Source organism: Mesorhizobium sp. AA23 (assembly GCF_001672435.1).
Classification (GTDB): Bacteria; Pseudomonadota; Alphaproteobacteria; order Rhizobiales; family Rhizobiaceae; genus Mesorhizobium.
The window spans coordinates 305,001-416,289 of record NZ_LYTP01000001.1 but is presented as its reverse complement, the minus strand read 5'-3'; the positions used below and the strand labels follow the sequence as shown (position 1 = coordinate 416,289).

108 protein-coding genes, 1 tRNA gene, 1 pseudogene and 1 riboswitch (2 of these 111 only partly in view) are annotated in these 111,289 nt (G+C 64.3%); of the genes and pseudogenes, 55 read left to right on the top strand and 55 right to left on the bottom strand.

Annotated features, from left to right (window positions below; all coding sequences use genetic code 11):
• On the bottom strand, positions 1-783 hold the start of the coding sequence (locus tag A9K66_RS01965) for a PrkA family serine protein kinase (protein WP_066990342.1). Its footprint begins 1,167 nt before the window's first position; 783 of the gene's 1,950 nt are visible here — the first part of the coding sequence; its start codon is at positions 781-783; its stop codon lies off the left edge, out of view.
• A gap of 1,020 nt (positions 784-1,803) precedes the next feature.
• Here A9K66_RS01965 and A9K66_RS01955 point away from each other — a divergent pair.
• Positions 1,804-3,356: pseudogene (locus A9K66_RS01955) on the top strand (acetolactate synthase large subunit).
• Positions 3,357-3,377: 21 nt separating this feature from the next.
• On the opposite strand, the gene A9K66_RS01950 reads toward A9K66_RS01955, so the two are convergent.
• A complete protein-coding gene (locus A9K66_RS01950; RefSeq protein WP_067319180.1) occupies positions 3,378-3,680 on the bottom strand; it encodes a BolA family protein in 303 nt (100 codons plus the stop codon).
• A gap of 145 nt (positions 3,681-3,825) precedes the next feature.
• Here A9K66_RS01950 and A9K66_RS01945 point away from each other — a divergent pair, with 145 nt between their 5' ends.
• The 4 genes from A9K66_RS01945 to A9K66_RS01930 all read left to right on the top strand — a co-directional run bounded on the left by A9K66_RS01945 (position 3,826) and on the right by A9K66_RS01930 (position 8,520).
• Entirely contained in the window at positions 3,826-4,440 is a 615-nt protein-coding gene (locus A9K66_RS01945) for a J domain-containing protein (RefSeq protein WP_066990335.1), read from the top strand.
• Positions 4,441-4,562: 122 nt separating this feature from the next.
• Positions 4,563-5,549: a cobaltochelatase subunit CobS gene (gene cobS, locus A9K66_RS01940; RefSeq protein ID WP_066990333.1), complete on the top strand. Its 987-nt coding sequence runs from the start codon at positions 4,563-4,565 to the stop codon at positions 5,547-5,549.
• A 53-nt stretch (positions 5,550-5,602) separates the two neighbouring features.
• A complete protein-coding gene (gene cobT / locus A9K66_RS01935; protein ID WP_067319178.1) occupies positions 5,603-7,501 on the top strand; it encodes a cobaltochelatase subunit CobT in 1,899 nt (632 codons plus the stop codon).
• Positions 7,498-8,520 carry an esterase-like activity of phytase family protein gene (locus A9K66_RS01930; RefSeq protein ID WP_067319176.1) on the top strand — a complete coding sequence of 341 codons (1,023 nt, stop codon included), beginning with the start codon at positions 7,498-7,500 and terminating at the stop codon, positions 8,518-8,520. Before cobT ends, A9K66_RS01930 begins: the two co-directional genes overlap by 4 nt.
• Positions 8,521-8,587: 67 nt before the next feature.
• On the opposite strand, the gene A9K66_RS01925 is transcribed toward A9K66_RS01930, so the two are convergent.
• The 3 genes from A9K66_RS01925 to rpmB all read right to left on the bottom strand — a co-directional run bounded on the left by A9K66_RS01925 (position 8,588) and on the right by rpmB (position 11,538).
• The gene (locus tag A9K66_RS01925; protein WP_067319174.1) at positions 8,588-10,366 is read right to left on the bottom strand and encodes a glycosyltransferase family 39 protein; all 1,779 of its coding nucleotides are present in this window, start codon (positions 10,364-10,366) and stop codon (positions 8,588-8,590) included.
• 86 nt (positions 10,367-10,452) lie between these two features.
• Positions 10,453-11,130, bottom strand: coding sequence for a queuosine precursor transporter (locus A9K66_RS01920; protein WP_067319172.1), 678 nt, complete (start codon positions 11,128-11,130; stop codon positions 10,453-10,455).
• Positions 11,131-11,241: 111 nt separating this feature from the next.
• On the bottom strand, positions 11,242-11,538 hold the full coding sequence (gene rpmB, locus A9K66_RS01915) for a 50S ribosomal protein L28 (protein WP_066990317.1): 297 nt from the start codon (positions 11,536-11,538) through the stop codon (positions 11,242-11,244).
• A 253-nt stretch (positions 11,539-11,791) separates the two neighbouring features.
• Between rpmB and A9K66_RS01910 the strand changes: the two genes are divergently transcribed.
• A complete protein-coding gene (locus tag A9K66_RS01910; RefSeq protein ID WP_067319170.1) occupies positions 11,792-12,583 on the top strand; it encodes a DUF3108 domain-containing protein in 792 nt (263 codons plus the stop codon).
• A gap of 143 nt (positions 12,584-12,726) precedes the next feature.
• Positions 12,727-13,398 (top strand): lysoplasmalogenase, encoded by a 672-nt coding sequence (locus tag A9K66_RS01905; protein WP_067319168.1) that lies wholly within the window; start codon positions 12,727-12,729, stop codon positions 13,396-13,398.
• Here A9K66_RS01905 and A9K66_RS01900 read toward each other — a convergent pair.
• Together A9K66_RS01900 and gloB are read right to left on the bottom strand one after the other, a co-directional pair.
• Positions 13,395-13,826: a cupin domain-containing protein gene (locus tag A9K66_RS01900; RefSeq protein WP_067319166.1), complete on the bottom strand. Its 432-nt coding sequence runs from the start codon at positions 13,824-13,826 to the stop codon at positions 13,395-13,397. The genes A9K66_RS01905 and A9K66_RS01900 overlap by 4 nt on opposite strands.
• Before the next feature lie 10 nt (positions 13,827-13,836).
• The gene (gloB, locus tag A9K66_RS01895) at positions 13,837-14,604 is read right to left on the bottom strand and encodes a hydroxyacylglutathione hydrolase (RefSeq protein ID WP_067319661.1); all 768 of its coding nucleotides are present in this window, start codon (positions 14,602-14,604) and stop codon (positions 13,837-13,839) included.
• A gap of 99 nt (positions 14,605-14,703) precedes the next feature.
• On the opposite strand from gloB, the gene A9K66_RS01890 reads away from it, so the two are divergent.
• The 3 genes from A9K66_RS01890 (at position 14,704) to A9K66_RS01880 (ending at position 18,253) form a co-directional block, all read left to right on the top strand.
• Positions 14,704-15,474, top strand: coding sequence for a methyltransferase domain-containing protein (locus tag A9K66_RS01890; protein ID WP_067319659.1), 771 nt, complete (start codon positions 14,704-14,706; stop codon positions 15,472-15,474).
• A 118-nt stretch (positions 15,475-15,592) separates the two neighbouring features.
• A complete protein-coding gene (locus tag A9K66_RS01885) occupies positions 15,593-17,404 on the top strand; it encodes an ABC transporter ATP-binding protein/permease (RefSeq protein WP_067319164.1) in 1,812 nt (603 codons plus the stop codon).
• A 51-nt stretch (positions 17,405-17,455) separates the two neighbouring features.
• The gene (locus A9K66_RS01880; protein WP_067319162.1) at positions 17,456-18,253 is read left to right on the top strand and encodes a DUF1194 domain-containing protein; all 798 of its coding nucleotides are present in this window, start codon (positions 17,456-17,458) and stop codon (positions 18,251-18,253) included.
• A 43-nt stretch (positions 18,254-18,296) separates the two neighbouring features.
• Here A9K66_RS01880 and A9K66_RS01875 read toward each other — a convergent pair whose 3' ends face one another.
• From A9K66_RS01875 to A9K66_RS01855, 5 genes are all read right to left on the bottom strand, one after another.
• Positions 18,297-19,232: a glycosyltransferase family A protein gene (locus tag A9K66_RS01875; RefSeq protein ID WP_067319160.1), complete on the bottom strand. Its 936-nt coding sequence runs from the start codon at positions 19,230-19,232 to the stop codon at positions 18,297-18,299.
• 201 nt (positions 19,233-19,433) lie between these two features.
• Complete coding sequence (locus tag A9K66_RS01870) at positions 19,434-20,423, bottom strand: glycosyltransferase (RefSeq protein ID WP_067319158.1); 990 nt, start codon at positions 20,421-20,423, stop codon at positions 19,434-19,436.
• Between the two features lie 115 nt (positions 20,424-20,538).
• Positions 20,539-21,357, bottom strand: a complete 819-nt coding sequence (locus A9K66_RS01865; RefSeq protein ID WP_127247125.1) for a Stf0 family sulfotransferase — start codon at positions 21,355-21,357, stop codon at positions 20,539-20,541.
• Positions 21,306-21,920 carry a methionine biosynthesis protein MetW gene (gene metW / locus A9K66_RS01860; RefSeq protein WP_066990286.1) on the bottom strand — a complete coding sequence of 205 codons (615 nt, stop codon included), beginning with the start codon at positions 21,918-21,920 and terminating at the stop codon, positions 21,306-21,308. Before metW ends, A9K66_RS01865 begins: the two co-directional genes overlap by 52 nt.
• An 88-nt stretch (positions 21,921-22,008) precedes the next feature.
• A complete protein-coding gene (locus tag A9K66_RS01855) occupies positions 22,009-23,178 on the bottom strand; it encodes a homoserine O-acetyltransferase (RefSeq protein ID WP_067319154.1) in 1,170 nt (389 codons plus the stop codon).
• 90 nt (positions 23,179-23,268) lie between these two features.
• A riboswitch (SAM riboswitch) is annotated at positions 23,269-23,346 on the bottom strand.
• Between the two features lie 136 nt (positions 23,347-23,482).
• Between A9K66_RS01855 and hisC the strand changes: the two genes are divergently transcribed.
• Positions 23,483-24,586: a histidinol-phosphate transaminase gene (gene hisC, locus A9K66_RS01850; protein WP_067319152.1), complete on the top strand. Its 1,104-nt coding sequence runs from the start codon at positions 23,483-23,485 to the stop codon at positions 24,584-24,586.
• Between the two features lie 6 nt (positions 24,587-24,592).
• Positions 24,593-25,531 carry a prephenate/arogenate dehydrogenase family protein gene (locus A9K66_RS01845; protein ID WP_197507429.1) on the top strand — a complete coding sequence of 313 codons (939 nt, stop codon included), beginning with the start codon at positions 24,593-24,595 and terminating at the stop codon, positions 25,529-25,531.
• Here the strand turns inward: A9K66_RS01845 and A9K66_RS01840 are convergent.
• Both A9K66_RS01840 and A9K66_RS01835 read right to left on the bottom strand, forming a co-directional pair.
• On the bottom strand, positions 25,528-26,475 hold the full coding sequence (locus A9K66_RS01840; protein WP_067319148.1) for a sugar kinase: 948 nt from the start codon (positions 26,473-26,475) through the stop codon (positions 25,528-25,530). The genes A9K66_RS01845 and A9K66_RS01840 overlap by 4 nt on opposite strands.
• Positions 26,476-26,482: 7 nt before the next feature.
• A complete protein-coding gene (locus A9K66_RS01835) occupies positions 26,483-27,481 on the bottom strand; it encodes a DUF2125 domain-containing protein (protein WP_067319146.1) in 999 nt (332 codons plus the stop codon).
• Positions 27,482-27,605: 124 nt separating this feature from the next.
• Here A9K66_RS01835 and A9K66_RS01830 point away from each other — a divergent pair, with 124 nt between their 5' ends.
• From A9K66_RS01830 to A9K66_RS01820, 3 genes are all read left to right on the top strand, one after another.
• Positions 27,606-28,136 carry a gamma-glutamylcyclotransferase gene (locus A9K66_RS01830; RefSeq protein ID WP_067319144.1) on the top strand — a complete coding sequence of 177 codons (531 nt, stop codon included), beginning with the start codon at positions 27,606-27,608 and terminating at the stop codon, positions 28,134-28,136.
• Between the two features lie 118 nt (positions 28,137-28,254).
• Positions 28,255-29,202, top strand: coding sequence for an aldo/keto reductase (locus A9K66_RS01825; protein WP_067319141.1), 948 nt, complete (start codon positions 28,255-28,257; stop codon positions 29,200-29,202).
• A 143-nt stretch (positions 29,203-29,345) separates the two neighbouring features.
• A complete protein-coding gene (locus A9K66_RS01820; RefSeq protein ID WP_067319139.1) occupies positions 29,346-29,966 on the top strand; it encodes a LysE family translocator in 621 nt (206 codons plus the stop codon).
• Between the two features lie 7 nt (positions 29,967-29,973).
• Here the strand turns inward: A9K66_RS01820 and A9K66_RS01815 are convergent, their stop codons facing one another.
• Positions 29,974-30,768, bottom strand: a complete 795-nt coding sequence (locus tag A9K66_RS01815; protein ID WP_067319137.1) for a 1-acyl-sn-glycerol-3-phosphate acyltransferase — start codon at positions 30,766-30,768, stop codon at positions 29,974-29,976.
• An 81-nt stretch (positions 30,769-30,849) separates the two neighbouring features.
• Positions 30,850-31,752 carry a LysR family transcriptional regulator gene (locus tag A9K66_RS01810; RefSeq protein WP_067319135.1) on the bottom strand — a complete coding sequence of 301 codons (903 nt, stop codon included), beginning with the start codon at positions 31,750-31,752 and terminating at the stop codon, positions 30,850-30,852.
• Between the two features lie 102 nt (positions 31,753-31,854).
• On the opposite strand from A9K66_RS01810, the gene A9K66_RS01805 reads away from it, so the two are divergent.
• Positions 31,855-32,475 carry a pyridoxamine 5'-phosphate oxidase family protein gene (locus tag A9K66_RS01805; protein WP_067319133.1) on the top strand — a complete coding sequence of 207 codons (621 nt, stop codon included), beginning with the start codon at positions 31,855-31,857 and terminating at the stop codon, positions 32,473-32,475.
• On the opposite strand, the gene A9K66_RS01800 is transcribed toward A9K66_RS01805, so the two are convergent.
• From A9K66_RS01800 to ftsE, 3 genes are all read right to left on the bottom strand, one after another.
• A complete protein-coding gene (locus tag A9K66_RS01800; RefSeq protein WP_066990251.1) occupies positions 32,472-33,200 on the bottom strand; it encodes a YdcF family protein in 729 nt (242 codons plus the stop codon). The two genes, A9K66_RS01805 and A9K66_RS01800, sit on opposite strands and share 4 nt — an antisense overlap.
• Before the next feature lie 184 nt (positions 33,201-33,384).
• On the bottom strand, positions 33,385-34,374 hold the full coding sequence (locus tag A9K66_RS01795) for an ABC transporter permease (RefSeq protein ID WP_067319130.1): 990 nt from the start codon (positions 34,372-34,374) through the stop codon (positions 33,385-33,387).
• Positions 34,367-35,026: a cell division ATP-binding protein FtsE gene (gene ftsE / locus A9K66_RS01790; protein WP_066990245.1), complete on the bottom strand. Its 660-nt coding sequence runs from the start codon at positions 35,024-35,026 to the stop codon at positions 34,367-34,369. Before ftsE ends, A9K66_RS01795 begins: the two co-directional genes overlap by 8 nt.
• A 179-nt stretch (positions 35,027-35,205) precedes the next feature.
• On the opposite strand from ftsE, the gene A9K66_RS01785 reads away from it, so the two are divergent.
• From A9K66_RS01785 to A9K66_RS01775, 3 genes are all read left to right on the top strand, one after another.
• Positions 35,206-35,847, top strand: a complete 642-nt coding sequence (locus A9K66_RS01785) for a hypothetical protein (RefSeq protein WP_067319128.1) — start codon at positions 35,206-35,208, stop codon at positions 35,845-35,847.
• A gap of 178 nt (positions 35,848-36,025) precedes the next feature.
• On the top strand, positions 36,026-36,568 hold the full coding sequence (gene hpt / locus A9K66_RS01780; protein ID WP_067319657.1) for a hypoxanthine phosphoribosyltransferase: 543 nt from the start codon (positions 36,026-36,028) through the stop codon (positions 36,566-36,568).
• A 76-nt stretch (positions 36,569-36,644) separates the two neighbouring features.
• Positions 36,645-37,016 (top strand): response regulator, encoded by a 372-nt coding sequence (locus A9K66_RS01775; protein WP_067319126.1) that lies wholly within the window; start codon positions 36,645-36,647, stop codon positions 37,014-37,016.
• A 4-nt stretch (positions 37,017-37,020) separates the two neighbouring features.
• Here the strand turns inward: A9K66_RS01775 and A9K66_RS01770 are convergent, their stop codons facing one another.
• A complete protein-coding gene (locus A9K66_RS01770) occupies positions 37,021-37,971 on the bottom strand; it encodes a DMT family transporter (protein ID WP_066990236.1) in 951 nt (316 codons plus the stop codon).
• A gap of 189 nt (positions 37,972-38,160) precedes the next feature.
• Between A9K66_RS01770 and A9K66_RS01765 the strand changes: the two genes are divergently transcribed.
• On the top strand, positions 38,161-39,045 hold the full coding sequence (locus A9K66_RS01765; RefSeq protein ID WP_067319655.1) for a LysR substrate-binding domain-containing protein: 885 nt from the start codon (positions 38,161-38,163) through the stop codon (positions 39,043-39,045).
• Between the two features lie 17 nt (positions 39,046-39,062).
• Here the strand turns inward: A9K66_RS01765 and A9K66_RS01760 are convergent, their stop codons facing one another.
• The 7 genes from A9K66_RS01760 to argH form a co-directional block, all read right to left on the bottom strand.
• Positions 39,063-39,665 (bottom strand): 2-hydroxychromene-2-carboxylate isomerase, encoded by a 603-nt coding sequence (locus tag A9K66_RS01760; protein WP_127240090.1) that lies wholly within the window; start codon positions 39,663-39,665, stop codon positions 39,063-39,065.
• An 87-nt stretch (positions 39,666-39,752) separates the two neighbouring features.
• Positions 39,753-40,118, bottom strand: a complete 366-nt coding sequence (locus A9K66_RS01755; protein WP_067319121.1) for a glyoxalase superfamily protein — start codon at positions 40,116-40,118, stop codon at positions 39,753-39,755.
• Between the two features lie 23 nt (positions 40,119-40,141).
• Positions 40,142-42,739 carry a TIGR02302 family protein gene (locus tag A9K66_RS01750; RefSeq protein ID WP_067319119.1) on the bottom strand — a complete coding sequence of 866 codons (2,598 nt, stop codon included), beginning with the start codon at positions 42,737-42,739 and terminating at the stop codon, positions 40,142-40,144.
• A 113-nt stretch (positions 42,740-42,852) separates the two neighbouring features.
• A complete protein-coding gene (locus A9K66_RS01745) occupies positions 42,853-43,794 on the bottom strand; it encodes a threonine/serine dehydratase (protein WP_067319117.1) in 942 nt (313 codons plus the stop codon).
• Positions 43,795-43,828: 34 nt separating this feature from the next.
• Positions 43,829-45,097, bottom strand: a complete 1,269-nt coding sequence (lysA, locus tag A9K66_RS01740) for a diaminopimelate decarboxylase (protein WP_067319114.1) — start codon at positions 45,095-45,097, stop codon at positions 43,829-43,831.
• A 52-nt stretch (positions 45,098-45,149) separates the two neighbouring features.
• The gene (locus A9K66_RS01735; protein ID WP_067319112.1) at positions 45,150-45,356 is read right to left on the bottom strand and encodes a lipoprotein; all 207 of its coding nucleotides are present in this window, start codon (positions 45,354-45,356) and stop codon (positions 45,150-45,152) included.
• A gap of 72 nt (positions 45,357-45,428) precedes the next feature.
• Entirely contained in the window at positions 45,429-46,829 is a 1,401-nt protein-coding gene (gene argH, locus A9K66_RS01730) for an argininosuccinate lyase (protein WP_067319110.1), read from the bottom strand.
• 36 nt (positions 46,830-46,865) lie between these two features.
• On the opposite strand from argH, the gene A9K66_RS01725 reads away from it, so the two are divergent.
• A complete protein-coding gene (locus A9K66_RS01725; RefSeq protein WP_067319108.1) occupies positions 46,866-47,555 on the top strand; it encodes a TlpA disulfide reductase family protein in 690 nt (229 codons plus the stop codon).
• Here the strand turns inward: A9K66_RS01725 and A9K66_RS01720 are convergent.
• Entirely contained in the window at positions 47,547-49,973 is a 2,427-nt protein-coding gene (locus A9K66_RS01720; protein ID WP_067319106.1) for an EAL domain-containing protein, read from the bottom strand. The genes A9K66_RS01725 and A9K66_RS01720 overlap by 9 nt on opposite strands.
• A 327-nt stretch (positions 49,974-50,300) precedes the next feature.
• On the opposite strand from A9K66_RS01720, the gene ugpB reads away from it, so the two are divergent.
• From ugpB to A9K66_RS01700, 4 genes are all read left to right on the top strand, one after another.
• On the top strand, positions 50,301-51,611 hold the full coding sequence (ugpB, locus tag A9K66_RS01715; RefSeq protein ID WP_066990210.1) for a sn-glycerol-3-phosphate ABC transporter substrate-binding protein UgpB: 1,311 nt from the start codon (positions 50,301-50,303) through the stop codon (positions 51,609-51,611).
• A 70-nt stretch (positions 51,612-51,681) separates the two neighbouring features.
• Complete coding sequence (gene ugpA, locus A9K66_RS01710) at positions 51,682-52,566, top strand: sn-glycerol-3-phosphate ABC transporter permease UgpA (protein WP_067319653.1); 885 nt, start codon at positions 51,682-51,684, stop codon at positions 52,564-52,566.
• A gap of 8 nt (positions 52,567-52,574) precedes the next feature.
• The gene (ugpE, locus tag A9K66_RS01705) at positions 52,575-53,423 is read left to right on the top strand and encodes a sn-glycerol-3-phosphate ABC transporter permease UgpE (protein ID WP_067319104.1); all 849 of its coding nucleotides are present in this window, start codon (positions 52,575-52,577) and stop codon (positions 53,421-53,423) included.
• A 6-nt stretch (positions 53,424-53,429) separates the two neighbouring features.
• Entirely contained in the window at positions 53,430-54,512 is a 1,083-nt protein-coding gene (locus tag A9K66_RS01700) for a sn-glycerol-3-phosphate import ATP-binding protein UgpC (RefSeq protein ID WP_067319102.1), read from the top strand.
• A gap of 7 nt (positions 54,513-54,519) precedes the next feature.
• Here A9K66_RS01700 and A9K66_RS01695 read toward each other — a convergent pair whose 3' ends face one another.
• The 3 genes from A9K66_RS01695 to A9K66_RS01685 form a co-directional block, all read right to left on the bottom strand.
• Complete coding sequence (locus A9K66_RS01695; RefSeq protein WP_067319100.1) at positions 54,520-55,602, bottom strand: ABC transporter ATP-binding protein; 1,083 nt, start codon at positions 55,600-55,602, stop codon at positions 54,520-54,522.
• Positions 55,599-57,170, bottom strand: a complete 1,572-nt coding sequence (locus A9K66_RS01690) for an iron ABC transporter permease (protein ID WP_082953636.1) — start codon at positions 57,168-57,170, stop codon at positions 55,599-55,601. Before A9K66_RS01690 ends, A9K66_RS01695 begins: the two co-directional genes overlap by 4 nt.
• Positions 57,171-57,331: 161 nt before the next feature.
• Positions 57,332-58,339, bottom strand: coding sequence for an iron ABC transporter substrate-binding protein (locus A9K66_RS01685; RefSeq protein ID WP_067319096.1), 1,008 nt, complete (start codon positions 58,337-58,339; stop codon positions 57,332-57,334).
• A 204-nt stretch (positions 58,340-58,543) separates the two neighbouring features.
• On the opposite strand from A9K66_RS01685, the gene A9K66_RS01680 reads away from it, so the two are divergent.
• The 3 genes from A9K66_RS01680 to A9K66_RS01670 all read left to right on the top strand — a co-directional run bounded on the left by A9K66_RS01680 (position 58,544) and on the right by A9K66_RS01670 (position 61,814).
• Entirely contained in the window at positions 58,544-59,080 is a 537-nt protein-coding gene (locus tag A9K66_RS01680) for a sigma-70 family RNA polymerase sigma factor (protein WP_067319094.1), read from the top strand.
• Position 59,081: 1 nt separating this feature from the next.
• Positions 59,082-59,720, top strand: coding sequence for an NrsF family protein (locus tag A9K66_RS01675; RefSeq protein WP_067319092.1), 639 nt, complete (start codon positions 59,082-59,084; stop codon positions 59,718-59,720).
• Positions 59,721-59,852: 132 nt separating this feature from the next.
• The gene (locus A9K66_RS01670; protein ID WP_245307354.1) at positions 59,853-61,814 is read left to right on the top strand and encodes a PAS domain S-box protein; all 1,962 of its coding nucleotides are present in this window, start codon (positions 59,853-59,855) and stop codon (positions 61,812-61,814) included.
• 31 nt (positions 61,815-61,845) lie between these two features.
• Here A9K66_RS01670 and A9K66_RS01665 read toward each other — a convergent pair whose 3' ends face one another.
• From A9K66_RS01665 to A9K66_RS01635, 7 genes are all read right to left on the bottom strand, one after another.
• Complete coding sequence (locus A9K66_RS01665; RefSeq protein ID WP_067319090.1) at positions 61,846-62,724, bottom strand: 3-hydroxybutyryl-CoA dehydrogenase; 879 nt, start codon at positions 62,722-62,724, stop codon at positions 61,846-61,848.
• Between the two features lie 272 nt (positions 62,725-62,996).
• The gene (locus A9K66_RS01660) at positions 62,997-63,926 is read right to left on the bottom strand and encodes an electron transfer flavoprotein subunit alpha/FixB family protein (RefSeq protein ID WP_066990179.1); all 930 of its coding nucleotides are present in this window, start codon (positions 63,924-63,926) and stop codon (positions 62,997-62,999) included.
• Positions 63,927-63,949: 23 nt separating this feature from the next.
• A complete protein-coding gene (locus A9K66_RS01655) occupies positions 63,950-64,699 on the bottom strand; it encodes an electron transfer flavoprotein subunit beta/FixA family protein (protein WP_067319088.1) in 750 nt (249 codons plus the stop codon).
• Between the two features lie 248 nt (positions 64,700-64,947).
• On the bottom strand, positions 64,948-65,757 hold the full coding sequence (locus tag A9K66_RS01650; protein ID WP_067319086.1) for a rhomboid family intramembrane serine protease: 810 nt from the start codon (positions 65,755-65,757) through the stop codon (positions 64,948-64,950).
• Positions 65,758-65,782: 25 nt separating this feature from the next.
• Positions 65,783-66,364: a cob(I)yrinic acid a,c-diamide adenosyltransferase gene (locus tag A9K66_RS01645; RefSeq protein ID WP_067319084.1), complete on the bottom strand. Its 582-nt coding sequence runs from the start codon at positions 66,362-66,364 to the stop codon at positions 65,783-65,785.
• An 18-nt stretch (positions 66,365-66,382) separates the two neighbouring features.
• Positions 66,383-66,574, bottom strand: a complete 192-nt coding sequence (locus tag A9K66_RS01640; protein ID WP_066990167.1) for a twin transmembrane helix small protein — start codon at positions 66,572-66,574, stop codon at positions 66,383-66,385.
• A gap of 25 nt (positions 66,575-66,599) precedes the next feature.
• Positions 66,600-67,466 carry an SDR family oxidoreductase gene (locus A9K66_RS01635; protein ID WP_082953634.1) on the bottom strand — a complete coding sequence of 289 codons (867 nt, stop codon included), beginning with the start codon at positions 67,464-67,466 and terminating at the stop codon, positions 66,600-66,602.
• Positions 67,467-67,524: 58 nt separating this feature from the next.
• On the opposite strand from A9K66_RS01635, the gene A9K66_RS01630 reads away from it, so the two are divergent.
• Complete coding sequence (locus tag A9K66_RS01630; protein WP_066990164.1) at positions 67,525-68,376, top strand: YihY/virulence factor BrkB family protein; 852 nt, start codon at positions 67,525-67,527, stop codon at positions 68,374-68,376.
• Here the strand turns inward: A9K66_RS01630 and A9K66_RS01625 are convergent.
• Positions 68,346-69,248, bottom strand: coding sequence for a DMT family transporter (locus tag A9K66_RS01625; RefSeq protein WP_067319647.1), 903 nt, complete (start codon positions 69,246-69,248; stop codon positions 68,346-68,348). The genes A9K66_RS01630 and A9K66_RS01625 overlap by 31 nt on opposite strands.
• A gap of 160 nt (positions 69,249-69,408) precedes the next feature.
• On the opposite strand from A9K66_RS01625, the gene A9K66_RS01620 reads away from it, so the two are divergent.
• Entirely contained in the window at positions 69,409-69,696 is a 288-nt protein-coding gene (locus A9K66_RS01620; RefSeq protein ID WP_066990158.1) for a hypothetical protein, read from the top strand.
• Here the strand turns inward: A9K66_RS01620 and gluQRS are convergent, their stop codons facing one another.
• On the bottom strand, positions 69,697-70,572 hold the full coding sequence (gene gluQRS, locus A9K66_RS01615; protein ID WP_067319646.1) for a tRNA glutamyl-Q(34) synthetase GluQRS: 876 nt from the start codon (positions 70,570-70,572) through the stop codon (positions 69,697-69,699). It lies immediately after the preceding gene.
• A 92-nt stretch (positions 70,573-70,664) separates the two neighbouring features.
• On the opposite strand from gluQRS, the gene A9K66_RS01610 reads away from it, so the two are divergent.
• On the top strand, positions 70,665-71,324 hold the full coding sequence (locus tag A9K66_RS01610; protein ID WP_066990156.1) for a DNA-3-methyladenine glycosylase: 660 nt from the start codon (positions 70,665-70,667) through the stop codon (positions 71,322-71,324).
• A gap of 110 nt (positions 71,325-71,434) precedes the next feature.
• Entirely contained in the window at positions 71,435-71,992 is a 558-nt protein-coding gene (locus A9K66_RS01605; protein ID WP_040970486.1) for an HNH endonuclease, read from the top strand.
• A gap of 219 nt (positions 71,993-72,211) precedes the next feature.
• Here A9K66_RS01605 and A9K66_RS01600 read toward each other — a convergent pair whose 3' ends face one another.
• Together A9K66_RS01600 and A9K66_RS01595 are read right to left on the bottom strand one after the other, a co-directional pair.
• Positions 72,212-72,730, bottom strand: coding sequence for a disulfide bond formation protein B (locus A9K66_RS01600; RefSeq protein WP_067319082.1), 519 nt, complete (start codon positions 72,728-72,730; stop codon positions 72,212-72,214).
• A 127-nt stretch (positions 72,731-72,857) separates the two neighbouring features.
• A complete protein-coding gene (locus tag A9K66_RS01595) occupies positions 72,858-73,448 on the bottom strand; it encodes a YqaA family protein (protein ID WP_066990147.1) in 591 nt (196 codons plus the stop codon).
• 265 nt (positions 73,449-73,713) lie between these two features.
• Between A9K66_RS01595 and A9K66_RS01590 the strand changes: the two genes are divergently transcribed.
• Positions 73,714-73,798, top strand: a tRNA-Leu gene (locus tag A9K66_RS01590).
• Positions 73,799-73,894: 96 nt separating this feature from the next.
• Here the strand turns inward: A9K66_RS01590 and A9K66_RS01585 are convergent.
• The 8 genes from A9K66_RS01585 to secA form a co-directional block, all read right to left on the bottom strand.
• Positions 73,895-75,091: an MFS transporter gene (locus tag A9K66_RS01585; protein WP_082953633.1), complete on the bottom strand. Its 1,197-nt coding sequence runs from the start codon at positions 75,089-75,091 to the stop codon at positions 73,895-73,897.
• Positions 75,092-75,105: 14 nt separating this feature from the next.
• On the bottom strand, positions 75,106-76,494 hold the full coding sequence (locus A9K66_RS01580; protein ID WP_067319644.1) for an FAD-dependent oxidoreductase: 1,389 nt from the start codon (positions 76,492-76,494) through the stop codon (positions 75,106-75,108).
• 53 nt (positions 76,495-76,547) lie between these two features.
• Positions 76,548-76,868: a metalloregulator ArsR/SmtB family transcription factor gene (locus tag A9K66_RS01575; RefSeq protein ID WP_066990141.1), complete on the bottom strand. Its 321-nt coding sequence runs from the start codon at positions 76,866-76,868 to the stop codon at positions 76,548-76,550.
• A 174-nt stretch (positions 76,869-77,042) separates the two neighbouring features.
• Complete coding sequence (locus A9K66_RS30970; RefSeq protein WP_245307352.1) at positions 77,043-77,528, bottom strand: YncE family protein; 486 nt, start codon at positions 77,526-77,528, stop codon at positions 77,043-77,045.
• Complete coding sequence (locus tag A9K66_RS30965; RefSeq protein WP_245307351.1) at positions 77,464-78,198, bottom strand: YncE family protein; 735 nt, start codon at positions 78,196-78,198, stop codon at positions 77,464-77,466. The genes A9K66_RS30970 and A9K66_RS30965 overlap by 65 nt, the downstream gene beginning before the upstream one ends.
• A 70-nt stretch (positions 78,199-78,268) precedes the next feature.
• Positions 78,269-79,549, bottom strand: a complete 1,281-nt coding sequence (locus A9K66_RS01565; protein ID WP_067319080.1) for a GNAT family N-acetyltransferase — start codon at positions 79,547-79,549, stop codon at positions 78,269-78,271.
• Positions 79,549-80,952 carry a lipopolysaccharide biosynthesis protein gene (locus A9K66_RS01560; RefSeq protein WP_067319078.1) on the bottom strand — a complete coding sequence of 468 codons (1,404 nt, stop codon included), beginning with the start codon at positions 80,950-80,952 and terminating at the stop codon, positions 79,549-79,551. The genes A9K66_RS01565 and A9K66_RS01560 overlap by 1 nt, the downstream gene beginning before the upstream one ends.
• Before the next feature lie 122 nt (positions 80,953-81,074).
• Entirely contained in the window at positions 81,075-83,807 is a 2,733-nt protein-coding gene (gene secA, locus A9K66_RS01555; protein ID WP_067319076.1) for a preprotein translocase subunit SecA, read from the bottom strand.
• Between the two features lie 263 nt (positions 83,808-84,070).
• Here secA and A9K66_RS01550 point away from each other — a divergent pair, with 263 nt between their 5' ends.
• From A9K66_RS01550 to A9K66_RS01525, 6 genes are all read left to right on the top strand, one after another.
• The gene (locus A9K66_RS01550; RefSeq protein WP_066990127.1) at positions 84,071-84,988 is read left to right on the top strand and encodes a peptidylprolyl isomerase; all 918 of its coding nucleotides are present in this window, start codon (positions 84,071-84,073) and stop codon (positions 84,986-84,988) included.
• Positions 84,989-85,165: 177 nt separating this feature from the next.
• Positions 85,166-86,407: a bifunctional glutamate N-acetyltransferase/amino-acid acetyltransferase ArgJ gene (argJ, locus tag A9K66_RS01545; protein ID WP_067319074.1), complete on the top strand. Its 1,242-nt coding sequence runs from the start codon at positions 85,166-85,168 to the stop codon at positions 86,405-86,407.
• Entirely contained in the window at positions 86,407-87,186 is a 780-nt protein-coding gene (locus tag A9K66_RS01540; RefSeq protein ID WP_197507428.1) for a GNAT family N-acetyltransferase, read from the top strand. Before argJ ends, A9K66_RS01540 begins: the two co-directional genes overlap by 1 nt.
• Positions 87,183-87,605 carry a (deoxy)nucleoside triphosphate pyrophosphohydrolase gene (locus A9K66_RS01535; RefSeq protein ID WP_066990121.1) on the top strand — a complete coding sequence of 141 codons (423 nt, stop codon included), beginning with the start codon at positions 87,183-87,185 and terminating at the stop codon, positions 87,603-87,605. The genes A9K66_RS01540 and A9K66_RS01535 overlap by 4 nt, the downstream gene beginning before the upstream one ends.
• A 182-nt stretch (positions 87,606-87,787) precedes the next feature.
• Positions 87,788-88,105: a hypothetical protein gene (locus tag A9K66_RS01530; protein WP_067319072.1), complete on the top strand. Its 318-nt coding sequence runs from the start codon at positions 87,788-87,790 to the stop codon at positions 88,103-88,105.
• A gap of 105 nt (positions 88,106-88,210) precedes the next feature.
• A complete protein-coding gene (locus A9K66_RS01525) occupies positions 88,211-88,399 on the top strand; it encodes a Flp family type IVb pilin (protein WP_082953632.1) in 189 nt (62 codons plus the stop codon).
• Positions 88,400-88,429: 30 nt separating this feature from the next.
• Here the strand turns inward: A9K66_RS01525 and A9K66_RS01520 are convergent, their stop codons facing one another.
• Complete coding sequence (locus A9K66_RS01520) at positions 88,430-89,302, bottom strand: methyltransferase domain-containing protein (RefSeq protein ID WP_067319070.1); 873 nt, start codon at positions 89,300-89,302, stop codon at positions 88,430-88,432.
• A 64-nt stretch (positions 89,303-89,366) separates the two neighbouring features.
• On the opposite strand from A9K66_RS01520, the gene A9K66_RS01515 reads away from it, so the two are divergent.
• From A9K66_RS01515 to A9K66_RS01500, 4 genes are all read left to right on the top strand, one after another.
• Positions 89,367-90,167, top strand: coding sequence for a ComF family protein (locus A9K66_RS01515; RefSeq protein WP_067319068.1), 801 nt, complete (start codon positions 89,367-89,369; stop codon positions 90,165-90,167).
• A 76-nt stretch (positions 90,168-90,243) separates the two neighbouring features.
• Complete coding sequence (grxC, locus tag A9K66_RS01510; protein ID WP_066990112.1) at positions 90,244-90,513, top strand: glutaredoxin 3; 270 nt, start codon at positions 90,244-90,246, stop codon at positions 90,511-90,513.
• 2 nt (positions 90,514-90,515) lie between these two features.
• Positions 90,516-91,376: a carbon-nitrogen hydrolase family protein gene (locus tag A9K66_RS01505; RefSeq protein WP_067319066.1), complete on the top strand. Its 861-nt coding sequence runs from the start codon at positions 90,516-90,518 to the stop codon at positions 91,374-91,376.
• Complete coding sequence (locus tag A9K66_RS01500; protein WP_067319064.1) at positions 91,373-91,798, top strand: DUF1178 family protein; 426 nt, start codon at positions 91,373-91,375, stop codon at positions 91,796-91,798. The genes A9K66_RS01505 and A9K66_RS01500 overlap by 4 nt, the downstream gene beginning before the upstream one ends.
• Here A9K66_RS01500 and A9K66_RS01495 read toward each other — a convergent pair.
• A complete protein-coding gene (locus A9K66_RS01495; protein WP_067319062.1) occupies positions 91,761-92,276 on the bottom strand; it encodes a MarR family transcriptional regulator in 516 nt (171 codons plus the stop codon). The two genes, A9K66_RS01500 and A9K66_RS01495, sit on opposite strands and share 38 nt — an antisense overlap.
• Positions 92,277-92,377: 101 nt before the next feature.
• Here A9K66_RS01495 and A9K66_RS01490 point away from each other — a divergent pair, with 101 nt between their 5' ends.
• Entirely contained in the window at positions 92,378-93,292 is a 915-nt protein-coding gene (locus A9K66_RS01490; protein ID WP_067319059.1) for a DMT family transporter, read from the top strand.
• Between the two features lie 17 nt (positions 93,293-93,309).
• Here the strand turns inward: A9K66_RS01490 and ubiG are convergent, their stop codons facing one another.
• Together ubiG and A9K66_RS01480 are read right to left on the bottom strand one after the other, a co-directional pair.
• Positions 93,310-94,059 (bottom strand): bifunctional 2-polyprenyl-6-hydroxyphenol methylase/3-demethylubiquinol 3-O-methyltransferase UbiG, encoded by a 750-nt coding sequence (gene ubiG, locus A9K66_RS01485; protein WP_067319640.1) that lies wholly within the window; start codon positions 94,057-94,059, stop codon positions 93,310-93,312.
• 126 nt (positions 94,060-94,185) lie between these two features.
• Positions 94,186-94,482 carry an antibiotic biosynthesis monooxygenase gene (locus A9K66_RS01480; RefSeq protein WP_164757328.1) on the bottom strand — a complete coding sequence of 99 codons (297 nt, stop codon included), beginning with the start codon at positions 94,480-94,482 and terminating at the stop codon, positions 94,186-94,188.
• 217 nt (positions 94,483-94,699) lie between these two features.
• Here A9K66_RS01480 and A9K66_RS01475 point away from each other — a divergent pair, with 217 nt between their 5' ends.
• The 11 genes from A9K66_RS01475 (at position 94,700) to A9K66_RS01425 (ending at position 109,567) form a co-directional block, all read left to right on the top strand.
• On the top strand, positions 94,700-95,953 hold the full coding sequence (locus A9K66_RS01475) for an aspartate kinase (protein WP_066990093.1): 1,254 nt from the start codon (positions 94,700-94,702) through the stop codon (positions 95,951-95,953).
• An 83-nt stretch (positions 95,954-96,036) separates the two neighbouring features.
• Complete coding sequence (gene ptsP, locus A9K66_RS01470) at positions 96,037-98,307, top strand: phosphoenolpyruvate--protein phosphotransferase (protein ID WP_066990090.1); 2,271 nt, start codon at positions 96,037-96,039, stop codon at positions 98,305-98,307.
• 139 nt (positions 98,308-98,446) lie between these two features.
• A complete protein-coding gene (gene prfA, locus A9K66_RS01465; RefSeq protein ID WP_067319055.1) occupies positions 98,447-99,526 on the top strand; it encodes a peptide chain release factor 1 in 1,080 nt (359 codons plus the stop codon).
• A complete protein-coding gene (gene prmC / locus A9K66_RS01460) occupies positions 99,519-100,388 on the top strand; it encodes a peptide chain release factor N(5)-glutamine methyltransferase (RefSeq protein WP_067319053.1) in 870 nt (289 codons plus the stop codon). Before prfA ends, prmC begins: the two co-directional genes overlap by 8 nt.
• Positions 100,389-100,725: 337 nt before the next feature.
• The gene (locus A9K66_RS01455) at positions 100,726-101,691 is read left to right on the top strand and encodes a DUF4167 domain-containing protein (RefSeq protein ID WP_082953662.1); all 966 of its coding nucleotides are present in this window, start codon (positions 100,726-100,728) and stop codon (positions 101,689-101,691) included.
• A gap of 153 nt (positions 101,692-101,844) precedes the next feature.
• Positions 101,845-102,210 (top strand): metalloregulator ArsR/SmtB family transcription factor, encoded by a 366-nt coding sequence (locus A9K66_RS01450; protein WP_067319638.1) that lies wholly within the window; start codon positions 101,845-101,847, stop codon positions 102,208-102,210.
• A complete protein-coding gene (locus A9K66_RS01445; RefSeq protein ID WP_245307350.1) occupies positions 102,188-102,709 on the top strand; it encodes an SRPBCC family protein in 522 nt (173 codons plus the stop codon). Before A9K66_RS01450 ends, A9K66_RS01445 begins: the two co-directional genes overlap by 23 nt.
• 255 nt (positions 102,710-102,964) lie before the next feature.
• Positions 102,965-105,571: an ATP-dependent chaperone ClpB gene (gene clpB, locus A9K66_RS01440; RefSeq protein WP_067319047.1), complete on the top strand. Its 2,607-nt coding sequence runs from the start codon at positions 102,965-102,967 to the stop codon at positions 105,569-105,571.
• A 181-nt stretch (positions 105,572-105,752) separates the two neighbouring features.
• Entirely contained in the window at positions 105,753-106,112 is a 360-nt protein-coding gene (locus A9K66_RS01435; protein ID WP_067319045.1) for an MmcQ/YjbR family DNA-binding protein, read from the top strand.
• 141 nt (positions 106,113-106,253) lie between these two features.
• The gene (locus A9K66_RS01430; RefSeq protein ID WP_067319043.1) at positions 106,254-107,768 is read left to right on the top strand and encodes a L,D-transpeptidase family protein; all 1,515 of its coding nucleotides are present in this window, start codon (positions 106,254-106,256) and stop codon (positions 107,766-107,768) included.
• A 242-nt stretch (positions 107,769-108,010) separates the two neighbouring features.
• A complete protein-coding gene (locus tag A9K66_RS01425; RefSeq protein ID WP_067319041.1) occupies positions 108,011-109,567 on the top strand; it encodes an MFS transporter in 1,557 nt (518 codons plus the stop codon).
• On the opposite strand, the gene A9K66_RS01420 is transcribed toward A9K66_RS01425, so the two are convergent.
• On the bottom strand, positions 109,564-111,289 hold the 3' portion of the coding sequence (locus A9K66_RS01420; RefSeq protein WP_067319637.1) for a M23 family metallopeptidase. Its footprint extends 254 nt past the window's final position; only the last 1,726 of its 1,980 coding nucleotides appear in the window; its start codon lies off the right edge, out of view; the stop codon is at positions 109,564-109,566. The genes A9K66_RS01425 and A9K66_RS01420 overlap by 4 nt on opposite strands.

The following is a 111,289-nucleotide window of genomic DNA, read 5'->3' as shown; positions in this document are numbered from 1 at the left end:
CTGCGTCGTCCGGTTCAAGCCGCCGCTGTAGGAGTAGGCATCCGGATCGGATTGGCTGAAATGTTCCAACTGCCTAATGTCGACCTTGCCGACCAGAGCCGAGACATCCTGGTTGTTCTCGTCGCCGGGCTCGGTCTTGGCGATGGCGATCTGACGCAGACGCGATGGCGACAGCTTGACCACGCTGAATTTGGAAATGTCGCCGGACAGTTCGTCGAGCCGTTTGGCCGCCCAAGGCGAGATGAGCCCATTCAGGCGGCGGCGGGCTATCCCGTATTTGTCTTCCAGCAGATCGCCCATCCGATCGGGATGGAAAAGGCCAAGCGGCGATTCGAATATAGGGCTGATCTGGTTGCCAACCTTTAGCGTGTAGATCGGGCGCTGTTCCATAAGCTTCTTCAGCCGTTCGGCAAGCGAGGACTTGCCGCCGCCGACCGGCCCGAGCAGGTAAAGGATCTGCTTGCGCTCCTCGAGACCCTGCGAGGCATAACGGAAATATCCGGCGATGCGCTCGATCGTATCCTCCATTCCGTAGAAATCGGAGAAGGAGGGGTACACCTTGATGGTCCGGTTCGAGAAGATGCGCCCGAGCCGCTCATCCTTGCTGGTGTCGACCAGATTGGGCTCGCCGATGGCCTCGACCATTCGTTCGGGCGCCGAGGCATACATGGATTTGTCTTCGCGGCAGCCAAGCAGATACTGCTGGAGGCTCATCTCTTCCTGGGCCGCGTTGGAATATATCTCCGAAAACAGATCGAAGACGTCGGATTGGTTCTCTCGCATGATATTCTGCCCTCAGAGCCGCTCTGGTTGCCAGTCGGCCAGTCGGCTCGTCTCGTATTCAACTGCCGGAAAGCATTGTGGTTCCCTCATATGAGAGAGAGCGCCTGCAATCGGGCATTGACGACTCACAGCACCCGATGCGGACGGAATGCTCACCCATGATGATTAGGTGGTGATGGCCGGGAGAGCTTCAAGGAAAATCTTAGGTTTTCCACTCACATGTCGTGGTCGGGAACGTAGAGGCAGAAGGAATGCTGAGAATTCGCGTCGCCTCCGGGCTTACACTCGTGAAAGAACTCGTCACGCGAACGCCTGATCCGACGATCGGAGTAGGGAATGAGCTCTCCGGTGGAGAGCTGGTACCCATATTTCGTTTCCTTCACGTCGGCCGCGGGTGCTTGGTAGCAGTCCATTCCCGAGCAGCATGAGCTGTCATACTGCCAGCCCGTGGGCGCCTGATGGGCAGCCGCCGGAGCCGAAAGGAATAGCGCCAGCGCAATTGCCGGAAACAGGCGCAGAGGTTCCGAACGGCTTGTGCGCCGATTGGGCGGCGCGGATGGAGGTCGATACGTCTTCCTCATTGGTGGTCACCGTTCGGAAGCGTCGGCCGAGGGCATCGGTCCTTCGGTCCGACTAGCAATCCGCCCAGCATGGACGAGGCCAGGGCCGGGCCTGCATCAAACCGCCAGATCAGGCAAATGTTCCATGGTGCTTCCCCGGGCGGCGGAGCGCGCCGGCCCATGCAACCGCGGCCCACGATCGCGCGGCCCGGCTACGGGCAGGGGAACCAAAGTCGCCCTATTCGACGGCGGCGCCTATTGGCATATGGCGATTCAACCACCGCTTCGGGGAGAACGGCGATGCGCTGACTGCCGCCGTCATGGCTTTCCTGAAGGCGAGGGTCGCCTGAACGCGCCGGCACTCCTGAAACTGGATCACGTCAAAGTCGTTGACCGGACATTGCGGCATGAACACTTGTCGGCTCAATTGTCCGGGGACAATCGGACGAGAGGGAACGCGATGAATGGCGCCGATGTGCTTTGCGATGTGCTGCTGGCGAATGGCGTGAATGTCTGCTTTGCCAATCCCGGTACCTCGGAAATGCACTTCGTCGCCGCGCTCGACCGCAAGCCGGAGATGCGCTGCGTGCTCGGTCTTGCCGAGGGTGTGGTGACGGGTGCCGCCGACGGCTACGCCAGGATGACCGACCGCCCGGCCGCGACGCTGCTCCACACCGGCCCCGGATTGGCCAATGGCCTGGCCAACATCCACAATGCCCGGCGCGCCCGCGTGCCGATGATCAACATCGTCGGCGACCATGCTCCTATCACCTGCCGCTCGACGCGCCGCTCACCAGCGACATTGAAGGTCTCGCCGCGCCGATGTCGAACTGGGTCCGCCGCATCGCCGGTCCGGCCGACGTCGCGCCGGCCGCGCAGGCGGCTTTTCGCGCTTCGCTGACGCCTCCCGGCATCGCTACGCTGATCCTGCCGGCGGATGCGGCGTGGGGAGAGGCCAGTCCGCTCCTGTCGGCCAAGGTAGAGCTTGCGGCGCCGCCTTCGGTCGATGCAGCTATCGTGCGCAAGATTGCCGGAGCCATTCGCGTCGCGCCCGGTCGCGTCGGCATGATCCTGCGTGGGCCGGCCGCGCGTGAGGATGCCTTGGAAATCGCCGGACAGATATCGGCGGTTTCGGATGTCCGGCTGTTCAGCGACGTTCTGATCGCCCGGATGCAGCGCGGCCGGGGCCGCGTTGCGCCTACCCGCGTTCCATATCCGATCGACTCCGCGCGCACCCTCCTTGCCGACATCGATCTCCTGATCCTCGTCGGAGCCAGTGAACCGGTGGCGTTCTTTGCCTATCCCGGAAAGCCGGGCCGGCTTGTGAGCGAAGGCTGTGAAGTGATGTCGTTGGCCGAGCATGGCGAGAATTTGAAGGCGGCACTCGCTGCGCTTCGCGACGAACTGGGCATCAAACCGTCGCAGCCGGTGCCCGTCGCCACGGCCTTTCCCAATGAGCCGGCCCCGCGCGGCAAGCTGACGGACGACGCGGTTGCACTTTCGGTAGCCCGGAAGCTGCCGGAGAATGCGATCGTCTGCGACGAGGCCGTCACCTCGGCGCGGCGCTATTTTGCGCTCTCGGCCTTTGCCGCCCCGCACGATTACATGATGGGCACAGGCGGATCGATCGGCGGCGGCATTCCAATGGCGACTGGCGCGGCCATCGCCTGTCCTGGCCGCAAGGTGCTGAATCTGGAGGCGGACGGCAGCGGCATGTACACGGTGCAGGGATTATGGACCCAGTCGCGGGAAAAGCTCGACGTGGTGACGATCGTCTTTTCCAACCGGACCTACGCCATCCTGCACGGCGAGATGCGCAATGTCGGGGTGAACGCGATCGGCGAGAATGCCAGGCGAATGCTCGACCTTGATCAGCCGGCTCTGGACTGGGTTTCGCTGGCAGCCGGCATGGGGGTGGAAGCAGCCCGCGCTGACACATGCGAGCGCTTCGACGCGCTGCTCGACAGCGCGCTGTCGCGTCCGGGGCCGTTCCTCATCGAAGCGGTGATCTGAGCGGCCCCCGGCCCGCCGAGCTTACCAGCGTGTCTTCTCACCAGGTGCTGCAGGCTCAATCGCCAGCGCGTGCACGCCGGCCTTCAATTCGTCGGCAAGGAGGCGATTGACGGCGCGGTGGCGCTCGATGCGGTTCATCCCGGCAAAATTCTGCGAGACGATACGGACGCGGAAATGGGTCTCGCCGGTGCCGTCGAAGACGGCCTCGTGGCCGTGCTCGACGTGGTGATGGCCGGCGTGAAGATGGCTTTCGTTGATGACGGTGAGCCTTTCCGGCGAAAATGCCGCCTTCAGCTTGTTTTCCATCGTCGACTGTATGGACATCGGGGCTTCCCTTCACCACATCTGCGGTACCGCCGCAAAATCTGTGCTTTCGACCGCTTTAGGCCGCGATTCAGCGGTTAGGGCGATCATCGGCGAAATGTCAATTCTTGTTTCGCGGTAGCGAACAGCCCATAAATGGGTGAGGATGAAACCGTATCCCAAATATTTCGAGAAAATTCGCATCCGGCCGGAAAAGGACGCGGAGCTGAAGTCGCGCGCGCCGATCTGCCAGTGGGACGGTTGCAGCGAGGCCGGTACGCATCGCGCGCCGGTCGGGCGCCTGAAGGAGGGCGAGTATTTCCGCTTCTGCTTTGAGCATGTGCGCGAATACAATAAGAGCTTCAACTACTTCTCGGGCGTGTCGGACAGCGAGATCGCCCGCTTCCAGAAAGAGGCGCTGACTGGACACCGGCCAACCTGGCGCATGGGCGCCAATGGCGGCGGCATGCGTTCGGCACCCGACTTCGCGCAGCAGCGCTCCGGGCGTGCAGGCTACTACAACCGCATGCGCGATCCCTTCAATCTGTTCGGCGGCGGAACGCGCGAAGTGCGCGAGCGCAAGGCAAAGCCGCTTGAGGCCAAGGCGCTGGAAACGCTTGGCCTTGATACAAAGGCGACTGGCAAGGATATCAAGGCACGCTATAAGGAACTCGTAAAGCGCCACCATCCGGATGCGAATGGCGGCGACAGAGGTTCGGAAGACCGTTTCCGCGATGTGCTGCAGGCCTATCGCGTGCTCAAGCAAGCAGGGTTGTGCTGAGCGACCCTACGGTCCATGTCGTTTTCCAACTTTCATAAGGTTGGAAAAGGCTCTAAGACCGCCCCCGAACAAATCGATTGCCGGCGAAACGCGGCGTTTCGCCCGTGGAGACGTTGATAGAGATGAACAAGGTCGATCGCGACATCGCCAACCTGCCCGATACGACGGTGCCGGTGAAGGAGAAATTCGGCTTCGACTCCAAGATGGTGGTTCCGGCCTATTCGGCGGCGACCGAGCACGTGCCCGACATCGACCCGGACTATCTGTTCGACAAGGCAACGACTTTGGCGATCCTCGCCGGCTTCGCCTACAACCGCCGCGTCATGGTGTCGGGCTATCACGGCACCGGCAAGTCCACCCATATCGAGCAGGTCGCCGCGCGCCTGAACTGGCCCTGCGTGCGCGTCAATCTCGACAGCCATGTCAGCCGCATCGATCTCGTCGGCAAGGACGCCATCGTCGTCAAGGAAGGCCTGCAGGTCACGGAATTTCGCGACGGCATCCTGCCCTGGGCCTATCAGCACAACGTCGCGCTCTGCTTCGACGAGTACGATGCCGGACGCCCGGACGTGATGTTCGTCATCCAGCGCGTGCTGGAATCGTCGGGCCGGCTGACGCTGCTCGACCAGAGCCGCGTCATACGCCCGCATCCGGCCTTCCGGCTGTTCGCCACCGCCAACACGGTGGGTCTCGGCGACACCACCGGCCTCTATCACGGCACGCAGCAGATCAACCAGGCGCAGATGGACCGCTGGTCGATCGTCACCACGCTCAACTACCTGCCGCACGACAACGAGGTGTCGATCGTGCTGGCCAAGGCCAAGCACTATCGCGACAGCAAGGGCAAAGAGATCGTCAACAAGATGGTGCGCGTCGCCGACATGACGCGCTCGGCCTTCATCAATGGCGACCTGTCGACGGTGATGAGCCCGCGCACGGTCATCACCTGGGCCGAGAACGCCGAGATCTTCGGCGATATCGGCATGGCGTTTCGGCTCACCTTCCTCAACAAATGCGACGAGCTGGAGCGTTCGGTGGTCGCCGAATTCTACCAGCGCGCCTTCGGCGAGGATCTGCCGGAGAGCGCCGCCAACGTGGTGCTGGGGTAAGGCGCGTGCCGGCAGGCTTGGCCTTTCGGACCACAACGCGCAGGGAATGATCGATGGCGGGTCCGGGCGACAACACGCGCAACAAGGCGAAGAACGGGTCTGAAGCGGACAGCTTCAAGCGCGCCGTCACCGTCTGCATGCGCGCCGTCGCCGGCGACAAGGATCTCGAGGTCGGCTTCGCCAAGGACCGGCCGGCGCTGGCCGGCAACCGCGCCAGGCTGCCCGAGCTGCCGAAGAAGGCCTCCCGCACCGACATCGCGATCACCCGCGGCATCGGCGATTCCATGGCGCTGAAGCGCGCCTGCCACGATCAGCGTATCCACAGCAAGCTGGCGCCGGAAGGCAAGCTCGCGCGGGCTATTTTCGATGCCGTCGAGCAGGCCCGCGTCGAGGCGATCGGCAGCCGCGCCATGCAGGGCGTGGCCGACAATATCGGCTCGATGCTCGAGGACAAATACGCCAGGGCAAACCTCGTCGACGTCAAGGACAAGGCCGACGCCCCGCTCGAGGAGGCGGTGGCGCTGATGGTGCGCGAAAAGCTTACCGGCCGCACCGTGCCGAAGAGCGGCGAGCGACTGGTCGATCTGTGGCGGCCCTGGGTCGAGGAAAAGGCCAGCAGCGACCTCGACGGCCTGTCGTCCAGGCTCGATGACCAGCAAGCCTTCGCCCGCATCGTGCGCGACATGCTCGTCTCCATGGAGATGGCCGAGGAACTCGGCGACGACCAGGAGACGGAAGACTCGGAGGACAACGAGGAAAACGAGCAGCAGGGCGAGGAGCAGAGCGAGGAAGGCGGCGAGGACGATTCCGGCTCCGAACAGTCGCAGTCCGAGGACGCGGAGGCTTCCGCCGACGAGGAAGAGTCGGCCGAAACGGAGGCGACCGACGCCACATCGGACGACCTTTCGGACGAGGATGATTCCGACGCCGAGACGCCAGGCGAGGCGCGCCGCAACGACAATCCCTTCCTCAACCTGCCTAAGGAAATCGACTACAAGGTCTTCACCACCGCCTTCGACGAGACGGTCGGGGCCGAGGACCTTTGCGAGGAAGAGGAGCTCGACCGGCTGCGCGCCTTCCTCGACAAGCAGCTCGCCAATCTCTCCGGCGTCGTCGGCCGCCTGGCAAACCGGCTGCAGCGGCGGCTGATGGCGCAGCAGAACCGCTCCTGGGATTTCGATCTGGAGGAGGGTTATCTCGATCCATCCAGGCTGGTGCGCGTCGTTATCGATCCGATGCAGCCGCTGTCCTTCAAGCAGGAGCGCGACACCAAGTTCCGCGACACGGTGGTGTCGCTGGTGCTCGACAATTCGGGCTCGATGCGCGGGCGGCCGATCACGGTTGCCGCGACTTGCGCCGACATCCTGGCGCGCACCCTGGAGCGCTGCGGGGTTTCGGTGGAAATCCTCGGCTTCACCACACGCGCGTGGAAAGGTGGGCAGGCACGCGAGAAGTGGCTGAAGGACGGCAAGCCGTCGAATCCGGGCCGGCTCAACGATCTGCGCCACATCATCTACAAGTCCGCCGACCATCCGTGGCGGCGCGCGCGCCGCAATCTCGGCCTGATGATGCGCGAGGGCCTGCTCAAGGAAAACATCGACGGCGAGGCGCTGCTTTGGGCGCACAACCGGCTGATCGGCCGGCCGGAACAGCGCAAGATCCTGATGATGATCTCGGACGGCGCGCCGGTCGACGATTCCACGCTCTCGGTCAACCCCGGCAACTATCTGGAGCGCCATTTGCGCGCGGTGATCGATCTCATCGAGACGCGCTCGCCGGTGGAGCTTCTAGCCATCGGCATCGGCCACGATGTCACGCGCTACTATCGCCGCGCCGTCACCATCGTCGATGCCGAAGAGCTGGCCGGCGCCATGACGGAGCAATTGGCATCGCTGTTCGGCGAGGAGAGCGCGCGCGACACGCGGCGCGGTGGCTTGAGGCGCGCCGGATGATCCTTTCGCGGGGCGGATTCCGGCGGACGGCTTTTGTTTGCGCGCTGGTCTGTTCGGCCGCCTCTCCGGTCTTCGCCGAGGGAGGCGCTGCGGTCGAGACGATCGAAGTTTCAGCGCGGCCGATCACCGAGTTCCATATCGGCCGCGACCGGAAACAGTTCGGGTCGCTCGAGTTCGTCGGCGGGCTGGAGATGACCTCGCCGTCGCGCGATTTCGGCGCACTTTCGGCTTTCCGCTGCCTCAAATCAGGCAGCGATTTCATCGGCGTCACCGATACCGGCTTGTGGTTCTTCGGCACCATCACCCACGATGCCGACAAGCGCCCCTCGGGCGTGTCGAATTTCCGCATGCAGCAGATGGTCGACGCCTCGGGCCAGCCGATCGAGAAGAAGTGGGAGGTCGACGCCGAAGGCCTCGCGGTCAAGGACGGTATCGCCACCGTCGGTTTCGAGCGCGACCAGCGCGTCGTCCAGTTCAAGGTCGAGCCGGACAATATGAAGGCGCCGTTCAAGACGCTCGACTATCTGGTCCCGGCGCGGGAGCTGCGCCAGAACCGCGGCTTCGAGACGGTCACACACGCCAACCCTTACGGCCAGCACGAGGGCGGCCTGGTCGTGGTGTCGGAAAAGAGCCTCGACAAGGCCGGCAACATCTATGCCGCCATCATCGAGGGACCGAGGAAGGGCGTCTTCACCGTCAAGCGCAACGGCAATTTCGACATCACCGACGGCGCCTTCCTGCCCGATGGCGACCTGCTGCTACTCGAACGCAGCTTCTCGATGGCGCGCGGGGTGAAGATGCGGCTGAGGCGTATCTATGGCGAGAGCATCGAGAAGGGCGCGGTCGCCGACGGCCCGGTGCTGATCGACGCCGATATGGGTTACCAGATCGACAATATGGAAGGGCTCGACGTCTGGACCCGCGACGACGGCGCGCTGATGGTGTCGTTGGTGTCGGACGACAATCAATCGATCCTGCAGCGGAACCTCTACCTGGAATTCATCCTGCACCAGGACTGAGCGGCGCTTGGTTTCGTTCAATTCGCAACGGAAATCCGCTGCGCATTTGTCCCGAAGTTGCCCACCCTCAGCGGACTCTGTAGATCTCGACCGGCTTGCTCGCCGTCGCGCTGTCCAGTTCCAGCCAATCGGGAACGTCCCGCTTCAGCAGCCGCGCGGCCAGGCCCGTGGGAGCTTGGGCGGCGAGCGAAAGCTCTTCCGAATTGCCGCGGCATATGGCGACCAGCCCGACATGCTCGCGCTCGACGATGGCGCGGGCGGCATCCGGCGCTCCCATGAAGGCGTCGAGCATGGCGAGATTGCCGCCGACATTGCGATGATAGGGGCCGGCCAACGCCCTATGGCCGGTAAACATCAGGATGGGGGAGCCGAGATTGGAGGACGCAAGCACCGTCGTTGCCGGCATGCCGGCCAGGTCGCCGAAGTCCGAGGCCTTGCCGCAGGTCAGCGCATGATCGGCATCGGAATTGATCTTTGCGGGTGCCTTTTGGACCACGGACTGCGCGGCGACGGCGACGCCGGCCCAGGTCGCATTGAGCGACACCAGCCATGCCGCCGCGATGCGGATGGAGACGCGCCACGAGTGCGCGGCGCTTGCCTGCAGGCGAACCCCGGCGATCCAGGTCGAGAGCGGCAGCACCGCGAAGGCAACCGAGAAGGTCGAGCCGCGCACCTGCCATAGGCTGACGGCGAAAGCGACGATCAGCAGCACGGCGGTAAGGGCTTCCTCGCGGCGCAGGCGGCGGCTGCGCAGCTGAAGGCCAATCAACAGGATAGCGATGAAGGGCGTCACATAACGCGCCGCCATCAGCTTCGGCTCGTTGACGGCCACGCTGAGGAAGGGCTGCGCCTCAACGACGTCGTTCAGCCAATAGGTGCGAATGCGCTCATCCATGCCGGCATAGGGGGATGCCAGGCATTGCGGGAAGAACAGGAGCGCAACGGCCGCAATTGCAACGGCCAACGCGGACATTGAGAGGAACCGCCTCTTAGCCGTCGACTGTCCGGGTAGACCCGCAATCGCCGCGAGTCCAAAGCCCGACAGCGCCGCGATGACGAATTGGAAAGCCGAGAAGGCGTCGCACTCGGCCACGCCCCAGGCCGACGGCGGTATGGTGGCAACAAGAACCACCAAGGCTATCGCGGCAAATCCGATGCCGAAGCCGCGCGCGGTCTGGCGTTCCCTTTCATCGAAGATGAAGAGCACGGCGGCGCAGGCGCCAAGTGCGGCCACATAAGGCGCCGTCTCCATGCCGACGGCAAGGGTGAGGCCTGCGCACAGGCCGGACAGAAGAGCGGCTGACCGCCGGAAGGGAGCCTCAGTCATAAGCCAGAGACTGGCTGCCGTGAGCAGGAGCTGGACGTTGTGGTGGTCAAGCGTGCCAGGGTGGAAGATGCCGATAAAGAACAGCGCCGCAGTGGACAGGACCAGCGCAGGCATCGCCACGTCCGTACCGGCGAGACGCCGGGAGGCGCGCAGGATGACGAATATGGTGAGTCCATACAGGGAAAGCGGCCAGATGATCTGCGCTGCCTTTTCAGCGGCAGCCGTGCTGGCGCCCAGGGCCTGGAAGGTGAAGATGATCAGCGCGATCGGGGTGTCGACCAGCCGCGACCAGTGCATGACGAAGCCGCCGGTCAGGCCCATCCTGTATTGATGAAGATCGAACCAGCCCTGTCCAGCCAAGAGGTCGCGAACTTCGACCAGCCTCAGCATGCTGTCATTGTCGGCGCCAAGGTCCGCGATCGTTGGGAAGCCGGAGATCGCATTGAGCCCCAGCACGAGCAGCGTCGCGCAGAGCGCAAGCAGAAGGTCATGTTTCCAACCGGTGCCCTGGATGGTCATGCTGATGGCAATGTCCTGGATCGTTTTGGCGATCCTGCACCAATGGCCGTAACAAAGCGTAAAGCCGCGAAGGGCCGCTTCAAGGGTCAGGCGATGGCCGGCTGGCTCCAGCGGGCGGCAAGCAGCCGGTAGGGGATCAGTGCCACCACCGCGATGATCAGTTTGACCGAGAGATCGCCAAGCGCCCAGGACACCCAGCGCATGGTTTCGACAGGCATCACGCCCATCAGCGGTGCCGTCTCCAGCGCGAAGCCGTCGTTCGGCCCGACAAAGGCGAAGGCGGCGGAGAAGCCGACGCCGAAGAACACCACCGTGTCGAAGACAGAGCCGACCAGCGTGCCGACGATCGGCGCGCGCCACCAGCTTTGCCGGCGCAGACGATTGAACACGGTCACGTCGAGCAGTTGTGCGGCGAGGAAGGCGGCGCCGGACGCGGCCGCGATTCGCACCAGCCGGTCAGCGGCGGTCTCGAACGCGATCAGACCGTGGCGGAACAGGAAGGGCGGAACGAGGATCGAGCAGACGACCGCCGTCATGAAGCCGACGAAGGCCACTTTGCGCGCCACCGCCGGGCCGTAGCGACGATTGGCAAGATCGGTGACCAGGAAGGAGAAAGGATAGGTGAAGGCGCCCCAGGTGAGCAGGTCGGCCAGCGACAGGCCGCCGATCTGGCCCTGCATCGGGAACTGGACAAGGATGTTGGACGCCACGACGACAAGCGCCATGGCGGCCACGAAAGGCAGGTATCGTGAAAGGAAGTTCATTTTTTTATCCTGGGTAATGGAACCAGCCGAGCGTCATGACGGCGCTCACTGTCCGAGCACCAGTTTGGAGCCGGTGCTCGAGGCGGTCGTCCCCCGCCTGAAAAGAGAGCTTTAGGCGGCCGACTGCTCGGCGAGCTTCTTCGCGATCTGCTTCTTCAGCAGGCGAGCGCGCTGCGACAGCTCCTTGGCGTCGGCCTTGGCCAGGAACGCGTCGAGGCCGCCGCGATGCTCGACCGAACGCAGCGCGTTGGCCGAAATGCGCAGGCGAACGTTCTGGTTCAGCACTTCGGAAATCAGCGTCACATTGACCAGGTTGGGCAGGAAGCGACGCTTGGTCTTGTTGTTGGCATGGCTCACATTGTGGCCGGTCTGGACTGCCTTGGCAGTGAGCTCGCAGGTGCGGGACATCTTGTCTAACCTTCAGTTCTAAACCTGCCAAACCATTCTGCCCGCGCCAGGCGGCGCGCGGTCTCGGTCAGGCGGCCTTTGGAAAAGTTGGCGTTCCATAGTTGCATTTCGCCACTACGTCAAGCTCCGGCACCTACGCGGCGGCCAAGCTCGCTCCATATAAAGGCCGGAATTCGTCGTATAAGCCCTGCGCGAAGGGATTGCCAGGCTGGAACCGTTGCGTTTCCGCCAGTATCAAGGACCTGCCGCCGCCATGCTTCGCCCCTCCCAAGCCCTTGCCGCGCTGCTCGCCGTCGCTGTGCCTACAACCGCCTTCGCTGCTGCCTCGCCGCAGTCCTTCAAGGGCGAATACACCGTGTCGTTCCTGGGCCTTTCGGTCGCCAGGGCAACGTTTTCCAGCCGTTACGACGGCGACACCTATGCCATCAATGGCACCGTCTCGGCCGCCGGCATCGCCAAGCTGTTCGACGATACGAAAGGCACGATCTCGTCGAAGGGTACGATTTCGGGCCAGCAGATGCGGCCGCGGGCCTTCCGGGCCGACTATACTTCCGGCAAGAAGGCATCGGTGGTCGACATACGCTTCGCCGATGGCGACGTCTCCTCGACGAAGGTCGTTCCGGAGCCCGGCAAGCGCGATCCCAAGAATTGGGTGCCGGTCGGCTCCGGCGACCTGAAATCGGTGGTCGATCCGATGGCCGCGACCGTCGTCCATGCCGACAGCCTGGACAAGGTCTGCGGGCGGACCGTCAAATTCTACGATGGCGAGATGCGCGCCAACCTGTCGCTAACCTATGCCTCGAAAGGCTCGATCTCGGTGCCGGGCTACAAGGGCGACACCGTGACCTGCAAGATGGGCTTCGAGCCGGTGGCGGGCTATCGCAAGGGCCGCAAGGCGCTGGACTTCCTGAAGAACAAAAGCCGCATGATGGTGACATTTGCACCCGTCGGCCAATCCGGCGTATATGCGCCGATCCGCGCCACGGTCGGGACCCAGATCGGCCCGCTGACCATCAGCGCAAGACGGTTCGAAGCAGCCGAATAGTTAGGCGCCACGGCGCGCCGCCGGGGATGGGGCATGGGGCGCGCAACACTGATCGGTTTCTCGGCGGACGCCCTGTGGGCGCTGTTTGCACTGCTCACCAAAGCCTCGGGGCTGCGCAAGCCGGCGACCGGCGGAGCGCGCGCATGATGCCGTTTCCGGGCGGCATCGACGCCAATCCCAATGCGACGCTTCTGTTCTCGATCGCCGCCGCCGCGATTTACGTCCTTGCGCTCGAGCTGCCGCCACGCCTCGCCCGTTCCGCCGCCAAGACGCTGGCCGTGGCCTTGTTGGCGGCGCTCGCCGTCATGCAGGGCAGTCCGCCGCTGCTCGTCGCAGCGCTGGCGCTCAGCGCCGCCGGCGACGCGTTCCTCTCCCAAGACGGTGAAAAAGCCTTTCTTGCAGGGCTGGCGAGCTTTCTTGCCGCACATGTCGTCTATGTCGCCTTGTTCCTGAACGCCGGTGGCGGAATCGGCCTGCTCACCGCCGAGTCCTGGCGCGGCGCCATTGCGCTGGCGCTGGCGGTTTTCGTTATCACGATGCTCGCCGCGCTTTGGCGGCGCGTCGGAGCTGCCCTGCGCGTTCCGGTCGCCGTCTATGCCGGGGCGATCCTCGCCATGGGTGTTTCGGCGCTCACGACCTTTCATCCCTGGGTCATCGCCGGAGCCGTGCTGTTCATCATATCGGACGGGCTGCTGGCGGCAGAGCGCTTCCTGCTGGCCGCGAGCTCGCCGCATCGCGTCTGGATGCGCTACGCGGTCTGGGTGCTCTATTATGCGGCCCAGTTGGCGATCACGCTTGGTTTCCTGCTGGCCTAGGCTGTTTTCGGCTGCCAGTCCGGCTCGGCCAGCTCGAAGGCTGCGAAATCGAAGCCCGGTGCCACCGTGCAGCCGACCAGCGTCCATCCGCCGAGGCTGCGCGCCGACTGCCAACAGCCGGCCGGGACCACGATCTGCGGCCGCTCGCCGGCGGAAAGTGCCGCGCCCAATAGATGTTCGACGACGGTGCCGGAGCCTTCTTCGTGCGTGGCGAGAGCCAGCGGCGCGCCGGCATAGAAATGCCAGACCTCGGCCGCGTCCTTGACCCGGTGCCAGGCCGAACGCTGGCCTTGCTCCAAAAGGAAATAGATCGCGGTCGAATGGCCGCGCGTGCCACCCTCCGCGTCGCGAAACGTCTCGGCATACCAGCCGCCCTCGGGGTGCGGCTCGAGGCCGAGCGCGGCGATGATTTCGGCGGCGCTGGTCATAAAGGAGCGCTCAGAAGTTATCCTTGCGCTTGCGGATCTCGGCGAACACGTCCGTATCGCTCGCCCTCTCCATGCCGAGATGTCTGCGGATCGCCGGGTCGTGCCAGCGCAGGAACGGATTGGTCGACAGTTCCTCGCCGATCGTCGTCGGCAGGGTCGGCTTATTGTCGGCGCGCAGCTTCTCGATCCTGGCGGCGCGCTCTTTCAATGCTGAATTGCTGGGGTCGACGGTCAGGGCGAAGCGCGCGTTGGCCAATGTGTATTCGTGGCCGCAATAGATGACGGTCTCGGCCGGAAGGGCGGCAAGCTTCTTCAGCGATTCGTGCATAACCGGCGGCTTGCATTCGAAGAGCCGGCCGCAGCCCAGCGCAAACAGCGTGTCGGCGGTGAAGGCCACCTTCGAGGCCGGCAAATGGTAAGAGACATGGCCGGCGGTATGGCCGGGCGTCTCGATGACCTCGATCTCTTCCTCGCCGAGGCGGATGACGGAACCCTGGCTGACCGTCTCGTCGATGCCGGGGATCTTCGCCTGTTCCGCTTCCGGTCCGACGATGGTGAGCTTGAAGCGCTCCTTCAGGGCAAGGTTGGCCTCGACATGGTCGCCATGATGATGCGTGGTCAGGATCATCGTCGGCGTCCAGCCGGTGCGCTTGATCGCGGCGAGGATCGGCGCTTCTTCCGGGGCATCGATGATCGCCGTCTGCCCGCTTCTGGGGTCATGCACCAGAACGCCGAAATTGTCGGTACGGCACATGAACTGTTCGATTTCGACCGGCATCACGTCGCTCTCCGTTATGGCCGCAGACATAGGGCGCCCGGCCGCCGATGTCATCCGCCTTTGTTGAACTCGCCGGATATCGCGGCTACCGTCCGGCGCATGCATTCCGATATCGTCGATCTCCGGTCCTTCTATTCGACCACGCTCGGGCGCCTCGCCGAGCGCGCGATCACCATGTCGCTGTCGTCGATATGGGCGCCCGTTCCGAACGAGCGCCTGGTCGGTCTCGGCTACACGCTGCCGTGGCTGGAGCGGTTCGGCGCCGATGCCGAGCGCGTCTTTGCCTTCATGCCGGCGACGCAAGGGGCGGTGGTCTGGCCGGCGACGGGGCCGACGGCGACGGCGCTGGTCTTCGACGAGGAGCTGCCGCTGGTCGATTCCTGCATCGACCGCATGCTGCTCGTCCACTCGCTCGAACATGTCGAAAATCCGCGCGAGACGCTGAACGAGATCTGGCGCGTGCTGTCGCCGGCGGGCAGGGTCGTCATCGTCGTGCCCAACCGGCGCGGCGTCTGGGCGCGTTTCGAGCACACGCCCTTCGGCAACGGCCGGCCGTTCTCGCGCGGCCAGCTCACCGAATTGCTACGCGAGGCCAATTTCACGCCGGCCGCATGGTCAGACGCGCTGTTCTTCCCGCCATCGCCGCGGCGCTCCATGATGCAGTTCCACAACGTGCTGGAGCGAGCCGGCCGGCGGCTCTGGCCGATCTTTTCCGGGGTCATCGTCGTCGAGGCGCAGAAGCGGCTCTACCAGGGCGTGCCTGTCGCGCAGCGCGCGTCGCGCCGCGTCTTCGTGCCGGTGTTCTCGCCGCAGGGCGCAACGACGCTCGGACGTCGGGCCGACGGCCCGGTGCCGCGGGCAGGCGGATGACGCGTTCGTGATCGGGGCCAAGCCTTGCGTCATACGGCAATCGTCACCCTATCTCAGAGGCGGGTTCGGGGTGCGGCATCGCCGCCAATGACCGTTCCTGGCAGCAGGGATCTCGCATATGGACCACACGCCCAGTATCGAACAGGCCGCGTTCTCAGTCGAGACGAGCCGCCTCTCAGACCAGCTGGCGGCGATCAGGCTGGCGCTGAAGGCATCGCCGGTGCGCAGGCGGCTCCTGTGGGCCTCGATCGGCATTGTCGGCGTCATCGTCGCGACCTCGATCGGGCAAGTGCTGCTCAACCGCTGGAACCAGCCTTTCTACGATGCCCTGGCGCGGCGCGACCTGCCGGGCTTCCTGCATCAGCTGATGGTGTTTGCCGCAATCGCCGGCAGCCTCCTGGTGCTCAATGTCGGCCAGACCTGGCTCAACCAGACGATCCGGCTGAAGTTGCGAGAGGCGCTGACGCTCGACCTGATCGATGAATGGATGCGGCCGGCGCGTGCGTTCCGGCTCACCCATGCGGGCGCGATCGGCGTCAATCCCGATCAGCGCATGCAGCAGGACGCGGGGCATCTCTCCGACTTGTCGACCGATCTCGGCGTCGGCCTGCTGCAATCCTTCATCCTGCTTGTGTCCTTCATCGGCGTGCTGTGGGAGCTCTCTTCCGGCTTCGTCTTCCATGTCGGCGGCCATTCGCTGGAAATACCGGGCTACATGGTCTGGGCGGCGATCCTCTATGCCGGCATCGCCTCCTGGCTGAGCTGGCTGGTAGGCCGGCCGCTGATCCGCTTCAACAGCGATCGCTACACGCGCGAGGCCGTGCTGCGCTCCTCCGTGGTCCGCGTCAACGAGAATGTCGACGCCATCGCGCTCGCCCATGGCGAGGCGGACGCCAGGCGGCAGCTCGAGCTCGACCTCGGCGGCGTGCTCGACGCCATGCGGCGCATCTACAGCGCCCAGATCAACCTGTCCTGGGTTACCGACGCCTATGGCTGGATCACCGTGGTGGCGCCGATTCTGGTCGCCGCACCGGTCTATTTCGCGGGCGACATCAGCTTCGGCGGTTTGATGATGGCCGTCGGCGCCTTCAACCAGGTGAATTCCTCGCTGCGCTGGTTCATCAACAACATCGGCGCCATCGCCGATTGGCGGGCAACGCTGATGCGCGTTGCCGACTTTCGCATCGCGCTCGGCGAAACGGACATCCTGCATGCCAAGCAAAACCGCATCGCGTTCGGCGAAAACGCAAATGGCACGCTGACATTCGACAGGCTCGAAGTCGCCTCGCCCGACGGCTGCACCAGGCTTGCGGAGACGGAGGTCGAGATAAAGGCCGGCGAGCGCGTCATGATCACCGGCGATCCGCGCGCCGGCAAGACGCTGTTCTTCCGCGCGATCGCCGGCCTCTGGCCATGGGGCGGCGGCCGCATTGGCATGCCGGCCGGAGAGACACCGTTCTTCGTGCCGCGCACCCCCTATTTCCCGCTCGGCACGCTGCGCGACGTGCTCAACCATGCCGAAGGCATCAAGATCGACGACGACGAGATTTCCGCCGTGCTCGGTGAAGTCGGCCTCGAGCGCCTCTCGTTCCAGCTCGACCGCTCGGCGCGCTGGGAGCATGAGCTGGCCGACGATGAGCAGCGGCTGCTCGCCTTCGCCCGGCTGGCGCTGAGGAAGCCGAAATGGGTGATCATCGACGAAGCGCTGGATACGTTCGACGGCGCCACGCTTCGGCGCGTGCTGGCGATGCTGCAGGCCAGACTGCCGCACGCCGCTATCCTCAATATCGGGCGCGGTCTGCACAACAACCAGTTCTTCCCGCGCGCGCTCACCATCGTCAAGGACAGCAGCGGATCGGCGCTGAAGCCGGCCCGTCTCCGCGCCGGGGCGATCGAACCCCCGCCTGTTGCCGCGCGCGCCAAGAAATAGCTTTATTTCGCCGCGATCGCCGGGAAGAATCCCGGCGTGGTGGAGCCTGCCATGCTCAAGCTGTTCAGCCTGCTTGCATGCCTTGCCTGCGCCGAGGCAGCGCCAATGCCTGCCATCGGAGGCACTGCCGTCGATGTGGAACTCGTGCTGGCCGTCGACATCTCGCAATCGATGGACGAAGAAGAGTTCGCCCTGCAGCGCGCCGGCTATGTCGAGGCGCTGCGCCATCCCGACTTCATCAGCGCCGCGCGCTCGGGCCCGAGGGGCCGCATCGCGCTCGCCTATTTCGAATGGGCGGGCGTCGTGCGCGACGACGGCGTGATCGGCTGGCAAGTGATCGACGGCGCGGACAGCGCCAACGCCTTCGCCGACACCATCGCGGGTCGTCCGTTCCGGAGCTTTCGCGGCACGTCGATTTCAGGCGCTCTCGGATTCGGCGCCGGACTTCTGGAGAAAAACAGCTACTCGGCGCCGCGCCGGGTCATCGACATATCGGGGGACGGGCCCAACAATGCCGGGCTGCCCGTCGCGATGATCCGTGATGCGGCTTTGGCCAAAGGCATCGTGGTCAACGGCCTGCCGATCCTGATCAGTCCGTCGCCGAGCGTCATTCGTCTCGACCGCTACTATGCCGATTGCGTCACCGGCGGCCCCGGTTCGTTCGTGTTGCCGATCTATGCGGCGTCGGAATTCTCGACGGCTATCCGCCGCAAGCTGATCCAGGAGGTGAGCGGGATCGGCGACGCCGGAAGCATCCGCGTCGACGCGGAGGCGCCGACCGAATGCCTGCTTGGCGAACGGCTGCGGCAGCGGTTTTCCGATCCGTATTTTCCGGAGCTGGATCGGTGAGGTCCCAATTTGCACTGTTTCGGCCAGAGCGCCGCGCTGTGCCTCAGGCCGCTCTGGCGCCGTATTTGGCGCGGAACTCGTCATAGCAATCGCGGCGCCAGCGCCGGCCGACGACATAGCCGCGCAGCAGTTCGGTCGGCGAGTAGCCGAGCGCCTTTGACGACCGGTTGGCGAGATAGCCCGAAAAGGCCTGTGGCAGCCTCCCCTTCAATATGTCGGCGATGATCTGCCGCGCGATCATATAGGGCGGCACGTCGGGATAGCGGTCGGCAATATAAGGATGTTTGCCGATCAGGTTGGCGTAGGCCTCGACATAGCCGTCGCGCCGGCCGGAGATCGAATTTTCCGAATTGTATTTCTTCCAGTCTATATCATCCGACAGCAAGGCGCCGCTGCGGTTGGCAAAACGCAGCAGCAATTCGCGGTCCTGCATGCGCGTGATATCGCTGTCAAAGCCGCCGATCGCAAGCAGCGATTCGTGCCGGGCGGTGATCGCCGAGCCGGCGATGAAGATCGTCTGCGAGACCAGGGCGCGCTGCAGCCTGCTCTTGTCGAGCAAGGCCTGACGATTGATGCATTTGGTGCTGCGGCCGCCCTTGACCGAGATGAAGGAACTGATCAGCACTTCGAGCGAGGGGTTCCTGTCGAAGTGCGACAGCGTCCGGTCGAGGCGGTCCGGCAGATAGACATCGTCCGAATCGAGAAAGGTCACGATCGGGGCCCGCGCGCGCTCGATGCCCGCGTTGCGCGCGGCATTGGCGCCGCGCCATTTCGCGCCGACATAGATCAGTCTGGGATCGCGAATCTCGGCCAGCGCCAAGGCCGTTCCGTCCGTCGAACCGTCGTCGATAACAATGTGCTCGAAGCGGGTAAGTGTCTGGGCAAGAACACTTTCCACCGCGCGCACGACCTGGCTTCGCCGGTTGTGCGTCGGCGTGATCACGGTGATCAGCGGAGCTGGGTCGGAGGCAGTCGGCATCTAACTTTCGTTATGGGCAGATAAACGATGACCGTAAGATACTCGCACAACCTGCCTCCATGTCCGCCCCCGGATGGATTCGGCAAACGCTACAGAAAAGAGCCGCCTATGTCACCTGAGGTGTCGCATCGGGGTCAAGTTCAGAGCGTGTTTCCTCAAAGTCATGCGGTTTGAAAGCAACACTTCGCGGCGGTTTATCCTTCAACTATGCCCGACATAGTCAGGCACGGTTTCGATTTCGTCGCTTACGAGACCGGCAGCGAGGCTGAAATGACCAAGAAATGCCAGGGTATAAAAAGCCAGGCCTACCACCAGTGAAAACGGAATCTGCCAAAGAGGCATACCCGTTTGCGGCGCGTGGCTGAGCACGCGTCGCGTCGTGCGCCACGACATGGTCCACCAGCGACTGAACGACTTGACGATGCGCTGGCTGCGACTGGGGGCATGAAGCGCGACGAACTTGCGGTCGGCGTCCCTGCCGGTCACCAACGCGCGCCAATAGAAGAACCGCCAGCCTCGCGGAGAGTAGTGGTAGACGCGCGCATCAACGTTGACGATCTTGTGGCCCTCGCGCCGAAGCTGGTGCATCAGCAGCGTGCAGGACACCTTGAAGCCGTTATGTGCCGGGAAAGGGTGGCTGACGATCCAATGGCGCCGGAAGGCGACATTGTTGGCATTGATCGCCCGCTTCGAGGCGAATCTTTCGTCTCCACGGGCCATCGGGAAGAACCAGATCAAGGCGAAGGTTCTCGAGAAGAAGTCGTCATAGGACAGATAGGTATGGCCGTTCACGCAGACGGTTTGCGGCTGTTGAAACGGCTGCAGCAGATTTGAAAGCCAACCTGGCTGAGGGACCGTGTCCGAATCCAGGAAAACGACGATGTCTCCTTCGGTCAAAAGCACGCCGTTGTTCTTGAGTTCGTAATACCGACCGTCGGGGCAAGCTGTGATTGTCAGGTCGGCAACCTGCATCAATTCAGGCGCTTCAGCTTCAATGCTCGCTTGCAGCAAGCTGCCGTCCGAATCGGGCCCGCCATGCGACACGACAACTTTTGGCTTTGTAAAACCGCTAGCGGAAACAGCCGCGATTTCGCGCGCCAGTGACTTCAGCCCCAGGCCGATCTCGTTCCAGTCGATGGATTTGGCGTTCTCCATCTCCATGACGATCGAATAGATCGGGTGTTCAGCCATAGATAATCACCACCAGTTTTGCCGGTACAGTCGCTATAGCCCTGCGGGGTATGCCGTCAAACGATTCTCGGTGCCATTCTATTTGCAAGTTTGCGCTTCAATCGCATGATTCTTTCTAGATCTTCAGGAACCCGCGCTTTTTTCTGTGCGGGAAGCTAGACGGGTCGGCATATTCAGACAGGAAACGTTTTCTCCATTCGTCATTGGTCGCGTCGCGCTGGATTTCGAGACCTGATCCGAGATTCGTTCCCCAGACAGGCTCGACCCCGGCCAACTGGGCAATTTTCTCGAGGCTTCCTCTCGGGTTTTGCTGGACCTGCTCGTAAGTTAGCGCAAGAAAGGACAGCCCGTTTTTCGCGAACCACCCGTCCCAGGCCAGATTTTCCATCAGAATCTTTTCGAGCGATTCGGCGATAGCCTCGCCGTCATAGCGTGGGGATGCGCGATTGACCTCGCTAGAGCGGAATCTGCGGGTTTGGCGCGCACGCGCCCATGAGATCGCCTGACCCAGCAAATCGCTGCGCGTCAGGCGCACATAGTGAAGGTTGGGAAGACTGGCGGGGAGGTTCACCTTCTTGGCAACTTGAGCGAATTGACTCGCAAAAAGCTTGATCGCGTAGATTCCGGAAGAGGACCGTCCTTCCGTCAGCGCCCTCAGAAGCTGCCCTCTGGCATCGCGCGGATAGCCTGGCTGTTCGAGCAGCCGGCGCCCGCCAAACCACTCCAGTGGATTGCCCAGCCCGGCGGAAGCCATCAGTCCTGCAAGATGATTGCTGCCGGTACGCGGCGAAGTGCACACAAGAATCCCTGTGCTTATCTCCGACAGAATTTCCGACGGGATTTGAACCACGGCCGGCCGGCGTCGAAAGAGATCGAGCGAGATCATCGTTTCAGCAAGAACACCGCCTGCTGGCCGAAGAAGTTCCAGAACCACCAGGGCATCGACAGGCCGATCTTCTGGCCGTTGGCGTCGAGCGCGGTCGCCTTCTCGACCGTCGCGCCGAGCTCTTCGCACAGATTGACGAAGTCGCGAATGGTGCAGAAGTGGATGTTCGGCGTGTCGTACCAGGAATAGGGCAGGTCCTTGGTGACCGGCATCCTGCCCTTGATCAGCAGCGAGAAGCGCACGCGCCAATGGCCGAAATTGGGGAAGGAGACGATCGCGCGGTTGCCGATCCGAAGCAGCTCGTCGAGCACAAGTTTCGGGTTGCGGGTCGCCTGCAGCGTTTGCGACAGGACGACGAAATCAAAACCTTTGTCGGGGTAGAATTCGAGGTCCTTGTCGGCATCGCCCTGGACGACGGAAAGGCCGCGCGCCACGCATTCGTTGACGCCGCGCTGTGACAGCTCCAGGCCGCGGCCATCAACCTGCTTGGTCGCCTGCAGAACCTCCAGAAGCACGCCATCGCCGGAGCCGACATCGAGCACGCGCGAATGCGGCGGGATGAGATCGGTGACGACTTCGAGGTCGACGCGCTGAGCGCGATTAACGCTCATGGGCACACCTCCGGCCTTTGAGCATTTGCAGCCAATGGGAATCTCGGCGTCTCAGAAGTGCGGCCAGGACACAGAGATCGCGCGCCACTCATAGGCTGAGCCCCCTTGCGCGCGCGGCCGAGGCTATGAAGCCGTTGATGGCCGCGAACAATTCCGGTTCGTCGAGCAGGAAAGCGTCATGGCCGCGATCGGTCTCGATCTCGACGAAGGAGACGGACGCGCCGGCGGCGTTCAGCGCATGCACGATCGAGCGGCTTTCCTCGGTCGGGAACAGCCAGTCGCTTGTGAACGACACGAGGCAGAAGCGTGTCTTGGTGCCGGCGAAGGCATCCGCCAGCCGTCCGCCGTGGTCGGCGGCGAGGTCGAAATAGTCCATAGCGCGGGTCAGATAGAGGTAGGAGTTGGCGTCGAAGCGGTCGACGAAGGTCATGCCCTGATGGCGCAGATAGCTTTCGATCTGGAAATCGGCGTCGAAGCCGAAGGTCAGCGCCTCGCGATCCTGCAGGTTGCGGCCGAACTTGCGGTGCAGCGCTGCTTCCGAGAGGTAAGTGATGTGCGCGGCCATGCGCGCCACGGCGAGGCCCTTTTCCGGCCGCCTGCCGAAATCGAGATATTTGCCGCCGTGCCAGTCCGGATCGGCCATGACAGCCTGCCGCCCGACCTCGTGGAAGGCGATGTTCTGCGAGGAATGGCGGGCGCCGGTGGCGATCGGCAACGCGGAGAAGACGCGTTCCGGGTAGCTTGCGGCCCATTGCAGCACTTGCATGCCGCCCATCGAGCCGCCGAGCACGCAGAACAGCTTCTCGATGCCGAAATGATCGACCAGCATCAGCTGCGCCCGCACCATGTCGCGGATGGTGATGATCGGCAGGTCGAGCCCATAGGGCCTGCCTGTCGCCGGATCGGTCGAGGCCGGGCCGGTGGAGCCGAGGCAGCCGCCGATGACGTTGGCGCAAATGACAAAAAAGCGGCTGGTGTCGATGATCCTGCCGGGGCCGATCAGCACCTCCCACCAGCCCGGCTTGCCGGTCACGGGATTGGTGCTGGCGACATGCTGGTCGCCGGTCAGCGCGTGGCAGACGAGGATGGCGTTGGAGCGGGCGTCGTTGAGGGCGCCGTAGGTCTGGTAAGCGACCTGGAACGGCGACAGCACGGTGCCCGCATCGAGTTTTAGCGGCTTGTCGGGACCGAACTGCATCACCGGGCTCGACGGTTGGTCGGCCTCGTGGTTGGTCCTTGGAGCGCGCTGAGCGGCCATTGCATTCCCCATCCAGTCGCATCGATCTCGCGATACGGCGTCCGGCCGGCAACGGACAACAAAAAACCGGCCTGCCTTCGCAAAGCCGGTTACAGGTTGCAAACGGCCCTTTAGCGAATTGTTTAACGTGGCTGCAAGCCGACCGGCCAAATCACCACGGGAGATCCGGCTGTTCTTCTAGGGCCAGCGCCGCGCTTCGTCAACGGTCTGCCTACGCGCGAGCGCGCCGGCCCCTCGACATTCGGGGCCACCGCCTGTATTTCCGCTGCGGCCTCGAACCAGGGCCTCTCGACGGATTTGTGACATGAAGCAGGATCAGCCACGTCCGACGCCCCGCGCGGGCATCATGGACATCGAGGCCTATGTGCCGGGAAAAAGCACCGCGCCGGCCGGCGTGACGAAGGTCTACAAGCTGTCGTCCAATGAAAATCCGCTCGGGCCCTCGCCGAAGGCGATCGAGGCCGCCCGGGAGGTGGCTGCCAAACTGGACGTTTATCCCGACGGCTCCGCCCGCCGGCTGCGCGAGGCGATCGCCGATGTGCACGGCCTCAATCCGGCAAACATCGTCTGCTCCAATGGCTCCGACGAGATCCTGGGGCTGCTGGCGCAGACCTATCTCGCGCCGGGAGACGAGGCCGTGTTCACCGAGCACGCCTTCATGGTTTACAAGATCTATATTCAAGCCGCCGGCGCCAAGCCGGTGGCGGTCAAGGAGACGGACGAGCGCGCCGACATCGACGCGATCCTCGCTGCGGTGACGCCGGCGACCCGGATCGTGTTCCTCGCCAACCCCAACAATCCGACCGGCACTTACGTGCCGTTCCAGGAGGTGCGCCGGCTGCATGCCGGACTGCCCAAGAGCGTGCTCCTGGTGCTCGACGCGGCCTATGCCGAATATGTGCGGCGCAACGACTATGAAGCCGGCATCGAGCTGGCCGGGAGCTCGGAGAACGTGGTCATGACCCGCACCTTCTCCAAGCTCGGCCTCGGCGGCGCACGCATCGGCTGGATGTACGGACCGGCGCATATCGTCGATGCCATCAACCGGGTGCGCGGGCCCTTCAACGTCAATGCGACCGCGATCGAGGCCGGCATCGCGGCCATCCGCGACCGCGCCCATGTCGAGCGCAGCGTGGCGCATAACGAGAAGTGGCTTGCCTGGGTCAGCGAGGAGCTGACCGGGCTCGGGCTGCGCGTGACGCCCAGCGTCGGCAATTTCGTGCTGATCCACTTCCCCGACAACAAAAAGCATTCGGCAGCGGCCGCGGACGACTATCTCAGCGCGCGCGGCTACATCCTGCGGCGCGTCACCGGCTACGGCTTTCCCAACGCGCTGCGCATGAGCATCGGCATCGAGGAGGCCAATCGCGGCGTCGTCGAGGCGCTCAAGACATTTCTGAAAAGCTGAAGCACCATGACAGCAACGATGTTCGGAAGAATAGCGCTGGTCGGCATCGGCCTGATTGGTTCGTCGCTCGCCCGCGTCATCCGCCGTGAAGGCCTGGCGCGCCATATCGCTATCGCGACGCGCAACCAATCGACGCTCAAGCGCGCCGAGGAACTGGGTCTCGGCGATTCCTACACGGCCGAGGCCGAAGACGCGGTGCGCGACGCGGATCTCGTCATCGTCTCGGTTCCGGTCGGCTCGTCCGGCGAGGTCGCGGCCGAGATCGCGCCGGCGCTGAAGAAAGGCGCGATCCTCACCGATGTCGGCTCGACCAAAGCTTCGGTGATCGCGCAAATGCAGCCGCATGTGCCGGAGGGTGTGCATTTCATCCCCGGTCACCCGCTGGCGGGCACGGAAAAGTCCGGGCCGGATGCCGGCTTCGCCGATCTCTTCGACAACCGCTGGTGCATCTTCACGCCGCTGCCGGGCACGGATCCGGAGGCGCTGGAAAAGCTCTCCGAATTCTGGCGGCGCTGCGGCTCCAACATCGACACGATGGACCCGCAGCATCACGACATGACCTTGGCCATCGTCTCGCATCTGCCGCATATCATCGCCTACAACATCGTCGGCACCGCCGACGACCTGGAATCGGTGACCAAGACGGAAGTCATCAAATACTCCGCTTCCGGTTTTCGCGACTTTACCCGACTGGCCGCTTCCGACCCGACCATGTGGCGGGACGTGTGCCTGCACAACAAGGACGCGATCCTGGAAATGCTGGCGCGCTTCTCGGAGGATCTGGCCTCGTTGCAGCGAGCGATCCGCTGGGGCGACGGCGAAAAGCTGTTCGACCTGTTCACCCGCACGCGCGCCATCCGCCGCTCGATCATTGAGGCCGGCCAGGATATCGATGTGCCGGATTTCGGCCGTCAGGCCGTGGAGCACCCGGGGGCCAAGCCCTAGGCCTTCTGCTCGATCTGTCCCGATGCGGGCCAGTGCGCCGCCATCATGGCCATTGTCTCGGCTCTGTCCGGAGCGCCGAGCCGGCCGCCGAAGCGCAGGCATTTAAGCGCGGCGGCGGCGCTGGCAAAGCGCAGCGCCTGCTCGGGCGGCATGGCTTCGGCAAGGCCGACGGCGAAGGCGCCGTGGAAGACGTCGCCGGCGGCGAGCGTGTCGACCGCCTTGACCTTCGGCGCCTCGACATGCCGGACGCGACCGGTTCCCCGATCATGCCACCAGGTTCCGGCAGCGCCGCCCGTCACCGCGACGAAGGCGTCGGTGCGCGAGGCGAGATCGGCGCATGCGCTTTCCGGATCGAGCGCATGGCCGCAGATGATCCGCGCCGCCGGCTCCGAGGCGACGATGTGCGAGGCCAACGGCAAAAGCCGCTCGAGCACGTCGACCGGCGCGGTGTCGGCGTCGAGGATCGCCGGACGGCCGGCGTCCCGCGTGGCCGCCAAGGCAAGTGCAGCGGCGCCCGGCCAGCGGACGTCCACCAGCACGGCGTCGAAGGCGGAAAGTTCGGCAAGCGGCAGCGTGTCGGGATCGGCTTGCGCCCTGCTGTCATAGAAGGGCACGATGATGCGCTCGCCATGGGCATCCACTAGGATCGCGGCCAGCGCCGAGCGCGCGCCGGCGACGCGGCGGACCAGGCTGCAATCGACGCCTTCCGCCTCGATCTCGGCGATCAGCCGGTCGCCGACCGCATCGTCTCCCGCGCTCGCCCAAAGCGACACATCGGCGCCGAGGCGATGCGCGGCGCACGCCGCACTCGTCGCCATGCCGGAGGCGATCTGGACACCGTCGCTGGCGATGAACTTGCCCTGATGCGCGGGCAGCGTCTCGAGACGCAGGATCGTGTCGAGGGTGAACGCGCCGACACTGAGCAGTTTGATCGGTCCGGCCATCGCAGTCTCAATCGACCGGCTTGATCTTGCCGAGCGGGATGAAGCCAAGCGAAGCCTTGCCCTTCACGATCTTGAGCGGCATGGACGGTTGGTTGCCGAGCATGGCAATGCCGGCAAAACCCTGCTCGATCTCGCTCTTGTGCTCGGGAATGGCGCCGGCGAGGATCGCCGCTACGGCCTTTGGGTCCTTTAGCTTGATCGACAGATTTGCATCGATCAGGCCGTCGGCGTCGATCGAGATCGGCCCGGATACGGTTACGCGCGCCGTGCCCGATGACACGTCGAGGCTTGCGATGTCGACCGACTGGCCGCGCAGGCTTTTCGGCGGCGCCTTAATCAGCGCGACGCCGTTCTTCACTGTCGCTTCGCCGGCGCCGTCGAGTTCCGGCAGCACGCGTCCGCCGACAGCTTCCGCGTCGATCTTCAGGTCGCCAAAGCTGCCGGTATAGACGAGGTCCTGGCCGTTCGGCTGCAGCTGGCCGGCCGCCTGGCCGGCGCTGAACAGCTGCACGGGATCGGTGTCGTCGGCCGGATCGGTCTGTCCAGACAAGCCTTCCGCCTGAAGCGAAATGCGGCGCGGAAGCGGCCATGACAGCTTGACCGTGGCGTGCAGCTTGTCCCAGTCGAGCCAAAGCGGCGGCATGCCCGGCGCCACAGTCCGCAACGGTCCGCGCAGGTTCGCCACGGGCGACAGAGGCTGGGTGATGCGAGCGACGACGTTCATATCGCCGGTCGAGGCCGCTACATTCCTGGCATCGTCCTGATAGGCCAGGCTGTCGCAGGCGACCGTGAAGTCCAGTGGATAACCGCTGACCGTGAGATTGGCGCAGTCGGCCTTGATGCCCTTGCCTCCAAGCTCGGCCACGGCCCGCTCGGCCTCGGTCTTGACCTTGCCGGCGAGATAGAACCATCCGCCGCTGTAGAGCGCGAACAGCACCAAGATGAACGCCGCAAGCCAGAACAGCCGGCGGCGAGGTTTGCGCGATCGCTCGTCACTTGACGTCATGCTGCGGCTCTCGTTAACCCCTCATGCGGCGAGCGGGTGGTTGTTCTTACGCACGACAAGCGGGGACAGAAGAAGCACCTTACCGGTGTGGTGTCGTCACTCGAATGCAATCAGGCTTGGCGATATGGGCGATTTTTGGGTTTTTGGCTACGGGTCGCTGATCTGGCGGCCCGGTTTCGCACATGTCGAGACGCGGCGCGCCCGTCTTTACGGCTTCCGCCGGTCGCTCTGCGTCTATTCCTTCGTCCATCGCGGTACGCGTGAGCGGCCGGGCCTGGTGCTCGGCCTCGACCGCGGCGGCTCCTGCGTCGGGCTCGCCTTCCGCGTGCCCGGCGATTTGCGTGACGAAGTGCTTTCCTATCTGCGCGAGCGCGAGCTGGTGACCAGCGTCTATCTCGAACGCACTCTCGATGTCCGGCTGGATGGGGCGGGACAAGGCGGAACGGTCGAAGCGGTCGCCTACATCGTCGACCGCGCGCATGAGCAATATGCCGGCGGGCTCGACGCCGGCCATGCGGCAAAAGTCGTGCGCGGCGCCGTGGGCCAATCGGGCAGGAACGAAGACTATGTCCTGAGCACAGTGGAGCATCTGAGGGCGCTCGGCATCCGCGACCACTGGCTGGAAGAGGTGGGGCGGCAGGTCGCGTCTTCGTGAAGATCTGGCCCGATCAAAAAGCAAAACCATGCCTTTGACCTCGGCAAGGCACGACCTAGCTTAGCCGCAATCCATCCTCTGGGCACCCAGGCCCTTCCCAGCATCACGGAGATCAGTCTTGCAGAAACGCCGTCTCGGTCGCACCGACCTTTCCATCGCGCCGCTGGTCCTTGGAGGCAACGTCTTCGGCTGGACCGCCGACGAGAAGACCTCGTTCGACCTGCTCGACCGCTTTGCCGAGGCCGGCTTCAACGCAGTCGACACGGCGGACGCCTATTCGCGCTGGGCGCCGGGCAACAAAGGCGGCGAATCCGAAACCATCATCGGCAACTGGATGAAGAGCCGCGGCAACCGGGACAGCATCGTCGTCATCACCAAGGTCGGCTCCGACATGGGACAGGGCAGGCGGGACCTCTCCGCAGCCTATATCGAAAAGGCGGTCGACCAATCGCTCAAGCGGCTGCAGACCGACGTCATCGACCTCTATCTGTCGCACTGGCCGGACCCGGCCACGCCTTACGAGGAAACGCTCGGCGCCTATCAGCGCCTGCTCGAGAAGGGCAAGATCCGCTATCCGGGCTGCTCCAATCTCGATGCGGGGCAATTGCGCGCGGCCCTGGATGTCGCCAGCCTGCGGGGCCTGCCGCGTTACGAGGTTCTGCAGCCCGAATACAATCTGTACGATCGCTCTTCGCTGGACGGCCCGCTGCTCGACCTGTGCAAGGCGGAAGGCCTCGGCGTCATCACCTATTTCGGCCTGGCCAAGGGGTTCCTCAGCGGCAAATACCGCAGCAAGGCCGACCTTGGCCGGAGCGAGCGTGGCGAAGACGTGGCCGAGTATCTCAACGAACGCGGCATGCGCATTCTCTCCGCGCTGGATGCCGCGGCCGGGCGCCATTCAGCCAAGCAGGCCGAAGTGGCGCTCGCCTGGATCATGGCGCGGCCGGGCATCACCGCGCCGATTGCCAGCGCCACGACGCCCGCACAGATGGAAAGCCTGATCCGCGCCGCATCGCTCAAGCTTTCCGCCGACGACATCGCAGCGCTCGATCGCGCCAGCGCTTAAGGCGTGTCGAAATTCAGGCGGATGCCGGCCTGACCTGGATCCAACATGCGTTAGTGCAGCAGGTCCCCCGCACGATCGTCCAAGACCTTGCAGATAGCCTCGCGATAATTCCTACCCGATCGCGGCAGGAATTGAGGTTCGGCATGGTCGGAGAAGTTTTGTCCGAAGCGCAGCCCTGGCAGCAGGTGCTGGCGCTGGTCATGGCGGCGACCGTTGTCATGGGTAGCCCAGGTCCGGCGACGATCAGCGTCACCGCCGTCGGCGCCGCTTTCGGGCTGCGGCCTTCGCTGGGTTATACGTCCGGCATCGTGCTTGGAACGACGGCCGTGCTCCTGGTTGTGGCCGCCGGGATATTCGGCATGCTCGCCTCGGTGCCGGGGCTGGCACCGTTGCTGACTGTCGCTTCGGCCCTCTATATCCTCTACCTTGCCTTCAGGATCGCGACAGCGCCGCCGCTTGCCCAAGGCGGCAATGCGGCGGCGCGTCCCACCTTCTTCGGCGGCTTCATGCTCGCCGTCGCCAACCCGAAAGCCTATGTGGCGATCGGCGCGGTCTTCGCGGGAGCTTCATCCACGGTCGACGGGCTCGGGATTTCGGCCAAACTTTTGGTGCTGGCAGCGATGATCGTCGCCATTCATGTGCTCTGGCTTCTCGCTGGGACGATTTTCGCGAGGCTGCTGCGCGATCCATTGGCGTCGCGGATCATCAATCTCGTCTTCGCGGCGACGCTGGTGCTGACGACTGCACTGGCGGGGCTGCCGTAAGGGGAGCTCAGGCCTTCGCCGCAGCGCCGAGCTCCGCCAGCCGCTTCACCGCCGTCGGCGGCATCGGCGGCGGGCTCGGCGCGCGCGAGGCCTCGACCAGCAGCTCGTCGCAGGCGGTCTCGGTCTCGCCGATCAGCCGCTGCATGAACTCCTCCTTGTCGAGCCCCGGAGGAATCGGCGGCAGGAAACGGGCCTTTATGGTGCCCGGATAACGCATGAACTTGCGGCGCGGCCAGTAGAGGCCGGCGACATGGGCGACCGGCACCACGGGAACGCCAAGCTGGGTATAGAGCTCGACTATGCCGTATTTGTAGGACGGCTCGGCGCCCGGTGGGCGACGAGTGCCTTCCGGGTAGATGATAAGCTGACGCGGATTGCGCGCCATCTCCTGCCTTGTCGCGGCAACGACAGCTTTCAGCGCCTTGGAGCGGCTGCCGCGGTCGACCGGGATCATGCGCATCTTCATGATGTACCAGCCGAAGAAGGGGATCCAGGTCAGCTCCCGCTTCAGGATATACAAGGCGTCGTCGAGATAAGGAAAAAAGGCGATCGCATCCCAGAAGGACTGATGCTTGGGCGCCAGGATGAAGGACCCCTCAGGCAGGTTCTCGGCACCCGTGATTTCGCTCCTGGTGCCGGCGATCTTGTCGTAAAGCCACATCGAGGTGCGCGACCAGAATTTCGGCACGAACCAGGCGCGGTGGCGGGGCGACAGGAAATAGAAGGGCGTCCAGAAGATCATCTGAACGACCAGGCTGAGATAGAAGGCTAGGTTGAACGCCAGCGAGCGGATAATGAGCATGCGGGAAAGGGCCCGGTGTGGAAGTGAGCGTTGGTTACACCAAGCGCGGGCAAAAAGGAAACGGCGCGACGGTGGGGCGCATCACAGCGAGCGCGCCAGCCGCTCCTTCAGGCGGGGCGCCGCGAAATCGAGGAAGGCGCGCAGCTTCACCGGCAGCAGGCCCTGACCGGCATGCAGGAGATTGACCGGCCATGGCGGCGGCTCGAACGGCTCGAGCACGACATGAAGCGCGCCGGCGCGCACCGCGGCGTCCGCCTGATAGGAGAGCACCCTCGTCAGGCCGAGGCCGGCGATCGCCGCATCGATTGCTGCCTCGGCGGTGTTGAGCTGCAGCCGCGAGCGGACCGGAACCACGGTTTCGCTCTTGTCGGTGCCGAAGCTCCACGTCGCGGGAGAGGCAAGCCCTTCGAAGGTGATGCAGTTGTGGCCTGAAAGGTCGCGCGGTTCGAACGGCGTGCCATGCTTCGCAAGATATGCCGGGCTGGCGCAGACGATGCGGCGGATCTGGCCGACGGGCGCTGCGACCATGGCCGAATCCGGCAGCTCGCCGATGCGCACGGCAAGATCGATATGCTCCTCGATCAGTTGCGTGATCCGATCGGACAGCGTCAGGCGGATGTCGACGTCGGGATAGGCGGCCAGAAAATCTGTGACGACCGGCAGCACATGCAGGCGGCCGAAGACGACCGGCGCAGTGATCACCAGCTCGCCGGTCGGGCTCAAACATTCGCCAGCGGCGGCTCGTTCGGCTTCGCCCACCTCATCGAGGATACGGCGGCAGGCGGCGAGATAGGAACGACCAGCGTCCGTCAAGGTGAGGCGCCGCGTCGACCGGTTGAGCAGACGCGTCTTGAGGTGCCTCTCCAGTTCGGAGAGCTTGCGGCTGACGGTGGCGAGCGGTACGCCGGCATGTCGCGCGACGGCGGAAAGGCTGCCGGCCTCCACGGTGGCTACGAACAAGGACATGGCGTCGAGGCGGTCCATTTATTCTTCCGAAATGTGGAGGGATAGATTGCAAATATGCCTTCTACCTCCGGATTTCGGAAGAGGCTACATGTCCTTCCACTTTGGCAGAGGACCGCCGCCATGGACGCCTTCACCAGCGATGTCGCCTTTACCCCTACGGTCAAGGCCATCCAGTCCCGCAAGGGCTCGCGCGCATCTTATGCTCGTGTCGAGGAGCGCGGCGGCTGGCGGGCGACGATCACGCCCGACCTCGCCGCCTTCATCGAGGCGCAGACCAGCGTGTTCCTGGCGACGGCCAATGGCGGAGGTCAACCCTATGTCCAGCATCGCGGCGGGCCAGCCGGCTTCCTGAAGGTGCTGGACGGGCATACGATCGGCTTTGCCGATTTCTCGGGGAACCGGCAGTTCATCACCCAGGGCAATCTTGCGGACAATTCCCAGGCTTTCCTGTTCCTGATCGACTACATGCTTCGGCAGCGCATCAAGATCTGGGGCACAGCGCGCGTCGTCGAGGACGATGCGGAGCTGACGGCGAGGCTGATGCCGGCCAACTACAAGGCGCGGCCGGAGCAGGCGATCCTGTTCAGCGTCACGGCCTGGGATGCAAATTGCCCGCAGCACATTCCGCAGCGCGTCGAGGCGGCGGATGTGGCTGCGGCGCTTGCCGAGCGGGATAGACGCATTGCCGGTCTGGAGCAGGAGATCGCACGCCTGCGCAACAGCGGGTCTGGCGAAGCTTAGTTCTTGCTCACCGTAGAGGCTTCGGCGAGCGTGACGCCCTCGGTGGTCGGCCGAAGCGGGACGATGCCGCGCGCCAGCGCCAGCACATATTTGCTGTATTCGGTGAGCAGCACGCGCAGCGCTTCCGGCTTGGTCAGCCAGCTGCCATTGCCGAGCTTGTTGTTGACCACCGGATAGGGCTCAAGCCGCGCGCCATGCAGCAGCCGGCCCATCTCGAGCAGGCTGCGTGGCATATGGTAGTTGTTGGTCACGACGATGATGCTGCCATAGGCGTGGCTTTCCACCCATTTGGCGCTCTCCTCGGCATTGCCGATCGTGTCGAGCGCGGCGCGGTCGATGTCGACGCAGCAGGAGAACAACTGCTTGTCGCCGCCCATCGCCGCTTGCAATTGGCGGCGGCTCGCCGTGGGGTGAACACCGCTGATCAAGAGCCGCTCGCCCTTGCCTGATGCCAGCAGATCCATGGCGGCGTCGAGCCTCGACTGACCACCGGTGAGCACGATGATTGCGTCGGCCCTGGCCGGATTGACCGGCGTCGTCATGTTGCTGACCTTGTCGGCAAACCAGCCGAAGCCGCCGGCGAAAAGCGCCAGCAGGGCGAGCACGAAGAAACCGCAGAGACGAAGCGCAAATCTGAGACGACCGGTTCTTGCAGACGCAGCACCGCGCGTAAGCGCCGCTGGCATCCGTCCAGCCGTTCCGATCGAGTCCCGCGCGTCCATCATCCCCAGGTTAATCCTGAAAACATCCAATGGTTAACTCTGAAACGTCGCCTTTCATAGATAGCACGGCGCACATTGCGTTACGGCAGTTTCCCTTGCGTGATCATGCACTTGTGGAGTCCGGATCGCATTGGAAACCCAACTTGCCACCTCTTGCATTCGCGCCACCCTTGGCTACGCGTCATGATCAGACCGCCTCCGGCTGCCGGATGTCGATCTCGCTGAGATAGGCGACGACCGTGGCATGCGAGGTCGCAGCGGTCAGCGCGCCGATCACCAGCACCATCAGGGCGACGCCGAGATAGCCGGTGGAGCCGATCGCGAAATTGCCGAACAGCGCGGTCGCCTGGTCGGCCTCAGGCGTCGCCATGTTGCGCGACGACCACCAGGAAAAGACGATGAAGACCATGATAGCGGCGGCACCTCCGGCGGCGGCGCCTTTCATGCCGGTGACCAGGAAATGCCAACGGAATTCGCGCGCGATGAAGCGGGCCTCGGCGCCGACAAAATGCAGGACCTCGATGATGTGGCCGTTGCCGGCCATGGCGCCGCGCGTGGCGAACACCACCGTCAGCACCGTCGCCGATAATATCAGCGCCAAAACGGCAAAGCCGATCGTCACTGTCGTATGCGCCATGGCGACCAGCCGGTCGACCCAGGTGCGATGGTCGTCGAGCGCGGCGCTCGGCAGCTTGGGCGTGATCGCGGCGCGCATGGCCGCGAAGTCGGGCGGATTGGCCTCGTCGATGGTGACGACGATGAGGCGCGGCACCGGCAGTTCATCGATGTTGAGGCCGGTGCCCAGCCACGGCTCCAAAAGGCGCGCCGTCGCATCGCGGTCGACGATCCTCGTACCCTTCACACCCCGGAACTCGCTGGCGATTTCAGAGGCCTGCGCGAGGGCTGCTTCCATGTCGAGGCCCTCGACGGGCTTGATCTGGATCGTCGCCTCGCGCGAGATCTGGTTCTCCCACACCGAGGCGGTGTCGCGCACCAGCGTCACGGCGCCGAAGGTCAGGCAGGACAGGAAGGTCATGATGGCGATGACCAGCACCAGCGCCCGGCCGGCGATGTTCTGCGCCGGCACGATCGGCGCCATCTTGCGCTGAACCCGGCGAACGGCAGCCGTCGTCTCGACGGCTTCCTCGCGCAGGTGATCGGCCGGAAGTTCAGTCATAGACGTCCAGCCTTCCGCCGGCGAGAATCATGCGCCGGGCATCGACCTGCTCCATCAGGCCGAGGTCGTGGGTTGCGATCACCACGGCGGTGCCGAGCCGGTTGAGCTCGATGAAGAGCCTCAGCAGCCGGCGCGCGAGCGGCGGATCGACGTTGCCGGTCGGCTCGTCGGCAAGCAGGATCTCCGGCTGCTCGATCAGCGCGCGCGCGATCGCAGCACGCTGCTTCTCGCCGCCCGACAGCACCGGCGGCAGCACATGCATGCGCTCCCCGAGGCCAACCCATTTCAGGAGTTCGGTGACGTCGGTGCGATAGCTCGCCTCCTCGCGCCCGCGCACGCGCAACGGCAGCGCCACGTTCTCGTAAGTGGTCATGTGGTCAAGCAGGCGGAAATCCTGGAACACCACGCCGATGCGGCGCCTGAGCAGCGGCAACTCGCCGCGCGAGATGCGCGAACGATCCTTGCCGAAAATGGTGATCAGGCCGCGCGTCGGCTTCAGCGACATGAAAAGCAGGCGCAGCAAGGTGGTCTTGCCGGCGCCCGAGGGGCCGCTCAGGAACTGAAAGGAGCGCTCCGGAATGTGCAGGGAAATGTCGCGGAGGATCTCCGGACCCATGCCATAGCGGAGGCCGACATTTTCGAAGCGGATCACGTTCGGCGACCTGAAACCTTAGGCGGCATCCCGCCAGCCTGTTCTCTGCCAAGACCATCGGCCGGCATGGTTAATCGTTGGTTAATTTCTGCGCGCTTTCGACGTTTCACAGCAGTTCCGGTGGGGAAGCGTTAACCATTTGCGTTTACCCAAAAGCAACGAAGATTGCACTGGGGCCAATGGCTGAGGATAGAACCGCGCGCTCTGTTTCCGGCGAAATCATGACCGGCACGGCGACAAAGGCCGCGCCGGAGCGCGTCATCCTCGACACCGATGTCGTCGATGCCGACTATGTGGTGCTGCCGCGATTCGCCGCCCGTTCGGAACCGATTGCGGCGCCGTTGCCGCCGCAAGCGCCCTCGACGCCATCCATCGCTGGCATGGGCATGCTGCGCAAACCGGAGGCTGCGCCGGCGCGGCCGGCCTCGCGTGGCGGTCCAATCTTCTGGGCCGCCGGAGTGGGCGCCGCACTCGTGGCTTTCTGGGTGTCGGGCGGACATGCCCTGGTGCGTCAGAGCCCCTTCTGGGCGGCTGCGCAGCCGGCAAGCGCGCTCAGCATTTCCGGTGTGACGTCGCGAATCGATGCCTCGGGGCTGAAGCCCATCCTGTTCATCGACGGCGAGGCCGCCAATGACGGCGTACGGGCGGAGTCGCTGCCGCCGCTCGAGATCCGCGTCACCGACAATGCCAGCAATGTCATCCGCTACAGGTTGGGGACATCCAACCGCTCGCTGGCGCCCGGCGAAAGATTCGGCTTTTCCAGCCGGTTCGATGTCCCTAGAAACGGCGTGAAGGCCGTATCGGTCACCTTCGCCGGGTAAGTGCATCGATATTCAGGTGATGCCGGCCTGCAATTAGTGGTTTCCTGCGCTTAGGTGCTCACGTGCTTGAGTACGCTCTGCACCGGTTCTCGGAACCCGCTATTTTGGGTTCGGCCTGACCTGAATATTGATGAACCTAGCCCTTCCGGCGTTGCAGGCGATTCTGAAGGAAAAAGCTATGCCAGTTGTACGCGGCAAGGACATCGAGGTCCTGTTTTCGGCGTCGGCGATCGCCCGGCGCAATCTCGAGCTCGCCAAGGAAATCGCCGGGCGCGACTATCACGACCTGCTTGTGATATCGATCCTGAAAGGCTCGTTCGTCTTTGCCGCCGATCTTATCCGCGCCATGCACGACGTCGGCCTGTCGCCCGAGGTCGAATTCATCTTCATCTCCAGCTACGGCGCCGGCACCACAAGCGGCGAGGTCAAGGTGCTGCGCGACATCGACAACGAGGTCGCCGGCCGCGACGTTCTTTTGATCGACGACATCCTCGAATCCGGCAAGACGCTTTCCTTCACCCGCGACCTGATGCTGTCGCGCGGCGCCAGGAGCTGCGCCATCGCGGTGCTGCTCGACAAGCGCATGCGCCGCCAGACCACGCTCAACGCCGATTATGTCGGCTTCGACTGCCCCGATTACTTCGTCGTCGGCTACGGCATGGACGTCGCGCATGCTTTCCGGGAATTGCCGTTTGTCGGGGTCGTGAAAGGCGACAAGTAAGGTCGCGCCGAAAGAGGCCGCATAGACGTTTCAAATTTTCAGAAAAAGTCAACGTTTCGGCGGCATCTATCTCGGCATGGCAAAGCTCTTGATCGTCGAGGACGATGAATCCGTCCGCACCCTCGCTGCCCGCGCGCTGGAGCGTGATGGGCACAGTGTCACCATCGCCGCCGATGGCGCGCAGGGGCTCACCCTGATCCGCCAGCAGCGCGGCAGCTACGATCTCGTTGTATCCGATATCCGCATGCCGGAGATGGACGGCATCGAGATGGCGACCGCGGCGGCAAAACAGTTTCCGGCCATGAAGATCATGCTGATGACCGGCTATGCCGACCAGCGCGAGCGCGCCGAGGAATTGAACGGCATCATCCTCGACGTCGTGCAGAAGCCGTTCACGCTTGCCGAAATACGCGCCCGCGTCGGACGGGCATTAAGCTGCTTCGCTTGATCGTTTAGACGGCATCGCCGGTCGCTGCGATTGCAGGTGCTGCGCCGCGTCGGCGCTCACCGTTCAGTGCAACCAGACCGGCGCCGATGATCAGCGCCGCGCCCAGCACCGTCGTTGACCGCGGGACCTCGGCGAAGAACAGGAAGCCCCACAGCGGCGACCAGAGGATGCCCGTGTATTCGAAGGTTGCGACCCGGTTGGCGGGCGCCATCCGGTAGGCCTGCGACAGCAAGATCATGCCGGCGGAGGCAACGAAGCCGCAGGCCGCCATCTTCAGGAAGTCCGGCAGCGCCGGCCAGACCCAGGGCCGCACCAGGAAGTCGAGGCTCGGGTGGCCCGCATGGGTGATGCCGGCAAGATGAAACACCGCGGCGACCGCCACAGCGCCGGTGAGATAGGCGCCGTTCTGGTAGAAGGCCATCACCGTCGAGGATTCGGTCTCGCCGATCCGGCGCGCCATCAGCTGCGAGAACCCGTAGAGGAATGCCGAGCCGAGCGACAGCAGTGCCGCCCAGTCGAACAATCCGGCGCCCGGACGCAACATCACGACCACGCCCACGAGGCCGATCAGCACCGTCGTCAGCGTCCGCCCGGAGACGTGCTCGCCGAGATAAGGCCCGGCAAGCAACATGATGAAGAGCGGCGCCATGAAATAGAGCGCTATCGCGTCGGCCAGCGAGAGGGCGGCAATCGCCAGATAGTAGACGGTGTAGGAGCTGAATTGGATGAAGCCGCGCAGCGTCAGCATGCCCGCTCGTTTCGACAGCAAGGCCGTCAGGCCGACATCGGCCTGGACGATAACGACCAGGATCGGCAGCGCCACGAGGGCGCGGATCGCCATCACTTCCGTCACCGGATAGCTGCCCGAAACCGCCTTCACCAGCGGGTCCTGCAACGAAAAGACAAGAACGCCGAGGCAGAGGCTCAAAATGCCAAGCACCATCCGGTTCTGCATGTTCGTTCCAGTGAAAAAGAGCCCGCCACCGTTTCGGGCAGCGGGCACGAGTGAGGACTCTTCGAATTGGTCCGCTGCCGAATCTCACGGCCGCATATCCAATGGGTAGAGCAACTATCCTGCGACGTTTGACATGTTGCAAACGAATTGGAATGATACCAGAAATCAAAATTTCTTATGGCGGCATCGATGAAGCCCACCCTCGACAGCGACCTCCTGCGCACCTTCGTGGCGGTGGCCGAGACCGGCAATTTCACCAAGGCGGCGGAAAAGGCCGGACGCACCCAGTCGGCGGTGTCCATGCAGATGAAAAAGCTGGAAGACATGGTGGGCGACAGCCTGTTCGAGCGCGGCTCTCGCGGGGTGGCGCTGACACGCCGCGGCGGCGAGCTCATCACCAACGCCCGCCGCATCGTCTCGCTGCTCGACGAGACGGCGGCATCGCTGGTCGCGCCGCCGCTCGGCGGGCTGGTGCGCATCGGCATTCCTGCCGAATACGGGCGGTCAACCTTGTCGCGGGCACTTGGCGAATTCGCCAAACGCCACCCGCGCGTGGAGGTCACGGTGCGTTACGCGCATTCCGACTCGCAGGTGAGGGCGCTTGCGGCCGGCGAACTCGACCTTGCGGTGGTGTTCGAGTGGGAAGGTTTTTCCGGCGGCGATGTGCTGATGCACGATCCCACGGTATGGGTGACGTCAACGCTGCATCACATGCATGAGGAACGGCCGGTGCCGATCGCGCTTTACAGCCGCAATGGCTGGTGTCGGGACTTCGCGATCAAGTCGCTGCAGCAGCGCGGCCTCGACTACCGCGTCGCCTACACCAGCGACACCAATGGCGGCCTGACGCTGGCGGTCACTTCTGGCCTGGCGATCGCACCGATCTCGCGCAGCAACATCCCGCCCGATTGCCGCGAACTGACCGCCGCCGACGGCTTCGGCGACATCGATTCCTCGAATGTGGTGCTTCACCGCAATCCGCTGGCGACGGGCGAAGCGATCGACGGGATGGAAAACGCGATCCGCGAGGCTTTCATGCTGACCAGGCGGGCACAGGCAACAGCCAGTCTTTGACGTACGAAACGGTCCGCTCAATCCGGCGGTCCGCTCTCCATCTGCTTGAGCCATCGCATGGCATCCTCAAGGCGATCGTCGCCCCAGAACAATTCGCCGTCGACGACGAAGCTCGGCGAGCCGAAGATGCCGAGCGCCTTGGCCTGCTCCGTCGCGGCCGCGAGCTCGGCCTTGGCGTCATCGCTGTCGGCCCGCCGAAGAACCGGCTCTGCTTTCTGTCCGGCTTTCTCGATGCTAGCCGAAATGTTTGGCTCGCTACCAGCCGGCTCACCCATTTCAAACCAGCGCCGGTACGTTTCCCGGGCATAGGCTTCGCACCAGCCCTCGCGCGCCGCGATGAGAGCCACGCGATTGGCGCGTTCGAGCTCGGCCAGCGGGTAGGGGGCCGGCAGTTTCGGCACCATCCTGTACATCGCCGCTCGGCGCTCGATGTCGCGCCACATATAAGCGGCCTTCGCCGGCTTCTTGGCAAAGGGAATGTTGTCCATCTCGATCATGATGGCGCGCACATTGAAGGGTCGCCAGCGGAACTCGATGCCGGTCTCAGCCGCAACCTCGGCGAGACGCATCACCGAAAGATAGGTGTAGGTGCTGCCGATGGAGAACCAGAAGTCGATCATCGCCATTCTCCCTTGACGATGACGATACCGGCAGGCAGCGCGGCCTGCAATGCGTGTGGCGAGAGCGACCTGCGGCTGCCCGCTACCTCAGTCTCTTTCGAAAAAGGTCAGGCGATTGCCGAACGGATCGATCACCGTGACCTCCTTCGTCTGCCAAGGCGTCGTCTCGAGGCCCGGCCTGTTGAAGCGGTAGTTCTTGGCCTTGAACTCGCGATGCAGCTCAATGATGCCGGTCGCTTCGATGCGTATATTGGCACCGGGCGAGCCGTCGCCATGATGCTCGCTCAAATGCAGCTCGCAGCCGTCGCGGGCGACGCCCATATAGAGCGGCGCGTCGTCGTCGAAGCGATGCTCGAAGCGGACCTCGAAACCGAGGAAGTCGAGATAGAACTCTCGCGCCTTGACGATATCGAACATGCGCAGAATCGGGGTGACGGTTCCAAGCTTCGGCATGTCGGCGGTGACCGGTGTGGGCGCTATTTCAGTTCGAGCAGGCGTTCGAGGTAGCTGCGCTCGATGTCCGGGCTGAGCGCGTTGCCGAGGCGCTTGCGGATCGCTTCGAGGATCTGGCGGGCGCGCTGCACGTCGATCTCGTCGGGCACCTTGACGGAGTTGCCGTCGTCGGGGCCCTTCGTGGCGCGCGGCCGGCCAAGCGGGTCGCGGTCAGCGTCCTGCTGACGTCCGCCCTGTTCGCTGCCGCCCTGGTCGCCCTGCATGGCCTGCATCTGCTTCATCATCTCCTTGGCGCCGCGGCGCAGCGCCTCCAGCGCACGGCCCTGGTGGCCGACCGCCTCGTCGCCCTCGCCTTCGCCCAGCGCCTGCTCGGCATCGCCCATGGATTTGCCGGCCTCGCCGAAGCCCTCATTGGGCTGCATGCCCATGCCTTCGAGGCCCTTCTTCAGCTTGTCGAGCTCGCTCTGCAGCTGGCCCTGACCTTCCTGCAGCTGCTTCAGCGCATCCGCGAATTCCTGCGGCGTCATTTGCTTCGGCCGGCCGAGCGGGTCGCGGTCATCACCGGGCTTCTGCCCATCCTGCGACTGCTCGCCATCCTCGCCCAGCTGCTCGTCGCGATTTGCACCGCGCTGCCGATCGCCGCGCTGCATCTGGTCGAGGCGGAAGGTATCGTTCATCATCTCCTGCTGGCGCCGCATGATATCGCCCAGCTTGTCCATCTGCTGGCGCATCTCGCTGTCCTGCTCGCCGGCCTGCTGCTGGCGCCCGGCCTGCAGGTTGTTCATCATGTCCTGCAGTTCCGACAACAACTGCTGGGCCCGGTCTCGGTCGCCGGATTTGGCGAGATTCTCGATCTCGTCCATCATCCGGTTGATGTCGCTCTGGCGCAGTTCCCGACCGTTCTGCTGCATCTGCGGCGCGTTCGGGTTCTGCTGGGCGCGCTGGGCGAATTCCTGCAGGAACTGGTTCATCGCCTCGCGAAGTTCCTTCATCGCCTTTTCGAGCTCTTCGTCGCTGGCGCCGTTTTTGATGGCGTCCTGTAGCGCCTGCTGCGCCTGGCGCAGCCGACGCTCGGCGGCCGACAGATTGCCTTCCTCGATGCCGAGCGCGATCTCCCACAGATAAGCCACCTCGTTGCGCAGCTGGTCGTCGTTCTCGGCAAGCTTCAGCCGGCTCCTGGCGCTCATGATCGCGAGGTAATGCGACATGTTGTCGAAAGTATCCTCCGGGCGCAGGGTGATCGCGTCCATCAGGTCGAGCACGCGCGGCTTGGCGTTGGCGTCGAGCGCCAGCAGGCGGCGCTGCTCGATCACAGCGCGGGCCAGCGGATTAGAGAAGGGCCGCTCCGGCATCACCAGCGTCCTGGTCTCGCTGGTGGCGGTATGGCCGGCATCGTCGGTGGCGGTCAGCGTCAGCTTGATGGTGCTGCCGGCCCAGACATGCTCGGTCAGATCCTTGGTCGTCTTGGCGGCGTTCGCCTTGCCGCCGCGGCGCGGCAGCGTCAGCGGCATGTCGGGCGGGCCATAGAGCGGATGTGCACTGGCCGGCGGCGGCTCAGACAGCTCGAAGACGGCCTTGGCGGAGGCCGCGCCATAGTCGTCGTCGATCTGGTAGTTGAGCTCGACGGCGCCATTGACGGCACGCTTGGGCTCGCCGACGAAACGGATCGTCGGCGGTTTGTCCGGGATGATGGCGAAGGCCCAGTGGCCGAGATCGTCCTCGCCGGTCTTGAGCCGCAGCGTGCCGTTGTTGTTCAGCTTGCCGGAGAACTGGCGCACTTTGAGCCCGGCTGGGGACCCCGGCTGTGCCGCGGCTGGCGTGGCGCCCTTCGGCGCAACCGGCTCGATGGCGCGATCATTGCCGTTCGCGTCGGCATAGCTCAGCGTTTCTTCGCCGGTTCCGCCAGTGACGCGCAGCGAGACGTCGCTGCCCTCAGGGACGCTGAAGACCTGCGCGGCCTGGTTGACGTCGGCGGTCAAGAACAGCGGCGGCTTGCCGGTATAGGAAGGCGGCGTCACCCAGGCATCGATGCGCGGCGGCACGCTATCGCGCACGGCGCTGGCGACGAAGCCGTCGCTGATCCTGCCGCCGAAAGGTCCGAACGAGAAGGCAAAAGCGGTGACGAACAGCAGCCCCACCACAGCCCGCAGGCCCCAGCGGTCGTAATCCGGCACGCTTGTGCGCGGCCTGTCGCCGCCCAGGTCGGAGAGCCGCTCGGCCATGCGCTTCTGGTGCTCGCGCCACAGCGCCTGCGAGAAGAGGCTGTCCGCGCCGCTCGGCCGGTCGGTCTGCACCTGCACGGGGCTGTGCAGCAGCTCGTTCGCTGCCTCGATGCGCCGGTCGACCTCGGCGGCGGACGGAATGCGGAAGAAGCGCAGCGCAAAGAGCGCGGCGAGCGCCGAGATGGAGAAGAGGATCAGGAGGCCGATCCGCGCCAGATCCGGCAGGCGCTGGAACAAGCCCAGCCACGAGACACTGAGGAACAGGCCGGCGACCACCGCCAGCGGCAACAGCAACGGCCAGCCGCGCTCGAAGATCATCGAGGCCCGCGTCGCCAGCCGGCTCAAGGCAAGGCGCCCGGCCAGACCGCGTTCGCCGCTGGAAATGGGTCGTTCCGTCATCGGCCCTTCCTGCCCGGGCAGGATCGCCCGGACCTCATGAGCAGAGGATAACACCAAACACGGCGAAGGCGAGGCGGGTTCCAAAATCTGTGGCGGGTTCGCCGCCTTTACGATCAGAAATTCGCGGGATTCGTGTTGGATCCGCAGACCAGGACAGCCACGCGCTCGCCGGGAGCCGGCACGTAGCGGCCGGAAAGCATCGCGGCAAAGGCAGCGGCTCCGCCCGGCTCGGCGATGATTCGCGCCCGGTCCCAGAGCGCTTTCTGCGCCGCCACGATGTCGTCGTCGCTGACCAGGATCGAGCGCTCGACGAAAGCTTTCGCGATCGGGAACATCATTTCGCCGACGCGCTTCGGCGCCAGCGAATCGGCGGCGATGCCCTCGGCCGGTGCATCGACCGGCTTGCCGGCTTCGAAGGCGCGGTGAAGCGTCGGCGCGCCCTCGGGCTCGATGGCGATGATGCGGATGCGGCCAGCGAACCAGGCGGCGATGCCGCCGATCAGGCCGCCGCCGCCGACCGCGACAAGCAGTGTGTCGATCTGCGGCAGATCGGCTTCGATCTCGAGCCCGAGAGTGCCTTGGCCGATTAGCGTCTCTTCCTGGTTGAAGGCGTGGATCTGCAGGGCGCCGGTTCGTTCGGCAAAATCCTCGCTGGCAGCCAGCGCCTCGGCATAGCGCGCACCGCCGACCACCAACTCGGCGCCGTAGCCGCGGATGCGCTCGAGCTTTGCCGGCGGGCTGACCTCGGGCACGAAGATGGTGGCCCTGTGCCCGAGCTTCATGGCGGCATAGGCGACGGCGGCGCCATGATTGCCGCCGGAGGCGGCGACCACACCCGCTGCGGGCACCTGCCGCTCGAGCAGGTTGGTGAAGGCGCCGCGCGCCTTAAACGAGCCGGAATGCTGCAGACATTCGAGCTTCAGATCGACCGGAAAGGCCGGCCGGCCGAAGTCAGCCATGTCGACGCGCAGCACCGGCGTGTGGCGGACGAACGGGCGGATGTGCGGTTCCACCGCGGCGATGCGTCCGCGCGTGATAGCTCCAGTCTCCAGCATGGCTTGCTCCTTTGAGCGCGGGACCCTCGTGCTTCTATTTCAGCCACTCGGGCAATGAATCCAGCCCGATCAACTCCTCATGGGTCGGGCGCGGCCGCACGACGTGAAAACGGTCGCCGTCGACCAGCACTTCCGGCACCAGCAGCCTTGTGTTGTAGGTGCCGGCCTGCACGGCGCCGTAAGCTCCAGCGGTGGCGACGGCGATGAGGTCGCCGGCCTTCAGCCTGGGGAGGTCGCGGTCGAGGCCGAGGAAATCGCCTGTCTCGCAGACCGGCCCGACGATATCGACTGTCATGCGCGGCGTGGCAGCCGGCGGCTGCACCACCGGCTTGATATCATGGAAGGCGTCGTAGAGCGTCGGCCGGATCAGGTCGTTCATGGCGGCGTCGACGACGAGGAAGTTCTTGGCGTCGCCTTCCTTCACATAGATCACTTCCGAGACCAGGATGCCGGCATTGCCGACGATCAGCCGGCCAGGCTCGAACATCACCTTCAGGCCGAGCCGGGTGACATGCTTCCTCACGATCTCGGCATAGGCGTCGGGCAAGGGGGGCGGACTGTTGTCGACGCGGTACGGAATGCCGAGGCCGCCGCCGAGATCGACATGCTCGATTGAATGCCCGTCGGCGCGCAGCACGCCGACCAGTTCCACCAGCAGCGCGAAAGCGTCGTCGAAAGGCTGCAGTTCGGTGATCTGGCTGCCGATATGGGTGTCGATGCCGGTGACCTTGATGCCCGGCAGCTCCGCCGCGCGGGCATAGACCTGGCGCGCCCGCTGCCACGGGATGCCGAACTTGTTCTCGGCCTTGCCGGTGGAGATCTTCTTGTGGGTCCTGGCGTCGACGTCCGGGTTGATGCGCAGCGAGACGGGTGCCACCTTGCCGAGCGCTGTGGCGCGCGCCGACAGCAGTTCGAGTTCGGGTTCGGACTCGACGTTGAAGCAGAGGATGCCGGCATTGAGGGCGAAGTCCATTTCCCGCGCGGTCTTGCCGACGCCGGAAAACAGGATCTTGCTCGCGGGGATGCCGGCGGCCAAAGCGCGCCGCAGTTCACCTTCCGACACCACGTCGGCGCCGGCGCCTTGTCTTGCCAGGATCTTCAGCACGGCCTGGTTGGAATTCGCCTTCATGGCGTAGCAGACCAGCGCGTCGAGACCGGCAAAAGCTTCCTTGAAGACGCGGAAATGCCTGGTCAGGGTCGCGGTCGAATAGCAGTAAAACGGCGTGCCGACGCTGGCGGCGATGCCGGGGATTGCCACATCCTCGGCGTAGAGAACGCCGTCGCGGTAGTCGAAATGGTTCACGGGGAGAGGTCCGAAAATTGGAGCGCGATGAGATCGGATGATCTCCTCGGCTCTAGAGCAAGGGGTCGAGAATGAACTTCTTGTCCTTGACCGGTTTCTCAGGCTCGGGCGGCAGCGGCTGTTTGGCTCGCTCCGCATCCTTGCGCGCCTGCACGGCAGCCTCGTAAGGCGTATCGAGGCCGCCTCTCCTGCCGCAGGCCGTGACGGTGACAACCGCCGCCAGCAGCGCGAGCGTCATCAAAATCCTGCCTCGGGTCATTTATCCATCCGTTCGAAACTGTTTTGTCCAGCCGCGCTTTTAGCCGAGTTTTCGGCGCATTGCATCCCGGCATCACGCCTTGGCGAGCCGCTTTTTCCAATAGCGGATCTGCTTCTTCACCTCCGACGGCGCGGTGCCGCCGAAGCTGGTCCGGCTCTTCACCGAATTCTGCACGGCAAGCACGGAGAAGATGCCGTCGGTGATACCGGAATGGATCGAGCGGAGGTCCTCCAGCGAGAGCTTTTCCAAGCCGACCTTCTTCTCCTCGGCGAGCGCGACGGCGCGGCCGGTGACGTGATGGGCCTCTCGGAAGGGAAGGCCCAGATTACGCACCAGCCAGTCGGCGAGGTCGGTGGCAGTGGCATGGCCGGCACCGGCGGCCTTTTTCATGGAGATGGCGTTGACGGTCATGTCGCGGACCATCCCGGCGGTCGCCGCCAGCATCAGGTCGAGCGTCTCGGCGGCGTCGAAAACCGATTCCTTGTCCTCCTGCATGTCCTTGCCGTAAGTCAGCGGCATGCCCTTCATCACCGTCAGCAGCCCGACCAGATGGCCGTTGATGCGGCCGGTCTTGCCGCGCACCAATTCGGCGGCGTCGGGGTTCTTCTTCTGCGGCATGATCGAGGAGCCGGTGGAGAATGAATCCGACAGCCGGATGAAGCCGAATTGCGGCGTCGACCAGATGATGATCTCTTCGGCCAGCCGCGACAGATGCGTGCCGCAGATCGCGGCGATCGAGAGGAATTCGAGCGCGAAGTCGCGGTCCGACACGCTGTCCAGCGAATTGCGCATCGGCTCGCGGAAGCCGAGCGCCTTCGCCGACATATGGCGGTCGATGGAAAAGCTCGTGCCGGCCAGCGCGGCGGCGCCCAGCGGGCTTTCGTCCATGCGCTCGATGGCGTCGCGGACACGTGACAGATCGCGGCCGAACATCTCGACATAAGCCATGCAATGATGACCGAAGGTCACCGGCTGCGCGGCCTGCATATGGGTGAAGCCGGGCATTACCGTCGCGGCGTGCTCCTCGGCGCGCTCGAGAAAGGCGCCGATGAGGTCCTTCAGCGCCTGGGCGACGCGCTGGCATTCCTCCTTGACCCAAAGTTTCAGATCGACCGCCACCTGATCGTTGCGCGAGCGGGCGGTATGCAGGCGGCCGGCAGCCGACCCGATCAGATCGGCCAGACGCGCCTCGACATTCATATGGATGTCTTCGAGCTTGGTCGAGAATTCGAATTTCCCGGCCTCGATCTCTTTCAGGATCGTGTTCAGGCCGTGAGCGATTTTTTCTTGATCGGCGGCCGAAATAATGCCCGTTTCAGCCAACATCTCGCTGTGGGCGATCGAGCCGCGGATGTCCTGCGCGTAGAGTTTGCGGTCGAAGGCGATCGATGCGTTGATCGCTTCCATGATCGCGGCCGGACCCGAGGCAAAACGTCCGCCCCACATCTGGTTGCTGGCCTTCTTGTCGCTCATCGCTATAACCCGTGCTCCGGAGCAGTTTTTAAGAAAATGGCAGACGGCAATAAATTCTTCCCGGCCCCGCGCCTCATCCTCGCCGCGCTTGTAGCGGGCGTGCTGGCCGGCGCGGTCGCGGTATATGTCAGCGAGAGCGGTTCTGGCAACAACGCGCCGGATCAGGTTGCCGCGGCCAGCACCGGCAAGGACGACGTCGCTTGCAAGGCGAAGGCCGAACGGGCCAAGCAGGTTGCGGCAAAGGCCGTCGGTCAGGTCGCGGCACTGCAGCCGGCGGATCCGCCGCAATCGCTGAAGGGACTCGCCTTCAACGGACCCGACGGCAAGCCGACGACGATCGCCGGCCATGCCGGCAAGACGGTGCTGCTCAATCTGTGGGCGACATGGTGCGCGCCCTGCCGCGCCGAAATGCCGGCGCTCGATGCGTTGCAGAAGGAAAAAGGCGGCAACACTTTCGAGGTCGTCGCGGTCAATGTCGACACCGGCGATGACGCCAAGCCGAAAAAGTTCCTGAAGGAGATCGGCATCGAGACGCTCGGCTACTACCGGGATGCGACAATGGGCCTGTTCAACGAGGCCAAGACGCGCGGGCTGGCGCTTGGCCTGCCGGTGACGATGCTGATCGACGGCGAAGGCTGCCTGATCGCACATATGAACGGACCGGCGGAATGGTCGAGTCCCGACGCCAAGCGACTGGTGGAAGCCGCGCTCGGTCCGTCAAGCTGAGCGCGCGGCGGCGGGCTCGAGCATGAGGATGCGGCCGCCGCGGGCCTCGACAGCATCCATCGCCGCCGGCACGCCGGTCAGCTCGCTGAAGGTTTCGATCGGGCCTGGCCTGCCGAGATAGTATCCTTGGCCGATCTCGCAGTCCTCGGCATCGAGGAAGCGCAATTCGTCCAGCGTTTCGACGCCTTCGGCCAGAACAGGCAGGCCCAGGCCGCGCCCCAGCCCCAGCACGGCGCGCACGATGGCCGCGACCTGACCATTCCTGTCGACCGACTTGATGAAGGAGCCGTCGATCTTGATCTTGTCGAAAGGGAAAGCGCGGAGATTGGAAAGCGATGAATAGCCGGTTCCAAAATCGTCCATCGCGACGCGAATACCAAGCGCCTTGACCTGCCGCAGGGTCGCCAGCGCCCGGGGCATATCCTTGATAAGGGCCGTCTCGGTCACTTCAAGCTCCAGCCGTCCGGCCGGAAGTCCCGAACGCAGCAGGATCTCGTGCACTTTGCGGCTGAAATTCGGGTTGTGGAGTTGCACCGCGGAGACATTGACGGCGATGGTCAGCGGAGTTTTCCAGCGCACGGCTTCCTCGCAGGCCGTCGCCAGCACCCATTCGCCGATCTGGGCGATGGCGCCGCTGTCTTCGGCGACCGGGATGAAGACCGACGGCGGGATGTTGCCGCGCTCCGGATGATGCCAGCGGATCAAGGCTTCGAAGCCGATCATCTTGCCGCTGCTGATCTCCTTTTGCGGCTGATAGACCAGCCGGAACTCGCCGCGCGCAACCGCCTGGCGCAGATCGTGCTCCATGGCGCGCCTGTCGCGCGTCTCGGCACCCATCGAAGCCTCGAAATAGCGATAAGTGTCCTTGCCCTCGGCCTTGGCGCGGTAGAGCGCAGTGTCGGCATGGCTGACGAGCGCCGCCTGGTCGTCGGCATCCAGCGGGTAAAGAGCAATGCCGATGCTTGCCGACACCAGCTCGCCGCCGGGCGACAGTTGGCTTTCCTGGCGCAGCTTGGAAAGCACCGCCTCGGCGATACGGCCGGCGGCCTGCGGGTCGGGAAGGTTCGGCGCGATGATGGCGAATTCGTCGCCGCCGAGGCGGGCGAGCATCTGCCCATGGCGGAGCACGCCCGAAGCGCATTGCGCCACCCTCTGCAGCACTGCATCGCCGGCCGCATGACCGAAGAGGTCGTTGACCTCCTTGAAGCGGTCGAGATCGAGAAGCATCAGCGCGAGCTGCCCGTCCTTGCCGCTCGCCGTGGCGATCTCGGCCTCGAGCCGGCTGGTGAAGCTGCGGCGATTGGCAAGCCCGGTCAGCGGATCGAAATGCGCCAGGCGAAGGATCTCCTGCTCGGCCTTCTTGCGCTCGCGCATGTCGCGGACGGCGACGACGTCGTGAGGCTTGCCGCAATAGTCGATGCTGCGGGCGATCAGCTCGACCGGAATGCGGGTGCCGTCCTGGCTGCGCAGCTCGGCTTCCTGCGCCTGACCGCTGCCGCCGGCGATGGCTGAGGCAACGCGTTCGCCGAAGAGGTCGCTGAGCGTCATCACGTTCAGCGTGCCGGGCGCGATGCCGCTCAGCGCCGCGATGCTGTCGTTGGCGCTGACGATGCGGCTGCCGTCGCAAACGATCAGCCCCTCGACCGCCGCGTTGGCCAGGCCGTGCATGCGCTGCGCTTCCGCCTGATGCCGGCGGAACCGCAGGTCGATGCGGAGCGCCGCGGCCGAGAGCACCAGAATGACCAGGCTTGCCGCCGCAGCGGCAAAGGCTTGCGACATCGGCGCGATGGTGAATTTTGAGATCTCTATCGAGGAGTCCGGATAGATCGAGACCGCCGCCATGGCGATAAAATGCAGTGTGCAGATGGCCAGTGTGAGCAAGACGGCGGCAGCGATCGTCGTAAGCGTCGACGGGCGGCAAAGCACGACGAGCAGCGAAAGCGCGGCAAGCGTGACGCCCGCCGCCAGCGAAAGAGCGACGAGCAGCTCGTTCCAGACGATCCTGCCCTGGACCTCGAACGCCGCCATGCCGGTATAGTGCATCACGGCGATGCCGACGCCGAGCACGGCGCCGCCGACAAGATAGTGATCAATGCCGCCGCGGATGGTGGCGATCCACATTCCGGCCGCTGTCAGAACTACGGAGGCGGCCAGCGAAAGCGCGGAAAGCTCCGCGTTATAGGCGTTGGGTATTCCCGGCGTGAAGGCGATCATGGCGACGAAATGTGTCGCCCAGATACCGAATCCGGTCGCCGTGGCTGCAATCAACAGCCATGCGTAGCGATTTCGACTGGTCGATTGCTCGACATGGCGAAGAAGATTGACCGCCGAGAAAGAGGAAATTCCGCAGATGAGCGCCGCAAGTGCGACCAACCTCAGATCGTGCTCGTGCACGATGCAATTATAGACGGTCAACATTTGGCCCCACCTGATCTTCCCGCATCAATCAAGTTAAGATTGCTTAAGCCCCGACGGCTGAAGAATCGATTAGTGGACCTGCAACCGACGCGTGTGCCTCAGGTTGTAAAGGACGGATAAGGTTGGGCCGGCTGTCGCAATACGATGGTTGGAGTCGCTCAAATCCTAAGCCGGCAAGCAATCTGCCCGGCCGTGACCGATGCACGTTAATTTAGGATCAGATGATGTTCATCGACGCATAACAAAACCGTTGTCCGATTGTCATGCGCAACACATACTGGTTCTGCGGAAGCCCCCCTTTCGCCAATCACAACGGGAGATGAAAACATGAAGCTCTTCGGCTTCGCGGCAGGTGTTGCCGCTACCTTGACCCTGCTTTCCACCACGTCCGCTTTCGCTGTCACGCAGATCAGCTGGTGGCATGCGATGACGGGCGCCAATGCGGAAGTCGTCGACAAGATCTCGAAGGACTTCAACGCCAGCCAAAGCGACTACCAGATCGTTCCGGTCTTCAAGGGCACCTATCCCGAGACGCTGAATGCAGGCATCGCCGCGTTCCGCGCCGGCCAGGCGCCGGACATCATCCAGGTGTTCGATGTCGGCACCGGCGTCATGATGGCGGCCGAGAGCGCGATCAAACCCGTGGCCGAAGTTTTGACGGGCGCGGGGATGACGTTCGATAAGAGCCAGTATCTGCCCGGCATTGTCGGCTACTATTCGAAGCCGGACGGCACCATGTTGTCTTTCCCTTACAATTCCTCCTCGCCGATCCTCTACTACAACAAGGACATCTTTCAGAAGGCCGGCCTCGACGTGAACAACCCGCCTAAGACCTGGAACGAGGTCTGGGAAGCGGCGAAGAAGATCAAGGCGAGCGGCGCGGCCCCTTGCGGCTACACCTCGACCTGGCTGACCTGGATCCATCTGGAAAATTTTGCCGCCTGGAATAATGTTTCCTGGGCGACCCAGCAGAACGGACTGGCCGGCGGCGACGTCGAGCTCAAGATCAATGCGCCGATTTTCGTCAACCACTTTCAGGCGCTGGCTGACCTCGCCAAGGATGGCACTTTCAAATATGGCGGGCGAACCTCCGAAGCCAAGCAGATCTTCCTCGCCGGAGAATGCGGCATCTTTACCGAGTCGTCGGGCGGGCTCGGCGATATCGTCAAGTCGGGTATGAACTACGGCATCGGCCAACTGCCGTATGACAGCGATGCCAAGGGTGCGCCGCAGAACACGACCCCCGGCGGCGCAAGCCTCTGGGTTTTCAGCGGCAAATCCGATGCGGAGTACAAGGGCGTCGCGGCCTTCTTCGCCTATCTCTCCAAGACCGAGGTGCAGGAATATCTGCACCAGAAGTCGGGCTACTTGCCGGTGACGCTGGCAGCCTATGAGGCGACCAAGAAGTCCGGCTTCTACGACAAGAACCCGGGCCGCGAGACACCGATCCTGCAGATGACCGGCAAGGCGCCGACCGAAAATTCGAAGGGTGTGCGCCTGCCCAACCTGCCTCAGGTGCGCGATATCCAGAACGAGGAGTTCGAGAAGATGCTGGCCGGCCAGGAAACGGCCCAGCAGGCGCTCGACAATGCCGTCTCGCGCGGCAACGCGGCGATCAAGGACGCGTTGGGCAACTAAACCTGGCCGAGGATGAAACGTCGCCCGCGCGGATCGGCGCGGGCGATCCTTGCTTGACGAGGAAACCAAGCTGACCCCGCGCGTCGTTTTCCCCAACAAAGTCCTGCCTTACCTGCTTGTGGCGCCGCAACTCGCCATAACACTGGTTTTCTTCTATTGGCCGGCCGGGCAGGCGCTCTACCAGTCCATGCTCAGGCAGGATCCATTCGGGCTAAAGAGCAAGTTCGTCTGGTTTGCCAATTTCCGCAAAGTGCTTGCCGATCCGGCCTATCTCAACTCGATCAAGGTAACGGTGGTATTTTCGCTTGCGACCGCAATCGTGGCGATGGCAGTGGCGTTGCTGCTTGCCGTAATGGCGGAAAAAGTGGTGCGCGGGAAAGCGCTCTACCGCACACTGATGATCTGGCCCTATGCGGTGGCGCCGGCGATCGCCGGCATGTTGTGGCTGTTCCTGTTCAACCCTTCGATCGGCTCGCTATCCTACGTGCTGAGAAGTCTCGGCATAGCCTGGGATCCGTTGCTCAACGGCAGTCACGCCATGATCCTTTTGGTTTCCGCCGCAGCATGGAAGCAGATCAGCTACAATTTCCTGTTCTTCGTCGCCGGGCTGCAGGCGGTGCCGAAGACGCTGATCGAGGCGGCGGCGATGGACGGCGCTCGCGAGACCAAGCGTTTCTGGACCATCATCTTCCCGCTGCTCGCGCCGACGACCTTCTTCCTGCTGGTCGTCAACACTGTCTATGCCCTGTTCGACACGTTCGGCATCGTCCATGCCGTCACCGGCGGCGGACCGGGCAAGACCACCGAGACGTTGGTCTACAAGGTCTACAATGACGGCTTCGTCAACCTGATCCTCGGCGACTCGGCGGCGCAGTCGGTGATCCTGATGGTCATCGTCATCGCGCTCACCGCCATCCAGTTCCGCTATGTGGAACGCAAGGTCCACTACGGCTGAGGCAAGCGATGATCGGCCAGTCCCCGTTGCGTGTCCTGATCGCCCATGCCGCTCTCATTCTCGGCATTTTGATCGTTGCATTTCCCATCTACTACACATTCGTGGCCTCGACACAGACGCTGCAGACGATCCTCAAGCCGCCCCTGCCGCTGCTGCCCGGTGACCAACTCTGGAACAATTACAGCGAGGCCCTGTTCGGCGGTGTCGGGCGCATCGGCGGCGTCAGCGTCGGCAGGCTTCTTCTCAACACGACGGTCATGGCGCTCGGCGTCGCGGTCGGGAAGATCTTCATCTCGATCCTATCGGCCTATGCCATCGTGTTCTTTCGTTTCCCGCTGCGCATGACCTTCTTCTGGCTGATCTTCATCACTCTGATGCTGCCCGTCGAGGTCCGCATCCTGCCGACCTACAAGGTGATGGTCGACCTCGGCATGATCGACACCTATGCCGGTCTGATCATCCCGCTGATCGCCTCGGCCACGGCCACGCTGTTGTTCAGACAGTTCTTCATGACCATCCCGGGCGAGCTCATCGAGGCGGCGCGCGTCGATGGCGCCGGGCCGTGGCGCTTCTTCTTCGATATACTCCTGCCGCTGTCGCGCACCAACATCGCGGCGCTGTTCGTCATCCTTTTCATCTATGGCTGGACGCAATATCTGTGGCCGCTGCTGGTCACCAACAGCAACGACATGAACACCATCGTCATCGCGCTGAAGAAGATGGTTTCCTTCGCCGATGCCGATACCCAGTGGCACCTTGTGATGGTCACCGCGATGCTGGCCATCGTGCCGCCGATCCTTGTCGTGGTGCTGATGCAGCGCTGGTTCGTGCGCGGCCTGGTCGAATCCGAGAAGTGAGGAGCGATGGCGACGGTTGATCTCAATGATGTGAGGAAGGTCTATGCCGGCGGCGTCGAGGCCGTGAAAGGCGTTTCGATCGCCATTCCGGACAAGCAGCTTTGCGTGCTGGTCGGTCCCTCCGGCTGCGGCAAATCGACGTTGCTCAGGATGATCGCCGGACTCGAGACCATCTCGTCCGGAACGGTTGCGATCGACGGCAAGATCGTCAATGCCGTCGGTCCGACCGAACGCGACATTGCCATGGTCTTCCAGAATTACGCGCTCTACCCGCATATGAAGGTCTACGACAACATGGCCTATGGCCTGCGCAATCGCGGCACGCCGAAAGCCGAGATCGACAGCAGAGTGCGTTCGACCGCCAAGGTGCTGGAATTGTCGGGACTGCTCGACCGGCGCCCACGCGAGCTTTCCGGCGGCCAGCGACAGCGCGTCGCCATGGGCCGGGCGATCGTGCGCAATCCGAAAGTCTTCCTGTTCGACGAACCGCTCTCCAACCTCGACGCCAAGCTGCGCGGCCAGATGCGGGTCGAGATCAAGAGCCTGCAGCGCAGGCTCGGCGTCACTTCGGTCTATGTCACTCACGACCAGCTCGAGGCGATGACGCTAGCCGACATGCTTGTCGTCATGAATGCGGGGCTGGTCGAGCAGATCGGCGCTCCCCTCGACATTTACGAGAAGCCGGCCTCGACATTCGTCGCGTCCTTCATTGGCGCGCCGCCGATGAACCTGCTCTCACTGAGCACAGAAAGTTCTGCAACTGAGTTGGAAGGAAAGTTGCTTGTTCTTGCCCCGCCCGGCGGGCAGGCGGCAATGCTAGGCTTCAGGCCCGAGGACGCCGAACTCGTCGCCGATGCCGAGGACCGATCCGGGGCGCTGATGCTGCCCGCAACGGTCGAGGCCGTGGAGCCGGTCGGCGCGGAAACCTTCCTGCACTGCTCGGCTGCCGGCAATAATATCGTGGTACGGGTCGGCGGCCGCACGGCGGCAAAGCCCGGCGACAAGTTGCGCATCACCGCCACAGCCGAGAAGTTGCACTGGTTCGATCGGGGCGGCAGGCGCCTCGGCAGCGTAAGCCCCTCCTCTTGACTCAGCTTCAGGCAAACACATGCGCCTTGCCGGTCACCGTGAGGCGCACGATCTCGCCGACCTCCGGCACGTCCATGCCGGTCTTGCGCAGGACGAGCGGTGTGTTGCCGATCGCGGCCGCATCCGGCGGATCCGGGCTATTGAGCAGCCGCACGGCGATGGTGCAGACCGAGCCGGCGAATTCGGAGTCCGTCACCTCGCCGAACAGCATGTCCGGCGTCCCCGACATGCCTTCGCGGGAGGTTCGTTTAAGCACCACCTGCTCGGGCCTGAGCATGATACGGGCGACGTCGCGCCGCTCGGTGATGTCGACCGCGATGCGGCCGAGCGGCGATATGGCAAAGCCGTCGGCGATCTTGGCCGGCACGATGATGGCGTCGCCGAGGAACTCGGCAACCATCCTGTCCCTGGGCTGGAAGTAGAGCTCGCGCGGCGTGCCGACCTGCGAGAACAGGCCGTCGCGCATGACGGCCACCTGGCTGGCGAAGGACAGCGCCTCGGCCTGATCGTGGGTGACCAGGATGGTGGTGATGCCCGCATCCTCCAGAAGCTCGGCCACAGCCTTGCGCATCGAGGCCCGGAGGCCGGTGTCGAGCGCCGAGAACGGCTCGTCGAGCAGCATCAGCCGGGGTTTCATCGCCATGGCACGGGCAAGCGCGACACGCTGCTGCTGGCCGCCGGAAAGCTCGTGCGGACGGCGCTTCAGGATCGCCTTGTCGAGCCCGACGATATAGGCGAGCTCGACAATGTGCTCGGCGCGCTTCTCGGCGCTTCGGGGCATGCCGAAGCCGATATTGTCGGCGATGGTGAGATGCGGGAAAAGGGCGCCGTCCTGCGCCACCACGCCGATGCCGCGGCGATGCGCCGGCACCGCCGCCCCGCCATTGGCGAGCAGCTTGCCGTCGAGCGCGATGCGGCCGCGGTCTGGCGCCTCGAAGCCGGCGATCAGCCTCAGCAAAGTGGTCTTGCCGCAGCCGGAGGGTCCGACGATCGCGGTGCGGCTGCCGCTTTCGACGGTGAGGTCGACGCCGGCAAGTGCTGCCACCGGGCCATAATGTTTTGCTACGTCGCGGAGCTCGAGGAAGCTCATCGGCCGGCCATCCGCTTTGACTGGATGTAGAGCACCCAGGTCATGGGGAGCGACATCGCCACCATGATCAAGGCGTAAGGGGCGGCCGAGGCGTAGTCGATCTCGCCGCTGTAGGACCAGAACGCCATCGCAAGGGTGCGGGTGCCGTTTGGCGCCAGCATCTGCGTGGCGGTCAATTCATTGGTGATGCCGAGTGCCACCATCGCCATCCCGGCCGCCGCGCCCGGCGCCGACAGCCGGATCGTGGTCGACCATAGCGCCCTGAGCGGCGGGCGGCCGAGGCTCGAAGCCGCGCGTTCGAGTTCCACCGGCGCCTGGGCGATCGAGGCGCGCAGGCTGACCAGCGCGCGCGGCAGGAACATCAGCGCATAGCCGAAAAGGATGGTGAAGAGCGTCTGATAGAGCGGCAAGGCGATGCGTACGGTGATGGTCACCAGCGCCAGCGCGACGACCACACCCGGCAGCGAGCCGACGATGTAGTTGCAGCTCTCGAGCAGGCGCTGCAAGCGGCCGGGCGCACGGATCGAGATCCAGGCCATGGGCATTGCGGCGACCGTGGCAAGCAGCGCGCCGGCGACGGCGAGGACCAGCGTCTGGCCGAGCGCCAGGCTGATCTCGTCCCAACGCCAGACGTCGGCGCCACCGGCAAGCAGCCAGCGGCCGACGGTCACAAAGGGCACGCCGAGCGTGAGCAGCGCAGTCCCGGCGGGCAGCAGCGAGCAAGGCAGCGTGGCGCGGCCGAGGGCGACACGCTGCTGCTGGCGCGCCGCCCCGGAGCCGACGCGGGCATAACGCTCCTCACCACGCACGATCACCTCCACGCCAAGCAGCACGAAGCAGCAGGCGACCAGCACGGCGGCGAGCATGTTCGCCGCCGCGCCGTTGAAGGTCGACTGGAACTGGTCAACGATCGCGGTGGTGAAGGTATCGAAGCGGATGAAGACATAAAGCCCGTATTCGGCAAGCAGGTGCAGGCCAACCAGCAGCGAACCGCCGCAGATGGCCAGCCTCAACTGCGGCAGCACGACGCGCGCGAAGACGCGCCAGGGTCCGAGGCCCAGCGCTGCGGCGGCATCTTCCAGCGCAGGGTCAAGCCGGCGCAGCGCCGCTGCGATCGGCAGATAGAGGAACGGGAAATAGGCGATGACGGAGACGAGCACGCCGGCCCAGAGCCCGTGCAGGCCGGGGATCAGGCTGATCCAGGCGTAACTGTGGACGAAGGCCGGGATAGCCAGCGGCGCTACCGACAGCCACGACCACAAACGGTTGCCGGGAAGGTCGCTGCGCTCGGTCAGCCAGGCAAGCGCCACCGACAGCACGATGGCGATCGGGACGGCCAGGACGACAAGCAGGATGGTGTTGACCAGGAGCGCGCCGACGCGAGGCCGAAAGATCAGCGCCACCACCGTGTCCCATCCCGTCTGGATGCCCACCCAGACGATGAAGGCAAGCGGCAGGAGAGCGATCAGCGAGACGATGGCGGCCGCAAGCGTAATCCACGACGTGGACCGCCGGCTCTGCCTTGCGGCAGCCGGCGGCCCCGAATGCGTGAGGTCGATCGCGGACATCAGCCGGAATGCACCGCCTGGAGACGATCTGATGAACCGCGAACGCGGTCGGAAACGCAGATGATCGTCATCGACGAGGCCATCTCCAAAACAAAAGCGCTCCCGCGGAAAGCGAATTCCGGCGGGAGCACGGTCGGTTGTCCTTTTAGGACGAACGCGGACTAAAGCAAGCCGGCTTGCGTCATCAGGTCGATGACCTTCTTCGAGTTCAGGTGCGTCGGATCGATCTTGGGCGCCTGCAGATCGGCCAGCGGCACGAGCTTCGGGTTCGACATGGCATCCTTGCCGACCGCGTATTCATAAGAGGTCCCGGTTTTCAAAACCTCCTGGCCGGCCTTGCCGGTGACCCACTTCAAGAAAGCCTGGGCTTCCTTCGGATGCTTGCTCGAGGCCAGCACGCCGCCGCCAGAGATCGACACGAACGCGCCCGGGTCCTGGTTCTTGAAATAATGCAGGCCGACATTCTTGCTGTTCTCGCCGGTCTTCGCCTGGTCGCCGAAATAGTAGTAGTGGTAGATCACACCGCCATCGATCTCGCCGGCATTGACCGCCTTCATCACCGTATTGTTGCCCTTGTAGGCGGTGAAGTTCTCCTTCATGGCCTTCAGCCAGTCGGAAGTCGCGGCTTCACCTTTGAGCTCGAGCATCGCGCTGACGATGGCCTGGAAATCGGCGCCGGACGGCGAGGCGGCCCACCGGCCCTTCCAGCTCGGATCGGCAAGGTCGAGCAGCGACTTGGGCAGCTGGCCTTCCTTGAGCTTGTCCTTGTTGTAGGCAAAGACGGTGCTGCGCGCGGCGACGCCCACCCATTTGCCGCTCGAAGGCTGGTATTCCTGCGGAACCTGAGCGAGGGTGTCGGCATCGACCGGCGTGAACAGGCCGGCCGCCTCGACCAGCGCCATCGCCGGCGAATTCTCGGTCAGGAACACGTCGGCCGGCGAGGCAGCACCCTCGGCGACGATCTGGTTGGAGAAATCGCTGTCGCCGCCATTGCGCAGCGTGACCTTGATGCCAGTTTCCTTGGTGAAGCCCTTCGCCCATTCCTTGGCCAGGCTTTCATGCTGGGCGTTGTAGACGATGATGCCTGCATCCTCCGCCATGGCCGGTCCGGCAATCAGGCCGAGCGCCAGCGCGGCGGCGCCGGCAAGAGTGGAAAAGGCAGTTTTCATGGGCATCGTCCTCAAATCTGCAGACAGGGGTTCGGGCTCAGGCGCACCTATAAATACCTGATTACAATAGTCAACATTCCGGCCTGCTTCAATCGGTCGCCGTGCCGCAAACTTTCGTGATTTTCCGGTACTTTGGCTTGGACATTATTTCGCCGGACACGTAACAAACCAGGGCCGAGACGCGAACATCGGGGGTAAACTCTTGTGACCGGCAAGGACGAGGCCGAGCTTTCCCGGCTGCTCAGGGCCGCGATCGCGGGAGACGAAAGGGCTTACGCCGACTTTCTTCACCGGATAGCCGCTCTCGTTCGCGGCTTCGTCCGGCGCAAGATCGTCCAGGGCGGGGTCGACCCCGAGGATGTCGTGCAGGAAACCTTGCTGGCCATTCACGTCAAAAGGCACACGTGGCGAGAAGACGCGCCGGTGCTGCCATGGGTCTATGCGATCGCCCGCTTCAAGCTGATCGATGCATTCCGCAGGCGCGGCCGTCGCATCGAGGTCGAGATCGACGAGATCGCAGAGACGTTCGCCGAGCCGGAAGCGGAGACGGTGAGCGAGCGCGACATAAACCGGGCCCTGGACGGCTTGCCGCCCTCGCAGCGTTCCGTGGTTTCCTCGATCTCGGTCGACGGCCATTCGATCGGCGAAACGGCGGTCAAGCTCGGCATCAGCGAGACGGCGGTGCGCGTGTCGCTGCATCGCGGCCTTGCCGCGATCGCCAAAAGGTTCGGACGACAGTGACATGAGAACCGAGGACCTCATAAAGGCGCTCGACGCCGATGCCCGCAACAAGGCGATGCCGCTTGGCCTCGCCTGGTGGCTGGCCGTCGGCGTGGCGGTTGCGGTCGCGGCGGTGGTCTTTTTCATGACCATCGGTCCGCGCCCGGACATCATGCCGGCCATGCATACGATGCGCTTCATGTCGAAGTTCGTCTTCACCTTGGCGCTCACGACCAGCGCATTCGCTCTGATCCGAGCGCTGTCGACGCCCGGTGCGGCGAGCAGGCGAGCGAAACTATGGACGCTCGCCGCGCCCGCGCTCGTCGTGATCGCGGTCATCCTGGAGCTTTTCGTCGTGCCGGAGGCGGACTGGGGCAGGCGGCTCGTGGGTTCCAACATGATGATCTGCATGAGCTTTATCCCGTTGATCGGCATCGGTCCCCTGGCTATCTTCCTCGGCATGCTGCGCTATGGCGCGCCGACGCGGCCGGTGCTGGCCGGCGCGGTCGCGGGCCTGTTCGCGGGCGGCTTGGCGGCGACCTTCTATGCCGCGCATTGCTTCGACGATTCGCCGCTGTTCGTTGCCACCTGGTACACGATCGCGATCGCGTTTCTCACCGCGCTCGGCGCGCTTGGCGGACGGTTTTTCGTCCGCTGGTAGGATTACACACCGATCCTTAATCATGCCGGCAATTGCTTTGCCGGTTAGCGGCGTGGCCGCCGCAGCTTACAACCATTCCTTAAAATCGATCCGCCAGGGTTGTGGCAGTTGCGCATGGGGTGGGATCGCATTGTGGCGTGGTTGAGTTGGAAAGGTCCGCGGGCCGGCAAGCGCGCTGTGCTCGCCTTGATGGCGGCAGGGCTTATCACCCTGATGGCATCGGTCCTGTTGCCGGCGCTGGAGCTCGGTGCGGACGCGCTGAAGTTCTGCCTACAGATATCGGTCGCCGTCACCGCCGTGACGCTCTTTGTCTCGGCGCTGTTCATCCGCAGGATCATCGACGACCGCCGGCAGATTGCCGAGAGCGAGCAGCGCTTTCGCCGCGCGATGGAAGATTCGGCGATCGGCGTCGCCATCGTCGGCCTCGACGGCCGCATCCTTCAGACCAATCCCGCCTTCGCGGCGATGCTCGGCTACAGCCGGGCGGAAATCGAGGCGCTGACCTTCTTCCAGATCACGCATCCCGACGATCTGCAGATCGGCCGTGAGACGATGATCGCGCTGAAAGAGGGAAAGATCGATTCCTTTCATTTCGAGAAGCGCTACCTCAAGAAGGACGGCACTCCGGTCTGGGCGCAGCTCGCGGGCTCGGTCATTCGCGAAGACGAGACCGGCAAGCCGCTCTATCTTGTGTCGCAGATCGAGGACATCGATGCGCGCAAGCAGGCCGAAGCGCGCATCGCCGAAGCCGAGACGCGTTGGAATTTCGCGCTGACCAGCGCCGGACAAGGCGTCTGGAGCCTCGACATGCGCAAGGGCGGCACGACTTACTCCGAAACCTGGGTCAGAATGCTGGGCTATGACGATGGCGAGCTGGACGGCGACCCCGACCGCTGGCTGACGATGATCCACCCGGACGACCGCCAAATCGTCGCCGAGGCGGACCGGGCGCATCTTGACGGCGAGACGGCCTTCTTCGAGGCCGAGTTCCGGATGCGCCACAAGGACGGCCATTGGGTCTGGATCCTCGACCGCGGCAAGGCGATCGAACGCGACGGCGAGGGCCGGCTGATCCGGGCGATCGGCAGCTTGACCGATATCACGGAGCGCAAGGAGGCCGAAGAACGGCGCAAGGTCTCGGCGGCGATGCTCGCCGACGAAAGGGAGCGGCTCAGGGTGACGCTGCAGTCGATCGGCGACGCGGTGATCTGCACCGATGCCGCGAACCGCGTCACCTTCATGAATCCGGTCGCCGAAAAGCTGACCGGCATTGCCAGCGGCGAGGCGCTTGGCAAGGTGCTCGGCGATGTCTACTGGGCGGTCGACGAGGAAACCGGGCAGAGGATCGGCCTGACACGACCTTCGGCCGCCGACCGCCATCATTGCGATCAGAACGCCCGCGCCGTGCTCATCAGGCGCGACGACACGCGCTGCAGCATCCGCCAAATGGTGTCGCCGATTATGAACGACCACGACGAGTTCTGCGGGTTGGTCATCGTCTTCCAGGATTTCACCGACGCGCGCGCCCTGCAGCGCCAGCTCGCTTATGCCGCGGCCCATGACGCGCTGACCGGGCTCGCCAACCGCCCAAGCTTCATCCGCACGATGGAGGAGCTGGTCGATCGGTGCCGGTTGAATGGCGGCGAGCATCAGTTCATGTTCGTCGACCTCGACCACTTCAAGGCGGTCAACGACACTGGCGGCCACGCGGCGGGCGATGCGCTGCTGAAGCGCGTCGCCGACGCCATCCGCAACGTGCTCGGTCCGGAAGATATCGTCGCCCGTCTCGGCGGCGACGAGTTCGCGGTCGTGCTGAAATCGGGCGCGCCGGCGCGAGCGACGGTCGCGGCGCGTTGCATCATCGAAGCCATCCGCAACCTGGGCTTCAGCTGGGACGGTCGTCCGCATTCGATCGCCGCCAGCATCGGGCTTGCGCCGATCCGCGCCGGCTGCGGCGAGGTGGACGAGATCATCGCCCGCGCCGATGCCGCCTGCTATGCCGCCAAGGCGGCCGGCCGCGGCTGCGTTTCGGCAGCACCCGATGAAGTTTCGAAGGACGAGGCAGAGCCCCTGCCGCTTGCCGCGGCATCCTGAACGCCGCGCAGTGAGCGTTCAGTCGTGGGGCTCAGCGCGTCGGCACCGGATGGTCGCCGCGATAGTCGTAGAAGCCGCGGCCGGTCTTGCGGCCGAGCCAGCCGGCCTCGACATATTTAACCAGCAGCGGGCAGGGGCGATACTTGGAATCCGATAGGCCCTCATGCAGCACCTGCATGATCGACAGGCAGGTGTCGAGACCGATGAAGTCGGCCAGCTGCAGCGGCCCCATCGGATGGTTGGCGCCGAGCCGCATGGCGGTGTCGATGGCGTCCACCGTGCCGACGCCCTCATAGAGCGTGTAGATCGCCTCGTTGATCATGGGCAACAGGATGCGGTTGACGATGAAGGCCGGGAAATCCTCCGAAACGGTTATCGTCTTGTCGAGCCGGTTCACGAAGGTCTTGGCGGCCTCGAACGTCTGGTCCTCGGTGGCGATGCCGCGCACCAGCTCGACCAGCTTCATCACCGGCACCGGGTTCATGAAATGTATGCCGATGAAGCGCTCAGGCCGGTCGGTCTGCGCCGCGAGCCGGGTGATCGAGATCGAGGAGGTGTTGGTCGCGAGAATCGCCTCCGGATTGAGCTGGGGGCAGAGCTGGGCGTAGATCTTGCGCTTGACCGTCTCATCCTCGGTCGCCGCCTCGATGACGAGGTCGGCGGCGGCTAGATCGGCCATGGCGGACGCCGATGAGATGCGCGCCATCGCCTCGTTGCGCGCCTTCTCCTCTAGCTTTCCCGAACCGACCTGGCGGGCCATGTTGCCGCTGATGGTGGCGATGCCCTTCTCGACCCGGTCGGACGAGATGTCGTGGATCAGGACCTTGTAGCCGGCCAACGCCGAGACGTGGGCGATACCGCCCCCCATTTGACCTGCGCCGACAATGCCGATCGTCTCGATCTTGCTCATTACCCCAATCCCGTCTGGAGCATTTCCGCTTCTGCGAGGCACGGAAGCGCTCCCTTCTCTTTGTTTCCCGCAATTCCGGACGCAAAGTGGCTCGGCACTTTCCTGGAATTGCTCTTTTTGTTTATCGCAATTCCGGAGGGAAAACCGCTACGGACTTTTCCTGGAATTGCGCAGGCCTTTACCGGCCTGCTTTTTGTGCAGTGCAAACTAAAAGGGCGGGGCGACTTCGTCTACCCCACCCTTCCGATTTTAATATGCCAGAGCAGAAAGCGTCAAAGCGCCTTTTGCAGTTCCGGCAGGATGACGAAGAGATCGCCGACGAGACCGTAGTCGGCAACCTGGAAGATCGGCGCTTCCTCGTCCTTGTTGATGGCGACGATGACCTTGGAATCCTTCATGCCGGCAAGATGCTGGATGGCGCCGGAGATGCCGACCGCAATGTAGAGATCGGGGGCGACCACCTTGCCGGTCTGGCCGACCTGCCAGTCGTTGGGCGCATAGCCAGCGTCGACGGCGGCGCGGGATGCGCCGACGGCAGCGCCGAGCTTGTCGGCGACCGGCAGGATGACCTCCTGGAACTTCTCCGAGGAGCCGAGTGCACGGCCACCCGAGATGATGATCTTGGCCGAAGTCAGCTCGGGACGGTCGTTCTCGGAGAGCTTGTTCTCGACGAAGGAGGAGAGGCCGGGATTGGCGGCGGCGTTCACCGTCTCGACCGAAGCCGAGCCGCCCTCGGGCGCTCCTTGGAAGGAGGCGGTGCGCACCGTGATCACCTTCTTGGCGTCGGTCGACTGCACGGTCTGGATGGCGTTGCCGGCATAGATCGGCCGCTTGAAGGTGTCGGGCGAGACCACCTCGATGATCTCCGAGACCTGCGCGACGTCGAGCAGGGCCGCCACGCGCGGCGCGACGTTCTTGCCCGCTGAGGTGGCGGGGGCGACGATCGCGTCATAGGAGCCGGCGAGCGAGACGACGAGCGCAGCCAGCGGCTCCGCCAGGCGCTCGGAGAGCTCGTCGGCCTCGGCCAGCAGGACTTTGCGAACACCCTTCAGCTTGGCGGCCGCGTCGCTTGCCGCCTTGGCGCCTTTACCGGCGACCAGCACATCGACATCCGAGCCGATCTGCAGGGCCGCCGCGAGCGCCTTGGCGGTCTGGTCGGAAAGGCTTGCGTTGTCGTGTTCGGCGATGAGGAGAATTGCCATTTTCCTGTTCCTTTCCTGACCGCTTAGAGCACGCCGGCTTCGTTCTTGAGCTTCTCGACCAGCTCGGCGACGCTCTTGACCTTGACGCCCGCCTTGCGGCCGCCGGGCTCCTCGGTCTTGATCACCCTCAGGCGCGGCTTGACGTCGGCGCCGTAGTCGGCCGGGCTCTTTTCGTCGAGCGGCTTCTTCTTGGCTTTCATGATGTTGGGCAGCGATGCATAGCGCGGCTGGTTCAAGCGAAGGTCGGCGGTCACGATCGCCGGCATTTTCAGCTCAACCGTCTGCAGGCCGCCGTCGACCTCACGCGTCACCTTGGCATGATCGCCGGCGAGCTCGATCCTGGAGGCGAAGGTGCCTTGCGCCCAGCCGAGCAGCGCCGCCAGCATCTGGCCGGTCTGATTGCTGTCGTCGTCGATCGCCTGCTTGCCAAGGATGACGAGGCCGGGCTTCTCGGCCTCGACGACGCCCTTCAACACCTTGGCGACACCCAGCGGCTCGGTCTGCTCGTCGGTCTTGACCAGGATGGCCCGGTCGGCGCCCATTGCGAGCGCGGTGCGCAGCGTCTCCTGCGCCTGCTGCGGGCCGATCGAGACGACGATGATCTCCTCGGCCTTGCCGGCTTCCTTGATCCGGATCGCTTCCTCGACCGCGATCTCGTCGAACGGGTTCATCGCCATCTTGACGTTGGCAAGCTCGACGCCCAGTCCGTCAGCCTTGACGCGGACCTTGACGTTCGCGTCCACAACCCGCTTCACGGGCACAAGGATCTTCATTTTCCTGTCACCTCTCCTGAGATAGTCGGGCGCGCTATAGCAGTGTGCGCCTTGTCAGAGTTGTCGAAAGCCGACATTCCGGGCGGAATTCTGGTCTCCAACGGCCAAGAAGCAGTTCCACCCCGATGTTTCGGTTGAGCATGATCGTTCCGAAAAGCGGTTCCCACTTTTCGGGATCATGCTCTGTGGTGGCGTTCCGTAGTGGCGGCAATCCGGCGCGTCAATATGCACGTCGCACTCAAATCGGTTCAGTCTGGCGGCGACGCCGCGCCGCGGCCCCATCGAGGCGCCGTCTGTGCCGGCGCCTCGGGCGCTGGTCCGGGCTCGATCGGGAGAGGGACGTTCTGGACCTTCGGCGTCGGGTCCGGCTCGCCGTCTGCGCCGGCAAGCAGCGGCACGCCGCGGCTGCGCAGCACCAGGACGAGAACGGCGCCGGCAATGATGCCGCCGATGTGGCAGGCCCAGGAAATCTGATCCTCTCCGCCGGCGGCAAACATCACGATCTGGAACAGGATCCAAAGGACGAGCGGGATGAAGGCGGGGATGCGCAGAGGAATGCGCGCAAAGACCAATACCCACACCTTAACCTTCGGATAGAGGACCAGATAGGCCGCAACCACGCCGGCGATGGCGCCGGAAGCGCCGATCAGCGGCACCTGGGAATCCCAGCCGACCAAGCCTTGAAAGAAAGCGCCCGCCGCCGCGCAGGCGAGGTAGAAGATCAGGTAGCGGATATGGCCGAGCGCGTCCTCGACATTGTCGCCGAACACCCACAGGAACAGCATGTTGCCGCCGAGATGGAAGATGTCGGCATGCAGGAAGGAATAGGTGAGATAGCTGAGGCTTTCGGGAATGACGACGAATTCGGGCGACAGCTCCACCTTGTCATGGACGACAGAGGGGATGAAGCCGAGGCCAAGCACTGCGGCATTGGTGAAGCTCTCGCCGCCAAGCGTGGTCGCGAGATAGACCAAGGCATTCGCGGCGATCAGGCCGATCGTCACATATTGTAGGCGGATGTGGCGGAGCCTGTTGGTATCGTAGAGCGGGATGAACATCGGACCCTCCCGCCATACCCGGTTGTCAGCGGTTCTTGCCGGGAACCCATAGCACGTCGGCATTTCCGTTGTCATTGACCGCCCGCGCGGCGACGAACAGGAAGTCAGAGACGCGGTTGACGTATTTCAGCGCTTCGCGGTTGACGTGCTCGGCCGGGTCCTGCGCCAGCGCCACCATGAGGCGTTCGGCGCGCCGTGTTACGGTGCGCGCAAGATGCAGGGCTGCCGCGGCAGGCGTGCCGCCGTTCAGCACGAAGGATTTCAGCGGCTGCAGGTTCTTGTTGAGAGCATCGATGTCCTTTTCGACGCGCCCGGTCTGCGCGGCGACGATGCGCAGCGGCTCGTAGCCGAGCGGTTTGCCATCGTCCGGGACCGCAAGGTCGGCGCCGAGGTCGAAAAGATCGTTCTGGATGCGGGAGAGCATGGCGTCGAGCGCCGGATGATCGGTTGCGGTGTGGACGCGCGCCATGCCGACGCAGGCATTTGCTTCGTCCACCGTGCCGTAGGCTTCGACGCGCAGATCTGACTTCAGGCGCCGCTCGCCGCTGCCCAGACCGGTAGTGCCGTCGTCGCCGGTACGGGTATATATCTTGTTGAGCTTGACCACCTTCTCCTCCCCGGCCCGTTACTTGCGGGTGAAGTAGACGGTCAGCATGATCAGCACCAGAGCTATGAACTGCAGCAGTACGCGGGCCTGCATCAGCTTGTTGGAGGTGAAGCCTGAGCCGCCGCGCATCATGTTGACGAGGCCGCGGATCAGCACGACCACGACGGCAGCCATGACGACAATGGCGAGGATGTTGAAGACGGTTGCCATGGTGCTGGCTCCAGTTGGGTTTCGGTCAGGCCCGCCTGGCGAGCACGCGGTAGAGCATCGAGGCCGGCAGGATGCGCTTGAGCGCCACGCCGATTCTGGCCGGCACCGTTACCACATAATGCGGGTGCGGGCGCTGTGACAGAAGCGCGTGGCGCAAGGCAGCATGGACCACCTCAGGTCCGGGCTTCAGACGCGAGACGCTGCCGCCGGCCTTGAGCCGCGCGAGCTGCGCCTGGTAGTCGGCGCGGTGAACGGAGTTCTCGACGTCGATGTTCTTCAAGAACCATGCCAGGCCGTTGCTGGCGATCTTCGAGGTCACCGGCCCCGGCTCGATCAACGAGACATGAATGCCGCTGCCTTCGAGCTCCTGGCGCAGGCAAAGCATCAGGCCTTCGACGGCATGTTTCGACGCCGAATAGGCGCCGCGAAAACGGACCGGGGCGAGCCCCAGGATCGAGGAGCAGTGGACGAGGCGGCCGTGGCCCTGGCGACGCATGACCGGCACGACGCGGCGGGTCAGGTCGTGCCAGCCGAAGAAATTGGCTTCGAACTGCTCGCGCAGCGCTTCGACCGGCAGGTCCTCGACGGCACCGGGCTGCGCGTAGGCGCCATTGTTGAACAGCGCGTCGAGCGTGCCGCCCGTGCGCTCCAGCACGGCCTCGGCCAGGGCGGCGATGGACTCAGGCTCGCGATAGTCGAGATAGAAGGCTTCGATGCCCTCCGTCTCGAGCGCGGCGATGTCGGCCGGTGTGCGGGCCGTGGCGAACACGCGCCAGCCTTCCGCCTTCAATGCCCGCGCGCAATAGGCGCCTATGCCGGAGGAGGTGCCGGTGACGATGATGCTGCGCAACTGTTCAGCGGTGGGCAACGTTGTGGGACCTGGGGTTGCCATTTGCCGCAATCCCTTCCCATATTCGCGGCGTCGACACAATCGAGCGGAGCGCGGGTCCTTGCTCAGGAATATCGTCGCGGTCAAGCGCGTGCTCTACGATGCGATCGGCCATTTCACCACCGACGATGGCTGGGCAATGGCCAGCCATCTGGCGATCACCTCGCTGATGGCGCTGTTTCCGTTCCTGATCTTCGCAACGACGCTGGCCAGCTTTCTCGGCGCGCGCGCCTTCGCCGACACGGCCGTGCATCTGGTCTTCGACACCTGGCCGGAGCAGATTGCCAAGCCGATCGCGCGCGAGGTGCAGAATGTGCTCACCGTGCGGCGCAGCGACCTCCTGACCTACGGCGTGCTCTTAGCCGCCTACTTCGCCTCGAACGGCATCGAGGCGCTAAGGACCTCGCTCAACCGCGCCTATCGCGTTACCGAGACGCGCGGCATCATCCACCGCCGGGTGCAGAGCATCGTTTTCGTGCTGATCGCGACGGCCTGCTTTCTCGCCGTCAGCGTGCTTCTGGTGCTCGCGCCCCTGCTCGCGCGGCTGGCCGAGGCGCATCTGGAATGGATCAAGCCCTATATGGGCACGATCACCATATGGCGTTACGTGATCGCCTCGACGGTCATCGTCATCGGCCTGTTCGCGGTGCATATCTGGCTGCCGGCCGGCAAGCGCCGCTTCGTTTCCATCGTTCCGGGCATCGTCTTCACGCTGGTCGCGTGGCTGGCCGGCTCGACCATCTTCGCCACCTATCTCGACCATTTCTCGTCCTATGTGACGACCTATGCGGGGTTGGCCTCGATCATGATCGCGGTGGTGTTCCTCTACATCATCTCGGCCATTTTCATCCTTGGCGGCGAGCTCAATGCCGCGATCAGCCGCTATCTCGAGGCGCGCGCCCGCGTGGGTTGAGCTCTGTCCTGACGGGCGGTCGCGAGCCCGACGCCCAAAGTGGCGATCGCCATGCCGGCGATCTGCAGCAGAGTGAGCTCTTCGCCGAACAGAGCCCACGCGATGACGGCGGTTACGGCGGGCACAAGATAGAACAGCGATGCGACCTTCGACATCTCGCCGTCCCTGATCATCACCATCAACAGGAAGATGGCGCCGAGAGACAGCACCAGGACCAGCCATGCCATGGCAAAGATGAGCTCGCCGTTGACGGTGATGGTGCGCGTCTCGAAGGCGAGCGACCCCAGGATCGTGACGACCGAGCCTCCGACATACTGCCACATGGTCGCCGAGACGAGGTCGCCGCCGGAGGCGAAGCGCTTTTGCCAGATCGTACCAGCGGCCATGCCGAGCACCGAGACCAGCGAGGCCGTCAGCGTTGCCGCGGTAACGCCGCCGCCAATCATGCCGAGCTTCGGCCACAGCACGATGACGACGCCCAGAAGCCCGACGGCAAGGCCCGCCCAATGGCGCGGCAGGATCGCCTCGCCGAGAAATTTGCCGGCGAGCACCGCCGTGATCAGCGGCTGCAGGCCGACGATCAGCGCCGAAAGCCCGGCCGGCATGCCTCTGTGGATCGCCCAGAAGACGCCGCCCAGATAGACGCCGTGCATTAGGACGCCGGCCACCGTCGCATGAAGCGCCTCCTCGCGGGTGGCCCGTCGCGAGCCGATAAGGACGGTCAGTCCCGCAAACAGGATCGCCGCCAGCACGAAGCGGATGGCAAGGAAGGTGAACGGCTCCGCCCATGGCATTGCATAGCGCGCGCCGATGAAGCCGGTCGCCCACAGAACGACGAAAGAGGCGGGGATGAACCGCTTGATGCTGTGCATTGGAAGGAGGGCTCTGGCTGCGCGTGAAAAGTTGATGTCGGCAATTGCTCTAATGCCGATCAATTCGGCAAGCAAAACGAAACGGTTGATCCATAAGCTCATCCGAATTCAACAAACGGTGCCAAGAGGGGCATGGCGTTAAGGCACGCCATGAGCAGGCATGCTTTTGCATCTCGGGACGACATGGCTGCTGTTCGCGGTCGCCACCGTCGCGGTCTTCGGATTCTTCTTCGGCACCGCGCTCGATGCCATCATGAAGGATGACGGCTTCGGCTCGACCGGCAACACGCTGCTCTTCACGCTGGGCTTTTTCGTTGCGGTGATGATCGCCAACGAGCACGGCATCACCTTCCGGGATATCAAGCTAGCTGTGGCATGGGGATTGAGCGGCGCCTTCGTCTTCATCAGCGTGATGGCGCTGATCAAGGCCGGACTGGCTCGCTTGTAGTCAAAGCCCAACCAGCCGCACGACATCCTGCGGCGACACGCCTGCCTGCCTGAGTGCGGCAAGGCCGGTGTCCTTGAAACTCTTGGACAGCTTGCGGCCGTCTGAGCCGAGGATCAGCCGATGGTGGAAGTAGCGCGGTGCGGACAGACCGAGCAGGTCCTGCAACAGGCGCTGCACGCTGGTCGCCGCGTAAAGGTCCTGACCACGCACGACATGGCTGACGCCCTGCAGCGCGTCGTCGACGACGACTGCGAGATGGTAGCTGGTCGGGATATCGCGGCGCGCCACGATGACGTCGCCCCAGGCCTGCGGCGTTGCGTCGACCGTGTGCGTCGCGGCCATAGCCTCGTCAGTGAACTCGACCCATGACAAGGCGCCCGGCACGCGTGCCATTGCTGCCTCGATGTCGAGCCGCCAGGCAAAAGGCGTGTTCTCGGCAATGCGCCGCCTGCGCTCCTTAGACGGAAGTGCCTTGTCGAGCGGCGGGTAAAGCGGCACGCCGTCGGGGTCGCGCGGCCAGTCGCGGCCGCGTTTCTCGGTCTCGGCAATGAAGGCGCGGATCTCGCCGCGGCTCATGAAGGCGGGATAGACGAGTTCCTCGGCGATCAGCCGGTCGAGCACGGCCCTGTATTCGGAAAAATGTTCGGACTGGCGCCGCACGGGCTCTTCCCATTCGAACCCCAGCCATTCCAGGTCGCGGAATATGCCGGCCTCGAATTCCGGCGTGCAGCGGATGACATCGATGTCCTCGATGCGCAGCAACAGCCGTCCTCCCGCCCGCGCCGCCATTTGCCGGTTCAGCAGCGCCGAATAGGCATGGCCGAGATGCAACTCGCCATTGGGGCTCGGCGCGAAGCGGAATGTCAGGAGCGTCATGTCTCGGACGGCATTCGGGTTGAAAGGCGCTTCCGCCGGTTGATAGTTAGCCATCAATTGCCACTTCATGAGCGCCCTGGGAACAAGCAAACGTGCAACGCATCGCCTCGCTCGACGACATTGCGGCAGGACTCGACGCGCTCTGCCAGCTCGATCCACGGCTGGAGAAGGTACGCGGCATGGCCGGCGAGGTGCCGCTGAGGCTCTCCGAGCCCGGATTCGGCAGCCTCGCGTCGATCATCGTCTCGCAGCAGGTGTCCCGCGCCAGCGCCGATGCCATTTTCGGCCGGCTGATCAGGCTGGTCGATCCGCTGACGCCGGAAGGCATCCTTTGTGCCGGCGAGGATATTTTCCGCGAGGCCGGCCTGTCGCGGCCGAAGCAGCGCGGGCTGATCGCCATCGCGCAAGCCGTGGCCGGCGGGCTTGACCTCCACCATCTCTGCTCGCTCGATGCCGACGAGGCGATCGCGGCGATGACGGCGGTGCCGGGCATCGGACCGTGGACGGCGGAGTGCTACCTGCTGTTCGCCGCCGGCCACCCCGATGTGTTTCCCGCGCGCGACGTCGCGCTGCAGACGGCGGTCGGCCATGCCCTGGGCATCGACCCTCGTCCGCCGGAGAAAACTCTGATTCGACTGGCCGAATCATGGAGCCCGTGGCGAGGGGTCGCGTCGCGGCTTTTCTGGGCCTACTATCGGGAATTGAAGGGCAGGGACGCGGCGCCACCTGTCGAGATGGCCGAAAAAGCATGAAAATCATGCGTTTTTGAACGTTTCGCCGAACGACAATCCGCTTCACATCCCTGTCATGTCGGGCTTACAGTATCCGTGGCGTTCGGTTTGGAACGAAGGAGGCCAACTACGTGACGGTTGCCGTATCTCCGGATGGGCTTCCCGCGCTGGTGCTGAATGCGGATTACCGTCCGCTCAGCTATTACCCCCTGTCGCTCTGGTCGTGGCAGGACGCCATCAAGGCTGTCTTCCTCGACCGGGTCAATATCGTCGCCGAATACGAACACGCCGTCTCCTCGCCGACCTTCTCGATGAAGCTGCCGAGCGTGGTCAGTCTGAAGGCCTATGTGAAGCCGTCGCGGCATCCTGCTTTCACCCGCTTCAACGTCTTTCTGCGCGACCGCTTTCAGTGCCAGTATTGCGGCACGACCGACGATCTCACCTTCGACCATGTCATCCCGCGCCATCGCGGCGGGGCGACGACCTGGGAGAACGTCGTGGCCGCCTGCTCGCCCTGCAATCTCAGGAAAGGCGGCATGATGCCGGCGCAGGCCAAGATGTGGCCGCTGCAAAAACCCTATCAGCCGACCGTGCACGATCTGCACAACAACGGCCGCCTGTTCCCGCCCAACCATCTGCATGAAAGCTGGATGGATTATCTCTACTGGGATGTCGAATTGGAGCCTTGAGATCGTTCGATAATTCGGGAGGCTGGCTGCCTGAAGCAAGCGTCTGCGCTTCCGGTGCTCACGTGCTTTTTGTAGCTGCCGCATGTCCTTTTCGGAAAACCGAAACCACTTTTCCGGCACATGCGGGAGTCCGCTCCGCTCCGGTTCTCGACGCTCACTTCATTCGACTCGGCGCGCCGAATTCTTTGAACGATCTCGCGTTGGCGCTTTCGTGGCAGCTCAGTCGCGCGCGAGCGCGCAGCGTAAGGCGACGGCGGCCAGGATGAGGCTGGCGATGGCGTTCCAGCCAGCGAGCGACAAGCCGAGGATGCGAAGCGCGGCCTTGTAGCAGGAGGGCGGCACGAACTTGTCCAGCGCATCGAGCACGCCCTTGCCGCCGGTGTCGACCGGACCGGCGCCAGCCGTGCAGTCGGCGGGACCAGGCCACCACGCCCATTCGACGCCGGAATGGTAGACGCCGAGATAGAGGCCATACAGCATCAAGAGGCCACCGATCCCCAGCAGGCTGCGCGTCAGCCAGGCCGGCGCGCGCATCATCGAGGCAGCGGCCGCGACCAGCATCAGCGGCGCGCCGATATAATAGGGCGTGCGCTGTTCCAGGCAGAGATGGCAGGGGATGTAGCCGCCAATATACTGGAAGGCGAGCGCCGAGCCGACGGTCGCTCCCATGGCGACGGCCAGGAACAGCGCGGCACGCGTCCGCTGGCGTCCAGTGTCGGCGGTCATGGTCGCTGTCATCGGTCGTGATCCGTTCGCTTGGCACCTAAAGCGCGTCGCGCAGAAATGAATTCAGGCGCCGCGCTTGAGTCTTGTTTCGATGCATGTCGTTCTCCCAAAACCGCTGCGCACTTTTGGGCGACATGCATTATCCGTGAGCGTATCTGACCGCGATATAGAGCAAAATAAGGGCAGCGGCGCCGGCGCTGACGATCATGCCCAGCCGTTTCTCGATGAACTCCCTGATCGACTCGCCGTAGCGGCGCAGCAGCCAGGCAAGCAGCAGAAAACGGGCGCCGCGCGCAACGATCGCCAGCCCGATGAACAGCAGGAGGTTGACGCCGATGACGCCCGACAGAATCGTCACGACCTTGATCGGCGGCAAATGCGCCGCGCCCGAGGTGATCAGCATCAGGACGATGAAGCCGACGCCGGATGAGGTGCGCAGCTGCTCGAACTCGTCATACTTGCCGTAGAATTCCAGAATCGGCTTGGCGACTGCCTCGTAGGCGTAGTGGCCGATGAACCAGCCGGCGACGCCGCCGAGCACCGAGGCCACCGTTGCCACCAGCGCGTAGCGATAGGCGCGCTCCGGCTTGGACAGCGCCATGGGCAGATAGAGCACGTCGGCCGGCACCAGAAAGACGGAGCTTTCGACGAAGGCGATGAAGGCCAGCCACCATTCGGCCGATTTCCTTGCCGCCAGGGACATGGTCCAGTCGTAAAGTCCGCGAAGCATCGGCTCTCCTGAAAAGCGCGCAGTGGTTTTGGACACCGGGTGGCAGGAAGACAAGGTTTCAAAGCGCCGCATCCACCCTTTGGGATCCGAGGCGCTTCAACGCATCCCCTGTCTAGAAAGATTTTCCGCGCCGCACAATGGCGGCACCTGCACGAGACTGAAAGGCATGGCCGGGTGCAGGCAGCGCCTGCAAATCGGCAACAGGCCAGTTGACGAAAGCCCGTCCGCCCGTATAGTCCGCGCCCATCCAGGCCGCCCGGCCTGAGCCCCTATGGCGGAATTGGTAGACGCGCTCGACTCAAAATCGAGTTCCGCAAGGAGTGCTGGTTCGATCCCGGCTAGGGGCACCAATTGGTCTCTTTGACATCAACCAGGCAGTTGCCGAAGTGACGGAGGTTCATGGGCTGGCCAACCACTTCACAGGGCTACCGGCCGGTTACAAAGCATCACTGCGCCTGTACCTCTAAGGTTCGACGACGGAAGATCAGCCAGCCAAGGCTACACGCCAGTCCGACGTTCAGCAGCGCCAAGCCAGCGAGAGCTGCTAGAGTGCCGTGAGCGCCCACATGCTCCAACAATAGCGCTCCGACAGACGGCGCTGCTGCTTGAGCGATCAAGCTGGGCATGGCAAGTCGCCCCATCAGTCTCGCGTATCCCGACGGACCGAACAGAGCGAGCGGCAGCGTGCCTCGCGCTATCGTTTCGAGGCCGATGCCTGCACCGTAGAACGCCAGCGCCACAGGCACCACCGGAACCCCGGCCCAGAGCGCACCAATGCCGATGGCGACGAAGCTCACCGACGCGAACTTGGTCCAGATGGGATGATGGTAGCGGGCGATGATCATCTCGACGGCACGCGCCGACACCTGAGCGGGGCCGACCAGTGCCCCGAGCCCAACGGCAGCGGCGAGCGCCATGCCGCTGGCCTGCAAGATGGTGAGGAGATGAACCGACACAGTCGACGAAATGACCGCCGCCAAGGTCAGCGTGGCCAGGACGACCATGATCGGAACTGAGGCCGGCTGAACTGGGGTGCCAACCTGCTCCTTTCCCGGCCGATCTGTGACGCTCGGCAGCGGTATCCCACGCGGCAACATTCCGAGATACAGAGGCAGGGCGAAGAACAACTGGACCGAAGCATAGACGAGGCATGTGCCGCGCCAGCCCGTCTCGCCCATCAGGAAGGCCGAGATCGGCCAACAGAACGTGCTGGCGAAGCCGCCGAACAGCGAAAGGGTTGTGATGGCCGAGCGCGCGCTATGCCCGTAGAGCCGGCCGAGGGTCGCGAAAGCGGCATCGTACAAGCCCGCCCCCATTCCAAGCCCAACAACGAGCCACGCTGCGATGTAGGCGGCAAGGTTCGGCGAGGCAGCGAGCCCGATCTGGCCGATGCCGATGCAGCCGGCGCTGAACGCAAGAACGTTCCGGCCGCCGTGGCGCTCAATGGACGAGCCGACGCGAGGTGAGATCAGTCCGGCGACGAGCAGGCCAAGCGACAATCCACCCACGACCCAAGGCAGCGGCCAGCCGATGTCGGCGGCGACCTTTGGTGCAATCACCGCCGGCAGGTAATAGGTGGACCCCCAGGCCATGATTTGGGTCAGGCCGAGGACGGTGATGATCGTTCGGCGACTGCGTTCCATCGGGCGTGGTGCGATTAGGCTGCCACCCCGCACCCGCAGCCACCCTTGCCAGCGGCCTTCGCTTCAGCATCGGCGACACAACAGGCGGCAGCCTCTGAAGAAGCGGGACCACCACAGCATCCGCCAGCGGTCGCGCGTATGGTCGACTGGGGAACCGTGCAGACGCCGGTTTCGGGTAGCACCAGTTGCACCGCATCCGCAGCCGCCATGTCGCCAGCGAGGGCTGCCGCGACCGATCGCACCTGTTCATACCCGGTCAGCAGCAAGAAGGTCGGGGCGCGGCCGTAGCTCTTAACGCCGACAGTGTAGAAGTCGGGCTCGGGGTGGCTCAGTTCGCGATAACCGTGCGGGGGAACATCGCCGCAGGAGTGCTCGTTGGGGTCGATCAGAGGCCCCAGCGCCTTTACGCCCTCAAGCCATGGGTCAAGATCAAGCCTAAGCTCGCGCGTAAGGGACAGATCGGGCCGCTGGCCGGTCGCCGCGATGATGCAGTCGAAAGGCCCGAGAGTTTGTAGGCCATCCTTCGTTTGACCTTCGACTGCCAGGCGGCCGTTTGAGCGGCGGATGGCCAGCGTTGCGAACCCAGTGACGAGCTTTGTGCGCCCGCTCTCCGCAAGTTCGCGAACGTCAGAACCAAGCTCGCCACGGGCCGGCAGTTGATCCAAGTCTCCGCCGCTGTAAATGCGAACCAGATCGGTCCCGCGTGTCGCCCAGACAAAAGTGGTTCCCGGCTCAACCGCAGCCAGCCTATCGAGATCGAGCAGGGCATTGGCGGCCGAATGACCCGAACCGACAACAAGCGTGGCGCGGCCGGCATAAAGGGTGCGGTCGCGGCCGAGAATGTCGGGAATGCCATAGGCAATCTTGTCTGCGAACTCCGCTTCGCCCTCCGCCGGGACACCACCGGCCCCAAGTGGATTTGGCGTCTGCCACGTGCCTGAGGCGTCAATGACGGCTCGTGCACTGTCGCGCCTGATGCCTTCCCTGGTTTCGACCACCAGCATGAACGGTCGCGCCTTTCGATCTTTGCTCAAGACCTTGTCTGCGCCCCAGCGCGAAACAGCAATCACGCGTGCACTGGTTTCGATGGACGAGGAGAGTTCAGGGAGCCTTGCTAGCGGCTCGAGGTAGCGGGCAATCAGTTCATCAGCGGTGGGGAACGCCTCGGGCTTGGGCATCGTCCAGCCGCTCTCCTCAAGACGCTTTCGGGACGCCTGATCAACACAGTAGCGCCAAGGCGTGAACACCCGGACATGGCCCCAGTCCTTGAGATTTGTGCCGATGCCAACGCCGGCCTCATAGACCTTCACCTGGAGCCCCCTTTGGATGAGCTGGACGGCAGCCGCCAAGCCGACCGGGCCGGCTCCGATGACGGCGACAGGGAGGGCGTCAGGGTCGTTCATCGACATTTTTTCCATCCTTCCGGGATCATCGAAATACGATGCAAAAAAAGAGGCTATGCCGCCGCGTCGCTCTCCGTCGCGCCGCAAGCTGCGTCAGCACAGCACTCGTCAGCCAGGAAGCCGATCAAGTCGCGCATGATAGGATAGTTGGCCCGGCAGATGAGGGTCGTCGCCTGACGCTCCTGCGTCACGAGGCCGGTCAGAATGAGGCGATGCAGGTGATGGGACAGCGTCGAGGCCGCGATACCAAGGGTGTCCTGCAAGTACCCCACCGGCCGGCCAGCTTCGCCGGCTCTGACCAGTGTGCGATAGAGCTTGAGCCGTGTCGGGTTGCCGATGGCTTCGAGCTGTTTTGCGGCTTGTTCGAGTTTCATGGAAATAGACTGCACCCTCCGCCGCCGCCGGTCAACTCCTATTTCGAAAATGATCGAAATACGGTCTGACGAGTTCCAAGTTCATCGGCAGCGAGCCGTCGCGGAAGGTCGGCGGACATGGTGACAAGGCTCCATTGAGATTGAGGTCGTCAGCATGTGCAGGTCACCGACACCCTACCGCATATTCCCCGTATGCCCCTGCGAGTATCGCCCCGGCTGCGGCCACACCGTCAGGCCGTGCGGCTCGACGCCGACGCGGATCTTCGTGACAGCGCCCGACGTCGTGTCGATCATATAGACCTCGCTGTCGAAGCGGCCGGAGAGCCAGAGCTGCTTGCCGTCGGCGCTGACATTGCCCATGTCGGGGCTGCCGCCGCCGGGGATCGGCCATTGGGCGACGACCGAGCGGGTCGCGAAGTCGATCACCGTCACGCTGCCCGGCCCGTCGGCGCGGCCCTGTTCCATTTTGTGCGAGCCGCGGTTCGAGACATAGAGCCGCTTGCCGTCGCGGCTAACGACGAAGCCGTGCGCGCCAATGCCCGTCGGAATGAAGCCGATCTCCTTGAAGCTGTCGCCATCGATCAGGAAGACGCCGTCATTCATCATGTCGGCGACGTAGAAGACCTTGCCGTCGGGCGAGAGCCTTATGTCCTGCGGCATGCCCATCTTCGACAGGTCGAGATGGCCGAGCACCTTGCGGTTCTTCAGGTCGATCTTGGCCAGTCCGCCGTCGCCATATTCGCAGGTGAAGATCGCATAGGAATTGTCGGCCGCGAAATCGGCATGGTTTGATGCCGGGGCAGGCCGGCGTCGGGATGACGGCTTGCAGCGCCATGGTCCGCCGATCGCGCAGATCGAGCCGCCTCAGGGCCTCGTCGACGATGATGGCGGCGCTGCCGTCCGGCATGAAATACATGTTGTAAGGGTCGTCGACCGGCACCTGCTTGCCGGGCTTTCCGGTCGTCGGGTCGATCGGCGTCAGGCTGCCGTTCTTGCCGGTGCCGTTATTGGCCACCCAAAGCGTCTTCAGGTCCCAGGAAGGAACGACGTGCTGCGGCTTGCTGCCGACCGCAAACCTGTCGACCTCCTTCAGCGTCGCCGGGTCGATGACGGAAACGCTGTTCGAGGAACGGTTGGGCACATAGACGCGCGGCAACGCAGCTGCCGCGGCTGGAGCCATATGGCCGGCGGTGGTGTGGCTGTAGATGTCGACGGGCGCAGGCTCGGAGCAATCCTCGGGGCAGGACTCGGCGAAGGCTCGCGCCGGGAGCATGGCGAGCAGGACAAGCGGCGCACAGAGGCGGGCGAAGCGCAGGAAGGTTTCGAACATCTGGATTGCTTTGTGAAGAGGCAGGCCGGATCCGGCCGCCGGATGCCATAGCCGGTGTGCGGCCTTTCAGCTAGCGCCTTTTCAAGAGGCTCCGCATGCGATTGCGCAGGAGCCGCGCCATGTTGCGGGTCTCGCGGTAGAGATGGAGCTGCGAGGCCGCCTGGCGGGCCGGCCGGTCGGCGTCGGGCGTCAGGCCGACCACCAGCGTGCCCATCGGCTTGCGCTCCGTCCAAAGGCGACTCATCACCGGATGGTCGGGCACCGCGCAGGAATCGGTCGTGGCGACATTGGGATCATCGAGATGCTGCTTGGTCACCTCGATCATCAGCAGCGTGCCCGGCGAATAGGCCGAGAGCGTCTCGTCATAAGCCGTCTTCCAGGTGTAGGCGACGCCCGCTTCGACGAAGACGACGAGAGAAGCGATCGTGCGGCCGTCGAGCGTCAGTGTGTGGATGCGGCACATGTCGTGCTCGGCGAGCCTGTGCACCGCCTCGCGGGCGAAGGCGGCGCGGTAGCGGTCGATCGCCATGGCCGTGCGCTCGCGGCCCTTCCAGCCGGCCGCCTCCAGTGTCAGGAAGCTTTCGATGGCGTGGCGGATCTCTTCCGGTCCGCGCGCCACCACATGGTCCAGCTTGCCGAGGCCGGCGAGACGCCGCTTCAGCCGGCGGAATTCACGGTAGTGATGCGCGCGCAACGAGGCCTTGAGGTAGTCGTCGCCGTCGGCTTCGCTTTCCAGCACGGGGCGCTCGACCTTGCCGGTGACGACCAGGGTCAGGCCGCGGCTGTCGGCAAAGGAGGTGAGCAGGCTCGCCACCGGGCCGTCCAGCTTGATGTCGGGGAGCACAAAGACCTTCGGCAATTTGAGATGCGGCCTGGACAGCATCGAGAAGAAATCCTCGATGACGCCGACCGGATCGTCACGATCGACCAGCGGCGTGCCGAGCGGGCCGAACGGGCTCGACCATGTGCGCATGACCGGGACGCCGAGCGGAATTGCGGGGCGCTCGACCGAGAACGGCACAAGGAGGCGCAGCCGGTTGCGGAACTCGTCGCCGTCGCGGATCACCGCCAGCCGCACTTCGCGGTCCTCGAGCCTCGGCATGGCCGGCGCCAGGAAGCGCGGGTTGAAGAAGACGTTGGGCTCGATCGTGCGGGCGCTAAGATAGTCGAGCTCCTCGACTAGGTCGAAGCCGGCCGAGGCGGGATAGATCGCGAGCTTGCGCTCCGGCCGGTTGTTGGCGAACAGCTCGATATGGGCGGGATCGGCCTCCCTCACGAGGCCGGCAAGGCCCGACACCATGGCGCCGGCGGGCCCGCCGCTGGTCTCTTCAAGCAGCGGAATGGCGGCCATCAGGCGACTTCCTTGTTTGCGGGCACGAAAATCGCCATGACGATGCCGAGCTTGCGCCAGACGGTGAAGGACAGCGCGCCGGCCTCGAAGACCATGGCGAGGCTGGTGGCGATCGCCGCGCCCCAGAGGCCGAAGTGCGGGATCAGGACGACATTGAGAGCGATGTTTAGGGCGAGCGTCATGGCATAGACGGCGGCGCAGATGTTCTGGTTGCCGCTCATGGTGAGCAGGCTTTCGCAGGGGCCGACGGCGCCGCGCGCGACGACGCCAAAGACCAGCAGGAAAAGCAGCGGATAGCCGGCGGTGAATTCGGGGCCGAACAGCACCAGCATCGGCTCGCCGAGCGCCAGCACCAGCAGCGCCATCGCAAGCGAGGGCCAGAAGGTCCAGGAGACGGTCTCGCGGGCGAAGGCGGCGAGCCTTTCCGGCTCGCCATGGGTGAATTGCGCATAGCGCTGGGCAACGCCCGCCTTGACGGCGAAATAGACGAAATGCACCAGAGCCAGCGTTTTCACGGTGGCGAAATAGACGGCGACGTCATTGGGCTCGAGATAGGCGCCGACCATCAGCACGTCGGCATTGGTGAGCAGGAAGAAAAAACTCTCGACCAGGAAGATCGGCAGCGAGACCAGGAACCACCGGCCGAAATGCACGGTCATCGGCCCGGCCGGGATCTGCTTGTCCATGCGCGAGGTGACGCCCATCAGCTGGCCGAGCGTCGTGGCATAGGTGGCGGCGATCGAGGCGAAGATCGCGGTCTTGGCATCCGGCACGTAGTGCATGGCGAGCATAAGCGCCATGAACACCAGGATCAGCACCGGCCGCACCAGATAGGTCGGCGACAGCGCGAACAGCGCCCATGAGTTCGCCCGCGCCAGTCCCTGCAGGAGGTCGCCCATCGCGATCATCGGCAGGCAGATGACGCCGAGGATGAAGGGAATGACGTAGTAGTTCTCGATCCAGGGCGAGGCGAGCCACACGCCGAGCGCACCCAGCCCCGCGATCACCGTCGAGGCGACAAGCACGAACAGCCGGCTCGCCAGCACGATGCCGCGCAGCTCGGCGAGCATGCCGCGCTCGCGATATTCGGGAATGAAACGGATGACCGAGGTGTGGAAGCCGAGGCAGGCGAGATTGCCGACGATGACCATCGTTACCCAGACCAGCACGAAGATGCCGTATTCGAAGGAGCCCATCCAGCGTGCCATCAGCACCTGGCTGACGAAGGCGATGACCGCGCTGACGATGCGGATGGTGAATGCGATCAGCGACATGCGGCCGGCTTCGCCGCGTTCGTCGGCGCTGAACAGCACGGCGTCGATGCGGCCAAGCAGCGGCCCCATGCGCAGCGCCCAGCGCTGCGGCAAGAACCGCCCGGCAGTCGTCGCCGCGGAAAAGCGCACCCCGAATACTCTCCGTTTTCCGCCTGTTTCCAAGGTTTCGGTGTATGCGAAACACATTAAGAAACGGTTGGGTGGAGGGCTTCCTTCTCCCCGTCATATCCGGGAAGAAGAAGTGAAGGGGATCAGGCGAAGGCGCCGTGGCAGTGCTTGTATTTCTTGCCGGAGCCGCACGGGCAGGCCTCGTTGCGGCCGACCTTGCCCCAAGTCGCGGGATTCTTCGGATCGCGATTTTCGGGTGCCACCATGGCATGGGATTCCTGGCGGACCAACAACGCCGTCTCGCCGCCCTGGAAGTCGTCCTCGCCGGTGGTGCCGTCGATATGGCTGCCGAACATATCCGGCGCCGACGGCGGCGGCGCTTCAGCCGCCTGGCGGACCAGCTCGACGCGCATCAGCTGCGCGGTCACGGCCTGGCGCAGATTGCCGAGCATGCCCTGGAACAGCTCGAAGGCCTCGCCCTTGTATTCCTGCAGCGGATCGCGCTGGGCATAGCCGCGGAAGCCCACGACCGAACGCAGATGGTCGAGGTTGACGATGTGCTCGCGCCACAGATGGTCGAGCGTCTGCAGCACGACCGAACGCTCGACATAGCTCATGACGTCGGCGCCGAAGCGCTGGGCGCGTTCCTTGGCGGCTGCCTCGGCGGCGGCCGAGATGCGCTCGCGGATGTCGTCCTCGGCGATGCCCTCCTCCTTGACCCAGTCGTCAATCGGCAGGTCGAGATTGAGGTACTGCGCCACTTCCTCCTTCAGGCCGGCGACGTTCCACTGCTCGGCATAGGCGTTTTCCGGGATGTTCTTGGCGACGATTTCCTCGATGACGCCCTCGCGCATTTCGGCGACCGTCTCCGACAGGCCTTCGCCATCCATCAACTCGATGCGCTGCTCGAAAACCACCTTGCGCTGGTCGTTGGAGACGTCATCGTATTTCAGCAGATTCTTGCGGATGTCGAAGTTGCGCGCCTCGACCTTCTTCTGCGCCTTCTCCAGCGCCTTGTTGATCCACGGGTGGATGATGGCCTCGTCTTCCTTGAGGCCGAGCTTCTGCAGCATGCCGTCCATGCGCTCGGAGCCGAAGATGCGCATCAGATCGTCCTGCAGCGACAGGAAGAATTTCGAACGGCCAGGATCACCCTGGCGGCCGGAACGTCCGCGCAGCTGGTTGTCGATGCGGCGCGATTCATGGCGCTCGGTGGCCAAGACGTAGAGTCCGCCGGCGGCCAGCGCCTTTTCCTTCAGCTGCGCGACGTCGCCGCGGATCTGCTGTTCGCGCGCTTCGCGCTCCGGGCCGGCGGGCATATCCGCCAGTTCTTCGGCGATGCGCATGTCGGCATTGCCGCCGAGCTGGATGTCGGTACCGCGTCCAGCCATGTTCGTGGCGATGGTGATGGCGCCGGGCTTGCCGGCCTGGGCGACGATAGCCGCCTCGCGCTCGTGGTGGCGGGCGTTGAGCACCTCGAAATTCTTGACGCCTTCCTTGCGCAGGCGCTCGGCCAGCTGCTCGGATTTCTCGATCGAGGTGGTGCCGACCAGGATCGGCTGACCGCGCTCTCGGGCGTCGCGGATCTCCTTGACGATGGCCTTGTACTTCTCTTCCACCGTCCGGTAGACCTCGTCGTCCTCGTCCCTGCGGGCGACCGGCAGGTTGGTCGGGATCTCGGTGACTTCGAGATTGTAGATGTTGGCGAATTCCTCCGCCTCGGTCAGCGCCGTGCCGGTCATGCCGGCGAGCTTCTTGTAAAGGCGGAAATAGTTCTGGAAGGTGACGGAGGCCAGCGTCTGGTTCTCCGGCTGAATCTGCACATGCTCCTTGGCCTCGAGGGCCTGGTGCAGGCCTTCCGAATAGCGGCGGCCGGGCATCATGCGGCCGGTGAACTCGTCGATGATGACGATCTCGCCGTTGCGCACGATGTAGTCCCTGTCCTTCTGGAACAGCAGGTGCGCCTTCAGCGCATTGTTGACGTGGTGGACGATCGCGACGTTCTCGACGTCGTAGAGCGACTCGCCCTTCAACAGGCCGGCATCGCGCAGCATGTTTTCCAGCTTCTCGGTGCCGTCCTCGGTGAAGATCGTGGTTTTCTGTTTTTCATCGACCTCGTAGTCGGCCGGGCCGAGCTTCAGCATGAAGGCGTCGATGGTGTTGTACATTTCCGAGCGGTCCTCGAGCGGACCGGAAATGATCAGCGGCGTGCGCGCCTCGTCGACCAGGATCGAGTCGACCTCGTCGACGATGGCGTAGGCATGGCCGCGCTGGACCATCTGCGAGCGCTCATACTTCATGTTGTCGCGCAGATAGTCGAAGCCGAGCTCGTTGTTGGTGGCGTAGGTAACGTCGGCGGCGTAGGCCTCGCGGCGCTCGTCGTCGGAGAGGCCATGAACGATGATGCCGACGGTGAGGCCGAGGAACTTGTAGACGCGGCCCATCCATTCGGCGTCGCGCTTGGCAAGATAGTCGTTGACCGTGACGACATGCACGCCCTTGCCGGCGAGGGCGTTGAGATAGACCGGCAAGGTGGCGACCAGCGTCTTGCCCTCACCGGTGCGCATCTCGGCGATGCCGCCATTGTGCAGCACCATGCCGCCGATCAATTGGACATCGAAGGGACGCATGCCGAGAACGCGGCGGGCCGCCTCTCGCACTGTTGCGAAGGCCGGTATCAGCAGGTCGTCGAGCGAGGCGCCATTGGCGAAGTCCTGGCGGAATTTCTCGGTGCGGCCGGCAAGCTCGGCATCGGAGAGCGCCCGCATCTCGTTTTCCAACCCATTGATGGCCTCGACCCGGGGCCTGGTCGCCTTGACTCGGCGGTCGTTGGAAGAGCCGAAAACCTTACGCGCGAGAGCGCCGAGACTGACCATCCAATGGTCCTTTCGATAGCAATTTTAGCCGTTTGCGACAGGCGCCTGGCGGGCCCATCAAATCCGCGTGAATGCGGACAAACGCAAAAAGCGCCCGGAAAACGGTTCTGGACGCCAAGTCGTTGGACAGATAAGAGGGGGCTCAACTGATGTCAACGCCGCGTTAGCCCTATGGGCAGCGCCAAATTCCGCCACAATCGGACTGATCTGGAACCTTCCCGTTCAAGCGATCCTTATCGGCAATCCCCATTGGAGTTATCTTGATGTCCCTGTCGTTCCGCCGCGCGTCGCTCGCCAGCCTTGGCTTGGCCTTCGGGCTCTCGGCTCTTTCGCTGTCGCCGCTGATGGCGCAGGAAACCAAGCCCGCCCAGCCGGGCGCAGCGGCTCCCGCAGCCGCTCCCGTGGATCCCAACGCCGTGGTCGCCACCATCAACGGGGAGAAGCTGACCGAGGCCGACCTCGCGCTGGCCGAAGGCGAGCTGTCGCAGCAGTTCGCGCAGCTGCCGCCGGAACAGCGCCGCGCCGCTGCTCTTTCGGCGGCCATTGAAATCCGCGTCATGGCCAAGAAAGCGGTCGACAGCGGCCTCGACAAGGATGCCGATTTCCTGCGTCGGATGGCCTTCCTGCAGCAGCGCGCCCTGCACGGCGAGGTCGTCGAGAAGGAAGTCGTCGACAAGGTGACGGATGCAGATGTCCGCGCCCGCTACGACCAGGAAATCGCCAACACGCCGCCGGTCAATGAGATCCACGCCCGTCACATCCTCGTGAAGACGAAGGAAGAAGCCGAGGCGATCATCAAGCAGCTCGACGGCGGCGCCGATTTCCAGAAGCTCGCCAACGAGCACACCAGCGACCCGAGCGGCAAGTCGAATGGCGGCGACCTCGGCTGGTTCGGTCCCGGACAGATGGTGCCGGAGTTCGACAAGGCCGCGTTTGCGCTCGATGTCGGCAAGTACAGCAAGGAGCCGGTGCAGTCGCAGTTCGGCTGGCATGTCATCAAGGTCGAGGACAAGCGCGCCAAGCAGCCGCCGGCCTTCGACGACGTAAAGGACCAGGCCAAGCAGGCCGTCATCCGCGACAAGTATTTCGCCATGGTCAAGGAATTGCGCGGCGCCGCCAAGATCGAGATCCCGGACGCGAAGCTGAAGTCGGCGGTCGACACGCTGGAGAGCGGCAAGTAAGCCGGCCAGCCTGAAAGATGCTGCTAAGGGCGCCTTCGGGCGCCCTTTCGCATTTCAGGCGCGCGCTATGCCGCGCACCCCGAGAGAGCCCATCAAGCGCGGCCAGAACGCTCTTGCGCCAGCGCGCGCTATCGGGCAAACCGGCCTCCTATTTGCGTTCTGCCGCTCCGGGGTCACATGTCCGCAACGATTTCGCCGCTCGCACCGAAGAAATATCCCAAGATGCCGGTCATCGAGGGCGTGCGCATCGCTACCGCCGAGGCCGGGATCAAATATCGCAATCGCACCGATCTGCTTGCCATGGTCTTCGATCCCGGAACGGCGGTCGCCGGTGTCTTCACCAAGTCGAAATGCCCCTCGGCGCCGGTCGATTACTGCCGCCAGAACCTGTCCGCCGGCAAGGCGCGTGTGCTGGTGGTGAATTCCGGCAATGCCAACGCCTTCACCGGCAAGAAGGGCCGCGCTTCGACGGCTTTGACCGGCGAGGCGGCGGCGAAGGCCGCCGGATGCTCCGAGAGCGAAGTGTTCCTGGCCTCGACCGGCGTCATCGGCGAGCCGCTCGACACCAACAAATTCAGCCATCTGCTCGCCGGCCTGGTGAAGGACGGCAAGCCGGACCTGTGGACCGAGGCGGCGAAGGCCATCATGACCACGGACACCTATCCGAAGGTGGCGTCCCAGACGGTGAAGCTCGGCGACGCCGACGTCACCATCAACGGCATCGCCAAGGGCGCCGGCATGATCGCGCCCGATATGGCCACGATGCTCTCCTTTATCGCCACCGACGCGCCGATCGCAGCCCCGGTGCTGCAGGATCTGTTGTCGCGCGGCACGGCAAAGACCTTCAACGCGGTCACCGTCGACAGCGACACCTCGACTAGCGACACGCTGCTCTTCTTCGCCACCGGCAAGGCTGGTTCGCGTGGCGCGCCCAAGATCAGCGACCCGAAAGATGCGCGGCTCGGCGCCTTCCGCCGCGCACTCGGCAAGGTGCTGAAGTCGCTGGCGCTGCAGGTGGTGCGCGACGGCGAAGGCGCGCGCAAGCAGGTCGAGGTCACCGTCACCGGCGCCAAATCCGCGCGTTCGGCCAAGCGCGTCGCGCTTTCGATCGCCAACTCGCCGCTGGTCAAGACGGCGGTCGCCGGCGAGGACGCCAATTGGGGCCGCGTCGTCATGGCCGTCGGCAAGGCCGGCGAGCCGGCCGACCGCGACCGGCTGTCGATCTGGTTCGGCGACAACCGGCTGGCGCATGAGGGCGAGCGCGATCCGGCTTACTCGGAAGAAGCGACCTCGGCCTATATGAAGCGCGACGACATCCGCATCCGCGCCGACCTCGGCATCGGCCGCGGCAAGGCGACGGTGTGGACCTGCGACCTCACCAAGGAATATGTCGCCATCAATGGCGACTACCGGAGCTGATGGCACCGGTGTCGACGCATCCGGCAAGCGTGCTCGCGATCGTGCGCCGCTACGAGGCGGCGGGCTTTCGCGCCTGGCCGGCGGCGGCCGTTCACTATGACGGGACATGGTTGGTGCGGCTGACGGCGGGCCATCCGGCGAAGCGCCTGAATTCGGTCAATCCGCTCGATCCCGGCGACACGCATGCCATTGCCGAACGCATCGTGCGCGCCAGCCGTCGCTTCGAGGCTTACGGCCGGCCGCTGACCTTTCGTATGTCGCCGCTTTCGGGGCAGGTGCTGTCGACGCATCTCGACGATGCAGGCTGGAGCCGGTTCGACGAATCGGTGGTGATGCGTCTGCCGCTCAAGGAGGCGCAACTCGACGCCGCGATGGACCAGATTCCGCTGAAAGACATCAGCCGCTTCATCGGCGCGGCGATCAGGACGAACGGCTCGGACGCCTCGCTGCGAGCCGGCCTCTCGGAAGTCATCGGCGCAATCCAGCCTGAGGCGGGGCTGTTTGCGCTCGAGGACGGCAATGAGCCGCTGGCAACGCTGATCTGCGTCCACGACGGCGATCTCGCCGGCGTGTTCGAGGTCGCCACCGAAAAATCGGCGCGCAAAAAGGGCCACGGCCGCAACCTCATCCTGTCGGCGCTGAAATGGGCCAGGCTGCGCGGCGCGCGCGAAGCATGGCTGCAGGTAGAAGCCGGCAATGTTGCGGCGCTGTCGCTCTACCGGTCGCTCGGCTTCGAGGAAGTCTATCGCTACCATTATCGCCGGCGGCCGGACGCATGAGCGAGATCACGCCAGCTGGAAAGCGCCTGCTTCTTGTCGCGGCCTGCGCGCTGGTGGACGCCGACCGACGCGTGCTTCTGGCGCAGCGTCCCGAGGGCAAGCAGCTGGCCGGCCTTTGGGAGTTTCCGGGCGGCAAGGTCGAGCCAGGCGAGACGCCCGAGGAATGCCTGGTGCGCGAGCTGCATGAGGAGCTCGGTATCGAGACCGAGATCCCCTGCCTGGCGCCGCTCACCTTCGCCAGCCACAGCTATGACCATTTCCACCTGCTGATGCCGCTCTACATCTGCCGGCGCTTCCGCGGCATTGCGCAGCCGAGGGAAGGGCAGGGGCTGAAATGGGTCAGGCCGCGCCAGATGCGCGACTACCCGATGCCGCCGGCGGACGCGCCGCTGATCCAGTTCCTCATCGATCTCTTGTGATCGTCACAGCCGCTTCGGCGTTTCCACCAAAATGCTGATTTGGCGACCTGCGGCCGGAATTGCTCCAAGCTGCCGTTTGCTCCGTCTGCTTTAGGCAGCGTTAATGGAAGATTTATCTCGACATGGAAAATTGACGCGAATCGTCCGCGCGGCGGCATGCCGATTTTGATTGGAGCCAATCCATGAGCCTCGACAGAGAATGGGACTCGATCCGGCCCGACCGCGCTTTCCGCGCCGCCGATGCCGGCATGGGTATCTTGCGGATCACCCTGCTTTTCGGGTCGGCCGCGGTGGCGCTGGCTCTGATCGCGACGCCTTTCCTGGACAGCCAGTTGCGTCCGCAGGGCGCGCGCGAGAGTTTGACCGGCGGACTCGACCTAAGCAGCACCGGTTCGATCGGTCGCCGCGATACCTACACCCTGCGGCGAAGCGTGCTGCAGCCGCTGCCAAGTTCCGTTTGCGTAATCCGCAACGATGGCAGCCGCTACGGCGAGTGCTAATTGGTTAATAAATTCAGCAAGAAACCGCTATTTCACCGCCCGTTAAGCTTTTGCCGTTAACCTTTCTTAACGGGTAGGCGCTATGGTTCCCGCCAAGAGGGATCGATGACCATGAAAAACCTGCTGCAGCAATTCATAGAAGATGAATCGGGCGCCACGGCCATCGAATATGGCCTGATCGTTGCCGTGCTGTCGCTTGTAATCGTCGGCGGCGTCGGCAAGGCCGCCGACGCGATCCAGTGGCTGTTCTCCGACAACAACAGCAGGCTTGCCAACGCCTTTGCCCAGCACTGACCGCATCGGTCAGACCGCGGCGCGCATCGGTCAGTGCCCCGTCGGCTTCTCGAGGATCGTCTTCAGCGAGACCTTGGCCGAGCCAGGCTTCAGCGGTTTCTGCTGTGAGGCGTCGGGCGCCCAGCCGGACATCCACACGATCGAAAAGCTTGCCCGGATGCGGCCGTCCGGGTCGGAAAACCGATCAGCATAAATTTCGGCGGCGCGGGCGAACAGCCGCCGGGTGGCGGGACGCCGGCTGCGGTCCAAAAGCGGGCTGGTCTCGCCCATGGCGCGCAGGTCGGCGGCAAGTCCGAACAGCGAATCGTAGCGCACCGTGACCGTCTCCACGTCGGCGACCGGCAGCGCCAGGCCGGCACGCTGCAGCAGCGCGCCGGCGTCGCGCACATCGGTGAACGGCAGGACGCGAGGGCTCGCGCCACCGTAAAGCTCGGTCTCGGCGGCAAGCAGGCTCTCGCGCAACTCGGAAAGCGTGCCGGCACCGGCCAAAGCGCCGAGGAACAGTCCGTCGGGCTTCAGCGCGCGGCGGATCTGCGCCAGCACGCCGGGGATGTCGTTCATCGCCTGCAGCGATAGCAGCGAGACGACAAGATCGAGGCTCTCGGCCTCGAACGGCACGGTCTCCGCCGGGGCGACGATGCCGGCTTCTCCGGCAAGGAAGGCACCGTCTGTTTCCACGCGCACTGTGTCGGCCACCTTGCCGCTGCCGGCGAGCACCCTGGTCGCGGCCGATGTCTGGCAAAACAGCGCCGCCGCCTTGCCGAATTTGCGCTCGACGGCGCCCAGCCGGTCGGCAAGGTCCTCTGCTGCCCGCCGTATCAGGAAATCGGCTCCGTCGACCGGGTGCATCAGCGCCCGGCGCTTGTGCGCAAGCCAGAGCTCCGTGTCAATCAAAGGCTGCAATGGGTTATTCCTGTTGTCGGCGCATGCCGGACCGATGCTATGGTGGCGCGGGGTTTCGCTTCACGTGGCCGATCCGGTGCGCAAGATCAAGACCATTGCGATGAAGGACATGGCGCGGCAGGCTCTGGGCTGGCCGGCGCGCCTGTTGTTTCCGCCGGTCTGTGCCGGCTGCCGCCGCCACGTCTCGCAGCCTGGCGTGCTGTGCGGCGCCTGCTGGCCGAAGCTTCGGCTGCTGGAGAAGCCTTGGTGTCCGGTTATGGGCACGCCGTTTACGCATGACATGGGCGACGGTTTTCTTTCCGCCGAAGCGATTGCCGATCCGCCGCCTTTCGAGCGGGCGCGGGCGGCGGTCGTCTATTCAGGGGTCGCGCGCCAGATGGTGCAAGGGCTGAAATACCAGGATCGCACCGATCTCGCGCCCTGGATGGCGCGCTGGATGATGCGCGCCGGCGCCGAACTGATCGCTGAAGCCGATGTCGTGGTCCCGGTGCCGCTGCATTGGCGACGCTTCTTCCGGCGGCAGTTCAACCAGTCGGCGGAGCTGGCACGGGCGGTTTCGAAGCTGAGCGGCCTGCCTTTCGCGCCGGCTGCGGTGAGGCGCGTAAAACTCACCCGCCAGCAGGTCGGGCTGGAGCGGCACGAACGCGAGGAGAATGTGCGCGCCGCCTTCCGCGTCCCGCCCGAGGCGGAAATCGAGATCGCCGGCCGAAGGGTGCTCGTCATCGACGACGTCTTCACCACCGGCGCCACCGTGCGGTCGGTGGCCAAGGCGCTGAAGAAAGGCGGCGCCGGAGCGGTCGACGTGCTGACCTTTGCCCGCGTCCTGCCGGGGGACTTCCGGGCCGATGAGTCTGCAACTATATAGGGCTTAAGTTGTTGTTTTGGTGCATGTCGCTTTCGCATAACCGCTGGGCGATGGGCGCAGGCAGGATTGCTGATCGATGGTTGATGTGACGATCTATACCCGGATGATGTGCGGCTATTGCACCGCAGCCAAGCGGTTGCTCGAGCGCAAGGGTGTAGCCTATACCGAGCATGACGCGTCGTTCTCGCCGGAATTGCGCCAGGAAATGATTTCGCGGGCGCATGGGCGCACCACTTTTCCGCAGATTTTCATCGGCGACACGCATGTCGGCGGCTGCGACGACCTCCATGAATTGGAGTCCGAGGGCCGGCTGGACGTGTTGCTTGCCAACGGGGCGAGGGTTTGATCATGAGCGTTTTCAAGGCGGCGGCGGTGCAGATGCGTTCGGGCACCAGCCCGGAGCGCAACGCGGCCGACATGGAAAAGCTGGTCCGCGAGGCCGCACAGCAGGGCGCCACCTACGTGCAGACGCCGGAAATGACCGGCGCGCTCATCCGCGACAAACAGGCTGGTGCCGCCGCTTTCACCAGCGAAGACAAGGATGTCGTCGTTTCGACGGCGCGGAAACTTGCGCAGGAACTCGGCATTTTCCTGCATGTCGGCTCGACGGCCATCCTGCGCGCCGACGGCAAGCTCGCCAATCGGGCGTTCCTGTTCGCGCCCGACGGCGCCATGATCACCAACTACGACAAGATCCACATGTTCGATGTCGACCTCGACAACGGCGAGAGCTGGCGCGAATCCGCCTCTTACGAGCCGGGAACAGAGGGCGTCGTCACCGAGATCAACGGCGTGAAGCTGGGCTTCGCCGTCTGCTACGACCTGCGCTTCCCGCAGCTATTCCGTGCCGAAGCGCTGGCGGGGGCTCAGGTGCTTTCGGTGCCTGCGGCCTTCACCCGCCAGACCGGCGAGGCGCACTGGCACGTGCTGCTCAGGGCACGCGCGATCGAGAACGGCGCCTATCTCATCGCGGCCGCGCAGGGCGGCCTGCACGAGGACGGCCGCGAGACTTACGGCCATTCGCTGATCGTCGATCCGTGGGGACGCATCATCGCCGAGGCCTCGCATGATGAGCCCGCAGTGATCGTCGCCGAGATCGACCCGGCGCAGTCGGCTGCGGCGCGTCGCAAGATTCCCAATCTCAAGAACGCGCGGGATTTCACCGTCAATGCCGGCGAGGCGCCGCGTCTCAGGGGTGCAGCCTCTTGATCCGCTTTTCGCTCATCTGTGAACACGAGCACGAATTCGAAGCCTGGTTCCGCAGCAATGACGACTTCGGCACGCAGAAGAAACGCGGCTTTATCGATTGCCCGATCTGCGGCTCGCACAAGGTCGAGAAGGCGCTGATGGCGCCGGCGGTCTCCACCTCACGCAAGCAGGAGAAGATGGCGCTGGCCATGGGCGACGCGCAGAAACAGGCGCTGGCACAGCTCAAGGCGCTCGCCGACAAGGTGCGGGAGAATGCCGACTATGTCGGCGACAAGTTCGCCGAGGAAGCGCGCAAGATCCATTTCGGCGAGACCGATCCGCGCGGCATTTATGGCGAGGCTACGCCGGACGAGGCGAAAAGCCTCGCCGAGGACGGCGTCGAATTCATGCCGATCCCGAGCTTTCCGGAGGACCGGAACTAAGAGTTCCGATCAGCTTTTTCAGCAGTGTCGCGAGCATTTTCCGGTCCTCTGGCGCCAAACCGGCGAGGATTTCATGCTCATTCGCGACGTGGGCGGTAAGTGCCTCGTCGATGAGTTCGAGGCCTTTCGAGGTGAGTTGCACCACAACGCCGCGGCGATCGCCGGGATGCGGCGCGCGCTGGATCAGGCCCGCCTTTTCCAGCCGGTCCAGCCGGGCGGTCATGGCTCCGGAGGTGACCATCGTCGCCTCGTAGAGCTCGGTCGGCGTCAACGCGTGAGGCGCGCCGGAGCGGCGAAGCGTGGCCAATACGTCGAATTCGCCCTGTTGCAGGCCGAAACGGGCAAACACTGGCGCGAGGTGGTCACGGGCGATCAGCAAAGATGCTTCATTCAACCGCCCGATCACTCCCATCGGCGAGACGTCGAGATCCGGCCGTTCCTTGCGCCATTGCTCCATCGCTCTTGCCGCACGGTCCATGTGCCTCACCGTAAAGTATCTTGATATTGAGAATCTTTCGCTATATTATCCCAAGTTGCAGCGGCCGCCAAGCTTGGCCGCGTAGCCACAGGATCACGCAGATGAAATTGCTCTGGGACTCCGCACTGGGTCTTCTGATCGTCACCGGCGGATTGCTCGGCATGACGCTCCCCTTCGGCAAGCTGGCAACGGCGGCCGGCGCCCCGGCAATGGTCTGGGCTTTCGTGATCTCGTTCGGCGCCGGCGGCGTGTTGCTCACAACGCTTCTGCTGCTAGGTCAGCGCATCCGGCTCACGGCGCACAAGCTGCGTTATTTCTTCATCACCGCAGCCATCTCCTACGCTCTTCCTAACTTGCTGATGTTCTCGGCCATCCCGCATCTCGGCGCGGGTTACACGGGCATCATGTTCACGCTGTCGCCGGTCATCACGCTGGTGTTCTCGATCCTGCTTGGGGTGCGGCGACCGAACCTGCTCGGCATCATCGGCATTATCGTTGGTTTTATCGGCGCGGTGATGGTCGCGCTGACGCGTGGGGAGGCCGGCCAGCCGGCCGAATATTTCTGGGTGGCGGTCGGCCTTCTCATCCCCGTCAGCCTCGCCGCCGGCAACATCTACCGCACCATCGACTGGCCCGAGGACACCGGTCCGATCGAGCTCGCCGTTGGCAGCCATCTGGCGTCGGCAACCTTGCTTCTCATCGGCATCCTGACGCTGCTCGGCTGGCAGGCATTTGCTCCGCTCGGCGGCGTGCCGCTGGTGGTCGCCGCACAGGTGGCGTCGGCTTCGGCGATGTTTGCCTGCTTCTTCCGGCTGCAGGCGGTCGGCGGGCCGGTCTATCTCAGCCAGATCGGCTATGTGGCGGCGGCGGTCGGGCTCTTTGCCGGCACGATCTTCCTCGGCGAGCATTATCAGCTTCTGACCTGGCTGGGCGCGGCCATCATCACCGCCGGCGTGCTCATCACCACCAAGGCGCAGAGCCAGCCAAGCCCGAAGCTGCAAAGCCAGGCGGCGTAAACGCTTCAGTTGGCCGCTTAGACCGAGGCTTTTTCGGCCAGCACCATGTAGTTGACGTCCATGTCCCTGGATTTCTGCCAGCGGTCGGCCAACGGATGATAGATCACGCCGGTCCGGTCGACGATGGTCAGCCCCGCCGCGCCAAGCGCCTTTGCCAACTCCTCCGGCCGCACCAGCTTGCCGAACTGATGCGTGCCGCGCGGCAGCCAGCGCAGAACATATTCGGCGCCGATGATGGCAAGACCAAGCGCCTTCAGCGTGCGGTTGATGGTGGCGACGAACATGATGCCGCCGGGCCGGACCATCTCACTGCATTTGGCGACGAAGAGATCGACATCGGCGACATGCTCGACCACCTCCATGTTGAGGATGACGTCGAATGTCTCGCCGGCGTCGGCCAGCGCCTCGGCCGTGGTGACGCGATAGTCGACATTTACGCCGGCTTCGGCCGCGTGCAGCTTAGCGACCTCGATGTTGGTGGCCGAGGCGTCGGCACCGACCACTTCCGCGCCAAGCCGCGCCATCGGTTCGCATAAGAGCCCGCCGCCGCAGCCGATGTCGAGGAAGCGCAGCCCCTCGAATGGCCTTGCCGCGCGCGGATCGCGGCCGAAGCGCGCCGCCACCTGGTCGCGGATATAGGCAAGCCGCACAGGGTTGAACTTGTGCAGCGGCCGGAACTTGCCGTTCGGGTTCCACCATTCGGCGGCAAGGGCGGAGAAGCGTTCGACTTCTCCGGCATCTATGGTTGATCGGCGGGGCTCAGGCATGGGGCGGGTCTCCTCGAACGCCAGCAAGTCGGGGAACGCTAGGAAGTCGGGTCCCCGGCAGCGAAAGTCAAGGCAGGTTTTTCCGTTGCCGCTAACCAGCCGCAGCGGGACGAGGGACAGTCGAGCCTAGGCCGACAGCGCGACCGCGGCATGACTCATGGCGACGCTGGCCGGCTCGATCGCCCGCATGGCCTCGCAATCGCCGATCTCGGCCATGATGCGCTGTGCCGCCGCCTGGGCCTGCTCGAGGCTCTGCCAGCGCACGACGTCGACCCAGCTTCCGTCGTCGCGCTCGCCGAGATGGCGGCTGAGAAAACCGGGCTGGTGCGCCAGCCAGTCGGTGACGACGCCATTTTGGGCAACAAAACCAGCCGCAGCATCCGGCTTGAGGCGGAAGGTCACGATCTCCAGCGTCTCGGTCATGAATTCCTCCATCCGATTTTCCAAGTTTATCGCATTGCGCGGCAGGAATCCGCCAGGAGACTTCAAAATCGCGCCAAGGCCGCTTCTCCTGCGCCCTCGCTTGCGAAGCCTTGCTGTTTTAGCTAAGGAGGCCGCGCATTTCCGCGGCTCGGCTGGTCCGGGCGCATTTTCCGTTTTCCGGCCCCAAGCCGGCTTTAGTCAAAGGCATCTCGCTTCCATGGCGCGCATTGTGATGAAATTCGGCGGAACTTCGGTCGCCGACATCGCCCGCATCCGCAATGTGGCGCGCCATGTCAAACGCGAGGTCGATGCCGGCCATGAGGTCGCCGTGGTGGTTTCGGCCATGGCCGGCAAGACCAACGAGCTGGTCGGCTGGACGCGCGAGGCCTCGCCCATGCACGACGCGCGCGAATATGACGCCGTTGTCGCCTCCGGTGAGCAGGTCACGGCCGGCCTGTTGGCGATAACCCTGCAGAACATGGGTGTCCATGCCCGTTCCTGGCAGGGCTGGCAGATCCCGATCAAGACCGACAACGCCCATGGCGCGGCGCGCATCCTCGACATCGACGGCGCGTTCCTGATCAAGCGCTTCGGCGAGAGCCAGGTGGCGGTCATCGCCGGTTTCCAGGGCATCGGCCCGGACAACCGCATCTCGACCCTCGGCCGCGGCGGCTCCGACACCAGCGCCGTGGCGATCGCGGCAGCGGTCAAGGCCGACCGTTGCGACATCTACACCGATGTCGACGGCGTCTACACGACTGATCCGCGCATCGAGCCGAAAGCCCGGCGGTTGGCCAAGATTTCGTTCGAGGAAATGCTCGAAATGGCCTCGCTCGGCGCCAAGGTGCTGCAGGTGCGGTCGGTGGAGCTTGCCATGGTGCACAGGGTGCGTACCTTTGTGCGGTCGTCCTTCGACGATCCCGACGCGCCCGGAATGGGGGATTTGCTCAATCCGCCCGGAACGCTTATTTGCGACGAGGAAGAGATCGTGGAACAGCAGGTCGTCACCGGAATTGCCTATGCCAAGGACGAAGCGCAGATCTCGCTGCGCCGCGTCGGCGACCGCCCAGGCGTCGCCGCCGGCATCTTTGGCCCGCTGGCCGAGGCCAACATCAATGTCGATATGATCGTCCAGAACATCTCCGAGGACGGCAAATTCACCGACATGACCTTCACGGTACCGTCGGGCGACATCGACAAGGCGCTGGCAGTGCTCGAGCGGCTGAAGGCCGATGTTGGCTACGACGTCGTGCAGTCGGAAGCCGGCATGTCGAAGGTCTCGGTCATCGGTATCGGCATGCGAAGCCATGCCGGCGTCGCGGCCACCGCCTTCAAGGCGCTGGCCGATAAAGCGATCAATATCCGGGCGATCACCACCTCCGAGATCAAAATCTCGATACTGATCGACGGTCCCTATACGGAACTTGCAGTTCGTACTTTGCATTCCGTCTACGGGCTCGATAAGCAATAGCAAGAACTGAGTCCGTTATTGCGTGAGCGCCCGCCGTGGCGGAAGCTACGGCGGGCAACGTGCCCATTGGAGAAGAAGCCGCGATGCGTGACATGGCCGGTGGCCCGCGCGTTCTGCTGAGACGGCTCCGCGAGCTCATGCAGGAGCCGCTGGAGCCGCAGGAGCGGCTCGACCGTATCGTGCGCGACATCGCCTCCAACATGGTCGCCGAGGTATGCTCGCTCTATGTGCTGCGCGCCGATTCGGTGCTGGAGCTCTACGCCACCGAAGGTCTGAACCCCACCGCCGTCCATTTGGCGCAGTTGAGGCTCGGGCAAGGCCTGGTCGGCACCATCGCCGCCAGCGCGCGGCCGCTCAATCTCTCCAACGCGCAGGAGCATCCGGCCTTCGCCTACCTGCCGGAGACGGGCGAAGAGATCTACAATTCCTTCCTCGGCGTGCCGGTGCTGCGGGCAGGGCGCACGCTGGGCGTCCTGGTGGTGCAGAACAAGACCATGCGCCACTATCGCGACGACGAGGTCGAGGCGCTGGAAACGACGGCGATGGTGATCGCCGAGATGGTCGCCACCGGCGATCTTGCCCGCCTCACCCGGCCGGGGCTCGAACTTGACCTGCGCCGTCCGGCAAGCTTCACCGGTCTTGCCTTCAACGAAGGCGTCGGGCTTGGCCATGTCGTGCTGCACGAGCCGCGCATCGTCGTCACCAATCTGTTCAACGAGGACAGCGAGGAGGAGGTGCGTCGCCTCGACCGCTCGCTCGGCTCGCTGAGGCTGTCGATCGACGACATGCTCGAGCGCCGGGACGTCGCTTTCGAGGGTGAGCATCGAGAGGTGCTCGAGGCGTATCGCATGTTCGCCAACGACCGCGGCTGGGTGCGCCGGCTGGAAGAGGCGATCCGCAACGGCCTGACTGCGGAAGCGGCCGTCGAGAAGGTGCAGAGCGACATGCGCGCACGCATGCTGCACATGACGGACCCCTATCTGCGCGAGCGCATGAGCGACTTCGACGATCTCGCCAACCGGCTCTTGCGCCAGCTGATGGGGCGCGGTCCGGAGGATGTCGCGGCCTCGCTGCCAAAGGATGCCATCATCGTCGCCCGCTCGATGGGTGCGGCCGAACTGCTCGACTATCCGAGGGACAAGCTGCGCGGCCTGGTGCTGGAGGACGGCGCCGCCACCAGCCATGTCGTCATCGTCGCGCGCGCCATGGGCATTCCGGTCGCAGGCCAGGTCAAGGGCGCCGTCTCCATGGCGGAAAACGGCGATGCCATCATCGTCGACGGCGAGGAAGGCACCATTCACCTGCGGCCGCAGTCCGACCTCGAGGCCGCCTATGCCGAAAAGGTCCGCTTCCGAGCTCGGCGGCAGGAAATCTATCGCGAACTGCGCAAGAAGCCGTCGCTGACCAAGGACGGCGTCCCCGTCGATCTCCTGATGAATGCCGGCCTTGCCGTCGACCTGCCGCAGCTTTCAGAATCGGGAGCGGCCGGCATCGGCCTGTTCCGCACCGAATTGCAGTTCATGGTGGCCTCGACCTTTCCGCGCGCCGAGGCGCAGGAGCGGCTCTATCGCGATGTACTCGAGGCGGCTCGCGGCAAGCCGGTCACCTTCCGTACCATCGACATCGGCGGCGACAAGGTGCTGCCCTATTTCAAGGGCGCGGTGCAAGAGGAAAACCCGGCACTCGGCTGGCGGGCGATCCGCCTCACTCTCGACCGCCCCGGCCTCCTCAGGACACAGATCCGCGCGCTGCTCAAGGCTTGTGGCGGGCGTGAGCTGAAGCTGATGCTGCCAATGGTGACGGAACTGTCGGAAATCGCGCAGGCGCGCGAGATCATCGACCGCGAAGTCCGGCACCTGTCGCGTTTTGCGCATCATTTGCCGACGAGCCTCAAGCTCGGCGCGATGCTGGAGGTGCCGTCGCTGCTGTTCCAGCTCGACGAGTTGATGAAGGCGGTCGACTTCGTCTCGGTCGGCTCCAACGACCTCTTCCAGTTCGTCATGGCGGTGGACCGCGGCAACACGCAGCTTGCCGACCGTTTCGACACGCTGTCGGCGCCGTTCCTGCGCGTGCTGAAGCAGATCGCCGACGCCGGCGCGCGCAACCATACGCCGGTGACGCTGTGCGGCGAGTTGGCGGGCAAGCCGATCTCGGCGATGGCGCTGATCGGCGTCGGCTTCCGCTCGATCTCGATGTCGCCGGCCTCGATCGGCCCGGTCAAGGCGATGCTGACCGAATTGCCGCTGCAGGAGCTGGAAGCCTTCTTCAACGACAATCTGATGGCCCCCGTCCAAGGGACGCCAATGCGGGCGCTGCTGCAAGCCTTTGCCGACGACCGCTCCATTCCGCTCTAGATTCACGTGAGGGCGGTCTGCAAATGTCGATTTTCTGCGCTTCCGGTGCTCATGGACCTAAATGTACATTCCGCTCCGGTTCTCGAAATTCGCCAGTTTCGACTCGTCCTGATGTGAATTCCATCGAAGTCCCGAGCCCATGATCAACTTGCCCCGCGACCGCATGGACCAAGTCGTCAAGCGTTTCGACATGCTCGAAGCGCAGATGTCGGCAGGGCCGACGGCCGATGCCTACGTCAAAATGGCTTCCGAATATGCCGATATCCAGGAGATGGTGGGCAAGATCCGGGCGCTGCGCGCCACCGAGCAGGAACAGGCCGACCTCGAAGCGATGCTCGCCGACAAGAACATCGACGCCGAGATGCGGGCGCTGGCCGAGGCCGACCTGCCGGAGGTTAAGGAGCGCATCGAGGTGCTGCAGAAGGATATCCAGATTCTGCTCCTCCCCAAGGATGCCGCCGACGACAGGAACGCCATCCTCGAAATCCGCGCCGGCACCGGCGGCGACGAGGCGGCCCTGTTCGCCGGCGATCTGTTTCGCATGTATGAGCGCTACGCCGCCTCGCGCGGCTGGCGTTTCGAGGTCGTTTCGGCGAGCGAAGGCGAAGTCGGCGGCTACAAGGAAATCATCGCCTCGGTGTCGGGCAAGGGCGTGTTCGCGCAGCTGAAATTCGAATCCGGCGTGCATCGCGTGCAGCGCGTGCCGGAAACCGAGGCCGGCGGGCGGATCCATACCTCGGCGGCGACGGTCGCCGTACTGCCCGAGGCCGAGGAGGTCGATATCGATATCCGGGCAGAGGACATCCGCATCGACACGATGCGCGCGTCCGGCTCCGGCGGGCAGCACGTCAACACCACCGATTCGGCGGTGCGCATCACGCATCTGCCGACGGGCATCATGGTGGTGCAGGCGGAAAAGTCGCAGCACCAGAACCGGGCGCGGGCCATGCAGATTTTACGGGCGCGGCTCTATGACCTGGAACGCAGCCGCGCGGACGAGGAGCGCTCGTCGTCGCGAAAATCGCAGGTCGGCTCGGGCGATCGCTCGGAGCGCATCCGCACCTACAATTTCCCGCAGGGACGCGTCACCGACCACCGCATCAACCTCACCCTTTACAAGCTCGACCGGGTGATGATGGGCGAGCTCGACGAGGTGATCGACGCGCTGATCGCCGACCATCAGTCGAAGCTGCTCGCTGACATGGGTATTGATGGCTGATCCTTTGCCCTCGGCACTTCGACCGCTGCTGCACGCGGCGAGGGAGCGGCTCGCTGCCGCCGGCATTGCCGATCCGGCGCTCGATTCCAGGCTGATCGTCGAGCATTTTTCCGAAACCACGCGCACCCAGGCTATCGCGGAGCCGGGCCGAACGGTGGATTCTGCGGCTCTTGCGGCAATCGAGGCGGCCCTGAGGCGTCGCGTCGCAGGTGAGCCGGTGCATCGCATTCTCGGCTATCGCGAGTTCTATGGGCTGCGGCTGTCGCTGTCGCCGGACACGCTGGAGCCGCGCCCCGATACCGAGACGCTGGTCGACGCGATCCTGCCCTTCGCCAAGTCGACGGCCGAAAGGCTTGGCCAGTGCCGTATCCTCGATCTCGGCACCGGAACCGGCGCAATCGCGCTGGCGCTGCTCAGCGCGATTCCGGCGGCGACCGCGACCGGCGTCGATATTTCACCCGGCGCGCTGGCGACCGCTACGCGAAACGCCGCGGATCTGGGGCTCGGCGGGCGCTTCAAGGCCTTGCATTCCAACTGGTTCGAAAAAGTTTCGGGCCGATACCATTTAATTGCCGCGAATCCACCCTATATACCCAGTCGAGACATTGGAAATCTGCAGGACGAGGTCCGCGATTTCGATCCACGCCAGGCCCTCGATGGCGGTGTGGACGGGCTGATCCCCTATAGGATCATCGCCGGAGAGGCGGAAGGATTTCTGGAAGCGCAGGGCAAGGTAGCGGTCGAGATCGGCCATACGCAGCAAAGCGAGGTGACCGCAATCTTCGCGGCAGCCGGCTACAGGCTGTCGGAGGCGCGACGCGATCTTGGCGGAAACGACAGGGTTCTGGTGTTTGAGCGTTGAAAGCCCTGATGCAGTGCGAAAAAACGCTTGGCAATATTAGGGAATGCAGCTAGGTTCCGGCTTAACCGGATGAGACGAAGCAGGCAGTGCTCTTAGCGATTCGGTTTTCCTTGGAAATAGCTGCCTCCTTGCGCAAACGACGCCCATGCTTCGTGCGGGAATCGTCCGGCAAGTGATGTAACCGGAACAGGATGGCACGTGGCGCCAACGCAATCGATGCGGGCGAACGCCGGTGAAAAAACGAAACGGTCGGCTGCATGAGCGCCACCGTTCGCGACGAGTTTTAGAAAATTCACATGAAGAGAGTCGAATGAGGCCACAACAGCAGAACAGGCGCATGCGCGGTCGCAACAACAATGGCGGCGGTGGCAACAACAACCGCAAGGGGCCCAATCCCCTGACGCGCAACTATGAGAGCAACGGTCCGGACGTGAAGATCCGCGGATCGGCTCAGCAGATCGCCGAAAAATATGCCGCACTCGCCCGTGACGCGCAAAGCTCCGGCGACCGGGTGATGGCGGAGAACTATCTCCAGCACGCCGAGCACTACAATCGCATCATCGCGGCCGCGCAGGCGCAGATGCCCATCCAGAACGCCCAGCAGAACCGCGACGACTTCGATGACGACGTCGATGAGGATCGCGACGAGTTCGACACGGTCGGCAACGCAAATGCCGGCGAGTCGCAGGCCGCCGCGAACGGTTCCGGGCCGCAGCCGGTGATCGAAGGCACGCCGGCGGAACTCGCCTACAACCAGGAAAACGGCCGCGACAACAACCGGCGCGACAATAATGGTCGTGACAGGCACCGCGACCGCCGCAATGGCGGCTATGGCCAGTACGGTCAGAATGGTCAGCGCGGCGACAATGGTCAGCGAGAGCGCAGCGAACATGGCGGCCAGCAGATCGATCAGAGCCGCCGCAATGAGGCGCAGGCCAAGCCGGAGGGCTCCGCCGAAGACGGCGTTGCGGCCGAGCAGGCTCCGCTGTTCGACAGCTTCTCGCCTGCGGGCCTTGCTGCCCAGGCCGAGCGCAACGAAGCCGGCACGGACAATGGCGGTGGGCGTCGGCAGAGACGTCCACGTCGCGGTCGCGGCAATGCCGAGCAGGGCCATAGCGCCGAGCAGGGCAATGGCGATGAAAGCAATGCCGGCCGGGCGGACAGCGCCGCCGATGGCGGCAACGTCGCGGACAGCGGCAGCGCGACTGCCGCCAAAGAGGCAAATGCAGCGCCGAGCGAGAACGGCGCCGGTGAGCCGGCAGGCGGCGCCGGCGAGCCGGCAGTCGCCGACGCAGATAGCTGACCGCAGGTCTATTTCCAGGCAATTCGAACGGCGGAGAGGTTTCTCCGCCGTTTCTCGTTGTGCGTGCCTAAAGCACGTCGCCTGAATCCGTTTCAGCGCGACGCGCTTTCGTTTCCTTGCATGGCGGTAATTTGTGCGCTAATACTGAACCATATGGTTCAGTATATCAAGACCCGCCTCGATGCTTCATTCGCCGCGCTCTCGGATGCCACCCGACGCGGCGTGCTGGAGCAGCTCGGCCGTGCGGACGCTTCGATCACGGAACTGGCCGAGCAGTTCCACATGACCCTTACGGGCATGAAGAAACACGTCGGTGTCTTGGAGCAAGCGGGGCTCGTCAGCACGGAAAAGGTCGGGCGTGTGCGGACCTGCAAGCTCGGCCTGCGCGGGCTGGAGCAAGAGGCGGCATGGATCGAGAGGTACAGCCAGCTCTGGGACGCACGCTTCGACGGGTTGGACAAGGTGGTCGAGGAACTGAAACGAAAGGAGAAGGTCGATGGACGCAAGCAAAGCGAGTGAGGCCACACCGATGCAGAACCGCACGACTGTGGAACGGACGTCGGACCGCGAGCTCGTCGTCACGCGAACCTTCAACGCTCCGGCGCGCATCGTGTTCGAGGCGTGGACCAAGCCTGAGCTGTTCAAGCAGTGGTGGGCGCCGAAGTCGATGGGAATGGTGCTGCGTTCCTGCGAGATGGATGTCCGTGTCGGGGGCAGGTACCGTTTGGCGTTCGGCCACGATGGCTCAAACCTTGACGAGTTCTTCGGCAGGTACATCGAAGTGACACCGCAGTCGCGCCTCGTCTGGACCAATGAGGAAGGCGGTGAGGGTGGACCCGTCACGACGGTGACCTTCGAGGAAAAAGGTGGCAAGACGCTGCTGGTCCTGCACGAGCTCTATCCCTCGAAGGAGGCTCTCGACGCTGCCGGCACCGGTGCGGCGGAGGCGATGGGCGAGACGTTCGGGCAACTGGACGAGCTTCTCGTCACCCTGGGCGCGAGCGGTGGACGATCATGAAGCCGTCGATGTCGCGCGTCACGCAGCCGCAGCATTTAAGCCCTTGTTTTAATGCCTAATATTCGCCCAAAACCGCTGCGCGCTTCGGGCGACCAGGCCCTAGAATATTCTGCGCTGACCGAGATCAGGGCGTCTTGAGAGACCTGAGCTGATACACCATATCTCGGCTGAACAGGACTCGGCTCGAATGAGCGGGTCCGTCACCGCAATCTGATCCGGTGCCGCAAAGCGGGCCGGTGATGGAAGGAGACATACATGAATACGGAGAAATATTCCGAGCGCGTGCGCGGTTTCATCCAGTCCGCGCAGACCATGGCGCTCTCGCGCAACCACCAGCAATTCACTCCCGAACATATGCTCAAGGTGCTCGTCGATGATGACGAGGGCCTTGCCGCGTCTCTGATCGAGCGCGCCGGCGGCAGCATTCGCGACGTGAAGCTCGGCGTCGAGGCGGCGTTGGAGGCTATGCCCAAGGTCGAAGGCGGCAACGGCCAGCTCTATCTCGCCCAGCCGCTTGCCAAGGTGTTTTCGACCGCAGAGGAACTGGCCAAGAAGGCCGGCGACAGCTTCGTTACCGTGGAGCGGCTGCTGCAGGCGCTCGCCATGGAGAAGTCGGCGAAGACCGCCGACATCCTGGCCAAGGCCGGTGTCACCGCGCAGGCGCTGAACCAGGTTATCAACGATGTCCGCAAGGGCCGCACCGCCGATTCGGCCAGTGCCGAGCAGGGCTACGACGCGCTGAAGAAATACGCCCGCGACCTGACCGCGGATGCGCGGGCGGGCAAGCTCGACCCGGTCATCGGCCGCGACGACGAGATCCGCCGCACCATCCAGGTGCTGTCGCGCCGCACCAAGAACAATCCCGTGCTGATCGGCGAGCCCGGCGTCGGCAAGACGGCGATCGCCGAAGGCCTGGCGCTGCGCATCGTCAATGGCGACGTGCCGGAATCGCTGAAGGACAAGCGGCTGATGGCGCTCGACATGGGCGCGCTGATTGCCGGCGCCAAGTATCGCGGCGAGTTCGAGGAGCGGCTGAAGGCCGTGCTGTCGGAAGTCACTTCCGCCGCAGGCGGCATCATTCTGTTCATCGACGAGATGCACACACTGGTCGGTGCCGGCAAGGCCGATGGCGCGATGGACGCCTCGAACCTTTTGAAGCCTGCGCTGGCGCGCGGCGAGCTGCACTGCGTCGGTGCGACTACGCTCGACGAATACCGCAAGCATGTCGAGAAGGACGCGGCGCTCGCCCGCCGCTTCCAGCCCGTTTTCGTCGACGAGCCGACGGTCGAGGACACTGTCTCGATCCTGCGCGGCTTGAAGGAGAAATACGAGCAGCACCACAAGGTGCGCATCTCCGATTCGGCGCTGGTTTCGGCCGCGACGCTTTCCAACCGCTACATCGCTGACCGTTTCCTGCCGGACAAGGCGATCGACCTGGTGGACGAAGCCGCATCGCGGTTGAGGATGCAGGTCGATTCCAAGCCCGAGGCGCTGGATGAGATCGACCGCCGCATCATGCAGCTCAAGATCGAACGCGAGGCGCTGAAGGTCGAGAAGGATGACGCCTCTAAGGACCGGCTGACCAAGCTGGAGAAGGATCTGGCCGACCTCGAGGAGCAGTCGACCGAGCTGACCGCCAAGTGGCAGGCCGAAAAGCACAAGCTCGGCCTTGCCGCCGACCTGAAGAAGCAGCTCGACGAGATGCGCAACGAGCTGGCGATTGCCCAGCGCAAGGGCGAGTTCCAGCGCGCCGGCGAGCTTGCCTACGGCAAGATCCCGGAGCTGGAGAAGAAGCTCAAGGAAGCCGAAGCCCAGGACGGTAAGGCCGGCATGGTGGAAGAGGTGGTCACGCCTGACCACGTCGCCCATGTCGTGTCACGCTGGACCGGCATTCCGGTCGACAAGATGCTTGAGGGACAGCGCGAGAAGCTGTTGCGTATGGAGGACGAGATCGGCAAGCGCGTCGTCGGCCAGGGCGAGGCGGTGCAGGCGGTCTCCAAGGCCGTGCGGCGCGCCCGTGCGGGTCTGCAGGATCCGAACCGGCCGATCGGCTCGTTCATGTTCCTGGGTCCGACCGGCGTCGGCAAGACGGAGCTCACCAAGGCGCTCGCCGCCTTCCTGTTTGACGACGAGAGCGCCATGGTGCGCATCGACATGTCGGAGTTCATGGAGAAGCACTCGGTCGCCCGGCTGATCGGCGCGCCTCCCGGCTATGTCGGCTATGAGGAGGGCGGCGCGCTCACCGAAGCGGTGCGGCGCCGGCCCTACCAGGTCGTGCTGTTCGACGAGATCGAGAAGGCGCATCCGGACGTGTTCAACGTGCTGCTCCAGGTGCTCGACGACGGCCGGTTGACCGACGGTCAGGGCCGCACGGTCGACTTCCGCAACACGCTGATCATCATGACGTCGAATCTCGGCGCCGAATATCTGGTCAATCTCCGCGACGACCAGGACGTCGATGCCGTGCGCGACGAGGTGATGGGCGTGGTGAGAGCCTCGTTCCGTCCGGAGTTCCTCAACCGCGTCGACGAGGTGATCCTGTTCCACCGGCTGCGCCGCCAGGATATGGACCGCATCGTCGAGATTCAGCTCAAGCGGCTGGAGAACCTGCTTGTCGATCGCAAGATCACGCTGTCGCTCGATCACGATGCGATCGAGTGGCTGGCCGGCAAGGGCTACGATCCGGCCTATGGCGCCAGGCCGCTGAAGCGGGTGATGCAGAAGGAACTGCAGGATCCGCTGGCGGAGAAGATCCTGCTCGGCGAAATCCTCGACGGCTCGACCGTCAAGGTCACCGCCGGTTCCGATCGCCTGAACTTCCGTTCGAAGCCGACGGTGGTGGCGGCTGAAGCCGCCGCCTGAGTCGAGCCGGGGCATGTGACCGGAGCAATTCCAGGAAAAGCGCTTGGCGGTTTTCCGTCCGAATTGCGCAAACAAGGATACGAGGAGCGCGTCGCATCCGGCAGGGGCGGCGCGCTCTTGCTTTTCCACAGCGCCCTGCTGCAGAACCGGGCTTGATTGCGGTTCCCGGAGGCCGATTCCAATGAAGCTCGAGGACTATAACGGCTTCTGCGCCACGCTGCCCGCCACGACCCATGTCGTGCAGTGGGGCGGGGCTCACGTCTGGAAGGTCGCCGGCAAGGTGTTCGCGATCGGCGGCCATGACCGGGAAGGCGAGGTCTTCGTTACCTTCAAATGCTCCGACATGGCCTTTGACGTGCTGAAGGAACAGCCGGGCTGTCGGCCCGCGCCCTATCTCGCGTCGCGCGGCATGAAATGGATCCAGCGCCAGACAAGCCAAAGCGTGGATGATGCCGCGCTGAAGGACTACCTGCGCGAAAGCCACCGCCTGGTCGTGCTGAAGCTGACGAAACTGGCGCGCAGCGAATTGGGGCTGCACTGACATTCGGTTGGGGACCATGGTGAAACGCCGGAAATCCGCCATCTTCATGCCCGGTTCATATTGGAACCTTAGTTTTGGTAACTGGTTTGCTGGCGAAGGGTTCGCCCAGCAAGACCGAGCCGACCGGAGAGCCTGACCCACATGCTGCGCACGATCTTTTCCCTTTCGGCACTCGCGGCCGGGCTGGCGGCTTCCGGCGCGCTCGCAGCGCCGAGTCTGGAAGGCGCGCAGAAGACGGTTCGGTCCGCTCAGCACGGCGCGCTCCTGCTCGCCCAGGACGGCAATATCGACATCTACTACGATGCCAGGGGCAACCGGGTGCTTGTCGATGCCGATACCGGAAAGGTGATCGCCATCCAGCCGCCGCAGACCCGGCTCGATCGCCGGGCGCTGCGCCGTCAGCTGCGGATGCAGGAGCTCGGGCGTGCGCCCGTCGAGGACGACGACCGTTATTATCTCGACGATCCCGACGACATGGCCCGCTTCCGCCGCAGGCAGCTGGACGAGAACGGCCGGTATATCCCGCCGCCGGTCGACGACTACGATTCCAACAGCGGCAATTCCGTCGAGGCCTATCCGCCGGCGCCGAGCGACGAAGGGTATGCCACAACCTATCCGGAGGCGCCAAGGTCGGACACCATCAAGCGCGAGCCGCTGAACGAAGCATCGATCGAACCGCACCCTGGGCAGGGGGACGTGCTGCAAGTCAATCCGGAGACCCAGGCCGCGCTGCCGCCGGACACGGGCGGCAAGGCGACCGTCGATCCGTCGCTTTCGCTCGGCGTGCGCCAGGACGTGGCCGAACTCCAAGTGCTGCTCGACCGCGCCGGCGCCTCGCCGGGAGTCATCGACGGCCGCTTCGGCTCGAATGTCGACAAGGCCCTGGCCGCCTACAACCAGATCACCGGCAGCAATCTGAAATCGACCGACTCGGCCGCCATCAAGGCGGCGCTCGCCCAGTCGGGGGGCGACGCCTTCGCCTCCTACACGATCACGCCCGAGGACGTGGCCGGACCCTATGTCGCCTCGATTCCGGAAGATTACAGCCAGAAGGCCAAGCTCGACCGCATGGGTTACACCTCGGTCACCGAGGCGCTCGCCGAGCGCTTCCACATGGACGAAGGCTATCTGAAGTCGATCAACAAAGGCCTTGACTTCAACCGTCCCGGGACCATCGTCAAGGTCGCCAATTTCGGCCAGCTTGTGTCGACGCCGGTTGCCCGCATCGTCGCCGACAAGGACAAGAAGGAAGTTTTCGCTTATGACGCGGCCGGCAAGCTGGTCGCGGCCTATCCGGCCACCATCGGTTCGGCCGACACACCGTCGCCCACCGGCATCCACACCGTGTCGCGCATCGCGCTCGATCCCAATTACACCTATAATCCCAGCATCAATTTCAAGCAGGGCCAGAACGACAAGATCCTGACCATCCCGCCGGGGCCGAACGGTCCGGTCGGCTCGGTCTGGATCGCGCTGGACAAGCCGACCTACGGCATCCACGGCACGCCCGATCCTTCCAAGATCGGCAAGACCGAAAGCCACGGTTGCGTGCGCCTGACCAACTGGGATGCGCGAGAGCTCGCCAAGCTGGTGTCGCCTGGCGTGACGGTCGAGTTCGTCGGCGGGTCTTCAGTCGATGATTTTGCGCAGCAATGAGCCGCGCAGGGCGGTTGCATAGATCCGCTGCATCGCCAGGATGAACCCGCGCTGAGCAGCGGGTGATGAGGCATAGGCTGGCTCTTCCCCTTCTGGAATGACGGGCCGGAACCTACCACGCGACGGCTCGTTTGCATTTACGATGGCTACCTTCCTGGCCATGCCGTCAGACCAAACTGGTTTCAGAACTGCAATCTTCTGGCTCGTTGTTACCGATACGCCGGAGAGCTAAGCAGGTTTTCATGCCTTCCTCGAGTGAAGCCACAGCCGATTCGCTTTCGACCGCGACGCGCGCGAACGGCACCTTTTGCCCGCAGACGCAGCGCAAGTTCGTGCTGGTCGCGGCAATTCTGGCCTCGGCGCTCGGCTTCATCGACGGTTCGATCCTGGCGATCGCCATGCCGGCCTTGCGCGTCGATCTCGGCGCCAGCCTGGCGCAAGCGCAATGGATCTCCAACGCCTATGCGCTGACGCTTTCGGCGCTGATTCTGGCCGGTGGCGCCGCCGGCGACCGATTCGGCCTCAGGCGCGCATTCGTGACCGGCATAGCGGTCTTCATCGCGGCGTCGCTCGCCTGCGCGCTGGCGCCCAATCCGGCAATGCTGATCGTGTTCCGCGCCATCCAAGGCGTCGGCGCCGCCATCATGGTGCCGGGCAGCCTCGCCATCATCGCCAAGGCCTACCCCAAAAAGGAGCGTGGCCGGGCGATCGGCATCTGGGCCGCGGCCTCGGCGCTTACCACGGCGCTCGGGCCGGTGCTCGGCGGCTTCGTGCTATCGACTTTCGGCAACGGCGTCTGGCGCACGATCTTTGCCGTCAACCTGCCGCTCGGACTGGTTTCGATCTATCTGCTGCTCGCCAAGATACCGGCGGACCAGCCGACCGAAAAGCGCAGCCTCGACCTCGGGGGCGCCGCGCTCGCCACGCTCGCCTTCGGGGCGCTGGCCTATGGGCTGACGGCGATGAACGCCGAGGGCGGCGGGATAATGGCCGGGCCGGCGATCGTCGCCGGCGTCGTCCTGCTTTTCATTTTCATTCTCTATGAGCGCTGGCAGCGCGAGCCGATGATCGATCTCGGCCTGTTTCGCATCGGGGCCTTCGCCGGCGCCAATCTCGCGACCTTCTTCCTCTATTTCGCGCTGTCGGCGAACCTGTTCTACCTGCCCATGGTTCTGATCGCGGGCTGGGGCCTGAGTTCGGCCGAGGTCGGCTTCATCTTCCTGCCGCTGTCGGCATTGATCGCGCTGCTGTCGGGGCCGGTCGGCCAGTGGTCCGACAAGATCGGCCCGCGCCTGCCGATCGCCGCCGGCAGCTTGGTCGTCGCCATCGCCTTTGCCGGCATGGCCCTGCTCGCCCATGCCGGGATCCACAATTTCTGGACCGGGACCTTTCCGCTGATGGCGGTGATGGGGCTCGGCATGGCGCTCGTCGTGTCGCCGCTGTCGACGGCGATCATGACCTCCGTCGAGGACAAGGACACGGGCGCGGCATCCGGCATCAACAATGCCGTCTCGCGCATCGGCGGCCTGATCGCGGTGGCGGCGATGGGCTCGCTCGCGGCTTTCGTCTATGCGCGATCGACCGGCAGCCCTGCCGGCATGCCCGGTTTCGGCGAACCGCCGGCGTCCGGGCTCGCGGCCAATCTCGACGCGTTGAGGATTGCGGCAAGCGATTCGGCCTTTGCCGCGGTCGCCGCCGTCACGACGCTGCTTTGCCTGCTATCGTCGATCCTCGCCTGGCTCACCGTGCCCGGACAGGCGCTGCCCTGGCCACGGCAGACGGGCGATTCGCCGGATTAGTTGGGAAGCTGCGAATCGGTCTTGGCGCTGGCGACCTTCAGCGAATTTCCGTCTTCCTGCTTGAGCAGGTCGTCGATACGCTCGCGCTCGCGCTTGAAGGCAACGAGATCGTCGCCCTTCAGCACCTTGCCGACCGGCAGGCGGACGCGCATTGGGTCGACCTTGGTGCCGTTGACGATCAGCTCGTAGTGGAGGTGCGGGCCGGTGGCGAGGCCGGTCTGGCCGAGATAGCCGATGACCTGGCCCTGACGCACGCGCACGCCCGGCTCGATCCCTTTGGCGAAAGCGCTCTGGTGATTGTAGGAAGTTTCGTAGCCATTGGCGTGGCGGATGATGATCTGCTTGCCGTAGCCGCCGGCCCAGCCGACCTTTTCGACGACACCGTTACCGGCGGCGATGATCGGCGTGCCGATGGGCGCGGCCCAATCGACGCCGGTGTGCATGCGCACATATCCCAGAATCGGGTGCCGGCGCGCGCCGAAACCGGAGCGGAACTTGCCGGCGGGCAGCGGATTGCGCAGCAGGAATTGCTCGGCGCTCGACCCGTTCTCGTCGAAATAGTCGGTGCCGCCGTCCTGCATCTGGAAGCGGTAGAAATTGCGCGTCTGGCCGCCGAAGGTGGCTGAGACGTAGAGAAGCTCAGAACTGTCGGAGGTCTGGTCGTCGCCGTCGGGCTGCGAAAACAGGACCTCGAGACGGTCCGACGGCGAAAGCCGCGACTGGAAGTCGACGTCCGAGGCAAGAAGCTTGATCAGCTTCTGGGTCATCGATTTCGACATGCCGTAGGAATAGGCGGCTCGATAGATGCCGTCATAGACGTTGGGCAGATTGCCGCGCACCACCACCGGCTGCGAATCATCGAACGCCGTCAGCAACTCGGGATTGGGCTCCGGCTCCTGCGCCGGCACGAACTGTCCGCGATCGTCGAGCGCGATGGTCACGATATGCGTGGTGCGGTCGTAAACGCTGGTGCGGACCACCTTGGCAACGTCGCCTCGCACCTCCAGGCCGACGCGCAGCACCGTTCCGGCCTTGAGCGCCGTCGCGTTCAAGAGCTTGCCGATCGCTTCCGACATGCCGGTGGCGTCATCGCCGGTGTAGCCCGAATCAGCGAAGGCCTCGGTGATATCGGTGTCCTCGGTGAAAGGGATGATTTCCTCGGCGAAGGCCGGCGTCTGGTCGTCCGGCGTGGCGCGCGGCGCCACCGAGACGTTCTCCGGCGTGATCTTGACGTCGTAGGAACCCGCCATGCTCTCGGCGAAGGCGTCGCCGAAGCGCTGCGGGTCGACATAATGAAGCGCCGCAACCTGGACGGCGCCGTCGCTCAGGCCGTTGCCGGCTTCGCGCACTACCTTTTCCACCTCGTCGGCGGAGAGGTCGCTCTTTTCGTCAAAAGATGCCGTCTCGATCGGGAAGTCGAGCGTCTTCAGGCTCATCTCGCTTTCGACCTTGGCGCCATAGATCTGGCCGGCGACCGCCGTGGCGGAAGCCGGCTGAGCGTTGTCGTCGCCGTCGTCGCCGAAGACCTGCATCGGGTCGAATGGCGGGTAAGGACGGCTGGTGGTGTGGCCGGCCGCGAGCGCCATCTTGATCTGCACGAACGGCATGGTGTGGATGACGTCGCGGTCGCCGACCTTGGTGACCATCGACACTTCCATGCGCCGGCGGTCCTTGGCCCTGGCGATCTGGCGCGGCGCGACCAGCCTTGTCGTCTTGGCCTGC

What these genes read in the sequence shown, in the direction of transcription:
- A9K66_RS01635 (WP_082953634.1), bottom strand. Translation starts at nt 67,466, where the DNA reads ATGGCAACCCCAGGTCCCACAACGTTGCCCACCGCTGAACAGTTGCGC.
- argH (WP_067319110.1), bottom strand. Translation starts at nt 46,829, where the DNA reads ATGAGCGACAAGAAGGCCAGCAACCAGATGTGGGGCGGACGTTTTGCC.
- ugpB (WP_066990210.1), top strand. Translation starts at nt 50,301, where the DNA reads ATGAAGCTCTTCGGCTTCGCGGCAGGTGTTGCCGCTACCTTGACCCTG.
- gloB (WP_067319661.1), bottom strand. Translation starts at nt 14,604, where the DNA reads ATGCCGGTCGAAATCGAACAGTTCATGTGCCGTACCGACAATTTCGGC.
- clpB (WP_067319047.1), top strand. Translation starts at nt 102,965, where the DNA reads ATGAATACGGAGAAATATTCCGAGCGCGTGCGCGGTTTCATCCAGTCC.
- A9K66_RS01540 (WP_197507428.1), top strand. Translation starts at nt 86,407, where the DNA reads ATGGCACCGGTGTCGACGCATCCGGCAAGCGTGCTCGCGATCGTGCGC.
- A9K66_RS01735 (WP_067319112.1), bottom strand. Translation starts at nt 45,356, where the DNA reads ATGACCCGAGGCAGGATTTTGATGACGCTCGCGCTGCTGGCGGCGGTT.
- cobT (WP_067319178.1), top strand. Translation starts at nt 5,603, where the DNA reads ATGGCGGGTCCGGGCGACAACACGCGCAACAAGGCGAAGAACGGGTCT.
- A9K66_RS01625 (WP_067319647.1), bottom strand. Translation starts at nt 69,248, where the DNA reads ATGCACAGCATCAAGCGGTTCATCCCCGCCTCTTTCGTCGTTCTGTGG.
- A9K66_RS01480 (WP_164757328.1), bottom strand. Translation starts at nt 94,482, where the DNA reads ATGACCGAGACGCTGGAGATCGTGACCTTCCGCCTCAAGCCGGATGCT.
- ugpE (WP_067319104.1), top strand. Translation starts at nt 52,575, where the DNA reads ATGATCGGCCAGTCCCCGTTGCGTGTCCTGATCGCCCATGCCGCTCTC.
- A9K66_RS01810 (WP_067319135.1), bottom strand. Translation starts at nt 31,752, where the DNA reads ATGGACCGCCTCGACGCCATGTCCTTGTTCGTAGCCACCGTGGAGGCC.
- A9K66_RS01675 (WP_067319092.1), top strand. Translation starts at nt 59,082, where the DNA reads ATGAGAACCGAGGACCTCATAAAGGCGCTCGACGCCGATGCCCGCAAC.
- A9K66_RS01525 (WP_082953632.1), top strand. Translation starts at nt 88,211, where the DNA reads ATGACCATGAAAAACCTGCTGCAGCAATTCATAGAAGATGAATCGGGC.
- A9K66_RS01775 (WP_067319126.1), top strand. Translation starts at nt 36,645, where the DNA reads ATGGCAAAGCTCTTGATCGTCGAGGACGATGAATCCGTCCGCACCCTC.
- metW (WP_066990286.1), bottom strand. Translation starts at nt 21,920, where the DNA reads ATGAGCGTTAATCGCGCTCAGCGCGTCGACCTCGAAGTCGTCACCGAT.
- A9K66_RS01770 (WP_066990236.1), bottom strand. Translation starts at nt 37,971, where the DNA reads ATGCAGAACCGGATGGTGCTTGGCATTTTGAGCCTCTGCCTCGGCGTT.
- A9K66_RS01655 (WP_067319088.1), bottom strand. Translation starts at nt 64,699, where the DNA reads ATGAAGATCCTTGTGCCCGTGAAGCGGGTTGTGGACGCGAACGTCAAG.
- A9K66_RS01530 (WP_067319072.1), top strand. Translation starts at nt 87,788, where the DNA reads ATGAGCCTCGACAGAGAATGGGACTCGATCCGGCCCGACCGCGCTTTC.
- A9K66_RS01550 (WP_066990127.1), top strand. Translation starts at nt 84,071, where the DNA reads ATGTCCCTGTCGTTCCGCCGCGCGTCGCTCGCCAGCCTTGGCTTGGCC.
- A9K66_RS01665 (WP_067319090.1), bottom strand. Translation starts at nt 62,724, where the DNA reads ATGAGCAAGATCGAGACGATCGGCATTGTCGGCGCAGGTCAAATGGGG.
- A9K66_RS01835 (WP_067319146.1), bottom strand. Translation starts at nt 27,481, where the DNA reads ATGACGTCAAGTGACGAGCGATCGCGCAAACCTCGCCGCCGGCTGTTC.
- A9K66_RS01795 (WP_067319130.1), bottom strand. Translation starts at nt 34,374, where the DNA reads ATGACTGAACTTCCGGCCGATCACCTGCGCGAGGAAGCCGTCGAGACG.
- A9K66_RS30965 (WP_245307351.1), bottom strand. Translation starts at nt 78,198, where the DNA reads ATGTTCGAAACCTTCCTGCGCTTCGCCCGCCTCTGTGCGCCGCTTGTC.
- ptsP (WP_066990090.1), top strand. Translation starts at nt 96,037, where the DNA reads ATGCGTGACATGGCCGGTGGCCCGCGCGTTCTGCTGAGACGGCTCCGC.
- A9K66_RS01690 (WP_082953636.1), bottom strand. Translation starts at nt 57,170, where the DNA reads ATGTCCGCGATCGACCTCACGCATTCGGGGCCGCCGGCTGCCGCAAGG.
- A9K66_RS01660 (WP_066990179.1), bottom strand. Translation starts at nt 63,926, where the DNA reads ATGGCAATTCTCCTCATCGCCGAACACGACAACGCAAGCCTTTCCGAC.
- secA (WP_067319076.1), bottom strand. Translation starts at nt 83,807, where the DNA reads ATGGTCAGTCTCGGCGCTCTCGCGCGTAAGGTTTTCGGCTCTTCCAAC.
- A9K66_RS01880 (WP_067319162.1), top strand. Translation starts at nt 17,456, where the DNA reads ATGCTCAAGCTGTTCAGCCTGCTTGCATGCCTTGCCTGCGCCGAGGCA.
- A9K66_RS01600 (WP_067319082.1), bottom strand. Translation starts at nt 72,730, where the DNA reads ATGACAGCGACCATGACCGCCGACACTGGACGCCAGCGGACGCGTGCC.
- A9K66_RS01495 (WP_067319062.1), bottom strand. Translation starts at nt 92,276, where the DNA reads ATGGACCGTGCGGCAAGAGCGATGGAGCAATGGCGCAAGGAACGGCCG.
- A9K66_RS01870 (WP_067319158.1), bottom strand. Translation starts at nt 20,423, where the DNA reads ATGGCTGAACACCCGATCTATTCGATCGTCATGGAGATGGAGAACGCC.
- A9K66_RS01640 (WP_066990167.1), bottom strand. Translation starts at nt 66,574, where the DNA reads ATGGCAACCGTCTTCAACATCCTCGCCATTGTCGTCATGGCTGCCGTC.
- A9K66_RS01845 (WP_197507429.1), top strand. Translation starts at nt 24,593, where the DNA reads ATGACAGCAACGATGTTCGGAAGAATAGCGCTGGTCGGCATCGGCCTG.
- A9K66_RS01805 (WP_067319133.1), top strand. Translation starts at nt 31,855, where the DNA reads ATGGACGCCTTCACCAGCGATGTCGCCTTTACCCCTACGGTCAAGGCC.
- argJ (WP_067319074.1), top strand. Translation starts at nt 85,166, where the DNA reads ATGTCCGCAACGATTTCGCCGCTCGCACCGAAGAAATATCCCAAGATG.
- A9K66_RS01950 (WP_067319180.1), bottom strand. Translation starts at nt 3,680, where the DNA reads ATGTCCATACAGTCGACGATGGAAAACAAGCTGAAGGCGGCATTTTCG.
- A9K66_RS01765 (WP_067319655.1), top strand. Translation starts at nt 38,161, where the DNA reads ATGAAGCCCACCCTCGACAGCGACCTCCTGCGCACCTTCGTGGCGGTG.
- A9K66_RS01490 (WP_067319059.1), top strand. Translation starts at nt 92,378, where the DNA reads ATGAAATTGCTCTGGGACTCCGCACTGGGTCTTCTGATCGTCACCGGC.
- A9K66_RS01820 (WP_067319139.1), top strand. Translation starts at nt 29,346, where the DNA reads ATGGTCGGAGAAGTTTTGTCCGAAGCGCAGCCCTGGCAGCAGGTGCTG.
- A9K66_RS01450 (WP_067319638.1), top strand. Translation starts at nt 101,845, where the DNA reads ATGGTTCAGTATATCAAGACCCGCCTCGATGCTTCATTCGCCGCGCTC.
- cobS (WP_066990333.1), top strand. Translation starts at nt 4,563, where the DNA reads ATGAACAAGGTCGATCGCGACATCGCCAACCTGCCCGATACGACGGTG.
- rpmB (WP_066990317.1), bottom strand. Translation starts at nt 11,538, where the DNA reads ATGTCCCGCACCTGCGAGCTCACTGCCAAGGCAGTCCAGACCGGCCAC.
- A9K66_RS01920 (WP_067319172.1), bottom strand. Translation starts at nt 11,130, where the DNA reads ATGAACTTCCTTTCACGATACCTGCCTTTCGTGGCCGCCATGGCGCTT.
- A9K66_RS01565 (WP_067319080.1), bottom strand. Translation starts at nt 79,549, where the DNA reads ATGGCCGCCATTCCGCTGCTTGAAGAGACCAGCGGCGGGCCCGCCGGC.
- A9K66_RS01695 (WP_067319100.1), bottom strand. Translation starts at nt 55,602, where the DNA reads ATGAGCTTCCTCGAGCTCCGCGACGTAGCAAAACATTATGGCCCGGTG.
- A9K66_RS01425 (WP_067319041.1), top strand. Translation starts at nt 108,011, where the DNA reads ATGCCTTCCTCGAGTGAAGCCACAGCCGATTCGCTTTCGACCGCGACG.
- A9K66_RS01455 (WP_082953662.1), top strand. Translation starts at nt 100,726, where the DNA reads ATGCGCGGTCGCAACAACAATGGCGGCGGTGGCAACAACAACCGCAAG.
- A9K66_RS01430 (WP_067319043.1), top strand. Translation starts at nt 106,254, where the DNA reads ATGCTGCGCACGATCTTTTCCCTTTCGGCACTCGCGGCCGGGCTGGCG.
- A9K66_RS01575 (WP_066990141.1), bottom strand. Translation starts at nt 76,868, where the DNA reads ATGAAACTCGAACAAGCCGCAAAACAGCTCGAAGCCATCGGCAACCCG.
- A9K66_RS01580 (WP_067319644.1), bottom strand. Translation starts at nt 76,494, where the DNA reads ATGAACGACCCTGACGCCCTCCCTGTCGCCGTCATCGGAGCCGGCCCG.
- A9K66_RS01855 (WP_067319154.1), bottom strand. Translation starts at nt 23,178, where the DNA reads ATGGCCGCTCAGCGCGCTCCAAGGACCAACCACGAGGCCGACCAACCG.
- A9K66_RS01750 (WP_067319119.1), bottom strand. Translation starts at nt 42,739, where the DNA reads ATGACGGAACGACCCATTTCCAGCGGCGAACGCGGTCTGGCCGGGCGC.
- hpt (WP_067319657.1), top strand. Translation starts at nt 36,026, where the DNA reads ATGCCAGTTGTACGCGGCAAGGACATCGAGGTCCTGTTTTCGGCGTCG.
- A9K66_RS01785 (WP_067319128.1), top strand. Translation starts at nt 35,206, where the DNA reads ATGGCTGAGGATAGAACCGCGCGCTCTGTTTCCGGCGAAATCATGACC.
- A9K66_RS01725 (WP_067319108.1), top strand. Translation starts at nt 46,866, where the DNA reads ATGGCAGACGGCAATAAATTCTTCCCGGCCCCGCGCCTCATCCTCGCC.
- A9K66_RS01475 (WP_066990093.1), top strand. Translation starts at nt 94,700, where the DNA reads ATGGCGCGCATTGTGATGAAATTCGGCGGAACTTCGGTCGCCGACATC.
- A9K66_RS01595 (WP_066990147.1), bottom strand. Translation starts at nt 73,448, where the DNA reads ATGCTTCGCGGACTTTACGACTGGACCATGTCCCTGGCGGCAAGGAAA.
- ubiG (WP_067319640.1), bottom strand. Translation starts at nt 94,059, where the DNA reads ATGCCTGAGCCCCGCCGATCAACCATAGATGCCGGAGAAGTCGAACGC.
- A9K66_RS01900 (WP_067319166.1), bottom strand. Translation starts at nt 13,826, where the DNA reads ATGACCAGCGCCGCCGAAATCATCGCCGCGCTCGGCCTCGAGCCGCAC.
- A9K66_RS01875 (WP_067319160.1), bottom strand. Translation starts at nt 19,232, where the DNA reads ATGCCGACTGCCTCCGACCCAGCTCCGCTGATCACCGTGATCACGCCG.
- A9K66_RS01930 (WP_067319176.1), top strand. Translation starts at nt 7,498, where the DNA reads ATGATCCTTTCGCGGGGCGGATTCCGGCGGACGGCTTTTGTTTGCGCG.
- A9K66_RS01585 (WP_082953633.1), bottom strand. Translation starts at nt 75,091, where the DNA reads ATGGAACGCAGTCGCCGAACGATCATCACCGTCCTCGGCCTGACCCAA.
- grxC (WP_066990112.1), top strand. Translation starts at nt 90,244, where the DNA reads ATGGTTGATGTGACGATCTATACCCGGATGATGTGCGGCTATTGCACC.
- A9K66_RS01505 (WP_067319066.1), top strand. Translation starts at nt 90,516, where the DNA reads ATGAGCGTTTTCAAGGCGGCGGCGGTGCAGATGCGTTCGGGCACCAGC.
- hisC (WP_067319152.1), top strand. Translation starts at nt 23,483, where the DNA reads ATGAAGCAGGATCAGCCACGTCCGACGCCCCGCGCGGGCATCATGGAC.
- A9K66_RS01760 (WP_127240090.1), bottom strand. Translation starts at nt 39,665, where the DNA reads ATGATCGACTTCTGGTTCTCCATCGGCAGCACCTACACCTATCTTTCG.
- gluQRS (WP_067319646.1), bottom strand. Translation starts at nt 70,572, where the DNA reads ATGACGCTCCTGACATTCCGCTTCGCGCCGAGCCCCAATGGCGAGTTG.
- prmC (WP_067319053.1), top strand. Translation starts at nt 99,519, where the DNA reads ATGGCTGATCCTTTGCCCTCGGCACTTCGACCGCTGCTGCACGCGGCG.
- A9K66_RS01445 (WP_245307350.1), top strand. Translation starts at nt 102,188, where the DNA reads ATGGACGCAAGCAAAGCGAGTGAGGCCACACCGATGCAGAACCGCACG.
- A9K66_RS01945 (WP_066990335.1), top strand. Translation starts at nt 3,826, where the DNA reads ATGAAACCGTATCCCAAATATTTCGAGAAAATTCGCATCCGGCCGGAA.
- A9K66_RS01910 (WP_067319170.1), top strand. Translation starts at nt 11,792, where the DNA reads ATGCTTCGCCCCTCCCAAGCCCTTGCCGCGCTGCTCGCCGTCGCTGTG.
- A9K66_RS01840 (WP_067319148.1), bottom strand. Translation starts at nt 26,475, where the DNA reads ATGGCCGGACCGATCAAACTGCTCAGTGTCGGCGCGTTCACCCTCGAC.
- prfA (WP_067319055.1), top strand. Translation starts at nt 98,447, where the DNA reads ATGATCAACTTGCCCCGCGACCGCATGGACCAAGTCGTCAAGCGTTTC.
- A9K66_RS01800 (WP_066990251.1), bottom strand. Translation starts at nt 33,200, where the DNA reads ATGATGGACGCGCGGGACTCGATCGGAACGGCTGGACGGATGCCAGCG.
- A9K66_RS01720 (WP_067319106.1), bottom strand. Translation starts at nt 49,973, where the DNA reads ATGTTGACCGTCTATAATTGCATCGTGCACGAGCACGATCTGAGGTTG.
- A9K66_RS01815 (WP_067319137.1), bottom strand. Translation starts at nt 30,768, where the DNA reads ATGCTCATTATCCGCTCGCTGGCGTTCAACCTAGCCTTCTATCTCAGC.
- A9K66_RS01755 (WP_067319121.1), bottom strand. Translation starts at nt 40,118, where the DNA reads ATGCCGAAGCTTGGAACCGTCACCCCGATTCTGCGCATGTTCGATATC.
- A9K66_RS01830 (WP_067319144.1), top strand. Translation starts at nt 27,606, where the DNA reads ATGGGCGATTTTTGGGTTTTTGGCTACGGGTCGCTGATCTGGCGGCCC.
- A9K66_RS01905 (WP_067319168.1), top strand. Translation starts at nt 12,727, where the DNA reads ATGATGCCGTTTCCGGGCGGCATCGACGCCAATCCCAATGCGACGCTT.
- A9K66_RS30970 (WP_245307352.1), bottom strand. Translation starts at nt 77,528, where the DNA reads ATGCCGCAGGACATAAGGCTCTCGCCCGACGGCAAGGTCTTCTACGTC.
- A9K66_RS01435 (WP_067319045.1), top strand. Translation starts at nt 105,753, where the DNA reads ATGAAGCTCGAGGACTATAACGGCTTCTGCGCCACGCTGCCCGCCACG.
- A9K66_RS01685 (WP_067319096.1), bottom strand. Translation starts at nt 58,339, where the DNA reads ATGAAAACTGCCTTTTCCACTCTTGCCGGCGCCGCCGCGCTGGCGCTC.
- A9K66_RS01890 (WP_067319659.1), top strand. Translation starts at nt 14,704, where the DNA reads ATGCATTCCGATATCGTCGATCTCCGGTCCTTCTATTCGACCACGCTC.
- A9K66_RS01745 (WP_067319117.1), bottom strand. Translation starts at nt 43,794, where the DNA reads ATGCTGGAGACTGGAGCTATCACGCGCGGACGCATCGCCGCGGTGGAA.
- A9K66_RS01925 (WP_067319174.1), bottom strand. Translation starts at nt 10,366, where the DNA reads ATGACCATCCAGGGCACCGGTTGGAAACATGACCTTCTGCTTGCGCTC.
- A9K66_RS01885 (WP_067319164.1), top strand. Translation starts at nt 15,593, where the DNA reads ATGGACCACACGCCCAGTATCGAACAGGCCGCGTTCTCAGTCGAGACG.
- A9K66_RS01535 (WP_066990121.1), top strand. Translation starts at nt 87,183, where the DNA reads ATGAGCGAGATCACGCCAGCTGGAAAGCGCCTGCTTCTTGTCGCGGCC.
- A9K66_RS01620 (WP_066990158.1), top strand. Translation starts at nt 69,409, where the DNA reads ATGCTTTTGCATCTCGGGACGACATGGCTGCTGTTCGCGGTCGCCACC.
- A9K66_RS01700 (WP_067319102.1), top strand. Translation starts at nt 53,430, where the DNA reads ATGGCGACGGTTGATCTCAATGATGTGAGGAAGGTCTATGCCGGCGGC.
- A9K66_RS01650 (WP_067319086.1), bottom strand. Translation starts at nt 65,757, where the DNA reads ATGTTCATCCCGCTCTACGATACCAACAGGCTCCGCCACATCCGCCTA.